This window comes from Aureimonas sp. N4 (genome assembly GCF_001463925.1).
In the GTDB taxonomy this organism is placed as follows: domain Bacteria; phylum Pseudomonadota; class Alphaproteobacteria; order Rhizobiales; family Rhizobiaceae; genus Aureimonas; species Aureimonas ureilytica_A.
This window is the reverse complement of record NZ_BBWS01000016.1, coordinates 55,069-149,071: the sequence shown is the minus strand read 5'-3', so window position 1 is coordinate 149,071 and position 94,003 is coordinate 55,069. Positions and strand designations below refer to the sequence as shown.

The 94,003-nt window shown below is 66.0% G+C and carries 86 protein-coding genes, 1 tRNA gene and 1 riboswitch (1 of these 88 cut by a window edge); of the genes, 41 read left to right on the top strand and 46 right to left on the bottom strand.

Translation table 11 applies throughout. The annotated features are described in order from the left end of the window. From AUL28_RS05935 to AUL28_RS05900, 8 genes are all read right to left on the bottom strand, one after another. Positions 1-1,553 (bottom strand): nucleoside-diphosphate sugar epimerase/dehydratase (locus tag AUL28_RS05935; protein WP_062230981.1); only part of this gene is annotated, 1,553 nt, incomplete at its 3' end. Positions 1,554-1,792: 239 nt separating this feature from the next. Continuing rightward, positions 1,793-3,610, bottom strand: coding sequence for a phosphogluconate dehydratase (gene edd / locus AUL28_RS05930; protein WP_058635049.1), 1,818 nt, complete (start codon positions 3,608-3,610; stop codon positions 1,793-1,795). A gap of 97 nt (positions 3,611-3,707) precedes the next feature. Next, on the bottom strand, positions 3,708-4,409 hold the full coding sequence (gene pgl / locus AUL28_RS05925; protein ID WP_062230980.1) for a 6-phosphogluconolactonase: 702 nt from the start codon (positions 4,407-4,409) through the stop codon (positions 3,708-3,710). A gap of 8 nt (positions 4,410-4,417) precedes the next feature. Next, positions 4,418-5,896, bottom strand: a complete 1,479-nt coding sequence (zwf, locus tag AUL28_RS05920) for a glucose-6-phosphate dehydrogenase (RefSeq protein ID WP_062230979.1) — start codon at positions 5,894-5,896, stop codon at positions 4,418-4,420. 123 nt (positions 5,897-6,019) lie between these two features. Then, a complete protein-coding gene (locus AUL28_RS05915; RefSeq protein ID WP_062230978.1) occupies positions 6,020-8,620 on the bottom strand; it encodes an HWE histidine kinase domain-containing protein in 2,601 nt (866 codons plus the stop codon). Beyond that, positions 8,617-9,240 (bottom strand): biliverdin-producing heme oxygenase, encoded by a 624-nt coding sequence (locus AUL28_RS05910; protein WP_156419899.1) that lies wholly within the window; start codon positions 9,238-9,240, stop codon positions 8,617-8,619. The genes AUL28_RS05915 and AUL28_RS05910 overlap by 4 nt, the downstream gene beginning before the upstream one ends. A gap of 93 nt (positions 9,241-9,333) precedes the next feature. Beyond that, entirely contained in the window at positions 9,334-10,623 is a 1,290-nt protein-coding gene (locus AUL28_RS05905) for an NAD(P)/FAD-dependent oxidoreductase (protein ID WP_062230976.1), read from the bottom strand. Positions 10,624-10,633: 10 nt separating this feature from the next. Further along, positions 10,634-12,157: a glutamine synthetase family protein gene (locus tag AUL28_RS05900; protein WP_244493421.1), complete on the bottom strand. Its 1,524-nt coding sequence runs from the start codon at positions 12,155-12,157 to the stop codon at positions 10,634-10,636. Between the two features lie 196 nt (positions 12,158-12,353). Between AUL28_RS05900 and AUL28_RS05895 the strand changes: the two genes are divergently transcribed. From AUL28_RS05895 to AUL28_RS05870, 6 genes are all read left to right on the top strand, one after another. Continuing rightward, entirely contained in the window at positions 12,354-13,172 is an 819-nt protein-coding gene (locus AUL28_RS05895) for an aspartyl/asparaginyl beta-hydroxylase domain-containing protein (protein WP_082640281.1), read from the top strand. Next, positions 13,169-13,708 carry a GNAT family N-acetyltransferase gene (locus AUL28_RS05890; RefSeq protein ID WP_062217639.1) on the top strand — a complete coding sequence of 180 codons (540 nt, stop codon included), beginning with the start codon at positions 13,169-13,171 and terminating at the stop codon, positions 13,706-13,708. Before AUL28_RS05895 ends, AUL28_RS05890 begins: the two co-directional genes overlap by 4 nt. 113 nt (positions 13,709-13,821) lie before the next feature. After that, positions 13,822-14,913 (top strand): polyamine ABC transporter substrate-binding protein, encoded by a 1,092-nt coding sequence (locus AUL28_RS05885; protein WP_062230975.1) that lies wholly within the window; start codon positions 13,822-13,824, stop codon positions 14,911-14,913. Positions 14,914-15,055: 142 nt separating this feature from the next. After that, entirely contained in the window at positions 15,056-16,207 is a 1,152-nt protein-coding gene (locus AUL28_RS05880; RefSeq protein WP_058600065.1) for an ABC transporter ATP-binding protein, read from the top strand. A gap of 11 nt (positions 16,208-16,218) precedes the next feature. After that, on the top strand, positions 16,219-17,121 hold the full coding sequence (locus AUL28_RS05875) for an ABC transporter permease subunit (RefSeq protein ID WP_062230974.1): 903 nt from the start codon (positions 16,219-16,221) through the stop codon (positions 17,119-17,121). Between the two features lies 1 nt (position 17,122). Continuing rightward, positions 17,123-17,944, top strand: coding sequence for an ABC transporter permease (locus AUL28_RS05870; RefSeq protein WP_058635056.1), 822 nt, complete (start codon positions 17,123-17,125; stop codon positions 17,942-17,944). A 63-nt stretch (positions 17,945-18,007) separates the two neighbouring features. Here the strand turns inward: AUL28_RS05870 and AUL28_RS05865 are convergent, their stop codons facing one another. The 5 genes from AUL28_RS05865 to AUL28_RS05845 form a co-directional block, all read right to left on the bottom strand. Next, positions 18,008-19,231 (bottom strand): hypothetical protein, encoded by a 1,224-nt coding sequence (locus AUL28_RS05865; protein WP_062230973.1) that lies wholly within the window; start codon positions 19,229-19,231, stop codon positions 18,008-18,010. A 59-nt stretch (positions 19,232-19,290) separates the two neighbouring features. After that, positions 19,291-21,186, bottom strand: a complete 1,896-nt coding sequence (locus AUL28_RS05860; RefSeq protein ID WP_062230972.1) for an AsmA family protein — start codon at positions 21,184-21,186, stop codon at positions 19,291-19,293. 171 nt (positions 21,187-21,357) lie between these two features. After that, the gene (locus AUL28_RS05855) at positions 21,358-23,058 is read right to left on the bottom strand and encodes an ABC transporter permease (protein WP_062230971.1); all 1,701 of its coding nucleotides are present in this window, start codon (positions 23,056-23,058) and stop codon (positions 21,358-21,360) included. A gap of 126 nt (positions 23,059-23,184) precedes the next feature. Continuing rightward, the gene (locus AUL28_RS05850) at positions 23,185-24,222 is read right to left on the bottom strand and encodes a Fe(3+) ABC transporter substrate-binding protein (RefSeq protein ID WP_062230970.1); all 1,038 of its coding nucleotides are present in this window, start codon (positions 24,220-24,222) and stop codon (positions 23,185-23,187) included. 213 nt (positions 24,223-24,435) lie between these two features. Next, positions 24,436-27,405: an ATP-binding protein gene (locus AUL28_RS05845; RefSeq protein ID WP_062230969.1), complete on the bottom strand. Its 2,970-nt coding sequence runs from the start codon at positions 27,403-27,405 to the stop codon at positions 24,436-24,438. 226 nt (positions 27,406-27,631) lie between these two features. On the opposite strand from AUL28_RS05845, the gene AUL28_RS05840 reads away from it, so the two are divergent. From AUL28_RS05840 to AUL28_RS05830, 3 genes are all read left to right on the top strand, one after another. Further along, positions 27,632-28,153, top strand: a complete 522-nt coding sequence (locus AUL28_RS05840; RefSeq protein WP_082640280.1) for a phasin family protein — start codon at positions 27,632-27,634, stop codon at positions 28,151-28,153. Between the two features lie 148 nt (positions 28,154-28,301). Next, a tRNA-His gene (locus AUL28_RS05835) sits at positions 28,302-28,378 on the top strand. A 495-nt stretch (positions 28,379-28,873) separates the two neighbouring features. After that, positions 28,874-30,502, top strand: a complete 1,629-nt coding sequence (locus tag AUL28_RS05830) for a Na+/H+ antiporter (protein ID WP_062230968.1) — start codon at positions 28,874-28,876, stop codon at positions 30,500-30,502. A 15-nt stretch (positions 30,503-30,517) separates the two neighbouring features. Here the strand turns inward: AUL28_RS05830 and AUL28_RS05825 are convergent, their stop codons facing one another. The 6 genes from AUL28_RS05825 to AUL28_RS22545 all read right to left on the bottom strand — a co-directional run bounded on the left by AUL28_RS05825 (position 30,518) and on the right by AUL28_RS22545 (position 35,719). Further along, the gene (locus AUL28_RS05825; protein ID WP_082640279.1) at positions 30,518-31,174 is read right to left on the bottom strand and encodes a Crp/Fnr family transcriptional regulator; all 657 of its coding nucleotides are present in this window, start codon (positions 31,172-31,174) and stop codon (positions 30,518-30,520) included. A gap of 214 nt (positions 31,175-31,388) precedes the next feature. Beyond that, positions 31,389-32,894, bottom strand: coding sequence for a tripartite tricarboxylate transporter permease (locus AUL28_RS05820; protein ID WP_058601837.1), 1,506 nt, complete (start codon positions 32,892-32,894; stop codon positions 31,389-31,391). 11 nt (positions 32,895-32,905) lie between these two features. Continuing rightward, positions 32,906-33,373 (bottom strand): tripartite tricarboxylate transporter TctB family protein, encoded by a 468-nt coding sequence (locus AUL28_RS05815; protein ID WP_058601838.1) that lies wholly within the window; start codon positions 33,371-33,373, stop codon positions 32,906-32,908. A gap of 125 nt (positions 33,374-33,498) precedes the next feature. Next, entirely contained in the window at positions 33,499-34,482 is a 984-nt protein-coding gene (locus tag AUL28_RS05810; protein ID WP_062230967.1) for a tripartite tricarboxylate transporter substrate-binding protein, read from the bottom strand. Positions 34,483-35,257: 775 nt separating this feature from the next. Beyond that, positions 35,258-35,467: a cold-shock protein gene (locus AUL28_RS05805; RefSeq protein ID WP_058601840.1), complete on the bottom strand. Its 210-nt coding sequence runs from the start codon at positions 35,465-35,467 to the stop codon at positions 35,258-35,260. Between the two features lie 84 nt (positions 35,468-35,551). Continuing rightward, the gene (locus AUL28_RS22545; RefSeq protein ID WP_156419898.1) at positions 35,552-35,719 is read right to left on the bottom strand and encodes a hypothetical protein; all 168 of its coding nucleotides are present in this window, start codon (positions 35,717-35,719) and stop codon (positions 35,552-35,554) included. A 138-nt stretch (positions 35,720-35,857) separates the two neighbouring features. Here AUL28_RS22545 and AUL28_RS22540 point away from each other — a divergent pair, with 138 nt between their 5' ends. Further along, positions 35,858-35,995, top strand: a complete 138-nt coding sequence (locus AUL28_RS22540; protein ID WP_156418238.1) for a hypothetical protein — start codon at positions 35,858-35,860, stop codon at positions 35,993-35,995. Positions 35,996-36,047: 52 nt separating this feature from the next. On the opposite strand, the gene AUL28_RS05800 is transcribed toward AUL28_RS22540, so the two are convergent. From AUL28_RS05800 to epmA, 6 genes are all read right to left on the bottom strand, one after another. Then, positions 36,048-36,248 (bottom strand): hypothetical protein, encoded by a 201-nt coding sequence (locus AUL28_RS05800; protein ID WP_062230966.1) that lies wholly within the window; start codon positions 36,246-36,248, stop codon positions 36,048-36,050. Between the two features lie 58 nt (positions 36,249-36,306). Beyond that, positions 36,307-37,206, bottom strand: coding sequence for an EamA family transporter (locus AUL28_RS05795; protein ID WP_062230992.1), 900 nt, complete (start codon positions 37,204-37,206; stop codon positions 36,307-36,309). Between the two features lie 405 nt (positions 37,207-37,611). Next, positions 37,612-37,794, bottom strand: a complete 183-nt coding sequence (locus AUL28_RS05790; protein ID WP_058601843.1) for a hypothetical protein — start codon at positions 37,792-37,794, stop codon at positions 37,612-37,614. Positions 37,795-37,969: 175 nt separating this feature from the next. Beyond that, a complete protein-coding gene (locus tag AUL28_RS05785) occupies positions 37,970-38,239 on the bottom strand; it encodes an HNH endonuclease (protein ID WP_058601892.1) in 270 nt (89 codons plus the stop codon). Between the two features lie 55 nt (positions 38,240-38,294). Next, positions 38,295-39,344, bottom strand: coding sequence for a lysine-2,3-aminomutase-like protein (locus AUL28_RS05780; RefSeq protein WP_062230965.1), 1,050 nt, complete (start codon positions 39,342-39,344; stop codon positions 38,295-38,297). After that, positions 39,341-40,393 (bottom strand): EF-P lysine aminoacylase EpmA, encoded by a 1,053-nt coding sequence (epmA, locus tag AUL28_RS05775; protein WP_062230964.1) that lies wholly within the window; start codon positions 40,391-40,393, stop codon positions 39,341-39,343. Before epmA ends, AUL28_RS05780 begins: the two co-directional genes overlap by 4 nt. A 103-nt stretch (positions 40,394-40,496) precedes the next feature. Between epmA and efp (AUL28_RS05770) the strand changes: the two genes are divergently transcribed. Together efp (AUL28_RS05770) and AUL28_RS05765 are read left to right on the top strand one after the other, a co-directional pair. Then, complete coding sequence (gene efp, locus AUL28_RS05770; protein ID WP_058601846.1) at positions 40,497-41,066, top strand: elongation factor P; 570 nt, start codon at positions 40,497-40,499, stop codon at positions 41,064-41,066. A gap of 220 nt (positions 41,067-41,286) precedes the next feature. Continuing rightward, positions 41,287-42,564: an O-antigen ligase family protein gene (locus tag AUL28_RS05765; RefSeq protein WP_062230963.1), complete on the top strand. Its 1,278-nt coding sequence runs from the start codon at positions 41,287-41,289 to the stop codon at positions 42,562-42,564. 76 nt (positions 42,565-42,640) lie between these two features. Here AUL28_RS05765 and AUL28_RS05760 read toward each other — a convergent pair whose 3' ends face one another. After that, complete coding sequence (locus AUL28_RS05760; protein ID WP_082640278.1) at positions 42,641-42,874, bottom strand: general stress protein; 234 nt, start codon at positions 42,872-42,874, stop codon at positions 42,641-42,643. 419 nt (positions 42,875-43,293) lie between these two features. Between AUL28_RS05760 and AUL28_RS05755 the strand changes: the two genes are divergently transcribed. Then, positions 43,294-45,261 (top strand): methyl-accepting chemotaxis protein, encoded by a 1,968-nt coding sequence (locus AUL28_RS05755; RefSeq protein ID WP_062230962.1) that lies wholly within the window; start codon positions 43,294-43,296, stop codon positions 45,259-45,261. Between the two features lie 107 nt (positions 45,262-45,368). On the opposite strand, the gene hemH is transcribed toward AUL28_RS05755, so the two are convergent. The 4 genes from hemH to AUL28_RS05735 form a co-directional block, all read right to left on the bottom strand. After that, complete coding sequence (gene hemH, locus AUL28_RS05750) at positions 45,369-46,430, bottom strand: ferrochelatase (protein ID WP_062230961.1); 1,062 nt, start codon at positions 46,428-46,430, stop codon at positions 45,369-45,371. A gap of 115 nt (positions 46,431-46,545) precedes the next feature. Then, positions 46,546-46,920: a hypothetical protein gene (locus tag AUL28_RS05745; RefSeq protein ID WP_062230960.1), complete on the bottom strand. Its 375-nt coding sequence runs from the start codon at positions 46,918-46,920 to the stop codon at positions 46,546-46,548. A gap of 62 nt (positions 46,921-46,982) precedes the next feature. Further along, positions 46,983-47,441, bottom strand: a complete 459-nt coding sequence (locus AUL28_RS05740; RefSeq protein WP_062230959.1) for a hypothetical protein — start codon at positions 47,439-47,441, stop codon at positions 46,983-46,985. Positions 47,442-47,572: 131 nt separating this feature from the next. Further along, positions 47,573-49,018, bottom strand: a complete 1,446-nt coding sequence (locus tag AUL28_RS05735; protein ID WP_058601853.1) for a homospermidine synthase — start codon at positions 49,016-49,018, stop codon at positions 47,573-47,575. 171 nt (positions 49,019-49,189) lie between these two features. Between AUL28_RS05735 and AUL28_RS05730 the strand changes: the two genes are divergently transcribed. Continuing rightward, the gene (locus AUL28_RS05730) at positions 49,190-50,161 is read left to right on the top strand and encodes a small ribosomal subunit Rsm22 family protein (RefSeq protein WP_062230958.1); all 972 of its coding nucleotides are present in this window, start codon (positions 49,190-49,192) and stop codon (positions 50,159-50,161) included. A 4-nt stretch (positions 50,162-50,165) separates the two neighbouring features. On the opposite strand, the gene AUL28_RS05725 is transcribed toward AUL28_RS05730, so the two are convergent. Beyond that, positions 50,166-52,007: a M3 family oligoendopeptidase gene (locus tag AUL28_RS05725; protein WP_062217583.1), complete on the bottom strand. Its 1,842-nt coding sequence runs from the start codon at positions 52,005-52,007 to the stop codon at positions 50,166-50,168. Positions 52,008-52,121: 114 nt separating this feature from the next. Between AUL28_RS05725 and AUL28_RS05720 the strand changes: the two genes are divergently transcribed. The 3 genes from AUL28_RS05720 (at position 52,122) to AUL28_RS05705 (ending at position 56,803) form a co-directional block, all read left to right on the top strand. Then, a complete protein-coding gene (locus AUL28_RS05720) occupies positions 52,122-53,555 on the top strand; it encodes a sigma-54-dependent transcriptional regulator (RefSeq protein ID WP_062230957.1) in 1,434 nt (477 codons plus the stop codon). 175 nt (positions 53,556-53,730) lie between these two features. After that, positions 53,731-55,617: a DUF882 domain-containing protein gene (locus AUL28_RS05715; RefSeq protein WP_062230956.1), complete on the top strand. Its 1,887-nt coding sequence runs from the start codon at positions 53,731-53,733 to the stop codon at positions 55,615-55,617. Between the two features lie 757 nt (positions 55,618-56,374). Next, on the top strand, positions 56,375-56,803 hold the full coding sequence (locus AUL28_RS05705) for a MucR family transcriptional regulator (RefSeq protein WP_153003853.1): 429 nt from the start codon (positions 56,375-56,377) through the stop codon (positions 56,801-56,803). Positions 56,804-56,926: 123 nt separating this feature from the next. On the opposite strand, the gene AUL28_RS05700 is transcribed toward AUL28_RS05705, so the two are convergent. After that, positions 56,927-57,184, bottom strand: coding sequence for a DUF2312 domain-containing protein (locus AUL28_RS05700; RefSeq protein WP_058601858.1), 258 nt, complete (start codon positions 57,182-57,184; stop codon positions 56,927-56,929). Between the two features lie 124 nt (positions 57,185-57,308). Next, positions 57,309-57,626 (bottom strand): DUF1244 domain-containing protein, encoded by a 318-nt coding sequence (locus AUL28_RS05695; protein ID WP_062230955.1) that lies wholly within the window; start codon positions 57,624-57,626, stop codon positions 57,309-57,311. A gap of 199 nt (positions 57,627-57,825) precedes the next feature. Between AUL28_RS05695 and AUL28_RS05690 the strand changes: the two genes are divergently transcribed. Continuing rightward, positions 57,826-58,296, top strand: a complete 471-nt coding sequence (locus AUL28_RS05690) for a DUF1036 domain-containing protein (protein WP_058601860.1) — start codon at positions 57,826-57,828, stop codon at positions 58,294-58,296. After that, on the top strand, positions 58,293-59,729 hold the full coding sequence (gene pyk / locus AUL28_RS05685) for a pyruvate kinase (protein ID WP_058601861.1): 1,437 nt from the start codon (positions 58,293-58,295) through the stop codon (positions 59,727-59,729). Before AUL28_RS05690 ends, pyk begins: the two co-directional genes overlap by 4 nt. An 83-nt stretch (positions 59,730-59,812) precedes the next feature. Here the strand turns inward: pyk and AUL28_RS05680 are convergent, their stop codons facing one another. The 5 genes from AUL28_RS05680 to AUL28_RS05660 form a co-directional block, all read right to left on the bottom strand. After that, a complete protein-coding gene (locus AUL28_RS05680) occupies positions 59,813-60,421 on the bottom strand; it encodes a hypothetical protein (protein ID WP_062230954.1) in 609 nt (202 codons plus the stop codon). A gap of 248 nt (positions 60,422-60,669) precedes the next feature. Beyond that, positions 60,670-60,795: a type B 50S ribosomal protein L36 gene (ykgO, locus tag AUL28_RS05675; protein ID WP_058601863.1), complete on the bottom strand. Its 126-nt coding sequence runs from the start codon at positions 60,793-60,795 to the stop codon at positions 60,670-60,672. A 149-nt stretch (positions 60,796-60,944) separates the two neighbouring features. Further along, entirely contained in the window at positions 60,945-62,033 is a 1,089-nt protein-coding gene (locus tag AUL28_RS05670) for a 5-(carboxyamino)imidazole ribonucleotide synthase (protein WP_156419897.1), read from the bottom strand. Next, on the bottom strand, positions 62,030-62,524 hold the full coding sequence (gene purE, locus AUL28_RS05665; RefSeq protein ID WP_062230990.1) for a 5-(carboxyamino)imidazole ribonucleotide mutase: 495 nt from the start codon (positions 62,522-62,524) through the stop codon (positions 62,030-62,032). Before purE ends, AUL28_RS05670 begins: the two co-directional genes overlap by 4 nt. Positions 62,525-62,553: 29 nt before the next feature. After that, positions 62,554-62,757, bottom strand: a complete 204-nt coding sequence (locus AUL28_RS05660) for a YdcH family protein (RefSeq protein WP_058601864.1) — start codon at positions 62,755-62,757, stop codon at positions 62,554-62,556. Positions 62,758-62,998: 241 nt separating this feature from the next. On the opposite strand from AUL28_RS05660, the gene AUL28_RS22000 reads away from it, so the two are divergent. The 7 genes from AUL28_RS22000 (at position 62,999) to AUL28_RS05630 (ending at position 69,002) form a co-directional block, all read left to right on the top strand. Then, complete coding sequence (locus AUL28_RS22000; protein WP_082640277.1) at positions 62,999-63,172, top strand: YdcH family protein; 174 nt, start codon at positions 62,999-63,001, stop codon at positions 63,170-63,172. Between the two features lie 171 nt (positions 63,173-63,343). Next, complete coding sequence (locus AUL28_RS05655; RefSeq protein WP_062230953.1) at positions 63,344-64,003, top strand: thiamine phosphate synthase; 660 nt, start codon at positions 63,344-63,346, stop codon at positions 64,001-64,003. 2 nt (positions 64,004-64,005) lie between these two features. After that, positions 64,006-65,169, top strand: a complete 1,164-nt coding sequence (locus AUL28_RS05650) for a tetratricopeptide repeat protein (protein WP_058635079.1) — start codon at positions 64,006-64,008, stop codon at positions 65,167-65,169. A 95-nt stretch (positions 65,170-65,264) separates the two neighbouring features. After that, positions 65,265-65,828 (top strand): elongation factor P, encoded by a 564-nt coding sequence (gene efp / locus AUL28_RS05645; protein WP_058601867.1) that lies wholly within the window; start codon positions 65,265-65,267, stop codon positions 65,826-65,828. A 121-nt stretch (positions 65,829-65,949) separates the two neighbouring features. Then, entirely contained in the window at positions 65,950-66,783 is an 834-nt protein-coding gene (locus tag AUL28_RS05640; protein ID WP_058635081.1) for an inositol monophosphatase family protein, read from the top strand. Positions 66,784-66,934: 151 nt separating this feature from the next. Next, entirely contained in the window at positions 66,935-67,972 is a 1,038-nt protein-coding gene (locus AUL28_RS05635) for a hypothetical protein (protein ID WP_062230952.1), read from the top strand. Between the two features lie 4 nt (positions 67,973-67,976). After that, on the top strand, positions 67,977-69,002 hold the full coding sequence (locus AUL28_RS05630) for a peptidoglycan -binding protein (RefSeq protein ID WP_058601870.1): 1,026 nt from the start codon (positions 67,977-67,979) through the stop codon (positions 69,000-69,002). A 164-nt stretch (positions 69,003-69,166) separates the two neighbouring features. Here AUL28_RS05630 and AUL28_RS05625 read toward each other — a convergent pair whose 3' ends face one another. Next, a complete protein-coding gene (locus AUL28_RS05625) occupies positions 69,167-70,978 on the bottom strand; it encodes an ABC transporter transmembrane domain-containing protein (RefSeq protein WP_082640276.1) in 1,812 nt (603 codons plus the stop codon). Between the two features lie 166 nt (positions 70,979-71,144). On the opposite strand from AUL28_RS05625, the gene rpmE reads away from it, so the two are divergent. Then, positions 71,145-71,366, top strand: a complete 222-nt coding sequence (rpmE, locus tag AUL28_RS05620; RefSeq protein WP_058601872.1) for a 50S ribosomal protein L31 — start codon at positions 71,145-71,147, stop codon at positions 71,364-71,366. Positions 71,367-71,518: 152 nt separating this feature from the next. Here the strand turns inward: rpmE and rcdA are convergent, their stop codons facing one another. Next, positions 71,519-72,043, bottom strand: a complete 525-nt coding sequence (gene rcdA / locus AUL28_RS05615; protein ID WP_058635083.1) for a protease adaptor protein RcdA — start codon at positions 72,041-72,043, stop codon at positions 71,519-71,521. Positions 72,044-72,431: 388 nt separating this feature from the next. Here rcdA and AUL28_RS05610 point away from each other — a divergent pair, with 388 nt between their 5' ends. Continuing rightward, positions 72,432-73,433 carry an NAD(P)H-quinone oxidoreductase gene (locus AUL28_RS05610; RefSeq protein WP_062230951.1) on the top strand — a complete coding sequence of 334 codons (1,002 nt, stop codon included), beginning with the start codon at positions 72,432-72,434 and terminating at the stop codon, positions 73,431-73,433. A gap of 115 nt (positions 73,434-73,548) precedes the next feature. Further along, positions 73,549-74,247 carry a DUF1013 domain-containing protein gene (locus tag AUL28_RS05605; protein WP_062230950.1) on the top strand — a complete coding sequence of 233 codons (699 nt, stop codon included), beginning with the start codon at positions 73,549-73,551 and terminating at the stop codon, positions 74,245-74,247. Between the two features lie 57 nt (positions 74,248-74,304). Here the strand turns inward: AUL28_RS05605 and AUL28_RS05600 are convergent, their stop codons facing one another. Together AUL28_RS05600 and AUL28_RS05595 are read right to left on the bottom strand one after the other, a co-directional pair. Further along, positions 74,305-75,120, bottom strand: a complete 816-nt coding sequence (locus tag AUL28_RS05600) for an SDR family oxidoreductase (RefSeq protein WP_062217559.1) — start codon at positions 75,118-75,120, stop codon at positions 74,305-74,307. Further along, the gene (locus AUL28_RS05595) at positions 75,107-76,987 is read right to left on the bottom strand and encodes a glycoside hydrolase family 15 protein (protein ID WP_244493420.1); all 1,881 of its coding nucleotides are present in this window, start codon (positions 76,985-76,987) and stop codon (positions 75,107-75,109) included. Before AUL28_RS05595 ends, AUL28_RS05600 begins: the two co-directional genes overlap by 14 nt. Positions 76,988-77,234: 247 nt before the next feature. On the opposite strand from AUL28_RS05595, the gene AUL28_RS05590 reads away from it, so the two are divergent. The 8 genes from AUL28_RS05590 to phoB all read left to right on the top strand — a co-directional run bounded on the left by AUL28_RS05590 (position 77,235) and on the right by phoB (position 86,090). Further along, a complete protein-coding gene (locus AUL28_RS05590; protein WP_062230949.1) occupies positions 77,235-78,215 on the top strand; it encodes a hypothetical protein in 981 nt (326 codons plus the stop codon). A 128-nt stretch (positions 78,216-78,343) separates the two neighbouring features. Next, positions 78,344-79,636 (top strand): ATP-binding protein, encoded by a 1,293-nt coding sequence (locus AUL28_RS05585; protein WP_192843407.1) that lies wholly within the window; start codon positions 78,344-78,346, stop codon positions 79,634-79,636. Positions 79,637-79,781: 145 nt separating this feature from the next. Then, on the top strand, positions 79,782-80,828 hold the full coding sequence (locus AUL28_RS05580; RefSeq protein WP_062230987.1) for a PstS family phosphate ABC transporter substrate-binding protein: 1,047 nt from the start codon (positions 79,782-79,784) through the stop codon (positions 80,826-80,828). A gap of 117 nt (positions 80,829-80,945) precedes the next feature. Next, positions 80,946-82,421, top strand: coding sequence for a phosphate ABC transporter permease subunit PstC (gene pstC / locus AUL28_RS05575; protein ID WP_062230947.1), 1,476 nt, complete (start codon positions 80,946-80,948; stop codon positions 82,419-82,421). Continuing rightward, on the top strand, positions 82,421-83,746 hold the full coding sequence (pstA, locus tag AUL28_RS05570) for a phosphate ABC transporter permease PstA (RefSeq protein WP_062230946.1): 1,326 nt from the start codon (positions 82,421-82,423) through the stop codon (positions 83,744-83,746). The genes pstC and pstA overlap by 1 nt, the downstream gene beginning before the upstream one ends. A gap of 17 nt (positions 83,747-83,763) precedes the next feature. Further along, a complete protein-coding gene (gene pstB / locus AUL28_RS05565) occupies positions 83,764-84,573 on the top strand; it encodes a phosphate ABC transporter ATP-binding protein PstB (protein WP_058635088.1) in 810 nt (269 codons plus the stop codon). A gap of 60 nt (positions 84,574-84,633) precedes the next feature. Next, positions 84,634-85,353 carry a phosphate signaling complex protein PhoU gene (gene phoU, locus AUL28_RS05560; RefSeq protein WP_058601882.1) on the top strand — a complete coding sequence of 240 codons (720 nt, stop codon included), beginning with the start codon at positions 84,634-84,636 and terminating at the stop codon, positions 85,351-85,353. 5 nt (positions 85,354-85,358) lie between these two features. Continuing rightward, entirely contained in the window at positions 85,359-86,090 is a 732-nt protein-coding gene (gene phoB / locus AUL28_RS05555; protein WP_058601883.1) for a phosphate regulon transcriptional regulator PhoB, read from the top strand. A gap of 124 nt (positions 86,091-86,214) precedes the next feature. On the opposite strand, the gene AUL28_RS05550 is transcribed toward phoB, so the two are convergent. After that, entirely contained in the window at positions 86,215-86,472 is a 258-nt protein-coding gene (locus tag AUL28_RS05550; protein ID WP_062217548.1) for a DUF3297 family protein, read from the bottom strand. Between the two features lie 246 nt (positions 86,473-86,718). Next, positions 86,719-87,429 (bottom strand): GcrA family cell cycle regulator, encoded by a 711-nt coding sequence (locus tag AUL28_RS05545; protein WP_062230945.1) that lies wholly within the window; start codon positions 87,427-87,429, stop codon positions 86,719-86,721. A gap of 384 nt (positions 87,430-87,813) precedes the next feature. Here AUL28_RS05545 and AUL28_RS05540 point away from each other — a divergent pair, with 384 nt between their 5' ends. Genes AUL28_RS05540 through AUL28_RS05530 form a run of 3 tightly spaced genes read left to right on the top strand, consistent with a single transcriptional unit; the run spans position 87,814 to position 91,002 of the window. Further along, positions 87,814-89,022, top strand: a complete 1,209-nt coding sequence (locus AUL28_RS05540) for an aspartate aminotransferase family protein (RefSeq protein WP_062230944.1) — start codon at positions 87,814-87,816, stop codon at positions 89,020-89,022. Further along, complete coding sequence (argF, locus tag AUL28_RS05535) at positions 89,019-89,981, top strand: ornithine carbamoyltransferase (RefSeq protein WP_062230943.1); 963 nt, start codon at positions 89,019-89,021, stop codon at positions 89,979-89,981. Before AUL28_RS05540 ends, argF begins: the two co-directional genes overlap by 4 nt. Continuing rightward, positions 89,974-91,002, top strand: coding sequence for an Hsp33 family molecular chaperone (locus AUL28_RS05530; RefSeq protein ID WP_062230942.1), 1,029 nt, complete (start codon positions 89,974-89,976; stop codon positions 91,000-91,002). The genes argF and AUL28_RS05530 overlap by 8 nt, the downstream gene beginning before the upstream one ends. Positions 91,003-91,058: 56 nt before the next feature. Here the strand turns inward: AUL28_RS05530 and apaG are convergent, their stop codons facing one another. After that, entirely contained in the window at positions 91,059-91,451 is a 393-nt protein-coding gene (gene apaG, locus AUL28_RS05525; protein WP_058601889.1) for a Co2+/Mg2+ efflux protein ApaG, read from the bottom strand. A gap of 107 nt (positions 91,452-91,558) precedes the next feature. Next, positions 91,559-92,752, bottom strand: a complete 1,194-nt coding sequence (locus tag AUL28_RS05520) for an O-succinylhomoserine sulfhydrylase (RefSeq protein ID WP_062230986.1) — start codon at positions 92,750-92,752, stop codon at positions 91,559-91,561. A gap of 56 nt (positions 92,753-92,808) precedes the next feature. Next, a riboswitch (SAM riboswitch) is annotated at positions 92,809-92,886 on the bottom strand. 113 nt (positions 92,887-92,999) lie between these two features. On the opposite strand from AUL28_RS05520, the gene AUL28_RS05515 reads away from it, so the two are divergent. Next, a protein-coding gene (locus AUL28_RS05515) for a 2'-deoxycytidine 5'-triphosphate deaminase (protein ID WP_062230985.1) crosses the window boundary here: on the top strand, positions 93,000-94,003 show its 5' portion. Its footprint extends 79 nt past the window's final position; the window shows 1,004 of its 1,083 coding nt (coding positions 1-1,004); the start codon lies at positions 93,000-93,002; its stop codon lies off the right edge, out of view.

The window sequence follows — 94,003 nt, the reverse complement described above, 5'->3', positions numbered from 1 at the left end:
GCGCCGAGCCCGTGGCCTGCGGCGTGGAGAATGAGGCGGGAGGCTTCGGGGATCGTCATGAAGAAGCGCGTGATGTCGGGATGGGTCACGGTCAGCGGCCCGCCGCGCGATAGCTGCGCCTGAAACAGCGGGATCACCGAACCCGCCGAGCCCATGACATTGCCGAAGCGCACGGTCATGAAGCGTGTGCCCGAGCCCGCAAGGTCGAGCGCCTGGCAATAGGCTTCCGCCGCGCGCTTGGTCGCGCCCATGACATTGGTCGGGTTCACCGCCTTATCGGTGGAAACCATGACGAAGGCCGTCGCGCCGCAGCTGAGCGCCGCGTTCGCGACATTGCGCGAGCCCAGGAGATTGGTCTCGATCCCCTCCAGCGGATTGTCCTCGACGATCGGGACATGCTTCAGCGCGGCGGCGTGAAAGATGACCTCCGGCCGCCACTCGGCAAAGAGGCGCGACACGCGGTCGGCCTGCCGGACGTCCACGATCCGCTCCACCACCTCGACGCTGGGGTGGTGGACCTCCATGCGCTTGCCGATGGAGTAAAGATTGAACTCGTTAGCATCCACGAGGATCAGACGCCCCGGCGCGAAGGCGGCGATCTGGTTGACGAGTTCCGAGCCGATCGAGCCGCCCGCGCCGGTCACGGCGATGCCGCGGCCGCGAATGAGCCGCGCCACTTCCGCCGTGTCGAGCTCGACTTCGGTGCGCCCGAGAAGGTCTTCCAGCGAGACGGGCAGAGCCTCGATCGGCTTGTCGGCATCGACGCCGCCCGCGCGGGAAATATCTGGCAGGCGCTTCACCGCGATCTGGAACGGGGCGGCACTCTCCACCACGCGGGAGAGATCGGCGGGGGAGATGTTGGTCTGCGTGACGATGATCTGTGTGATCGGCGTCGCGCCGTGCTCGGCCTGCTGCACGACCTCGGGCAGATCGTCCAGCGCGCCGAGCACGCGCAGCCCGTGCAACTGGCGGCGGCGGTTCTTGGCGAGCGGATCGATCAGGCCGACGATATGCGGGCTGTGATGCGAGCGGCGCGCGTTGCGGATGAAAAGATCGGCATTGTCGGAAAAGCCGTAGAGCAGGATATGTTGCGGGCGCTCGCGCGCCGAAGCCGTCTCGAAGAAGCGCTCCGACAGGCCGCGCTCCTTGTAGAGCCGGTAGGCGAGGCGCGGGCCGCCGAGACCGACGATCATGATGAACCAGGTCATGATGAAGGCCGAACGCGGGAAATACTCGCCCCGGAACAGGATGAAATTGGCGATCAGGAAGACGACGTTGATCGCCGTCGCGGCCTTCACGATCGACACAACGTCGAGCAGCGAGGCATAGCGCCATGCGCCGCTGTTGAGCGAGAAGAGCGGGAACATCGCGGCCGAGAGCGCCGTGAAGCCGCCGATCATCGCCCAGATCTGCCAGGAATGGGTCAGCGCGTAGGAATCGAAGGCCAGCGTCAGCGAGAGGCTGATGGCGAGCGCGGCCACCACCACGTCATGCACGATGCCGAACGAACGGAGCGATCCGCGCGGGAGCTTGATGCGGGACGAACGCGACATGCCGAATGAGCCCAATCTCTTCTCGAAGCGGAGATCGCTCCCGCCTCGCGCCTGCGGGGCGGCGCACGCGTCCGGTCCCGCAAGCCTTGCCTTCTTATGCCCGGACGCGACAAAGGCCCGAGCGCGCAAGGCGGGCTCCAAAAGAGCCTAGCCTGACGCTTCGAGCCTTCGTCTAGCCTATTGCCAGCGAAAGAGGAAATCGCCCGGCGGATGCTTACGGGGAACGCCCGGTGAGGTAGTTAAAAAACGCTGGCGCCCCGGTCGGCCGGGCCGACCGCGCGGCGGAACACGGCGAACAGCTCGCGCCCGAGGCCGAACTCGTTAGCCGAGAGATCGGCTTCCGCGAGCGGCCGCGCGCCGAATTCGGCGGCATCCACCAGAACTTCCAGCGCGCCGGTTTCGCCGTCGAGACGGATCATGTCGCCGTCGCGGATGCGCCCGATCGCGCCGCCCTCGGCCGCTTCCGGCGTCACGTGGATGGCGGCGGGAATCTTTCCCGAGGCACCGGACATGCGCCCGTCCGTCACCAGCGCGACCTTCTGCCCGCGATCCTGCAACACGCCAAGCGAGGGCGTCAGCTTGTGAAGCTCGGGCATTCCGTTCGACTTCGGCCCCTGGAAGCGCACGACGGCGATGAAATCGCCCGTCAGCTCGCCCGCCTTGAAGGCGCGCTGGAGATCGTCCTGGTCGTGGAACACGCGGGCCGGCGCTTCCACTACGCGGCGCTCGGGCTTCACGGCGGAGACCTTGATGACGGCCTTGCCCATGTTGCCGTCCAGCATCTTCAAGCCGCCATTGGGCGCGAAGGGCTGCTCAGGCGTCGTCAGAACCTTGGGATCGTGGCTGTGCTCGGGGGCCGGCACGCGGATCACCGAATGCCCGTCCTCGCCCAGCCGCGCTTCGACGGTGTAGCCACCGAGGCCCGTGCCCCAGGCGGTGCGCACGTCGTCATGCAGGAGCCCGTGCTTCAGGAGTTCCTGGATCAGGTAGCCCATGCCGCCGGCCGCCTGGAAATGATTCACGTCGGCCGAACCGTTCGGATAGACGCGGGCGAGCAGCGGCGTGAGGTCGGAGAGTTCGGAGATATCGGCCCAGGTCAGCTGGATGCCGGCCGCCGCGGCGATGGCGACGAGATGCATCGTATGATTGGTCGAGCCGCCGGTGGCATGGAGGCCGATGACGCCGTTGACCACGGCGCGCTCGTCCACCACGAGGCCGGCGGGCGTGTATTCGTTGCCGAGCGCGGTGATCGACAGGGCGCGGCGCGTCGCCTCGCGGGTCAGCGCGTCGCGCAGCGGCGTGCCCGGATTGACGAAGGACGAGCCCGGCGTGTGCAGGCCCATGATTTCCATCAGCATCTGATTGGAATTGGCCGTGCCGTAGAAGGTGCAGGTGCCCGGCCCGTGATAGCTCTTGGACTCGGCCTCCAGCAGCGCGTCGCGCCCGACCTTGCCCTCGGCATAGAGCTGGCGGATGCGGGTTTTCTCGTCGTTCGGCAGGCCCGTCGTCATCGGCCCGGCCGGCACGAAGATCGCCGGCAGATGGCCGAAGGTCAGCGCGGCGATGGCGAGGCCGGGCACGATCTTGTCGCAGACGCCGAGATAGACGGCGGCGTCATACATGTCGTGGCTGAGACCGACGGCGGCCGACATGGCGATGATGTCGCGCGAGAAGAGCGACAGTTCCATGCCCGTCTGACCCTGCGTGACGCCGTCGCACATGGCGGGAACGCCCCCCGCGACCTGCGCCGTCGCGCCCATTTCGCGCGCCGTCTGGCGGATCATCTCAGGGTAGGTCTCGTAGGGCTGGTGGGCCGAGAGCATGTCGTTATAGGCGGTGATGATGCCGAGATTCAGCGTCTCGCTGCCGGTCAGGCGCTCCTTGTCGGTCGGCCCGCAGGCGGCGAAACCATGGGCGAGATTGCCGCAATGCAAGCGGTTGCGCCGGGGGCCGGCCGCGCCCTTGGCCTCGATGCGCGCGAGATAGGGCTCGCGCGTCGGCGCGGACCGCTCGCGGATACGAGCCGTGATCTCCTCGATGCGGGCAATGGCGGCCATGACGTCACCTCACTGGGTAGGGGCCGGCGCTTGTTTCACGCGTCGGCCCGGAACGAATGGCCCGGCGCGGACCCCGCACCAGGCAAGGATCGGCTCTTCAGGGAGCCCAGAAGACCTGGATCGGCTCTTCGCGCGGCGCTCGCAGCATGGCGCGCACCGGCATGTCCTCGACCGGGCCATTCTCCAGGGCGCGCTCCAGCACCACCTGCTTTTCCTCACCCTCGATATGAAGCGCCAGGAAACGCGCGTCGGCAAGCCGGGCGAGGGTCAAGGTGATGCGAGGCTCGCCCGCGCCGGGCGCCTCGATGGCGATCACCGCGTCCGGGTTGGCCGGGTCGATCGCCGCCGCCAGACGGTTGCCGCCGGGAAAGAAGGAGGCCGTGTGCCCGTCCGTGCCCATGCCGAGGATCACGACGTCGAAGGGGCGCTGGAACGCGCCGAATTTCTGCGACAGTTCGCCCACCGCCTCCAGCGCGTCCAGCCCCTCGATATAGAAGGGCTCGAGATGCGCCACTGCCGCCCGGTCGCGCAGGAGATTGTCCCGCACGAGGGCCGCGTTGGACCGATCGGAGGTTTCGGGCACCCAGCGCTCGTCCACGAGGACGACCGTCACCCGAGACCAGTCGATGTCGGTCGCGGAAAGATGGCGGAACAGGAGCTTGGGCGTCGAGCCGCCGGACACGGCGAGAACCGCCGAGCCCTGCGTGGCGATGCCGCCCGCCAGAACCGCCGCGATTCCGCTGGCCATAGCTTCGGCCAGCGCCTCGCGCGTGGGATAGTCGTGGCGCTTGATCGTCATGGGCGCGCTCAATCCGGCTCGTGCCAGGTGCGCCCGTCACGCTCGATTAGAGCGATCGAGGAAGAGGGACCCCAGGTGCCCGACGTGTAGCCCTGCGGCTTCATGCTGCGCTCTTCCCAGGCCTTGAGGATGGGATCGACCCATTCCCACGCGGCCTCAACCTCGTCGCGGCGCATGAACAGCGTCTGGTTGCCCCGGATCACGTCCATTAGAAGACGCTCATAGGCGTCCGGATTGCGGACATGGAAGCTCTCGGCGAAGGTCATGTCCAGCGGGACATGGCGCAGGCGCATGCCGCCCGGGCCGGGGTCCTTGATCATCAGCCACTGCTTCACGCCCTCGTCGGGTTGAAGGCGCATGACGAGCTGGTTCTGCTGAACGTGACCGGCGGCGTTGTCGAAGATCGAATGCGGGATCGGGCGGAAGGTCACGACGATCTCGCTCATGCGCTCCGACAGGCGCTTGCCCGTGCGGATATAGAAGGGCACGCCGGCCCAGCGCCAATTGTTGATCTCGGCCTTGATGGCGACGAAAGTCTCGGTGTCGCTGGTCGGCTCGCCGAGATCTTCCAGATAGCCCTTCACCGCGCCACCATTGGACGCACCGGCCTTGTACTGGCCGCGCACGGTGACGTGTTCGACGTTACTGGCGTCGATGCGCTTGAGCGAGCGCAGGATCTTCAGCTTCTCGTCGCGCAGCGCGTCGGCGTCCATAGCCGAAGGCGGCTCCAGCGCCACGAGGCAGACGAGCTGGAGAATGTGGTTCTGCACCATGTCGCGCATGGCGCCGGCGGTGTTGTAATAGCCCGCGCGCCCTTCCAGGCCGACGCTTTCGGCGACCGTGATCTGCACGTGATCCACGAAGGCCGAGTTCCAGAGCGGCTCGTAGAGCATATTGGCAAAGCGCAGAGCCATGAGGTTCTGCACGGTTTCCTTGCCGAGATAATGGTCGATGCGGAAGACCTGATCTTCGCGGAAATGCTCGCCGATCAGCGCGTTCAGGCGCTTGGCGGACTCGAGGTCACGCCCGACCGGCTTTTCGACCACGAGGCGCGTGCGGTCGTTGGACAGGCCCAGCGTGTTGATATGCGAGGCGATGTCGGCGAAGAGCGAGGGGCTGACCGCCATGTAGAAGGCGCGGATGCGATTGTCTTCGGCTTCGTCCAGAAGCGACTTCAGCTCGGCCCAGCCCGCATCGCCCTTCACGTCCACCTGACGGTAGAAGAGGCGCGACAGGAAGCGCTCGACCGCCTCCGGGTTGCGGTCCCCGGCGGCGACGAAGGAGTCCAGCGCCTTGCGGGCGAAGTCGCGATAGGCCTCGTCCGACAGCGCGGTTCGCGACGCGCCGATGATTCGAGCCCCTAGCGGAATCTGCCCGTCGAGGTCGCGATGATAGAGGGCGGGCAGGAGCTTACGTTCGGCGAGATCGCCGTTGCCGCCAAAGACGATGTAGTCGAAAATCTCGACAGGAATGATCTGGCTGGACACGAAATCGACATCTCCTCAAGGGCGCCCGCCGGTCGCGGCCTCGGACAGGCTATAATCTAATCGATTTAACAAGAAAAGCCGAGCCGGGCCGTCCGGGAGGACGATCTGGTCGCGGCGAACGGTTCATCCGTTTCTTGCCCTGGTGACGGCATGGGCGATGGCCTGCACCAGTTCGCGCGCATCAAACGGCTTCTTGATGGTGCCAGCCTTGGCTGCGTCCTCGGGCAATTCGATTTGTTCGCCATAGCCGGTGACGAACACGAAGGGGATCTTGCGGCGTGTGAGGTCGGGCACGAGGGCGAAGCTGGTCTCGCTGCCGAGATTGACGTCGAGCAGCGCCACATCGACCTCGTGCAGGTCGAGGATCTTGCGCGCGTCCGCCACGCTCGCCGCGCCATGCACCTCCAACGCCCCATGATCCATCAGGAGCTGCTCGGCATCGAGCGAGATGATCATGTTGTCCTCGACCATCAAGGCGCGAAGACCTTCAAGACTGTCGAGGTTGGACGCGGACGACATGGTCACGGGCTCCTTGGATGCGGTGGCGGCGGAGGACGGGAGCGGGGCGATGGCCACGAGATGAAACACCTGCGACGGCAGGCGGAAGCGCGCGCGCAGGCCCGACAGGCGGAAATCCAGTTCGGCCTCGCCGCCGAGGTCGTGCGGGATCGAGCGCTCGATGATGGTGGAGCCGAAGCCGCGCCGTTTGGGCGCGGGCACGGGCGGGCCACCGTTCTCGATCCATTCGATATGGCAGGCCCCGTCCTCCCCGATCCGCCAGATCACGCGCACGCTGCCCGAGGAGTCGGACAGCGCGCCATATTTGGCGGAATTGGTGACAAGCTCATGAAACACGAGGGCTAGCGTCGAGAAGGCCATGGCCTCGACATAGACATCCGGCCCTTCCAGATGCACGCGATCCTGCTTGGCGCCAATATAGGCCATCACCTCCGTGCGCACGATGTCCTGAAGGGACGTGGAGGAGAACTGCTCGCTGGTGATCTGGTCGTGGGCGCGGGCCAGCGCCTGGATGCGCCCGCCGATGATGCGGGCGAAACTGTCCACATCCGCCGCGCTCGGCTTGGACTGGACCACCAGCGCGCGGATCAGACTGAGAATGTTGCGCACCCGGTGGTTCAACTCGGCGATCAGCAGCTCCTGGCGCTGGGCGGCTAGATGCTGCTGGCGCTCGCTTTCCTCGTTGAAGCGCAGGAGCACTTCCAGAATCGAGACGCGCAGGGATTCGCCCGCCCTCAGCTCGCTCTCGGTCCAGGGCAGCGACTTGCCGACCACGGTCTCCTTCCAGGCCTCGAAGCTCTTGCGCGGGGTCAGCCGCGCGCCGTTCGGCCCGATCATCCGCTCCTTGGTCTTGGGATCGCCGGCCCAGCTCACGGTCTGCACGATCTCGCGGCGGAAGAAGAGGATATAGTCGCGCGGCGAGCGCGAAATCGGAATGGCCAGAACGCCGGACACGCGGCTCCTGTAGTCGGCGGCCGGCGGATGGAAGGTCGAAAGCTCGTCGGTGGCGTAGATGCGCCCCGACCCCGCGCGGTTGAGAAAGCGCGTCAGGGACTGCAATTCCTCGCGCGACAGGCCGGTGCCGTGGGTCTTCTCTTCGCCCTTGGCCCAGACGACGAAGCCGTCGCAGGGCACCATCTCGCGCATGTCCTCGGCGAAATCCGAGATCGTCTCCAGCGAGGGCGAGGCGGCGACGAGCTTGGCGATGAAGCGGTCGTGCAGATCGCGCGCCACCTCGTCGATCCGCTTGGCCTCCTTGTAGAGACGCCCGTCGATGATCAGCGCCACCATCTGCCCGAACAGCTCGGTCGCGCTGCGGATCTCCATGGTGAGATAGCGCGGGGCGTAGTGATGGAGCGCGAACAGGCCCCAGAGCTTGCCGTCGATCACGATCGAAATCGACATGGAGGCGGAGACCCCCATGTTGGAAAGATATTCGATATGGATGGGCGAAACGCTGCGCAGGACCGAGAGGGAGAGGTCCAGCGGGCGCCCGTGCGGGTCCAGCTCGGGCAGCACCGGCACCGGCACCGCGCCGACATCGGCGATGATGCGGATCTGGTTCTGGACGTAGAGACGCCGGGCCTGAACCGGAATGTCGGCGGCCGGATAGTTGAGGCCCAGAAACGAGCCGAGGCCCGAGCGCACGGATTCGGCCACCACCGAGCCCGCGCCGGACGAGGCGAAGCGATAGAGCATCACGCGGTCGAAGCCGGTAATGCCGCGCAACTGGCGCACGCATTCGCGGTAAAGCCCTTCGAGCCCCTCGGTGCGTTGAACGCGCGAGATCATGCTCTTGATGAGCGCGCCGGGATTGATGCCGGAGGCGCGCGTCGCGGGCTCGGCCTCGATCACGATCGTTCCGCTGGACACGTGGATCGCCACGTCGAAGGTGCGCCCGTCGCTGAACAGGTCGAAGCCGAACAGGCGCTCCACACCATCGCTGGACGAGAGGATCTGAAGCCGGCCCCGAATGGCATGAACCGACGTCTCGGGGAACAGCGAGAGAAGCGGCTCGCCCAGAAGCGCGTCTGGCTCGCGGTCCACGAAGGCGGGCAGATTGGCCGACACGCGTTCGATCAGCCAATCCATCGACGCGCCGACCAGAAAGCCGAAATTCTGGATGCAGCCCAGGAATTGGATCGGCTCGCGATCGCAATTGGTCAGATCGACCTCGTGGTCCCGCGGGGCTCTGAGATTGCTCAAGAGATCGTCATCCTGGTCCGTGCGCCCTCGGCCAGAGCGCGGAAATGGCGAAACGTGCGGTTGGCCGCCTCGATCGTGCTGTCGGCCTCGTCCGTGGATGGCGATTGCGCGTTCATCAAGGCCAGCAGGCGGCGAAACGGCTCGGGATCGCTGGAAGCTTCGAGATAGTGGACCGGCCGATCGGCACCCGGCGCCTGCCGGCGCAAGGCCTTCAAGAGGAACCCCGCGCCCAGGCGCGACCCTTCCAGGACATAGGCCATGCCCAGCGCTTCGAACAGGTTCGGGGTCTGCACCGCGAAGGCGGGGCCGGACCATGCGGGCAGGCGCAGCGCCGTGCAGTCGGCCTCCAGCGCGTCGAGCCGTCCAGCGGCCTGCCATGCGCCGTCGCGCAGCTGCGCGAGAGGGCTGGCCAGAAGTGCGGGTTCCAGCGCCGCATGGCCGGCACGGTTGGTCAGGAGGAAGCGGGCGTAAAGACCCTCGGCGCCCGGTTGCAGCATGTCGGAGAACTCGGCGTCGAGCGCTTCGTGCGCAGCGCGTGTTTCCGCGCGCAGGCGATCTCGCAACCGCGGGGCGGATGTCGGCTCCGTTGCACAGGCATCACGGGTCGCTTCGCTCGGCAAGGCTCGTCCTCGAAACAGGGGCGACCAAAGCCGCGTCAGTTTCACTGTAATTGGAGCGAACTGTTGTCTGGTGCAAGACACAAGCGCATCTCGTCAAAAACGATCGCGCAACGCGTACCACGTCATAGCGAGGAACAGGAGCGGCGCGCGAAGGGCGGTTCCACCCGGAAAGGCGGGAATCCGCAGCGCCTCCAACTCGGCCAACCGATCCTGGTTGCCCAGCACCCTTTCGGCATAAAGCCGGCCTGTGTAATGCGAAAGAAGCACGCCATGGCCCGAGAACCCGCCGATGACGGTCAGTCCGGGCTGCGGACTTGCGACATAGGGCATGCGCGGCAAGGTAACGCCGACCGACCCGCCCCAGCCATGGGTGAACCGGACATCGGCCAAATGAGGCCAGATGGATCGGACCTGCTTTCGTATCTGGCTAACGATATCCCCTTCCGCAGAGGAATAGGCTTCCCGGCCGCCGAACAGGAGCCGGTTGTCCGGCGTCTTGCGGAAATAGCGCACGACGAAGCGGGAATCGTCGGCGGCCTCGTTTCCGGGCAGGATGCGGTCCGGCTCGGCCAGAGGCTCCGTTGCGGCGATAAAGGAGCGGATCGGCATGACATGAGCGGCATTACCCCGGTCGAGCGTGCCGCCATGCGCGTTGACGGCCAGAAGCGCGCGCGCCGCGCGCACCGTGCCGAAGGGCGTTTCCGCTTCGATCCGCCCGCCTTGGTGGGTGATCTTCGTCACCGGCGTCTCCTCGAAGAGACGCGCGCCGGCGCGTGAGGCCGCCCGGCCCGTGCCGACCAGCAGCTTCATCGGGTGGAGATGGCCCGTACCCGTGTCGAGAAGGCCGGCGTGATAAGCCGGCGAGCCGAGACGCTCGGCCGCCTCGGCTTGGGTCAAGAAGCGCGCGTGGGGATAGTCGTAGCGCTCGGCCAGGATGTCGGCGTGGCGGCGATAGCTTTCGATATAGCGCCTTTTATGAACCAGCGAGAGCTGGCCGGGGCGATAATCGGCTTCGATGCCGCGCGTCGCCATCATCTCGTGGAGATGGGCCTTGGCGTCCTCCGCCATCTGGAAAAGCTGGCGCGAGCGCTCCAGCCCGATGTCCGCTTCCAGATCTTCCGGCCATTGCCGCTGGCCCGTGCCGAACTGGCCGCCATTGCGCCCGGAGGCGCCGTCGCCCAGCCTCGCTGCCTCTAGAAGCGCGACGCTGACGCCGCGCTCGGCCAGATGCAGCGCCGCCGACAGGCCCGTGAAGCCGCCGCCGACGATCAGGGTATCGACGTCGAGCGAGCCGTCGAGCCGGGCATAGCGCGGGCGCTCGCCCACTGAGTCCTCGTACCACGAGCGGCCGGGTGAAATGGGGGACTGATAGGGCGCGCTCATCGAGGCCCCCTTAGACATTGAGGAGAAGGAATTCGCGTTCCCAGGGGCTGATCACCTGCATGAAGGTTTCGAACTCGCCGCGCTTGATCCCGGCATAGGTGCCGACGAATTCGCGGCTGAACACGTCGTGGAACGCTTCCTCCGCCTCGAAGGCGGCGACCGCCTCCAGAAGACCGCGCGGCAGCGAGATCACCCCGTCCTCGTTGACGGTGCGGTCGGTGGGCTGGTCGGGCTCGACGCCGTTGACCATGCCGAGCCAGCCGCAGGCGAGCGAGGCGGCAAGCGCCAGATACGGGTTCGTGTCTGATGAGGGCAGACGGTTTTCGACGCGTCGCGACGAGGCGTCGGAGGTCGGCACGCGAAACGCCGTGGTGCGGTTGTCGTAGCCCCAGGCATTGTTGGTGGGGGCCGACATGCCATGCGTCAGCCGGCGGTAGGAATTCACATAGGGCGCCATCATGACCAGCGCGGCCGGCACGTAGCGCTGCATTCCGCCCAGGAAGTGGAAGAAGAGCGGCGAGGGGCCGCCATCCTTCAGCGAGAAGACGTTGTGCCCGTGTTTGCGGTCCACCACCGACTGGTGGATATGGAGCGCCGAGCCCGGCTGGCCCTGGATCGGCTTGGCCATGAAGGTGGCGTAGATGTCATGCTTGAGCGCCGCTTCGCGGATCGTGCGCTTGAACATGAAGACCTGATCGGCCAGCTCGACCGGATCGCCATGGCGCAGGTTGATTTCGAGCTGGGCCGCGCCATCCTCGTGGATCAGCGTGTCGATCTCCAGCCCTTGCGCGTCCGAGAAGTGGTAGATGTCGTCGATCAGCTCGTCGAATTCGTTGACGCCGCCGATCGAATAGGCCTGCCCGCCGGAAATCTGCCGGCCCGAGCGGCCGATGGGCGGGGTCAGCGGATAGTCGGGATCGACATTCTTCGAGACGAGATAGAACTCGATCTCGGGCGCGACGATCGGCGTCCAGCCCCGCTCGTGATAGAGCGAGACGACGCGCTTCAGCACGTTGCGCGGGGTGTAGGCTACGGCCTCGCCCGCCGTGTCCACGAGATCGCAGATGACCTGCGCCGTCGGATCGGTTTCCCAGGGCACGGCCGAAAGCGTCGAGAGATCGGGCACCAGCTTCAGGTCGCCGTCATTGGGCGAATAGCGGAACTCGCCCGTCTCGTCCGGGTATTCGCCCGAGATCGTGTGCATGAACAGCGCCGAGGGCAGGGCCAGCGAGGTGTTGCCGGTGAACTTCTTGCCCGGCATCATCTTGCCGCGCGCCACGCCGGCCAGATCGGGCGTGATGCATTCGACATCCTCAATGCCGCGCGCGCGCAGCCATTCCCCGGCTTCCGCCATGGAGCGCACGCCGCGCCGCGCATCCAGAAAATGCGGCCGCTCGGGCTGCGGCTCGCGGCGCGTCAGGCCGATGCGCCCGCCCGCTCCGGCGGGTTCCGTCGTCCGGCGCTTGGGCTTGTCCCGCTTGATCTTGGACGGGAACGCCTGCTCGGGTTTGGGAGGCCGTGTGCGATCTGCCATGCGATCCTGCGCGGAATTGTCGATCCCTCGACCATAGCGGGCTCCCTCTCGCCCGAAAAGCGCCCTCGACCACGAGAAAGCGCTCCTCGACCATGAGAAGGCACTGGAAAAGCCGGTTTCGATGCGGCACAGCCGGTTTTGTCATGGAAATGACATCGAAGCTGCTATCTCAGGGGAAAGCCGCCAAGTGGCGGGCATGGAGGCCGCATTCGCGGTGAAGCGCATGACCGATACGAGCCAGCAGAAGCTGAAGACCGAAGGCCTCGAAGACACGATGTCGCGCGCCGGGACGGCGGCGCGCATGGTGCAGAAGCTCGTGGACGGGGCCGAAAGCCTCAATCTCAGGCACTCTGCGGTCGGCAATCCGGCGGTCTATCCGACCGACGCCTTCCCCTGGGCGCGCGAAGTGGAGCGCGAGTGGCACCTGATCCGCGCCGAGCTGGACAAGGTTCTGGTGCGCAAGGGCGACCTGCCGGCCTTTCACGAGATTTCCTCGGAAGTGCGCTCGATCTCGTCCGACAAGAACTGGAAGACGTTCTTCCTCTGCGGCTACGGCATCAAGTCGGAAGAGGCGATCCGCCAATGCCCGGAGACCTGGCGCATCCTCCAGAAAATTCCGGGCATGAAGTCGGCCATGTTCTCGATCTTCGAGCCGGGCAAGCATCTGCCGCCCCATCGCGGCCCTTATAATGGCGTGTTGCGCTTCCATCTCGGCCTCGTCGTGCCGCCCGAGCCCGACAAGATCGGCATTCGCGTGTCGGACCAGACCTGCCATTGGGAAGAGGGCAAGGCGTTGATCTTCGACGACGCCTACGAGCACGAGGCCTGGAATCATTCCGACAAGGTGCGCGTGGTGCTTTTCGTGGATTTCGAGAAGCCGCTGCGCTTCCCCGCCAATCTCACCAACAAGGCGGTGCTCAATCTTGCCATGTTCACGCCCTTCATTCGCGAGGGCTACAAGGCACACAAGGCCTGGGAGAAGATGTTCTACGGCGAAGGGCGCAAGCACAGATGAGCGAAGCGGCGGCGGCAGGGCTGGCGGTCGTCTGGCGAGCCATGACAACGGGCGATGTCGCCGATGTCATGGCGGTCGCCGATATCGTGCATCCGACCTTCCCGGAAGGGGCCCACGTCTATCACGACCGTCTGGCGCTCTTCCCGGAAGGCTGTCTCGTGGCTGCCCTTCCGGACGGGCGGATCGTCGGCTACGCACTCGCCTATCCCGCCCCCCTCGGCGCGCCGCCCCCGCTCGACACAATGCTCGGCGCGCTTCTGCCCGAGGCCGACGCTCTCTACATCCACGATGTCGCGATCCTGCCGGACTGGCGCGGCCGGCGTCTGGCGGACGCGGCCGTTGCCCATGTTCTGAGCCTCGCCGATGGCGCGGTCATGCCCGTCATGCTGGTGTCCGTCTATGGGACAGCACCCTACTGGAGCCGTTTCGGCTTCGCCCCACCCTCGCTGGCGCTCGAGCCGGAAAAGCTCGCGACCTATGGCGAGGGTGCGGTCTACATGATCCGGCCGCCGCTGGCGCCCAGCCCGGCTGCGTGAAAAAGAGACAAGCGTCGAAATTCGGCACAGGGGCTAGGAATCACGGACTGGCTTGTCGATATTGGCCGCGCCGCCGAGGTGGCTGCCTTGATCGCATGAAAAGGTCCGACCCGATGAGACACACCGCCCTGTCCCTTGGACTGGCTTTGGCCGCACTGACCGAAGGCGGTGCCGCCGCGCAGGAAAAAGTTCTCAACGTCTACAACTGGTCGGACTATATCGACACGTCGATCATCGACGACTTTACCAAGGAAACCGGCATTCGCGTCGTCTACGACGTGTACGATTCCAACGAGATCCTGGAAACGCGGCTTCTGGCCGGCGGCAGCGGCTATGACGTCGTGGTGCCCTCGGCCGAATATATGCTGCGCCAGATCCAAGCCGGCGTGTTCCAGAAGCTCGACAAGTCGAAGCTGCCGAACCTTTCCAACATGTGGCCGGTGGTGACCGAGCGCGTCGCCGCCTACGACCCGGACAATGCCTATTCCGTCAATTACATGTGGGGCACGACGGGCGTCGGCTACAACATCCAGAAGGTGAAGGAGTTGCTGCCCGACGCGCCGCTCAATTCCTGGGCGCTGGTCTTCGACCCGAAGAACGCCGAAGCCCTGTCGAAATGCGGCATCGACATGCTGGACGCGCCGGGCGAGATCATGCCGGCCGCCCTCAGCTATCTCGGCCTCGACCCGAGCGCGTCGGACGCCGAATCCATCGGCAAGGCCGAGGCGCTGCTGATGAAGGTGCGCCCCTATATCCGGCGCTTCCATTCCTCCGAATATATCAACGCGCTCGCCAATGGCGACATCTGCGTGGCGGTCGGCTTCTCGGGCGACGTGTTCCAGGCCCGCTCCCGCGCCAAGGAGGCGGGGCGCGGCGTCGAGATCGGCTATTTCATTCCCCACGAGGGCACGATGATGTGGTTCGACCAGATGGCGATTCCCAAGGACGCGCCGCATGTGGACGCCGCGCACCAGTTCATCAATTACATGATGCGCCCGGAAGTGGCGGCCAAGGCGACGAATTTCGTCAGCTACGCCAATGGCAATCTCGCCTCGCAGAAGTTCATCGACCCCTCGATCCTGAACGACACCTCGATCTATCCCGACGAGGCGACGCTGAAGACGCTCTATGTCAAGAAGCCCTATGACGCCCGCGCCCAGCGCATGGTGACGCGTGCCTTCACCACGGTCAAAACCGGGCAGTAAGCTGCGGGGCGATCCGGCGAAGCAGAAGGGGGCCGGTGATGCGGGCCCTTGTCCATCATTCATAGCGGCGCGGGCAGGGGGAGAACCCTTCCTGCGCCGTTCTCTCAGACAAGTCGGCGCGGGGCGCAGTTCGGGGTTCACAATGGCTACGGCACCCAAGGCTTTCGGCAATATTCGCCGCTCGTTCGATCCGTGGAACGACCCCAAAGCGACGCCGCTGATCGAGTTCGATCGTATTTCCAAGCGCTTCGGCACGTTCAACGCCGTGGACGATCTCAGCCTCAAGATCTATCCGCGCGAGTTCTTCACGCTGCTCGGGCCGTCGGGCTGCGGCAAGTCCACGCTGCTGCGGATGCTCGCGGGCTTCGAGGAACCGACATCGGGCGATATCAGGCTGGGCGGCGAGAGCCTCAAGGGCGTGCCGCCCTATCGCCGGCCGCTGAACATGATGTTCCAGTCCTACGCCCTGTTCCCGCACATGAGCGTCGAACAGAACATCGCCTTCGGCCTCAAGCAGGATGGCATGGCCAAGGGCGAGATTCGCGACCGCGTGGCCGAGATGCTGAAGCTCGTGAAGCTGGACGCCTATGGCAAGCGCAAGCCGCAGCAGCTTTCGGGCGGCCAGCAGCAGCGCGTGGCGCTCGCCCGCTCGCTCGCCAAGCGGCCCAAGGTTCTGCTTCTCGACGAGCCGCTGGGCGCGCTCGACAAGAAGCTGCGCGAGGAAACCCAGTTCGAGCTGATGGACCTCCAGCAGGAACTCGGCCTCACCTTCGTGATCGTGACGCACGACCAGGAAGAGGCGATGACCATGTCCGACCGCATCGCCGTGATGCGCGCCGGCAAGCTCTGTCAGGTGGCGACGCCCGCCGTGATCTACGAGGCGCCGAACTCGCGCTATGTCGCCGATTTCGTCGGCAATATTTCCTTGATCGAGGGCGTGGTGGAAAGCGGCTCGGGCGGCTTGGTGCGGCTTGCCACCGATGTCGGCGTCATCGAGACGGAGAGCGCCACGACGGTCGCCCCCGGCGACAGTGCGGCCTTTGCCGTGCGCCCCGAAAAGATGCGCCTGTCGCGCCGCCCGCCGAGCGATATCGGCGTCAACGCGCTGCGCGGCGTCGTCTGGGACATCGCCTATCTCGGCGATGTCACGCTCTTCAACGTCAAGCTCGAAAACGGCGCGCTCGTGCGCTCCACGGTCATCAACGCCTCGCGTGTGGCGGACGAGCAGATCGCGTGGGAGGAAGAGGTCTGGCTCACCTTCGAGCGCGACGCCGGCGTGCTTCTGGTGCAGTGAGGAGCGAAGCCATGGCCTCTCGTATCCTGCGACCCAACTGGTGGAAGGGAGCCGTGATCGGCATTCCCTATCTCTGGCTGCTGGTCCTGTTTCTCGTTCCCTTCTTCATCGTCCTGAAGATTTCGCTGTCGGAAACGGCGATCGCCCAGCCGCCCTATCTGCCGGTCTTCGACTGGAGCAGCCTGTCGGGTCTGGTCGCGACGCTGAAGAAACTCGGCACGCAGAGCTATCAGTTCCTGATGGAGGACCCGCTCTATCTGAACGCCTACCTCTCCAGCCTGAAGATCGCCGCGATCTCGACCGTGCTGACGCTACTGGTCGCCTATCCCCTGGCCTATGCCATGTCGCGCGCGCCGGGGGGGCTGCGGCCCGTTCTGGTGATGCTGACGGTTCTGCCCTTCTGGACGAGCTTTCTGATCCGGGTCTATGCCTGGATCGGCATCCTGCGCAACGAGGGCTATCTGAACCAGTTCCTGCTCTGGACCGGGCTCATCGACACGCCGCTCACGATCCTCAACACCAACAACGCCGTCTATATCGGCATCGTCTATTCCTACCTGCCCTTCATGGTTCTGCCGATCTATGCCAGCCTCGAGCGGCTCGACCCGCGCCTTCTGGAGGCAGCGGGCGATCTCGGCTGCACGCCCCTCGGCGCGTTCTGGGGCGTCACCTTTCCCTTGTCGCTGCCGGGCGTTCTGGCCGGGGCGCTGCTGGTCTTCATTCCGGCGGTCGGCGAATTCGTGATCCCCGATCTCCTGGGCGGCTCGCAGACGCTGATGATCGGCAAGACACTCTGGGACGAGTTCTTCACCAATCGCGACTGGCCGGTCGCCTCGGCGGTCGCGGTGCTGCTGCTTCTGGTTCTGGTCGTGCCGATCACGCTGTTCCAGCGGCTCCAGGCGAGGCAGGGCTGACATGAAGCGCGGTTTCTCCACCTTCAATCTGGTTTCGCTGGTTTTCGGCTTCGCCTTTCTCTACCTGCCGATCCTGCTTCTGGTGATCTATTCCTTCAACGCCTCGCAGCTCGTCACGGTCTGGGGCGGGTTCTCGACGCGCTGGTACGCCTCGCTCCTGAACAACCGGCTGTTTCTGGATGCGGCCTGGGTGACGTTGCGCGTGGCGCTGCTTTCGGCCACGCTCGCCACCATTCTCGGCACGCTGGCCGCCATGGCGCTGGTGCGCCATCCCCGCTTCGTCGGGCGCACCTTGTTTTCGGGCATGGTCTTCGCACCGCTGGTCATGCCGGAGGTCATCACCGGCCTGTCGCTGCTCCTGCTCTTCGTCGCGATCGATTTCGACCGGGGCTTCTGGACCGTGACGGTCGCCCATACGACGCTGACCATGTGCTTCGTCGCCGTGGTCGTGCAGTCGCGCCTCGTGTCCTTCGACCGTTCGCTGGAAGAGGCAGCGCAGGATCTGGGCTGCCCACCTGCCAAGGCCTTCCTGCTCATCACCTTGCCTGTCATCTGGCCGGCCGTCGCGGCGGGCTGGATGCTGGCCTTCACGCTCTCGCTGGACGATCTTGTGATTGCGAGCTTCACGTCCGGCCCCGGCGCGACGACGCTGCCCATGCGCATCTACAGCCAGGTGCGCCTCGGCGTGACGCCGGAGATCAACGCCATCTCCACGATCATGATCGCCGTCGTCGCCCTTGGCGTCATCCTCGCCGCGCTGTTCAACCGGCGGCAGGAGACACGGCGACGCGCCGACGAGCGGCTCGCCAGTCAGGACATCTGACAAGTCCATACGAAAGAGCCCGGCCGGATGCCGGCGGGGCTCTTTCGTTTCATCCTGGCGACCTTACAGCTTGCAGCGGCAGCTCTCGGCATGGGCGGTTTCGATCGCGTCGAACGTCGCGGCGAAGGCCGCACCGAGCGGGTCTTCCGGCAGGGTCGAAACCTCGATCAGCCGATCCACCGCTTCGAGGTCGGACAGGGCGCCCATCAGCGTCAGGCGCAGGCGCGCATCGCCCGTGAAGCCGCCATCGGGCGCGAAGAAGGGCTTGAGCTCGGCCAGTTCCTCCAAGGCGCTTTTCTTTCGCGCAGGCTGCATCGGGCCGATCAGCGCGGCCGTGCTGGCGGTCGTGGTGGTGTCCAGAACATGGCCGTCCGTGTTCACCGAGGTCGAGGCTTCGCGGATCGCGCGGCCGAGTTCGGAGACGGCAGCGCCGACATCGGCGGATGAGTCGAGCTTGTGCTCGCGCGGGGCCTTCAGCGGCGGCAGGTCGGGGTCTACCCCGTCGCCTTCCGAAATGCGCGTCGCGCCCGTGTCACGCACGGCCACAAGCATGGGCGGCCCCATGGGTGTCTCGCTCGCCGCACCCGGCTCGCTCTGAAGCGCGACCGGGGCGCTCTCGGCGGGCGCGCCACGATCCTCGGGGGCTGCGGTCGGCACGGGAACCGGACGCAGCGCCAGAAGCGCCTCGGCCAGACTCGTGCGCGCCATGCCCTGCGCGGTTTCCAACACGCGCTGGCGGCGATCCGGCGAGACCGAAACCTGCGAGGCGAAGCGCTTGAGCGTCGTTAGATAGGCTTCGATGCCCGAGCAAAGATAGGGGGAGGGGCCTTGTGTCAGGAAGTCGCCGAGGTCTTCGCGAATGCGGGTCGCCGTCCATTTGGCATTGGCGTCTCGCGGCGCGACACCGCTCACGCCCTTGGCGGCCGCCATGGCGGCGCGAAGAGCGGCCGTCTGGTCGGTACCGCGCGACCGGGCATTGGGCGGGAAGATCATGCCGCCTTCGCCCGGCGACGACGCGCGCGCGGATTCGGCTGGGCCGGCCAAGGCGGCCTTGACGCTTTGGAACGGCCCTTCCGCGATGGATTTAAGCCGGGCGTGGAAGTCTCGGGCGCAGGCGGCCGGGTCGGCGGTGGGCGCGCGCAGCTTGGCGACCGCGACCGATCCCTTGGGCTGCGAGGCGGTGGCCACGTCGTCGATGCGGATGACGGAGCCGGCCGACGCGGCGATCGGGCACAGCATCGAGCCAGCGAGAACGAATGCGGCGAGGCGGGGGATCAGACGAGACATTTGCGGCTCCGCTCCGGATCGACGGAACGCCGCGCGCTTCATCGAGGGGGGCGGTTCCGTCAGGTCGGCCCGTCCGACGCGCTCACGGTCAGCGTCGGCTTCGGCCATTCTCCGTCCAACTTGAACCCGATCGGTTTCGATATGGTGAACGAATTCGATACGCCCGACGCTTCTTCCTTGGCCGGGTCGAATTGACCCTGCACCAAAAGCCGGCTGCTGCGCAAATCCACCGTGCCGGTGGCGCTCGCCTCGCCCTTATCGAAGGCGATCGCCAGCTTGTCGATGCGAAAATGCGGACCGACGCCCGCCAGGGCCAGTTCGCCGCGACGGAATGGTTCGGGTGTTGCCGTCGCGGGGTCGATCGGGCGCGGGCCGGGTGCCGCCAACATGCCGCGCTCGATGCCTGCGAGTTCGCCATCGCGCACGCGCAGCTTGGCCTCCGTTCGGCAGGCAAGCGCGATCTCGCCCCAATTGGTGGCCGGTCCGCGCAGGGTCAGTTGCAGATCGCCCCGGCCCGAGCTCAATGGCATGGGGGCGCCGTCGGTGAGGGCCACGACGTTGGACACGTCCACATCCCGAAGGCCGGCGGACAGCGTGAGGTCGGGGCGCGCCTGATTCGTGTCGATGGTGATGCGCAGATCGCCGCGCCCGCCGAGCAGCGTCATGTCGCCGATGTCGACCGTCCCGACGCCGCCCATGGCCTTGATCGTCGCGGCGACGTCGCGCGCATCCGTTTCGCCGAGATCGGCCTGTTCGGCCGAAAGACGCAAATCGAGATCGAGATTGCGCAGGAAGTCCGTGTGGATCGGGCGTTGAAGATCCAGGATCGTCTGCGGCTTGGGCGCGATAGCCTGGCTGAAGCGGCCGAAATCGAGCTTGCGGAAGGCGAGCGTTCCCGAAACGGAGGGCGGTTTGCTGTCCCCCCGAGACAGCACCGCCTCCAGACTGCCACGCCCCTTGTCGCCGCCGACGTCGAGCGAGGCGGAGCCGAGGCTGATACGATCGTCCACGAGTTGGATCTGCGTCTGAATGGCGAAGGCGCCGAAATCCGGCAGACCGGAATTCTCCCGGCCGATCCAGTCCACCGCCCGCGACAGGGAGGGAGTGGACAGACCCAGCGCGCCCGTCAGGCTCAATCTCTCGCCCGCCGAGCCCTTGCCGTCGAAAGACACGTCCAGCGCGGGCGAGGACAGCGCCAGCGTCAGCGCCGAACTCTCGCCCTTCGTGAAGGGCAGGGGCCGCTCCATCTTGGTTTCAAGATGAACGGGCTGGCCGTTCCAGACGGCGCTGCCGGCCAGAAAGGCGCTGCTTTCGCCGCCCGGCCAGATGAAGGTCAGATTGACGTTGGAGAGATTGTCCGCGCGGCCGGGAATGCGAAACAGCCCGTCGCGAATATCGATCTCCCGCAGCCCTTCGAAGCGCACGAGAAAGAGTTGCAGGTCTCGCGAGGCCGCACCGACCGGCATGTCACCGGGTGTTCCGACTTGAGGGGGTCTTGGCTTGAGTGCGGCAGACGGCGCCAGATCCGGCACGGCATCCGCGCCGGCCGGCATCAATTCAGGTCGCACCAAGGCGATGCGCTGGATTTCGGCGCGCCCCAGAAGCGCGGGGAGCAGCGCGAAACGCGCCTCCACCCGGTCCACCGTCAGAAGTTGCGCCCGTTCGCCCGCGCCGGTGCGCGCCCGCAGATCGGTGAGCACGGCGGTCGGGCGCGGCAGCAGCTCGAAGGAGACGGCCCCGTCCACATGGATCGGCTGCCCGGTCAGATGCGCCAGACGTGCTTCCAACTCCTCGCGGGCGTCGCCCAGTTGCAGCGACAGGGAGGAGAAGGCGAAAACCAGCACTGTGATGGCCAACAGGACCAGCCCGATCGCCAACGGCCAGACGCCACGCCGCCCTGTCCCGCGCGATTGGCTTTCGGTCGCGGGCGGCACCGGGGGCAAGGGTTCGTTCAATCGGGGGTCCTTCGAGACTCGGCTCGCGCGATGGCCAGCCAAGCTTATCTAGAGTTGGCGGCCACGCTTGAACAGGGCGAAGTCGCGCCGTCTTCAGAAGGAACCACCGTTTCCCCTCTACCATGCCCGTGGATTGCGCCGATCGCATGGCAGGTCGCCGCCGCCTCGGATTCAGCGGCGCGGGTCTTGTTCGTTCTTCAACAGTGCTCGGGTCAGGAGAAGAACCGGCGTGATGCCGACGAGCACGATCAGAAGCGCGGCGATGGCCCCGTCCTCGAAGGCGGCGCGAGAGGCCTGCGCATAGACATGCGTCGCCAGTGTGTCGAAGTCGAAGGGCCGCAGCAGGATCGTCGCGGACAATTCCTTTGCCGCATCCACGAAGACGAGAAGAAAACCCGTGAGAACGGCCGGGCGCATCAGCGGAAGGAGGATGGTGGCGAGCACGCTGCCCGGCCCGCGCCCGAGCGTGCGCGCGGCCATGTCGAGATGGGGCGACAGTTTCGCAAAACCGCTTTCCAGCGTGCCATGGCCCATGGCGGTGAAGCGCGCCGTGCAGGCGAGCACGATGGCGAGCCCGGAGCCTGACAGAAGAAGCCCGGTCGAGACGCCGAACCAGGCGCGCATCCACGCATCCAGCGCATTGTCGAAGGCGGCGAGCGGCACGAGAAGGCCGATCGCCAGAACCGTTCCGGGCACCGCATAGCCGAGCGAGCCGAGCCGGGCGAGCGCGGCAAGCGAGCGGCTGCGGCGAAGGCGCAGACCATAGGTCACGAGAAAGCTCGCGCCGACCACGAGGCAGGCGCTGGCGCCCGCCACGAGAACCGTGTGCCATAGCGCGCGCCAGAGCGCCGGGTCGGCGAGATCCCCCAGCCGGTTCATGGCATAGCGGCTGAGGATGAAGAGCGGCACCCCGAAGCCGGAAGCCAGCGGCAGGAAGCACAGGGTGAAAGCGCCGAGAGCCGCCGGGCCGCGCAGGCGCACGAGCGGCGGCGGCGCCATGCCGCCCCGGCCCGCCGTGAAGCCCTGCCGCCGCCGCGCGAAGCGCTCCAGCCAGACCAGGGCGACGATCACCGTGAGCATCAAAAGCGCGATCTGCGTGGCGCCCTGAAGATCGCCCCGGTTGAGCCAGGTCGAATAAACGGCGAAGGTCAGCGTCTGGACGCCCAAGAACTCCACCGCGCCGATATCGTTGACGACTTCCATCAGGGCGAGCGACACGCCGACGGCGATGGCGGGCCGGGCCAGCGGCAGGAGGATGGTCGCAAACAGGCGCAGCGGCCCGGCGCCCAGCGTGCGCGCCACCTCCGCCATGCGCCGTCCCTGCATCAGGAAGACGGCGCGCGTCGCGAGATAAACATACGGGTAGAGGACGGAGGACAGAATCAGGATCGCGCCGCCGAGCGAACGGATTTCGGGGAAGCTGTATTCGGCCCGTGTGCGATAGCCCATCAGGGCGCGCAGCCCCGTCTGCACCGGACCGACATAATGCAGAAGCTCGTTGAAACAGTAGGCCGCGATATAGGTCGGCACGGCGAGCGGCAGCACCAGCGCCCAGGCGAAAACCCGGCGGCCCGGAAAATCGAAGCCGGTGACGATCCATGCGAGAAGCGTGCCGAGGAGGCCCGTCGCCAGCGCGACGCCCAGCATCAGGAGAGCGGTGGTGCGCGTCGCGTCGGGCAGGACGGTGCGCAGGAGATGCGCCCAGTCCCCGCCCGAGCCGGACACGGCGATCCAGCCGAGCGACAGGATGGGCAAGGCGACGACGAGCGCGAGCCCGGCGGCGCCCAGCACGAACCAGCGCTCCGAGCCCACCGCACGGCGGCGCGCATGGAGCGATGGGGCCGGCGCGGCGACCGGCTCCGCCCGGCTCATCGCCGCCCGCTCCGCTCGCGTGGCTCGCCAGAGCGGCCTGTGCGCGTGCAACGACCAGCGCCCGCGCGATCACACGCGGGCGCTGGTCGAATATGGCCGGATCGGCGAAGCGTCATGCGGGACGCTTCAGGTCTGCGGTCCCTTGTCGAAGCCGACCTCGTCGATCAGCTGCGACGCCTTGGCGCGGTGGGAGGCGATGTCGGTGAGCGACAGCGTGTCGGGCTTCAGCTCGCCGAAGCTCTTCACGGTCTCCGACTGTGCCACGCCGGGCTTCAGCGGATATTCGTGATTGATCTCGGCATAGATGCGCTGCGCCTCGTCGGTCGTCAGGAATTCCATGAACTTGACGGCATTGTCCCGGTTGGGCGCATTCTTCGCCAGACCCATGCCGGAAATGTTCACATGGGTGCCGCCGTTCTCGAAGGTCGGCAGGACGACCTTGATCGCCTTGGCCCATTCCTTCTGTTCCGGCTCCTTCTCGTTGTTGCGCATCAAGCCGACATAATAGGTGTTGCCGATGGCGATGTCGCACTGGCCGGCGGCGACGTTGCGCGCCTGATCGCGGTCGCCGCCCTGCGGCGCGCTGGCGAGATTGTCGCGCAGACCTTCGAGCCAGGTCTTGGTCTTGGCCTCGCCATGATGGGCGAGGAAGGCGGCGATCAGCGCGACATTATACTGATGCTGGCCCGAGCGGATGCAGATCTTGCCCTTCCACTTGGGGTCGGCAAGGCTTTCATAGGTGATGGGCTCGTCGCCCACGCGATCGGCCGAGGCATAGACGACGCGCGCGCGCGCCGTGACGCCCGACCATTCGTTGCCCTTGTCGCGGAAGGCGGCCGGAATGTCCTTGGCGATCACGGCGTTTTCGAGCGGCTGAAGGATGCCGGCTTCGCGCGCCGCGTCGAGGCGGCCGATGTCGACCGTCAGAATCACGTCGGCCGGGGAGTTGGCGCCCTCCGCCTTCACGCGCTCCTCCAGGCCCTTTTCGATGAAGATCGCCGCCGTGGTGAGCCCGGTTTCCTTGGTGAAGGCGTCGAGCAGGGGCTGGATCAGCGCCGGCTGGCGGGACGAATAGATGTTGACGTCGGCGGCTTCAGCCGTGCCGCCCATCAGCGCCGCAAAGCCGAGCGCCAAGAGACCGCCGCGAAGGAAAGTCGGTGTCATCGCAGGAACATCCCATCCATGGCCCAGCGTCGAGGGGCCGCCAAAACGAGCCCGCCACGAGCGACACATGAAAAGTCGAGCGTGAGGGTCGAGTTTTGACATGCCGGAAGCCGGCTACCGGATCAATCCCGATCCGAGGTAACGTTCCGGTGATCTATGAGATTGGAATGGTTCTATACTTTCTCTATTAAGTAGAGATGATCAATCGATGATTTAAACCGCGAGGACGCGCGGGGCGGGAAAGGCGACTTCCACCAGCGTTCCTTCGCCCGGCGTGGAGGCGATGGAGAAGTGCGCCCGGTTCGCCTCGACCATGGCCTTGGTCAGCGGCAGGCCGAGCCCGGTGCCTTCGCCGCGTCCGCCGGCCTTGACCTGCTGGAACGGGGTGAGGGCGATCTCCACCTCCTGATCGGTCATGCCGATTCCGGAATCGCGGAAGCGCAGGCTGACGGAGCCATCCTCGTTGTGATGGGTTGAGGCGACGATCTGCCCGCCCGCCGGCGTGAAGCGCACGGCATTGGCGATGAGGTTCAGCGCGATCTGCCGAACCGAGCGCCGATCCGCCACGACCGGCGGCACCGAGGCCGGCAGGACCGAGCGCACGATCACCCGCTCGCGATTGGCCTGCGGCTGCATCAGCGACACGACCTCGGCCACGACATCGTTGAGCGAGACCGACTCGAAGGTCAGCTCGATCTTGCCCGCCTCGATCTTGGATATGTCGAGGAGGTCGTTCACGAGGTCGAGCACATGGTGGCCCGAGCGCTTGATGTCGCCGAGATATTCGAGATAGCGCTCGTGGCCGATCGGGCCGAAGCACTCCGAGGCCATGACATCGGCAAAGCCGATAATCGCGTTGAGTGGCGTGCGCAGCTCGTGGGACACATTGGCGAGGAAGCGGCTCTTGTGCAGGCTGGCGCTCTCGGCCAGCCGGCGCGCCTCCACCAGATCCTTCTCGGCCTGCTTCCACTGCGCGATGTCGCGGATCACCACGCACCAGCCGCGTCCGTCGGACAGGCGGCCGAGCGTGACGAAAAGCGGGATCGTGCCCTGCTCGGAGCCCTTGGCGCGCTCCGGGCCGACCTTGGCGAAGACTTCGCGCCCGTCGTTCAGGATCGAGGCAAGCCCGTTGTCGCGCAGCGTCTCGATATAATCCTGCGCGCTCTGCCGGCTTTCGGGCGCCAGCAGATCCACGAAGGGCAGGCCGAGATAGATGTCGGGCGAGAGGCCGAACAGGGCCTCGGCCGCGCCGTTCATCTTGCGCACGCGCTCGCTGGCGTCGAGCAGCACGATGCCGTCCGTCGCGGTGTCGAGAACGGCCTGAAGCTCCTCCACCTCGCGCTGGAGATCGACCACCGTGCCGGCCAGAAGCTCGTCTTCCGGCTCGGGCCGTTCGGTGAAGGACATGAGAAGGCAGGAGCGCCCGGCCACGGACACGCGCTGAAGGTGCAGGCGCGTGCGCTCCACCGTGCCATCACCGCACTGGATCGTCGCCTCGTCGCCCTCGTCGGATTCGCCGGGCGACAAAACCAGACGATCGAGCCCGCCGGCATCGTCCAACGCGTCGAGATCGCGATAGCGCGTGAAGGCGAAGAAGCGCTTGTTGGCAAAGAGCAGCCGGTCGCCCATCTGCACGAGCACGGCCAGCGGCAGCGCGTCGAACATGTCTTCCAGCTCGTGCGCCGCGAACGGAACCGTGTCCTCCCGCTCCTCCGCCTCGCTCTCGCCGAGTTCGGCAACGGGGGCCGGGACCGGCGCAGGCGCGGGCGTCGGAACCGATCGCAGGCGCGGAAACACGCCGAGTTCCGCGCCGATGGCGCGGAAGGCGGCGGCTTCGGCGCTCGACAGCGCGCCCTCGCGCGCCTGCCGTTGCTGGGCCGTTTCCTCAACCGGCATGTCGGGCTCGCGGGTGCGGCGGCCGAAGCTTGCGCGCGTGTCGGCGGTCTCCGGCTCGCTCGTTGAGGCCTTGTCCTCGGCGGCTGCAACCACCGGCGCGCCGCTCGTCAGCACCAAACCCAGGGCGTCCGGGTCGGCCACATGCTCGGCCGGGCGCACCACGCCGAAGCCGCGAAAGCCTTCGAAGCGGCGGTCGCGGCTATAGATCGGCAGCGCGGCCAGATCCACGGGCGCCTTGCGATCCGTGCCTTCGATCGGCCAAAGGATGGAGCGGCCCGACCACGTGTCGCGTCGCGCCAGCAGGCGCTCGACCTCGCCGCTGTCGTCCAGCCCGTAGACGCGGGCGACATCGGCAAAGGTGCGGCCGATCACGTCGGCCGAGTGCGGGCCGACCACCTCGGCAAATTCAGGAGACAGGCTGGAAATGCGGCCGGCCTCGTCGATCTGCCAGACGAAGCGCACGGGCTCGCGGTCGAGATCGGCGTCGAACAAGGGTGCCGTGGAGGCGGGCAAGGCCGCATCCGCTTCCAAAAGGGCGGGCTCATCGTCGCCCGAAGCATCGTAGGCGGACGCTTCGGCCAGCCAGGTTTCGTCCGCCTTGGTATCCGAAGAGAAAGCGGAGGACTCAGGCATAGCTTCCACATCCAGCGGCGCTGCGGGCGTCGCGGGTTCGTCGGATTCCTCGATCGCCGGCGCGTCCGGCGCGTCCATGTGAATGAGCACCAGACCCTCGGCGACCTTGGCGAAGGACAGGGCGCCGAACTCGTCCTCGACGGTCAGTCGCTCTTCGCCTGCTTTCAGGAACTCCACGCCCTGCGCGGCCAGAAGCGCATGTTCCTCGGCTGGCACCTCGGGCGTTCCCCAGACGAAGCCGGTTTCCGACACGATGCAGGCCGGCACGGTCGTCAGCCCCGCTTCGCCGACCAGCCGCTCCGCGAAGGCCTCGCGGGTTTCGCCCGGCGCGCCGTCGAAGCGCACGGTCAGCAGCACGTGATCGCCATTCGATCCGCCGGCCTCCAGCCGCGCGAGAACCGCACGGCCCATGCCGGCGTCGGCCGGACGCAGCAAAAGCTGCGTGCGGCGCTTCAGGCGCAGCGTTTCGCGCGCCAGGCCGATCTGCGGCAAAAGCGGAGACATGCCGGCCTCGTCGCTGCTGCGCCGCCCCGTGGGCAGGGCCAGAAGCGCCGCCCCGGCTGCGTTGCACCAGAGAACCGTGGCGAGATCGGCCGACAGCACGGCCACGGCCGAGCCGAGGGCGTTGGCCACACGCACGGCTGGAAGAACCATGAAGTCGAGAGAGGTCGAAATGGTCGTGGCTCCGGGTCGGACAACAAAAGAGTTACTGGAGCGTTAATAAGGTCTTGCGCAGCTCAAATCCAGAACAGACCGCATCCATGGCCGCATCGTCCGGCGACAGGGTTAATGCGCCGGAGGGCTTGGCGCGCGAACCCGCGCAACCCTTGATGATGTCGCCTCGTTGTGGTCACAATGCCGCCCAGAAGGAGCCCCCGCCATGTCCGACGCAGATAAGCCGCACGATGCCGCCAACGCCGCCTTCGAAGGCGCGCGACAGGCGTTCGACTCGATGACCAATCCGCAGGCCTTCCGGGACGCGCAGGCGGCCTTCGGGATGGATCCGTCCAAGATGACGGAAACCTTCCGCGCCACCGCCGAAAAGTCGATGGAGCAATCGCGCGAGGCCTATGCGCGCATGAAGACCGCCGCCGACGAGGCGACCAAGACGCTGGAGGCCACGATCGAGAACGCCCATTCGGGTTCGCTCAATCTGACCAAGCGCGCGCTGGACGGAATGCGCACCCAGGCGGAAATGAACTTCTCGCATCTCGAGAAGCTCGCCGGCGTGAAGTCGGTGTCCGAGTTCATCGAATTGCAGACGAGCTTTTTCCGCCAGCAGGTGGAACTCGCCACACGCCAGGCCCGCGACATCCAGAGCGCATCGCAATCGGCCGCGCGCGAGGTGCTTCAGCCGAGCCGCGAGGCCGCCGAGCGCGCCGCGGGAAAGACCGAGTTCTGATCTTTCAAGCTGCGAAACGGGCCGATCGCGGCCCGTTTCGCACCCGGCCGGGCCGCGCGGCTTTGTCCACAGATCGCTCTTTTTGGAGCGCGGCCCTTGCCATCCCTTTCGAAAAGCCGTATTGGCGGTCTCGTCGTCACGACGATATGCGGTTGTAGCTCAGTTGGTTAGAGCGTCGGATTGTGGCTCCGAAGGTCGGTGGTTCGAACCCACTCAACCGTACCATTCCAAATCATTGTTCTGCAGATGATGGGCGCTTTCGAAGCGTCGCAGCATGACGTGATATCCTCCGTTAGACAGTCTGGTTGCACAAAATGACGGGCAGATCCGCGCGTTGGTTGGTCCTTGTGCGGCGGAATATCTATTTCGCATTTGGCTGAGACCATCGCGCTGAGTGATTCTTAGGGTATGGCTGCTTTGGCAAGCCGGCGATGGTGCGGAAGGCTGCCGCCAGGCGGCGGAGGTTCCGGGGCGAAGCAGGGCGAAGGCTTGCCGATGCAATGGCGCCGCTTGTTTCTGTCACGAGTGCTCGACGCGCCGACTGTCTGCCGGTCCTTGGGCGGGGCCAGGAATTTTGCCGCGTGAGGCGGGCGGCAAAGCCGTGTCGTGGTTGACAAGCGACGGGCTCGCCGGGACATGTGCGGGCGGATCGGTTCCGATCCGTTGAGCGAGTGGCACGTAGCCTCCCGCGCTCGGCCACCAGCCTGCCCGGAGACGTCCTTGGAAACCGTCACGATCACGCTCGTGCTTCTTCTGGCCGTCGTCGCCAGCGGCATTTTCCTGCGCGTCCTGCCGTTTCCCGTGCCGCGTCCCTTGTTTCAGATCGTGCTGGGGGCCGCCATCGGCCTGTTCGCGGACCTGCGCGTCAGCCTCGACCCCGAAATCTTCTTTCTTCTCTTCCTGCCCCCGCTTCTGTTTCTGGATGGCTGGCGTATTCCGCGCGAGGAACTGTTCAAGGACCGGATCATCATCGTCGAACTGGCCTTGGGTCTCGTGGTCGTCACGGTCGCGGGCATGGGCCTGTTCATTCACTGGCTGGTGCCGGCCATGCCGCTGGCCGTGGCCTTCGCGCTGGCAGCCATCGTCTCGCCCACCGATCCGATCGCGGTGTCCGCCATCGCCAACCGCGTGCCGATCCCCAAGCGGATGCTGCATATCCTGGAGGGCGAGTCGCTGTTGAACGACGCATCGGGCCTCGTCTGCTTCCGCTTTGCGGTCGCCGCCGCGCTCACGGGCACGTTCTCGCTGGGCGACGCGGTGCTCAATTTCGTCTGGGTGGCGCTGGGCGGGCTGGCGGTCGGAACCTTTGTCACGCTCGCCATCACGCGGGCCAAGGATTGGGTGTCAGAGCGCTTTGGCGAGGATACCGGCTCGCAGATCCTGATCAGCCTCCTGATCCCCTTTGCCTGCTATCTTCTGGCGGAGCATCTCGAATGTTCCGGCATTCTCGCCGCCGTCGCGGCGGGCGTCACGATGAGCTTCGCCGAAAGCCGGGGCCGCGTCATGGCCGTCACGCGCGTTCGCCGCAGCACGGTCTGGGACACGATCCAATATGCCGCCAACGGCATCATCTTCGTGCTTCTGGGCGAGCAATTGCCGGCCATCGTCTCGCGCGCCGCCGAGACGGTCAGCCAGCCGGGCCAGCACGAGATCACCTGGCTGATCCTCTATGCCGTCGCCATCACGGCGGGGCTCGCCGCCCTGCGCTTCACCTGGGTCTGGCTGTCGCTGCAACTGACCCTCCTGCGGCGGCGCGACCGCACGACCTCGCCGAGCTGGCGCATCGTGGCGGCCATGTCCTGCGCGGGCGTTCGCGGCGCGGTGACGCTGGCTGGCGTTCTGACCTTACCGCTGACGCTGAACGACGGCTCGCCCTTTCCGGCGCGCGATCTCGCCATCTCGCTGGCGATGGGCGTGATCATCGTGTCGCTTCTGGTGGCGACCTTCGGCCTGCCGCTGCTCCTGCGCGGCCTCGAACTGCCGCCCGAACCCTCGCAGCAGGCGGAAGAGGATGCCGCCCGCATCGCGGCGGCCGAGGCGGCGATTGCCGAGATTGGCCGGCTCCTCAGCCAGACCGCCGATCAGGGCAAGGACGCCGATCTTTATGTCGCGGCCGCCTCGCAGCTCACCGATCTTTACCATCGCCGCATCGAGCGCCGGTCGGCGGAGGGCGACAGTGCCGAGACGGCGCAGCGCTCGGACCGGATCGAGCGCGAGATGCGGTTGGCGGCCTTGAACGCCGAGCGGGCCGAAATCTTTCGCAAGGTGCGCCGTCGGCAGCTGGGCTCAGAAACGGCGCGCCGGCTGGTGCGCGAGATCGACCTGTTGGAAACGCGCTACGCCGGGTGAAGGCGCAGACGCATCTCAAGCCATCGTCCCGGCCACCGCCTCCAGCGAGCGCCGGTCCACGATCTCCACCAGATGCGCGTCGGGCAGGCGAATGAGGCCCTGGTTGCGCAGCTTGGTGAAGGAGCGCGACACGGTTTCGATGGTGAGGCCGAGATAGTCCGCAATATCGGCGCGCGTCATGGCGAGCGGCACGGGATTGTCGGCCAGCTTGTTTTCCGCCATCCGGCGCGACAGGGCGAGAAGAAAGGCCGCGAGCTTCTCCACCGGGGCCAGCCGGCCGAGAATGACCTGATTCTCCCGCGCCTGACGCAGCGCCGCGCGCGTGAAACGGAACAGCCGGTCCTTCAGCCGGGGATAGGTTTCGATCAAAGCGTCCATTTCCCGCACCGGGAAGGAGCAGAGAGCGGCGGGCACCACCGCTTCGACGCTCGCCGTATAGACCTCGTCGTCGGCCAAACCGAGATAGTCGCCGGGCAGCAGGAAGCCGGTGATCTGGCGGCGACCGTCCGGCAGGGCCATCGACAGGCGCAACATGCCCTCGGTCAGGCTGTAGACGCGCTTGCGGCTTTCGCCTTCCACCACCAGCGTTTCATCCGCGTCCAGCCGGCGCGCGGTCATGATCCGCTCCAGCGCGCCGATCTCGTCATCCGCCAGGGCCGCGCAGACCGCCATGGTCCGCACGCCGCACTCGGCGCATGCGCCGCAGGGCGGACGATGGGCGCGCTCGGGCAGGGGTGAGACGGCGGGGTGCAGGGCGACGGGCCGCGACACGGATCTTCTCCGGAAAGCCGATTGCAAAGGCTTCCATACTGGTGCGCCCGCTGCGACGAAGGGTCAACCCTCGCAGGGACGGGCGCAGCCATGCTCCTGAGTTATGGCATAAGAATCAATCGTCTTCGACGAAGACCTCCTTGCGCTTGGCGCGAATGGAGGGCAGCAGCGCGACGATGACGGCGGCAAGACCAAGAGCCAGAAGCGTGGCCGAGATCGGGCGCTCCAGGAACACCATGGCATTGCCGCGCGAGATGATCATGGCGCGGCGCAGATGCTCTTCGAGCAGCGGGCCCAGCACGAAGCCAAGCAGCAGAGGCGCGGGCTCGCATCCCAGCCGGATCAGCACGTAACCCAGAAGGCCGAACACGCCGATCGCGTAGACATCGAACGGGTTGTTGTTGATCGAGTAGCAGCCGATGGCGGCGAACAGGACGATGGCGGGAAACAGGACGCGGTAGGGAATGGTTAGCATCTTCACCCAGAGCCCGATCAACGGCAGGTTCAGGATGACGAGGAGCACATTGCCGATCCACATGGAGGCGATGATGCCCCAGAAGAGCGCGGGCTGCGTGTTGATGACGTTCGGGCCGGGCGTGATGCCCTGGAGGATGAACGCGCCGACGATCAGGGCCATGACCGGGTGAGCCGGGATGCCGAGCGTCAGAAGCGGGATGAACGAGGTCTGCGCGGCGGCGTTGTTGGCGCTCTCGGGGCCGGCGACGCCTTGGATCGCGCCGTGGCCGAACTCGGACTTGTTCTTGGCGAGGTTCTTCTCCAGCGAATAGGAGGCGAAGGAGGAGAGGACGTGGCCACCGCCCGGCAGAACGCCGAGAATGGAGCCGAGCACCGTGCCCCGCACGACAGGGGCGGCGATGCGCTTGAAGTCGTCCTTGGTGAGCCAGAGGCCCGAGACCTTCTTGACGCCGACCTCACGCGTCGTCTCGTTCTCGAGATTGCGGAAGATTTCCGCCACGCCGAAGACGCCGACGGCGATCGAGACGAAATTGATGCCTTGGTAGAGTTCGAGCTGGCCGAGCGTGAAGCGCGGCGTGCCGGTGTAGATGTCCTGGCCGACCGTGCCGAGCAGGAGGCCCAGAAAGATCATCGCCAGCGCCTTGATCACCGAGCCATGGGCGAGCGAAATCGAGACGAGAAGGCCGAGCACGATCAGCGCGAAATATTCCGGCGCGCCGAACTGGAGCGCGACGCGCGACAGAGGCGGGGCGGCGACGGCCAGAAGCAGGGTGGCGACCGAGCCGGCGAAGAAGGAGCCGAGCGCTGCTGTGGCGAGCGCCTTACCCGCATGGCCCTTGCGGGCCATCTGATAACCGTCGATGGCCGTCACCGCCGAGGAGCTTTCGCCGGGCAGGTTGATCAGGATGGCGGTGGTGGAGCCGCCATATTGCGCGCCGTAATAGATGCCGGATAGCATAATAAGGGCGGTGACGGGCGAGAAGGTGAAGGTGATCGGCAGCAGCATGGCGATGGTCGCCGTCGGCCCGATGCCGGGCAGGACGCCGACGAGCGTGCCGAGCAACACGCCGATGAAGCACCAGAAGATATTGGTGACCGTGAAGGCCGTCTCGAAGCCGAGCGCGAGATTGGACAGGAGTTCCATGCGCTGCTCCGTCAGGAAAAGAGGGGGCCGAAGGTCGGCAGGGTGATGCCGAGCCCGATCTTGAAGACCAGCCAGCAGAGGGCCGACATGCAGGCGGCGATAGCGAGCGAGGAGAGAATGGTGTTGCGTGCCGATGCCAGTGCGACGATGGCGGTGCCGACGAACACCACGGGCACGAGGCCGAGCAGGGCACCGAACTCGCCGAAGATCACCAGCGCCAGAACCACGAGGGCGATGCCCTTCCAGGGTATGGGCGAGGGTTGAATCCGCTCATGCTTGCGCAGGCCGGTAAAGCCGATAATCACGCCGAGAAGGGCGAGAACGACCGCCAGAACCAGCGGAATGAAGCCCGGCCCCATGCGCAGCGCGCTACCGAGCGGATAGTTCAGCGACTCCAGCCCGAAGGCAAGCGCCACGGTGACGAAGATGAGGGCGGCGAAAAAATCGCGGCGTGAGCGAATATCGGCGCTCGAAGACATCTGGCGCGGGGTTCCCTTCTCTCGATAGTCAAAGATCCCCGTCCGCGCCGGGCCGATAGGCGCGCGCGTATCGGGCAGGGGGCGGGTCCAGCCGGTTCGATCGAACGGCGGGACCCTGCCGCTCGTCAGTTGGCGTAGACGCCGGCCGCCTCGATGATCGGCTTCCACTGCGCGATCTGCGATGAAAGCTCCTTGCCCAGAGCCTCGGGGCTGGCCTCGTCGGGCGAAACCGGCGCGGTGCCGAGTTCTGCGAAGCGCGCCTTCACGGTCTCGTTGGCCAGGGCCTTCTTCAGGGATTCCTGGAGACGGGCGACGATGGCCGGGTCCATGCCCGCCGGCCCGTAGATTCCGTGCCAGACGCCGATGTCGAGCTTTTCGAGGCCCGCTTCCTTGGTGGTCGGCAGGTCGGGCAGCGAGGCCAGACGCTCAGGCGAGGTCACGGCATAGGCCTTCACTTCGCCGGCCTTGATCTGGTTAGTGGTGTTGGTGGTCTGGTCGCAGATCAGATCGACCTGACCGCCCACGATATCGGTCATGGCTGGGGCCGCGCCCTGATAGGGCACCGTCACCATCTGCACGCCCAGCGTTTCCTGAAGCAACATGCCACAGAGATGCGAGGCGGAGCCGATGCCGGCATTGGCATAGGTCACGTTGGTGCCATCCTTCTTGAGATGGGCGACCAGCGCGGCCATATCCGCGGGCTCGAAATCCTTGCGCGCCACGATGGTCATGGGAACCGAGGTGACGAGGCCGACGGGCGCGAAGTCCTTTACGGGGTCGAAGCCGAGATTGCGATAGAGGGTCGGCGCGGTGGACATGCCGATATGGTGGAGAAGCAGCGTGTAGCCGTCCGGCTTGGCCTTGGCGACCTGACCCGCGCCGAGCGTGCCGCCCGCCCCGCCGACATTCTGCACCAGCACCTGCTGCCCGAGATCGCTCGACATGGACTGCGCGATCAGGCGCGTCACCGTATCGGTCGGGCCGCCGGCGGAGAAGGGAACCACGATGGTGATGGGCTGCGTGGGATAGGTGCTTTGTGCTGCGGCCGGCAGCGTCAATGCGGAGGCCAGCGCGAAGGATGCGATCAAGCCCTTGAGTGAGAACGACATGGTTCCTCCCAGAAATGTCGGTTCCGCCTTTCGGCATAACGATATGAGGGACCGAAGGGAGAAGGCTTGTCCAGTCGAGGAAGAGGCAGGTCGCATACGAAGTATGGCTGACAGGTGATGAGGCGAAGACGCCCGGAGCGCGCCATCTCCCAGGTTTCGAGCGATTTTGATCGATTGAAGCGCGAAAGGGGATTGGCATTTGCTCCCTCATCTCCATAGGCGATGCCACGCTCACTCACGGCGATTTGATGATTGGAAGGGCAAGCTTGCCACCGTCGCGTCATGCTTGAAAGCAGCCTCGACGCTTGAAGGACGTTTCGGCCGCGAATCAAAAAGGAGGCTGCGCCGAAATTTCGAGCGGAAAGCGGGGCACGAAGGGAGGGCGGCGAGGGTCTCGGGACCTCGAACGATGGCTCGCCGGGTCGTGTATGTGTCACGGAGTGCTGGAGGACGCCTATGCCTTCGGCGCGGACTGCGCGTCGCTTCGCGAGGACGGACGAAAACTCCGTTTAAATTTCAGCGCAGAGTCGTTTGGCAACTGCTTGATAGCGCGGATACGGAGCGCTTGACGGACGTAGCTCGTCCTAGCCCTGATCGGAAAAAGCAAAACCCTGCGGCTCGGCAGAGCGCAGGGTTCGCAAAGGAATGGGATCTTGGGGATCGACCATCCCGCCGTCACTATCCCAGGCCGCCAGTACATCCGTGGTCGGCGTTGGGATGAGTGTTGCTGTTGTAACTGGTGGAGCTTGCGTGAAGCTGAACCAGCAGGTCTGGCTTAGAGAGCCTTGAGGCTGTCGGCTGCCATCTTGCCCGTGCGGCGATCGGCCACGAGCTCGAAGCTGACCTTCTGACCGTCCTGCAGGGTCTGCAGACCGGCGCGCTGCACAGCGCTGATATGAACGAAGGCGTCCTGGCCGCCGTTGTCCGGGGCGATGAAACCAAAGCCCTTTTCGGTGTTAAACCACTTAACGGTTCCCGTAGCCATGGGATACCTTTCTGAATAGTCGTGTGCCCTGAAGGCGCAAAAATTGCGCCCAACTGCATCGAAGTCTGCGAAGAAATGGATTGATCATGCGCTGGGCCGCAGCGCGTCGACAAACTTTCCGGCCATCATTCGATGGGTAATACTATGAGCAGGCCCCATCTCTTTTTCAAGGCGGGCATCCGCATTATTTTGCCGCCCGGCCATCAGCTTCAGGCAGGGATTCGTGACCGATCGAAAGCGGCTGTCCCGCAAGGGGTGAAAGCCTTTTCGCCAAAATCTAGGCCGATGTGGCAAGGGGAACACAGCAGGAACAATGTCCGAATTCGGCCATCGTTCCTAACCAATCCTCAACCGAATCGAACCAATTTCGGACGGGCCAGCAAGGATTGGATGACCATGCTTCTCGACCGTTTCATGACCTTTGTCGTCGATATGACCGCTCTCGCCCTGACGGCGGCCGGAATCTTCGCTGCCGCCTGTCTGGCCTTCCCGCCGTTGCCGCAGTTCGTGCTGCGCATGGTGGGCTGAACGCTTCCGCGAACGCGCCGTGCTCTCGGCTTTCGAGCTTATGGCCCAGGCACTACGACGGATGCGCTTCCACTTCGGCTTCGCCGTCCTCCCCGAGCAGCGTCTTGCGAAGGCGCTGTTCGTCTTCCGGGCTGATATCGAGCGGCTTGGCGCCGTCGTCCGGGAGGCCTGAACCGCTTTGGGCAATGCCATCATGAAGCGGACGGGCATTCATCCCGTTCGAGATCGCGTCGCGTTCCGTTGAAGAGCTCATGGGAACCTGCCGTGTTAAAGTATCGGTTCCTTTTCAACGCGCCAAGTCAGGAAAAGTCTCATGCCGGTTTGGCGGATCGCGCGGCCTTCCAACGAGGATAGAGCAGGCCGATCACCAGGCCGCTCATGACGAGCAGAGCCGCCGCGATCTTCCAGAGCGGCAGCGGCTCGCCCAGCCAGAAGGCCGAGGCTCCCATTCCGAAGAGCGGCACGAGCAGCGCCAGCGGCGTCACCAGCGCGGCTGGGTGGCGCGACAGGAGCCAGCCCCAGGCGGCGTAACCAAACATCGTGTTGCCGATCGTCTGCCAGAGCACGGCCGCCCAGGTCGCGGCATCGGCCGAGACCAATCCTTGGCGGATGGCCGGCCAGCCTTCCAGGACAAAGGACAGGATAAAAAGCGGGGGCGCCGAGAACAGGCTGGCCCAGACGACATAGGGAAGCATGTCCGTCGTCTTGCTGGCACGCGACACGATGTTGCCGCCCGCCCAGGCGAGCGCCGCCAGAAGCACGAGCACGAGACCGAGAGGCGTTGCCGATCCGTCCGTATGCGTCAGGATGACGCCGAGGCCGGCGATGCCGAAGAGAAGCGCCACCCATTGATAGGACTGCACCCGCTCGCCCGACAGCCGCATGGACAGGCCGATGGTGAAGAAGACCTGCGCCTGGACCACGAGCGAGGCGAGGCCGGGCGAGATCGATCCGCGCAGCGCCACGAAGAGCAGCCCGAACTGGCCCGCGCCGATCAGGACGCCATAGGCGGCGAGATGGCTCCAGGGCACGTTCGGTCGCTTGAGAAAGAACACGCCGGGAAGGGCCGCGAAGAGAAAGCGCAGGGCCGCGAAGAGAAGCGGGGGTAGATGTTCGAGTCCCATATGGATCACGACGAAATTGGTGCCCCAGACGGCGACCACGGCCAGACCCAGCAGAAAATGCCGGAAGGGGAGGAGGGACGTGTCCATGGCCAGCCTTTCGCGATCGGGAAAGCGCTCGGCGAGCAAGGCTCCGCCGAAAGCGCTCTCGCGTCCTGTCTTGCGCAGTGTCCATGCGGAGGGCGGATGCCGTTCTCGCCGGGAATGCTCGGGTGCAAGGCTGAGATCGCTCGGCCTTGCCGGACGCTGGGCAGCGCCCGTCGGCGTCTCGCTTGGGCAGAACGCAAGGCATCGAGCTTGGGGCGGGAGAAGGACGGGAAACTGCCTGGAGGCAGGATCACCTTTTGTCGCCTCGCGCCGCCCTGTCGGGCCTCGGTCTCGCTCCTGCGAAACACCGCGAGGCAAGCTCTTAGGCTTTTCACATGCGCTTGAACAGCGCCGTCAGCCGAGCGGCAAGCGGGAAGGGCGGCGTGCGCCCTTCCGCGTCATGAGGGGTCAGGCTGCCGGGCGGCGGCGGACATAGCCGGCCGAAACGGTGCGGCTGAGTTCCATTTCCAGTTCGCGCTGGCGCATGACGAGATTGCGCAGGGCCTGAAGCGTGTCGCCATCGACCTCGGCCAAGGCCAGTTCGATGGTGCGGTCGAGTTCGTCCGGGTTCTGTAGGGCGGGATGCGCCATGGCTCGATCTCCGATTCTGATCTGGTCCAGCATCGCATGGAGCTCTCTTGTGAAATCTTGCGTCTCGCTGGATTTCCCCTGCAAAATCAGCATGAAGCGCGTTTTAAATGTCTGGAAAACTCCGGTTTCGGCCTTGCCTTGCGAGGGCGGCGCACCACGCCTTCTGGGGAATCGCTCAACGCGTCGGCGCGTGGAAGTCGGGCGGCTTGCGCGCGATCCAGCTGAGGAACCGCTCCAGCTTGGGATGGGCTGCCAGCGCCACGCCATCGGCCTCGAACCGCGCCAGTTCGGCGTTGGTGAAGCTCGCATGAATGGTGCGATGGCAGATCGGGTGAACCGGCACCGTGTCGCGCCCGCCCCGGCTTTTGGGCTTGGGGTGGTGCCACTCGACCTTTCGGCCAAGCGGGCGGCGGCAGAGCCAGCATTCGGATGGAAGAGCGCTCATCGCTAGGAGATGAGTCCTCGCCGCCCCGCCTCGCAAGAGCCTGCGGCCAAAGGGATCAGTCGTCGCCCTCGGCTGAGGGAGGATAGGCATGGCGCGCCCCGGAGGGATCTTCCACCTGCCAGCCGTGGCCGTCCTCTTCCAGATAGGACGGTCCCACCGGAACCTTGCCGTAGCCGCCGGGAATGTCGAGCACATAGGTCGGCTGGCACAGGCCCGAGACGCGCCCGCGCAAGGCGCGCATCAACGCTTGGCCTTCATGAAGGCTGGTGCGCAGATGGCCGGTGCCCGGCGCGAAATCGCCCTGATGGAGATAATAGGGCTTGATCCGGTTCTCCACGAAGCGGCGCATCAATTGCCCCAGCGTTTCTGCATCGTCGTTGACGCCGCGCAGGAGCACGCTCTGGCTCACCATCGGAAGGCCCGCATCCACCAGCCGCGCGATGGCAGCCTCGGCCTCGGGCGTGAATTCACGGGAGTGGTTGGCATGAAGCGCGACGAAGACCGCGCCGGGAAAGCGCTTCAACGCGGCCACCAACTCGGCTGAGACGCGGGACGGCTCCACCACGGGCACGCGCGTGTGAAAACGCAGAACCTTGACGTGCGGGATCGCGCCGAGCCGCTCGCTCAGATGGGCCAGCCGGCGCGGCGACAGGGCGAAGGGATCGCCGCCCGTCACCACGACTTCCCAGATCTCGGGATGGGCCGCGATATAGGCGAAGGCCGCGTCCAGCTCCGCGTCGGACAGGGTGCCGAGCCCTTCCGGGCCAACCATCTCGCGCCGAAAGCAGAAGCGGCAATAAACGGGGCAGACATGCAGCGGCTTCAGAAGCACGCGGTCGGGGTAGCGATGAACGATGCCGGCGAGGGGCGAATGCGCGTCGTCACCGATCGGGTCGGCCTCGTCTTCCGGCGCGTGGATCAGTTCCCTGATATCAGGCACGAATTGCAGGCCGATCGGATCGTCCGGCGCCTCGATCAAGGCCGCCATCTCGGCCGTGATCGACACGGCATAGCGGGAGGCGACCGCCGACAGGGCCTCCAGCCGCTCCTCCGGGGCAAGGCCCGCCTCCACCAGCGCCGCCGCGCTGCGAACCGGCCGGCTCACGGCGCGAACTCCGCGACCGGCGTCCAGATCACATCGTCCACCCGGCTTGCACCCAGCGCCAGCATGACGAGACGATCGAAGCCGAGCGCGATGCCGCTCGCCTGCGGCATGACGGCGAGGGCTTCGAGGAAATCCTCGTCCAGCGGATAGCGCTCGCCATAGACACGCTCCTTCTCGTCCATCTCGGCCAGAAGCCGGCGGCGTTGCTCGGCCGCGTCCGTCAGCTCGCCGAAGGCATTGGCAAGCTCGACGCCGCAGGCATAAAGTTCGAAGCGCTCCGACACGCGCGGGTCGCGGGGCGAGCGGCGGGCGAGCGCGGCTTCGGCGGCCGGATATTCGTCCAGGATCGTCGCGCGGCCGTTGCCGATCATTGGCTCGACGCGCTCCACCAGCGCGCGGCTGAAAAGATCCGCCCAGGTATCGTCGGGTGTGGCGCGCAGTCCCGCGCCGCGCATGGCCTCGGCCAGCGCATCCCGATCCGTGCCGCCCGCTTCGTCCACGCTGTCCAGAATGTCGAAGCCGACGAAGCGGCGGAAGGCTTGCGACACGCTCAACCGCTCGGCCTCGGCGAACGGGTCCACCTCGCGGCCTCGAAAGCGGAAGCGCCCGATATCGGCCACCTCTGCGGCAAGGCGCAGGAGCGCCGCACTGTCCTCCATCAGCCGCTCATAGGTCTCGCCGGTGCGATACCATTCCAGCATGGTAAATTCGGGCGAATGCAGCGCGCCGCGCTCGCGGTTGCGATAGACCGGGGCGAAGGTGAAGAGCCGCGTCTCGCCGGCGGCCAGCAGTTTCTTGCAGGCAAATTCCGGTGAGGTGTGGAGGTAAAGCGGCTGGCGCTCGCCGTCGATGCGCAGCATTTCGGTGGCGAAGGCGGCAAGATGCGCTTCGTTTCCGGGCGAGACCTGAAGCGCCGCCGTCTCGACCTCCACGAAGCCTTGCGCGTCGAAAGCCGCGCGGAAGGCGGCCTTGATCCGGCCCCGAGCCAGTAGGCGCGGGCGGCGGTCGGCATGGACATGAGGGGTCCACCAGGGGGATCGGTCTGTCATATCGGCTGAAACTCGGAAAGTCCGTGGCGGCTGGCGGATGGGCCGAAGATGGGTTAGGCCGCTCCCCAGCCATATCCAAGGCCATTCATAAGGAACAAGACCCGTGAAGGTGATCGCCAGCTCGCTCCGCAAGGGGAACGTCGTCGAACGCGAAGACGGCAAGCTCTATGTCATTCTCTTTGCCGAGAACATCCATCCTGGCAAGGGCACGCCCGTCACCCAGCTCGACATGCGCCGCATTTCGGACGGCACCAAAGTGTCGGAGCGCTACCGCACGACCGAACAGGTGGAGCGCGCCTTCGTGGAAGAGCGCGACCACACCTTCCTCTACACGGACGGCGAAGGCTTCCACTTCATGAACCCGGAAAGCTTCGAGCAGCTGGCCGTGCCGGAATCGGTGATCGGCGATGCCGCACCCTATCTTCAGGAAGGCATGACGGTTCAGCTCTCGGTCTATGACAACAGCGCCATCGCGATCGAGCTGCCGCAGCGCGCGATCTACGAAGTGGTCGAGACCGAGCCCACCACCAAGGGCCAGACGGCCTCCTCGTCCTACAAGCCGGCTGTCCTGTCGAACGGCGTGCGCACGCTCGTTCCCCCGCATATCGCGACCGGTACCCGCATCGTCGTCATGACGGCGGACGGCTCCTATGTCGAGCGCGCCAAGGACTGATGTCGAAGGTGGCGGGTCGCGATGGCCTGGCGCCCTGCTTTCCCCTCGCTTCGAGCGCCGCCTGGTGAGGCGGCGTTAACCCTCCTGCGCGACAGTCGTCCCAGTGCCGAAGACGGGTCTTCGGCGGGCGTCGTCGCGCGAGGGAATTCGTGGATATGTCTTCGTTCGCAGCTTGGGGCGGGGGATCGCGGCCCGCCAGGCCCAAGGGGCGGAGCGCGCGATGAGCGATTTCGCCCTGGCCTCGCCTTCGCAAACGGCGTCCGCCGAAGCGGTCTATGCCCTGCGCACGGTGCTGGCGACACTGATCCTCACGGTCGGCTTCGTCAGCCTCACGCCCTATGCCTCGATCTATACGGGCGATGCGGGCGGCAATATCCTGAATCAGCTCGGCTACGGGCTGCTGGCGCTCATCTCGCTCGTCGGCCATCTTGTCTTCACCGAGCGGCGCGTGGCGCGCGCGCTCCTGCGCCCGAGCTGGGTGCTTCTTCTGGGATGGTTCGCGCTCTCCTCCCTCCAGACGGCGGACCCGGCCGACACGTTTCGCGGCGTCGTGTTTGCCGGCATCTCCATGCTCGCCGTCACCGGGGCGCTCTGCCTGCCGCCGGACGGGCGCTCCCTGCGCATCGCGCTTGGGTTCGCGGTCATGACGGCGCTGGTCATGTCCTATGCCGGCGTCTTCATCTGGCCGAGCCTCGGCCGGCATGTCGGCGATGTCCATGCCGGGCTCTGGCGTGGCATCTACAGCCACAAGAACGTCGCGGGCGCGGCCATGGCGGTGTTCTTCTTTGCGGGTGTCTATCTCTTCCGCATGAAGAGCCACATGATCGGGCTCCTGATCATGCTTCTGTCGGCCGTCTTCATCCTGCGAACGGGGTCGAAGACCTCGCTCGGCCTTACCATCATCGTCTTCGTCGTGGTCATGTCCGCCCATGTTTCGAAGGTGCGGGCCGCGCCGGTGATCGTGGCGCTGCTGGCGCTTCTGGGCGCGGCCTATTTCACCATCGGCACCGTCCTGTTTTCCTTCTCCCGCGAGATCGTGCAGGCCATCGCGCCCGGCACGAGCTTCACCGGACGTCTCGAGCTTTGGCGCATGGCGCTCGGCGCGATGGAAGGGCATGGCTGGACGGGCTATGGGCACGGCGCCTTCTGGACGCTCGCCAATCTGATCCATCAGGAGATCCCGATGGAGTTCTCCTGGGATCCGCGCGGCGCGGTGAACGCGCATGAGGGCTATCTCGACATTGCCCTGTCGGTCGGCTGGCCGGGGCTGATCCTGGCGCTCTGGGTGCTCGTCGGCGCGCCGCTGAAATCCTATCTCCATGTGGGGCCGGGGCGCGAAAGCACACGACTGGCCGATTTCTTCCTGATGTCGCTTCTGTTTCTGCTTCTGAACGCCATGCTGGAAAGCTTCTTTTTCGAACGCGCCAACTCGCTCTGGGTCATGACCTTCTTCGTCGTGGCCGGGCTCAATCTCCTCGGCCGCTTCCGCACGGACTGAGCCGCGAGACCTCAAGCAAAAAGCGCCGAGCCCGTGCGGGCCCGACGCCTTTTTTGTTTTTGCCATCGCAGATCGTTCAGCGATGCCCGCCGGAGGCCCCGCCGCCCTTGCGACCGGCCTCGACCGCGCGTTCGGGGTCGTTCTTGAAATTGCCGCCCGAGGCTTCACCGCCCTTGTGGCCGGCTTCTGCCGCGCGTTCGGGATCGTTCTTGAAATTGCCGCCGGAGTTCTGTCCTCCCTTGTGGCCGGCTTCGGACGCCTTCTCACGGTCGTTGGCGAAATTTCCTGGGTTCTGATTCTGCGTTGCCATGATGGCACTCCCTGTTCGTGTGGCTGAAAAACGGGAGATACTCGCCGCGCGTTCCGAATGAACTGTTTTCGTATGACGTATTGAGTCGGGTATATTGTCTTCTTAAGTTGCTTCGATGGCTATATAGGTTTCTGCAAGTTTTAATCGTTCAAAGCCCTGTGTCGCATCTTCCGTAAGGTCATTGGCGCGCGACAGACTTACGGGCGAAATTTCATCGTGAAGTTTTCATAACGCTTGGCGTGCCGCGCAAGCCACGGTTTCCGCTGATGTCTTTCCCAAGAGGTGTTTTTCGCAAGCGCTGCTCGAGAGAAAACTGCGCGCAATTTTCAGAATGGGATTGAGCCTCTGATAAGAACGGCCGCCCCAATTGTCCGCCGAAAGCCCTCCAGAAGGCCGTTCGGGCGAACGGACATACTCGCATGAAACTGACCATCCGTACCAAACTCGCAGCCACGTTCGGTGCCGTCCTGCTTCTGACCGGCGGGGTCGGCTTTTGCAGCCTCCTCGCGCTGGAGGCCGGTCGCCAAACCATGGACGAGTTCACGCATCGGCCCTTCCAGATGGTGCAGGCGACCATCGGACTTTCGGGTGATCTGGAGCGCATCCATCGCATCGTGCGCGCGGCCTATTCCACCGTGAAGCCGGCCGATCTCAGCGCCGATTATGCCCAGGCCTGGCGGGCGCTGGACGAGCACATGACGCGCTACGAGGCCGCGCGCTCGCAAGGGGCAAGAGGGCAGGGAACCGACCTTGCCGAACTCGTACGCGCCCTGCGGCCGGTCTCCGACCAGGCCTTCGCCCATGCCTCGAAAGCCGATCTCTGGGCCGTGGCCGGCGCGCGCAGCGCACTCGCTCCCATCGAGAAGGATCTGACGGGCAAGTTGCGCATGGTGCGTAGCCAACTGGCCGGCAAGGGCGATACGGGTTTCGCCGCGCGCCAGACGCTTTCAGATATCGAGACCAATATGATCGAGGCCCGCCTGTCGCTGGTGGACCTTCTCGCCACCGCCGATCCGACAGCACGGCAGGCCGCGTTCGAGCGGTTCGAGGCGCTGAAGAAACTGGTGAGCCGCAAATTCGGCGATCTCAACGCCATGGCGCCGATCGGAACGGAGCGCATGATCGGCCAGCTTCTGGACACCTGGAACCACGCCTATGACGAGATGGTCCCGCTGGTGCAGGAGGGGATGAAGGCGCGTGCGACCGAGGCGACGCGCTATCTCGAAACCGTGCAGCGGCCGGCCGCCGAGCGGGTGCAGGCCCGGCTGGACGAGTTGACCGGTGAGGCGCAGGAGGCCGCGCGGGGCTTTGCCGCACAGGCCGAACAAAGCTACGAACACACGCGCAACACGCTTCTGGCGCTGATCGGCGCGGCCCTCCTTTTGGGCGTCGGCATGATGCTGTGGCTCACCCATTCGATCGCGGTTCGCCTGCGCCGCACGCTGCGCTGCGTATCCGCCATCGGCGGAGGAGATTTGACGCAGCGGCTGGCGGCCGCCGGCTCGGACGAGATCGCCGATCTGCAACGCGCCATGGCGGAGATGACGGAGAACCTGTCGCGGATCGTCTCGAACGTGCGCGCCTCGTCGGATCTGGTGGCCGCCGGGTCGGTGCGCTCGGCGCGAACATCCGGCACGCTCTCATCGGGCTCCAGCGAGCAGGCCTCGGCGAGCGAACAGGCGTCCAGCGCGATCGATGAGATGAGCGCCAACATCCGCCAGACGGCGGAGAATGCGGCGCACACCGAAACCATCGCCCGTCTCGTGCGCGAGCACGCGGCGTCGACTCAAGAGGCCGTGTCGCAATCCGTCGAAGCCATGAGGACGATCGCGCAGTCGGTCGGCGCGATCGGCGCGATCGCGCGCCAGACCGATCTTCTGGCGCTCAACGCCGCGATCGAGGCCGCGCGCGCCGGCCCGTCCGGCAAGGGCTTCGCCGTGGTGGCGGCCGAGGTTCGCAAGCTGGCGGAGCGCTCGCAGATGGCGGCCCGGCAGGCCGCCAGCGTGTCCGCCGATACGCTCGGCATCGCCGAAGGGGCCGGGGCGCGTCTGGCCCGGTTGATGCCCGAGATCAGCCGAACCAGCGAGCTTGTGTCGGAAATCTCGGCGGCCTGCCACGAGCAGGCGATCGGCACGCAGCAGATCGCCGAGGCCATCCAGCTTCTGGATCAGGTGACCCAGGCCAATGCCGCCGCCGCCGGCGACATGTCCCACACCGCCGCCAACCTGTCGCACGAGGCGGGCCGGTTGGCCCACACGATGGAGTTCTTCCGCATCGGCTCCGAGAGCGAACAGGCGGAGCCGGCGTCACCCGACGGTTCGCCCGCCCCACTCGAAGGGACCAGCGAGGAGGACGCTTTCGACCCTCGGCTGCGCCACGCGGCCTAACAGGCCCGCAGGAGAGGTTGACGGAGCGGCACCCGCTCATCCGCTCGGCGCGTGTTCGGTGTTCCGCTCGCAGCGAGCCCAAGCGTCTGCGCTTGGGCACCCGGCCTTCAGCCGACCCAGCCGCGCAATTCGCGCCGCACCATATGCTCGATCACGTCCATTCCCGGCCCGGAATCGTTGAGGCAGGGGATATGGGTGAAATGCGTGCCGCCGTTTTCGTGGAAGATTTCACCGGCTTCCCCCGCGATTTCTTCCAGCGTTTCCAGGCAGTCGGACACGAAGCCGGGGTTGAGCACGGCAATCTTCTTGATCCCCTGCTTGGCCAGTGCTTCCACGGTCTTGTCGGTATAGGGCTGGAGCCATTCTTCCGGCCCGAACCGGGACTGGAAGGTCGTCATCAGCCGCCCCTTGGCCCAGCCGAGGCGCTCCTCCAGAAGCCGCGAGGTCTTCTGGCAATGGCAGTGATAGGGATCGCCCTTGCGAAAATAGCTCTGCGGAATGCCATGATAGGAGGTGATGACGCGCTCGGGCTCGAAGTCGAGTGTGGCGAGATGCGTCTCGATCGAGCGCGCCAGGGCGTCGATGTAGATCGGCTCGTCGTGATAGGCGGGCACCGTACGCGAAGCCGGCATCCAGCGCTTCGACATGAGGTGCTCGAAGAACTTGTCATTCACGGTCGCCGTGGTCGAAGCCGAATATTGCGGGTAGAGCGGAAAGCAGAGAATACGCTCGCAGCCCTGTGCCATCAGTGCGTCTACCCGCTCGGCGATGGAGGGATTGCCGTAGCGCATCGCCCAGTCCACCACGATGGTGGCCTCGCCCGACAGGCGCTCGGCGAGCTTCTCGCCCTGCGCGCGGGTGAAGGTGCGCAGCGGGCTTTCGTTGCGTTCCTTGTTCCAGATCTGCTCATAGGCATGGCCGGATTTCTTCGGCCGCGTGTTGAGGACGATGCCGTAAAGGATCGGATACCAGGCGGCGCGCGGCCATTCGATCACGCGCTTGTCCGACAGGAACTCCTTGAGATAACGCCGCATCGGCTTGAAATCGGTGCCATCGGGCGTGCCCAGATTGACGAGAAGCACGCCGACCTTCTTCGCCTTGACCGGAGGATGGCCGACAGGAAGCGGGCCGATGGCAGTGCTGGCGAGCGTGGGGGCGTGAGCGTTCATGACAGGTCCGGGACGAGAGCGATGCGAGGGCCGACGAAAGCAAAGCGGCGGCGCCCTCTCGCGAGGGCACCGCCGGGCATATGGGAGCCGGATCGGCAGCTGGCAATGGAGGCGGTCAGGCGCGCCGGGTCAGTTCGAAGCGCGCGCCGGCCGAATTGACGCAAGCCATGCGATCGGCGGCCATGAGGTTGCAGTTCACGGATTCGCGCGTGTTGCGCGTGGTGGAGGTGAAGATGATGCTCACCTGCGTCGGGTTGGTCTTGGTGTAGGACCCATCGGCCAGAACCCGCGCGCCATCGGCGGTCTTGGAGGTGAAGCGGCCGGCCGAGAAGTTGGAGACATAGGCGACCGGGCCGCCGACCGAGTTCCACTGACCCTCGATCGTCGCCGGCTTGGGCGCGACGGCGATCTGTCTCTCGGGTTCGAGCTGGCAGCCCGACAGCGCGGTGGCGGCGCCAAGAAGGCTGGCAAGGACGAGGGCGGGGCGCATGGTGGAAAGCTCCGTCAGGAAGAAGGTCTAAGGAAGAGAAGGAAGGATTTGTTCACCCAACGTCAAGTGACCGGCGCGTCGTTGCGCCGCGCCGAAATGACCGAATGAATGGAGGCGATGGTTTCGATGGAGCGGATTCGCCCGTCGCTGGTGAAGCCGAACCAATACATGGTCGTTCCCATCACCAGCGAGCCGCTGTCGTCCTGCCGCGTCCAGTCGCAGCGGCTGGCCGCTTCGTCCTGCTCCACCACCGTGCCGCGTGGCTTGTAGGAAATGTAGCTGGCGCGGCGCAGGAGTTCGTTCAGGAAGGACTTGGCCTCATCTTCCCCGGTCAGCTTGTATTCGCCCTCCATCCGGTCGAACCAGGGAGCGTCGATCACGCCGGCATTGTTTTTGTTGGAGAAGATGGCGCCGGGCGCAAAATGTTGGGCAACGGACCCTGCGGCGCCGGACATGACGGCGTCCATGATGTCCTTGACGACCATACGCTTGCGCTGGGCATCGTCCGAAGTCTCGCCCACTTACCAACTCCCAAGCGCTATCAAGCAGTTAACAGGCTCTAGGTTAGCGCACGCGAAACGTTTGACCAGCAACCAACGAAAAAGCCGCGGGATTTCCGCGGCTTTTTCACTGTTTTTTTCGTTTGCCGGGATCAGCGAACGAGAATGTTGCGGAACTGCCAGGGATCCTTCTCGTCCAGGTCCTCCGGGAAGAGGCCGGGGCGATCGGTCAGCGGCGTCCAGTCGGTGTAGTAACCCTTCACCGGGCCGAGATACGGGCGCTGTACTTCGAGGCAGCGGCGATAGTCCATCTCGTCGGCTTCCACGATGCCGGCTTCCGGATTCTCCAGCGCCCAGACCATGCCCGCGAGCACGGCCGAGGTCACCTGAAGGCCCGTCGCATTCTGGTAGGGAGCGATGCGGCGCGTCTCTTCCAGCGAAAGCTGCGAGCCGTACCAGTAGGCATTCTTCTCGTGGCCGTAGAGCAGGACGCCCAGTTCGTCGATGCCTTCCACCAGCTCGTTCTCGTCCAGAACGTGGTGCTCGGGCTGGATCTTGCCGGCCGCGCCGAACAGTTCGTGCAGCGAGAGCACGGCGTCGTTGGCCGGATGGTACGCATAGTGGCAGGTCGGACGGAAGGTGACTTCGTCCTCCTTGTTGCGATGCGTGTAGTAGTCGGCGATCGAGATGGACTCGTTATGCGTCACCAGGAAGCCGTACTGCGCGCCGGGCGTCGGGCACCAGGTGCGAACGCGCGTGTTGGCGCCCGGCTGGTCCAGATAGATCGCGGCCTTGCAGCCCTTCTCGTGGTCCTTGGCGTTCTTGGGACGCCACTTCTCATGCGTGCCCCAGCCGAGTTCGGCCGGCTGCATCCCTTCCGACAGGAAGCCCTCGACCGACCACGTGTTCCAGAACACGTTGCGGGGTTTGGGCTTGGCGGCGACCTGCGTGTCGCGCTCGGCGATATGGATGCCCTTGACGCCGACCTTCTTCATCAGCTTGGCCCAGCCCTCGCGGTCGTTCGGACCGGGCTCGGAGAAGTCGAGATTGGTGTCGCGCGCGATGTCCACCAGCGCCTGCTTCACGAACCAGGACACCATGCCGGGATTCGCGCCGCAGGTGGAGACGGCCGTGGTGCCGCCGGGGTTCTTGCGCTTCTCCTTGCGCAGGGTCTCGCGCAGCGCGTAGTTCGTGCGGTCGGAATTGGAGAGCTTGTCGTCGAAATAGAAGCCGAGCCAGGGCTCGATCACCGTGTCGATATAGAGAACGCCGAGTTCGCGGCACAGGCGCATGAGATCGACCGAGCCGGTATCGACCGAAAGATTGACGCAGAAGCCCTGGCCGCCGCCTTCCGTCAGGAGGGGGGTGAGCAGGTCGCGGTAGTTCGACTTGGTGACGGCTTCCTGGCGGAAGCGGATGCCGCGCTCGTCGAGCAGGTGCCGATGCGTGTCGCGCGGGTCGATGACCGTGAAGCGCGACTTGTCGTAGTTGAAGTGACGTTCGATGAGCGGAAGCGTGCCACGCCCGATGGAGCCGAAGCCGATCATTACGATCGGGCCAGTAATCTCGGCATGGATCGGGTGGTTCTCGTTCGTCATTCGACGGTCCTTTCGATCTGGACTGATTTCTAGTCGCCGGGCTAGAGCAGATTGCTGTCAAATAAAAGGGGCTGACGGCCGGCTGGCAGCGATGCAGGCCGGCGAGGGCTTCGTTTTCTGCGCAGCGGCCTCCTTTACCGCCCCTCCACCGTCTCCCGAAAGGACATCTGGATGGAACTGCCGCGCCCCTTGCGCGCCGCGATCGACGCCGAGCTGGACGGCGTGCCGGGTGAGGCGCTGCGCAAGGCCTCCGATATCCTGTCTGGTCGCTACCGCGCCGAGACCCGCGACGGGCGGCTGCATCTGTCCGATGATCTCTTCGCCAAGGCCTATGTCGCGGCGCGCATGCCCGCGACCTTCGCGGCGCTCTCGAGCGCGCTGGGCGAAGCCGCCGAAGCGCTGCCCGAGTTCTCGCCGCGCACGCTTCTCGATGTGGGCGCAGGGCCGGGAACCGCGCTTTGGGCCGCCACCGAGCGCTTCGACACGCTGGAGGGCGCGACGCTTCTGGAAGCCAGCAAGCCGATCCGCGCGATGGGCGAACGGCTAAGCAAAGGGGCCTTCGCCTTTCGGCCGGACTGGCGCGAAGGGCAGGTCGAGCGGGACATGGACGCCGCGCCCTCCGCCGATCTCGTGACGCTCTCCTATGTTCTGGACGAGTTGCCGCCCGCGCGCCTGCGCCCCCTCGTGGAAGCGCTCTGGGCGCGCACGCAAGGCCTGCTTCTGATCGTGGAGCCCGGCACGCCGGCCGGCTACGGGCGCATTCTGGACGCGCGCCGCGCCTTGATCGAAAGTGGCGCCGCGCTCGCCGCGCCCTGTCCGCATGAAGCGGCCTGCCCTTTGGAGGCACCGGACTGGTGCCATTTCGCGCGCCGCGTGGCGCGCTCGCGCGTCCACTTGCGCACCAAATCGGCCGAAGTGCCTTGGGAGGACGAGAAGTTCAGCTATGTCGCGGCGACGCGGCTCGCCCCCGCCATGCGCGCGGCTCGCATCCTGGCGCCGCCGGAAGCCGGCAGCGGCAAGGTGCATCTGAAGCTCTGCGAAGGCGACGGACAGATGCGCCGCCGCCTCCTGACCAAGCGGGACGGCGAAGCCTTCCGCCGCGCCCGCCGGGCCGATTGGGGCGAGGCCATCGACCTCGCCTGAGCGCTCAGTTCGTGGCTCGGTCCATCGCCTCCAGCTCGTCGATAAAGCCGGAGATCATCGACAGGCCGCGCTGCCAGAAAGCCGGGTCCGAGGCGTCGAGGCCGAACGGCTTCAACAATTCGGAATGATGCTTCGTGCCGCCCGCGCGCAGCATGGCGAAATATTTCTCCTGAAAACCCTGATCGGCCTGCTCGTAGACCGAATAAAGCGAGTTCACGAGGCAGTCGCCGAAGGCATAGGCATAGACATAGAAGGGCGAGTGGATGAAGTGCGGGACATAGGTCCAGAAACTTTCATAGCCCGGCCCCAGCCGCACGGCGGGCCCGAGCGAGCGCGCCTGCACCTCGACCCAGATCTGGCCGATCCGCTCGGCCGTCAGCTCGCCCTTGCGCCGCTCGGTGTGGATTTCGCGCTCGAACAGATAGAAGGCGATCTGGCGGATCACCGTGTTGATCATGTCCTCCACCTTGGAGGCGAGCAGCGTGCGCCGCTCGGCCTTGTCACTGGCCTTCTCCAGAAGCGAGCGGAAGGTCAGCATCTCGCCGAAGACCGAGGCCGTCTCGGCGAGCGTCAGCGGCGTCGAGGCCATGAGCGCGCCTTGCGGCCCGGCCAGAACCTGATGCACGCCGTGGCCCAGCTCGTGCGCGAGGGTCATCACGTCGCGCGGCTTGCCGAGATAGTTCATCAGGACGTAGGGATGCGCGGAGGGCACCGTCGGGTGCGAGAAGGCGCCCGGTGCCTTGCCCGGCCGCACGCCCGCGTCGATCCAGCGATGCTCGAAGAAGCGGCCGGCGATCTCGGCCATTTCCGGGTCGAAGCCGCGATAGGCCGAGAGCACGGTTTCCCGCGCTTCCGTCCAGGGGATGGTGCGGCGCGAGGCGCCCGGCAGCGGCGCGTTGCGGTCGTAGAATTCCAAGGCATCCAGCCCCAGCCACTTGGCCTTCAGGCTGTAATAGCGATGCGAGATCGAGCCGTAGCTGTCGGACACGGCCTTTGCCAGCGCATCGACCACGTCGCGCTCGACGCGGTTGGCGAGGTGGCGGGAATCGGCGACATCCTCGAAGCCGCGCCAGCGGTCGGAGATTTCCTTGTCCTTGGCGAGCGTGTTGGTGATCAGCGCGAAGGTGCGCACGTTCTCGCCGAAGACCTTTGCCAGCGCTTCCGCGCCCTTGCGTCTGATATCGCGGTCGGCATCCTGCAGGAGGTTCAGCGTTTCTTCGAGCGCCAGCGTCTCCCCGTCCACCTCGAAGCGCAGCGAGGTCATGGTCTCGTCGAACAGGCGGTTCCACGCGCCATGGCCGGTGACGGATTTCTCGTGGAAGAGTTCCTCCACGCGGTCTTCCAGCTGGTAGGGCTTGTCCTGCCTGAGATCCACGATCCAGGGCCGGTAGCGACCGAGCGCCGGATTGGCATCCATGGCGTGGTCCATCGCCGCGTCGTCCACGCGGTTCAGCTCCAGCCCGAAGAACAGAAGCGCGGAGGAAATATCGGTCACCTCGCCCTGGATGTCGCCGTAGAACTTGGCGTTCGCGGGGTCGGACGTGTCGCCGGAATAAACGAGCCCGGCATAGGAGACGAGGCGACCGAGAATTTCCTCGATCTCTTCGAACTCCACGATGGCGGCCGCCAACTCGCCGCCGCCGGGCTTCTGCGCCTCTTCGGCCAAGCGGCCGCGCCAGCGCTCGTTGAAGGCCTTGGCGCGCGAGCGCGAGCGCTCGATATCGGTCGCGATCTGCGGGCTGTCGATCGAGGCGTAGAGATCGGCCAGATTCCAGCGGGGCAGGGCGCCCAGATCCTCCTCTCCGGCCCGTGCGGAGGATGTGGGGGAAACGGACGAACGGATCATGGACACCTCGCAAATCGGGAAAGGAGCGGCCCGACGCGCCGCCCCGCTCGTGTGGCAGAAAACTCTTCATCCCTGCCGTGTCAAATAGGGGCGATGAGCGCGAAAAGCGAACCCATGACAAGCGAACCCATGGCCGAGCCGCCCTTCCACGTCCTGATCGTGGATGACGACGGCGTGCAATGCCGCCTGAGCGAGGCGCATGTGGCGCGGGCCGGCGGGCGGGCCGAGATCGCGGGGACGCTCGCCGCCGCGCGCACCATGCTGGCGGCGGCCCCGGAGCGCTTCGCGGCGCTCTTGCTCGACCTCGGCCTTCCCGATGGAAGCGGGCTGGAGCTACTGCGCGAGCTGCGCGCAAGGGGCCATTCCGTTCCCGTCATCGTGCAGACGGGGGAGGGGCGGCTCGACCGCGCCGTGGAGGCCATGCGCGCCGGCGCGACGGACTTCCTCGTCAAACCCGTCTCGCTCACTCGTGTTCGCGCCGCCCTGGAGGCCGCCATCCGGCAGGGGGACGACGAGGACAGCAAAGGGATACGTCCGGGCCTGTCGGCCAGCCAGGACGAAGACGACCCCAGCCCCGCCATGCGCCCGGTTCTGAATGCGGCCACGCGCGTGGCCCGTTCCATGGTGCCGGTGCTGCTGCTCGGCGAAACGGGTACCGGCAAGGAATGGCTGGCACGGCGCATCGTGGCCTCCGGCGCGCGAGCCGCCCGGCCTTTCGTTCCCATCAATTGCGGGGCGCTGCCGCGCGATCTCACCGAGAGCATCCTGTTCGGCTTCGAGCGTGGGGCCTTCACGGGAGCCGAGCGCCGCAGCCTCGGCAAGTTCGGCGAAGCCGATGGCGGCACGCTGTTTCTGGACGAGGTGGGCGAACTGGCCCCCGAGGCGCAGGTCAAGCTGCTGCGCGCGCTTCAGGAGGGCGAGATCGATCCGATCGGCGCGGCGCGGCCCGTGCGCGTGGACATCCGCATCATCGCCGCCACGCATCGCGATCTTCGGGCCGATGTCGAGACCGGACGGTTTCGCGAAGACCTGTACTATCGGCTTCATGTCGTGCCGATCGAGCTGCCGCCGCTGCGCGAGCGCCGCGAGGACATTCCGAGCCTCGCCCGCGCCTTCGCCGCGCGAAACGTGCCGGGCCGCGCGCTCCTGCCGGGTGCGCTGGCGCGCCTGCAAGCGCATCGTTGGCCCGGCAATATTCGTGAACTGGAAAACGCGATCCGGCGCGCCTGCGTCATGGCCGATGGTGAGGGCCTGCGCGCGGAGGATTTCCAGCTTGCCGACGCGTGGCAGCCGGTGCCGAGGACGCAAGTGATTGAGCCGAGACGCGAGCCTGCCGCCGCAGCGATGGGGGTGCCGCCAGCCTCGGCCGCGTTCCCCACCCTCGCGCAAGTCGAGCGTGAGCATATCCTGCGTGCGCTGCAAGAATGCGGCGGGCAGCCGACCAAGGCGGCCAAGCTTCTGGGGATCGGTCGTACGACCCTTTATCGCAAGCTCAAGGAATACGGGCTTTTCGCGCCTGATTCGGCCGCAGAGGCGCCCAAGCTTTAATCCTTAGTCCGAATTTTCACTGGTCGTTAACCATTTTCGCGTGTAGTGCCAAAGAAATTGGAGCTGTGTCATTTTCGTGCCGCACTCTCCTGTGATTGGATCCCTCTGTTGGGGGACTGGTCGCACGAGCCGTTGGCACGGGCGTCGACACGACACACCGGGGGAATGGTTCCGCATGTTCGGATGGACCGAATGCGTATCGCGCGCGGCCTTGAGGCGCGCTGCGGTCTTCCTGGCAGGCTTCGTGGTGATGAGTTCCGTGGGGGCCGCCGCGGCTCGCGCCGAAACCCGAACCCTCAAGCTCTACCACGTCCATCTCAACGAGAAGACGGAAATCACCTACAAGAAGGACGGCAAGTTCCTTCCCGAGGGCCTCAAGAAGGCCAACTGGGCCTTGCGCGACTGGCGCGAGAACAAGCCCACGAACATGGACCCGAACCTTCTCGACGTGCTCTGGGAAGCCTATCGTCAGTCGGGTTCGCGCAGCTACATCCACATTATCGGCGGCTACCGCTCGTCCGGCACCAATGCGATGCTGCGCTCGCGCTCGTCGGGCGTCGCCGGCAACAGTCTCCACATGGCCGGCAAGGCCGTGGACTGGTATCTGCCCGACGTTCCCCTGAAGAAGCTGCGCGACATCGGCCTGCGGATGCAGATCGGCGGCGTCGGTTATTATCCGCGCTCGGGATCGCCCTTCGTCCATTACGACACGGGCAAGGGCCGCTATTGGCCGCGCATGAGCCGCAGCGAACTCGCGGCCGTGTTCCCCAAGGGCAATACGATCCATCTGCCGGCCGACGGCAAGCCTCTGCCGGGCTACGAGACCGCGCTGGCCTCCTATAACAAGCGCAAGGGCTCCAACGACATCCAGATCGCCTCGTCGCGCTCCAGCGGTGGCCGCTCGCTTCTCGCCATGCTGTTTGGCGGCGGCAACGAGGAGGCCGAGGACGAGGCCGAGGCGTCCGCCGCCCCGGTCGGCAAGCCGAGCCGCGCTCCGGCACCCGCTCGCGCCGCGCCCAAGCCCGAGCCGGAGGTTCAGGTCGCGAGCACCCTGCCCACGCGCCCCGCGCCGCCACCGGCCTTGCCCGCTGGCGTGCCCATGGCCGAGCGTGACGTGTTCGACAGTTCCGCTCCCCGCCGATCCGCGCCGCCCGCCGCCATTCCCGCCGCGCCGCCGCCGCGCCGTGAGGAGGAGGAAGAAACGGAAGTCGCAGCCCTCGCGCCGTCCCGCGTCCCGCTGCCCTCCAGCGCGCCCGATCGCCCGTCCGTCCAGGCGCTGGATCAGACTCTCGTCGCCGCGCTCGAAGAGGCGGAGCCGCCACCCGCAGCGCCGGCCCAACTGGCCTATGCCGTGCCCATGCCCCGCGAGCGCCCACCGTTCGAGGCCGTTCTGCGCGGCGATCAGGCCGCGCTGCCGACCCAGAAGCCCGAGTTGGCCGAGGAGGAGGGCCTGACGCCCGAGGCCATCATCGCCGCCGCCATGCCCGAGGTGCCGCCCGCCGCCGCCGCACAGGCCGCCGCGACCACCCCAACGCCCGCTGTTGCGGTGGCCGGTGCCGCGCCACATGTCGCAACGCCCTCCGCCCGCCCGCAATCGGCCATTGCCGCCGCAATGACGCGGCCGTCCGAAACGCCGGACGCGAAGCCGGGAGCAGCCGTGCAGGTCGCCTCGCTCGGCAACGAGCCGACGCCGGCCCGCTCCGCCGTCGCTGCTGCGCCCGTGCCGGCCAAGGGGGTGTCCAAGACCGCTGCTACCAAGGCTCCGGCAAAACTCGCCAAGGGCGGCCGAGTGGTCGGCGACGCGCCGGCGGCCAGCAAGGCGGCGCGCAAGGTCAGCCCGGATGCGATCGAACAGCGAATCGCCATCGCTTCGCTGATCACCAGCCCGGAGCGCCGCGCCATCGAAAGCAAGCTCGCGCGTCCGGTGGCCGATAATCTGATCGGGCAGATGCCGAGCGCGGTGTTCGCCCGTGGCTTCTCCCGCAAGGGCTCGTCGCCCGCCGCTGCGCAACATTTCGAGGGAACGGCGGTGAATTTCCTGCCGGTTCACAAGCTGGACTGAAACATTCGGCGGATCGGCAAAGCCGCACACGCTTCGATTGAGGAAAGGGCGCCTTCGAGCGCCCTTTTTCGTGAAGATGATCCACTAGTTCGTGTCCGCGATCGCCCGGCTGATGATCGAGGGTTCGATCACGTTGAAAGTGTAAAGGTGCCCCAACGTCATCGGCGAATATTTTGGATGCGCTTCATGCTGCGTTGCGGCATAATGCCTCGCGATTGAACCAGCCTGCGTCAAAGCGATTTGTGCTTTGATCCTCAACACATGGCTGCCATCGCAGACTTCTGGGATTGAACTTCCGTATCGGAAATAGAAAGCTGATAAAGCCAAACGTTCGAAGGCCAAACGGGCCTAAAGATTGGGTGAAAAAAGCGTTTGGCGAGCCCTGTCGCTTGGTGAATGCGCCTCGCAGACGAGCAAATTCTGCCAAGCCTACACCGATAGGTTCACTCTTACCCGCTTGGGCTGAGTTTCGTCCTGTTCAACCACGTGGGTTGCAAGCTAGTCTTCTCAAGAGCGTTCGGGAAGTTCTTGCAGCAGCTCCTGCGACGTGTTGACAAGGAGGTGTTTTTCCCAGAATACGACTGGAGTGTTTCGAAGGTTGAGTGCCGCACCGAGATGTTTTCTGCCATGCGGGGCTCGTCAAACTGGAACAACTGGGTAATTCTTTATCGGGTCTTTCAGTTCGGCACCGCGAACGATCAGCAGTAAACGCACGCCGTGCCCGGCGTGATTGTTTGTCTCAAGCCAGGTTGGAACGATGAGCGAGATCGACGAGGTCGACAACTCGGATATGCTGATGGAATTGACGGCCGAAGTGGTCGCCGCCTATGTCAGCAAGAATTCTTTGCCGGTCGGCGACCTGCCCGGTCTGATCCACGATGTCCACAATGCCCTGAGCCAGGCCGGCGCCGCAGCCCCGCCGGTGCAGGTGGAAAAGCCCAAGCCCGCGATTTCCGTGAAGCGCTCGGTGACGGACGATTACATCGTGTGTCTGGAAGACGGCAAGAAATTCAAGTCGTTGAAGCGTCACCTGATGACGCATTACAATATGTCCCCCGAAGAATACCGCGAGAAGTGGGATCTTCCGGCGGATTATCCGATGGTGGCACCGAACTACGCCGCCGCGCGCTCGCGCCTCGCCAAGCAGATGGGCTTGGGTTACACGCGCCGCCGCGCGCGAGGCTGAGCCCCGCCAACCTCCGGCGCGAGACCTAGAACGCCATCGACCTCCGTATGAAAAAAGGGGCGCCCGATACAGGCCGCCCCTTTTTCTATGCCGTCCGCCTGCCGGGGAGGGGGGCGCATCGGATCAAAGGCTGGCGGCCATGCCCAGCGCCTGAAGATAGAGGTCCAGAATGGCCTCCTGCTCCTGCCGCTCCTGCGCGTCCTGCTTGCGAAGCGAAATGACTTTGCGCAAGACCTTGGTGTCGAAGCCATTGCCCTTGGCTTCGGCGTAGACATCCTTGATGTCGTCCGAAATCGTCTTCTTTTCTTCTTCCAGGCGTTCGATCCGCTCCACGAAGGAGCGGAGCTGGTCCTGTGCGACCTCGTCGGTGGCGTTCGACATGGGAGCCTCTTCTCAAGCAGGGCCAAGGCGCCGGTCAGTCCGGACGCGTTTATCAACTCTTCGATGACGCGGAATGGTTACTCAAGCGTTACCGCGAGGCCGCGACAGGGTTTTGCGCTTCATCTCAACGCGGTTCACTCTCGTCTTTCGGGCGGTTCTGCTCGAAGGCGGCGAGCTTGTCGTCGCCCGCTTCCTTCTGGTGCAGGGCGCGCCATTCGTCATAGGGCATACCGTAGACGATCTCGCGCGACGCTTCCTTGCTCATCGTCTCGCCGCTGGCCTCGGCTGCCTCGCGATACCAGTTGGACAGGCAGTTGCGGCAGAAACCCGCCAGATTCATCAGGTCGATATTCTGCACGTCGCTGCGCGCGCGCAAATGATCGCGCAGGCGCCGGAAGACGGCGGCTTCGATCTCGATTTCCTGTTCGCGGCTGAGGCTCATGGGACACCTTGGAAACGGGCGGCGAGGCGACCGGGCCTCGCGCGGGAAGGATAGCACTGGATATTGCGCGCCCGCTCCCGCGTCGCAAGGCCGGCGAAGCTTGCGCGAGACCGGTCCTGCGCGGGCGGCCCTTGCTTTGCCGGCTTGTTCGCTTATGCCAGAACGGAACCGTTCGAACCCTTCCCCTCAAGGATCGCCCATGCCGTTCCGTTCGATCAGGGGGCCGCGTGCTCCGGCCGTGGCCTTTTGTCTGGCCCTCGGCGCCTCCACTCTTGGCGCACCGGCGCTGTCTCGCCCCGCCCATGCCGATTTTCGCGTTTGCAACGGAACCCAGACCCTGGTCGGCGTCGCCGTCGGCCAGCGCACGCCCGAGGGCTGGGTCAGCGAGGGCTGGTGGCGCATTCCGGCAACCACCTGTCGCTCCGTCGTGGAGGGCGAGCTGCACTCGCGCTACTACTATCTCTATGCCGAAGACGCCGAGGGGTTGGGCCGCTGGGCCGGCAAGGTTGATATGTGCATCGCCGAAAACGAATTCCGTATCGTCGGTGTGAAGGATTGCTTCGCTCGCGGGTTCCAGAAGATGGGGTTCCGGGAGTATGACACCGGCGGACAAGGAAGCTGGATGGTTCAGCTCACCGAATCGCCTCGTGGGGAGACTCCCAAGCCATGAAACGCAACCGTCGAGTCAAGATTCTCGCCACCCTCGGGCCGGCCTCGTCCGACGAGGCCATGATCCGCAAGCTGTTCGATGCGGGCGCGGACGTGTTCCGCATTAATATGAGCCATACCGAACATGACGCGATGCGCGAGCTGGTGCGCCGCATTCGCAATGTCGAGGCAAGTGTCGGCCGCCCGATCGGCATCCTGGCCGACTTGCAGGGGCCAAAGCTGCGCGTCGGCAAGTTCAAGGACGGCAAGGTCGATCTCGCCCCCGGCGACATCATCACGCTGGACGACAACCCGGAGCCGGGCGACGCGACGCGCGTCTATCTGCCCCATCCCGATATTCTCGAATCGGTGCGCCCCGGCCATCGCCTCCTGATCGATGATGGCCGCCTCCATCTCGTGGCGCTGGAATGCGACGGGCGCTCGATCCGCTGCATGGTCGTCGCCGGCACGCGCATTTCCGACAAGAAGGGCGTCAGCCTGCCCGACACGCTGCTGACCTCCGGCGCGCTGACCGACAAGGACCGGCGCGATCTCGACGCGGTTCTGGCCGAGAATGTCGACTGGCTGGCGCTGAGCTTCATTCAGCGGCCCGAAGACCTGGCCGAAGCGCGCAAGCTTTCGCGCGGCCGCGTCGGCCTCCTTTCCAAGATCGAGAAGCCGCAGGCCGTCGAGCGGCTGGACGAGATCATCGAGATGTCGGACGCCATCATGGTGGCGCGCGGCGATCTCGGCGTCGAGATGCCGCTGGAGCAGGTGCCGGGCATTCAGAAGCGCATCACACGCGCCGCGCGCCGCGCCGGCAAGCCCGTCGTGGTCGCGACCCAGATGCTGGAATCGATGATCACCGCGCCGGTGCCGACGCGCGCCGAAGTGTCCGACGTGTCGATCGCCGTGTTCGAAGGTGCGGACGCGGTCATGCTGTCAGCCGAATCGGCGGCCGGCCAGTATCCGGTCGAGGCCGTCGCCACCATGGATCGCATCGCGGTCGAGGTGGAGAAGGACCCGCTTTATTCCGGCATCATCTTCGCCCAGCGCCCGACCGCCGAGCCGACGGGCGCGGACGCCGTGTCGCTCGCCGCGCGCCAGATCGCCGAAACGCTCAAAGTGGCGGCGATCGTCACCTATACGGGTTCGGGCGCTTCGGGCCTGCGCATGTCGCGCGAGCGCCCGCAGATTCCGATTCTGCCGCTGTCGCCGATCGAGAGCACCGTACGCCGCCTCAGCCTCGGCTGGGGTCTCCATTGCATCATTTCCGAAGATGCGAAGGACATGGAAGACATGGTCGACAAGGCCTGCCGCCTCGCCGTCGAGCACGGCTTCGCCCAGCCGGGCGAGCGCATCATCGTGACCGCGGGCGTGCCGCTCGGCACACCGGGCGCGACCAATATGATCCGCATCGCCTATGTCGGTTCCGACGGCGCGCACGCGGCCTGACCGGCCCTATCCCTCAAAATCAAGAAAGGCCGCGTTTGTCGCGGCCTTTTTTGTGGGTGGTGCCGGCGGGCACGGGATGCGTGTCAGGCGCGTTCGCCGGCGAGAGCGTCGGAGAGCTTGAGCGCGGCGTCCTGCGCGTCCTTGAGGGCAGGGTAGATGTCGAGAACCCGCAGATAGGTTTGCAGGGCTTGGCGATCCCGGCCCATTTCCTCCTGCATGGCGGCGAGCCCCATGAGTGACGCGAAATGCCGCGGCTCGCGCCTGAGTGTTTCCTCCACATCCGCCGTCGCCAGCCCGTAGCGATCCTGCGCGTAATGGACGGTCGCGCGGCGGTTCCAGGCTTCGGGGAAGGTCGGCTGGAGCACGATGGCCTGATCCAGAAGATCGAGCGCGGCCGCCATGTTCTTGGCGGCGACGGCGCTGGCGGCGCGCTGCATCAGAAGATCGGTCGTCGCGCTGCCGCTGGCCTGCCATTCGGCCTGGATCTGGTTCGCCAGCGTCTCGGCGCGCGCGGAGTCCTGTTCGCGTTTCAGCCGCGCGAACAGCGCATCCAGCCGGCCCGCATGGTCGCTGGGAAGCGCTTCCGCCGCCGGCTTGGGCGCAGGCGGGGTGGGCGGCGTCGCCTCCCCTTGCGCCCAGGCGGGCAGGGTGGCGAGGGCGAGAAGGGCGAGAGGATAAGCAAAGGCGCGCATGGGAAGAGCTTAGTCTTCGCCTGCGCGTCGTCAATCGTCCCTGTCCGGGATCAAGGCCTGCGCTCGTCGCGCGGATCGGACGTCTGGGGATGTGGAGCGCGTCGGGACGAGTCGTCAGGCGCTTGGCCCTCGAGCATCGGGCCGGTGGGGAGGTGGGGATCGGCCTTCCCCAAAGAGCGCGATCGGCCGCACTTTGCCGGAAACAGCCCAAACGAAAAAGGCCGGCTTGAAAGCCGGCCTTGATTTCGTCAGCCCTGACGCGCCTTGAAGCGCGGAGCCTGCTTGTTGATGATGTAGATGCGGCCCTTGCGACGAACCAGGCGGTTGGCGCGGTGGCGGCCCTTGAGCGACTTCAGCGAGTTCTTGATCTTCATGGGTTTGACCGTCGGTGTGGATGGCGACGATCGGATGGTCCGCTCTGCCGCACAATGAAAAACGCGCCCAAGGGGCGCGTCTGCCTGGGTGGTTCGATAGCGTCCGCGGCGGTTTCTGTCAACCATGTGACCGTCGCGGACCCTTCATGTCAGGGCGCGGATCGAGGAGAAACCCGCGTGAAATGGCCCATTTTGCGCCCCGGACGGGCTTCCGCCTTGCCATAGAGCGTCAGCATCACGTCAGCTTCGCGCAGCAGCTGCAAGGCGCGCTCCACGTCCTGGCCGATGAGATTCTCCATCACGCAGTCGCTGTGGCGCTTGGGGTCGCCGAGCGGCAGGCCGGCCACGGCGCGGATATGCTGCTCGAACTGCGAGACCGTGCAGGCCGCTTCCGTCCAGTGGCCGGAATTGTGAACGCGCGGCGCGATCTCGTTGACCAGAAGCTCGCCGTCCCGGCCGACGAAGAACTCGACGCCGATGACGCCGACATAGTTCAACTTGTCGAGAATTGCGCGGGCGATCGCGCTGGCGGCCTCCGCCTGTTCCGGGCGCACGCTCGCGGGCACGGTGGAGCTTTTGAGGATGCCGAGGCCATGAACGTTCTCGGCCGGATCGTATGCGGCGAAGCTGCCGTCCTGGCCGCGCGCGGCGATCACGGAAATTTCGCGCTCGAAGGCGATCTTCTTTTCGAGAATCGAGGGAACGCCGCCCAGACTGTCGAACGCCTCGCCATGCGTGCCGTTCTCGCGCAGCACCGCCTGACCCTTGCCGTCATAGCCGAGGCGGCGGGTCTTCAGGATGCAGTCGCCGCCGAGATCCAGAAAGGCGTGGTCGAGTTCAGGCGCGTCGTCCACCGCCCGCCAGGGCGCGGTGCGAATGCCCGTGCCGTTCAGGAAGGCCTTTTCGACCACGCGGTCTTGCGCGACTTCCAGCGCTTCCGGCGGCGGAAAGACGGGCACGATATGGCTGAGCGCGCGCACGGGCGCGACGGGCACATTCTCGAACTCGTAGGTGACGACCGAGACGCTGGCGGCCAGACGCTCCAGCGCCTCCCGGTCGTCATAGGCGGCTGTTATCGTCTCGTTCGCCAACTGTGCGGCCGGGCAGGCGGCATCGGGATCGAGCACGATCGTGCGATAGCCGAGGCGGGCTGCGGCCGACACCATCATGCGGCCGAGCTGGCCGCCGCCGATCATGCCGATCGTGGCGCCGGGCGGAAGCGGGAAGGACGTCTTCAATGGCTGGCTCCCGCTTTCGGCTCCGTCGCGGGCTCGTCGCTCGGACGCTCTGCCACGGCGTCGGTCTGGCGCTGGCGCCACTGGTCGAGCCGCTCGGCGAGACCTGAATCATGCAGCGCCAGGACGCTGGCGGCCAGAAGCGCGGCGTTCACCGCGCCGGCCCGGCCGATGGCGAGCGTGCCGACGGGAATGCCGGCGGGCATCTGGACGATCGACAGGAGACTGTCCTCGCCCGATAAGGCGCGGCTTTCCACCGGCACGCCGAACACGGGGAGCGGGGTCATGGAGGCGGTCATGCCCGGCAGATGCGCCGCGCCGCCTGCGCCCGCGATCACGACCTGAAAGCCGGCCGCCTTCGCGCCCTTGGCAAACGCCACGAGCCGGTCGGGCGTGCGATGGGCGGACACGATGCGCGCGTCATAGGCGATGCCGAGCGCGTCCAGCGTGTCGGCGGCATGTTTCATGGTCGCCCAGTCGGACTGGCTGCCCATGATGATGGCGACGGGGGAAGGGGCTGACGTCACGCGGTCAGATCCGGGATGACCTGATCTTCGATGTCCTGAAGCCGGTCCTTGATGACGAGCTTCTTCTTCTTCATGCGCTGCACGGCGAGCCGGTCGCAGCCCGTGGCTTCCATCGCGTTGATGGCCAAGTCGAAATCCATATGCTCCTGCCGGAGCCGCGCCAATTGCAGTCTGAGTTCGGCCTGTTCCTGATCCGCCACTCCGGTCCCCTCGAACGCTTCCCACGGCCGCTCGCCCGGCCGGAGCCGGGCACGCGGACAGCGCCCGGTTCAGGCCGGGCATATCCTATTCACGAAATCTCGTACCAGTCTCGCTCAAAAATCGAAACCCGGCACTTGATCCTCATTCGACAGTGCAAAGCTTATGTGACACTTTCCTATCGTCCACAGCGGTTCCCTTCGGGTGCCGGTGGGAGGAAAGCAGTCAGAAGGAGCCTCAGGAATGCCTTTGGATGCCCATCTTGCGACTTTGCAGCAGCGCCATTCGGCGCTTGAGCAGGAACTGGCGGCCGCTAAGACCAAGCCCGCTATCAGTGACAACGAGTTGCAGGACCTCAAGCGGCGCAAGCTGCTTCTGAAGGATGAGATGGAGCGCCTGCGCGCCTCCGCTCACTGACGTGACCCCCCTGTTTGGCTAGGTGGAAGGGCGCGGCCATGGCTGCGCCCTTTCTCTTGAAAGCGCCCTGGCAAGGGCCGCAGGGCGGGCAAATCTCTTGTAGTGTTGCCGCAATGCGTATTTACAGAACTCGAAACCGGGCCACACCGCTCGGGCCACCATGAGTTCGACATGACCGACGACGCGCCGATCCGCCCCCGACTGGTTCTCGCCACGACCCTTTTGCCCGATGGCCTCGAGGGGCTGGAGCGCCTGCGCGAGGCCTTGTCCGCCGGAGATGTCGCCTCCGTGTTTCTCGACCCGGCAGGCCGTGGCGACGCGGCGTTTCAGGATTTCTGCGAAGCCGCAGTTCCGATCGTGCAGGAGGCGGGTGCCGCCGCCATCGTCGCCGAGGACACGCGCTGCGCCGGCCGCGTGAAGGCCGACGGGTTCCACACATCGGGTGGCTCGATCGAAGCTTTGGGCGAGGCCATGGCCCGCTTTTCGCCGCGCCTCATCGTCGGCGCCTCGGGCTTCAACACGCGACATGACGCGCTGGAAGCGGGCGAGCGGATGCCCGACTACGTTCTGTTCGGCAAGCTCGGCGCCGATGGCGACGCCGAGCCGCATCGCCGCAACGTCGAGCTGGGCGGCTGGTGGTCCTCGATCGTCGAGATCCCCTGCATCGTGCAGGGCGGCGGCGATCTGGCAACGCTTCCCCAGGCCATCGCCACGGGCGCCGAGTTCATTCTCCTGTCGCGCGCCATTTTCGGCGAGGCCGAGGGCGTCGCCGCCCGCGTCACGGAGGCCAACCGCCTGTTCGACGAGGCGGCGGTGGTGGAGGCCGCCTGATCATGCGCGCGCGGCCCTCTGCCCTGTGCCTCCTTTCGGCTTTCGCCCTGCTGGCAAGCCCTGCCCTGGCGCAGGAGAGCGCCGGTGGGGGCGTTCCGGGCGTGGCCGTTCCGCCCAGCACGCTTCTGCCCCTCCAGGCCGCGCCGACGCCCTTCGAACTGCCGGGAGAGGCCGAGGCGCTGCAAGGCCCGCTCGACGTGCCGCCCGCCGCCGCAGCGCTCGCCCCACCACGTTTTCTGCCGACGCCGCTCGGCCCCGCGCCGGGGGAGGGCAAGGCGCTCGCCGGCGTGTCCCTGTCGGATGCGCCCGCCGTGCCCGGCGACATGGAGCCCGCGTCGCCCACGGCCGAGGCCTATGGTGCGTTCCAGCGCGGCTATTATCTTTCGGCCATGCGCCTGGCCGAGCCGCTCGCCAATCTCGGCGATCCGGCGGCGCAGACGCTGCTGGGCGAAATCTACGCGCGCGGCCTCGGCGTGCCGCGCGACGAAAAGGAATCGGCGCGCTGGTACGCCATCGCCGCCAAGGCGGGCGTCGCAGAAGCGCAGTTCCGCTATGCACTGATCCTGCTTGAGGGCAAGGCGGCCGAGCGGGACGACGCGACCGCGCGCGACCTGATGAAGGCGGCGGCCGACTCGGGCAATCCGCTGGCGGCCTTCAATTACGGGCAGATGCTCATTCAGTCCGCGCCGACGGGCGGCTTCGGCGATGCGATCGCCTATTTCCGCATGGCCGCCGACAAGGGCGTGCCGGACGCCGAATATGCGCTGTCGCAGCTCTATGCCTACGGCAAGGGCGTCGAGAAGAAGGACGACGCGCAGGCGCGCCACTGGTTGCAGGAAGCGGCCCGCTCGGGCCACGACCTCGCGCAGATCGAACTGGGCATCTGGCTCATCAACGGGCGCGGCGGCCCGTCCGACCCGGCTGAGGGCTTTCTTTGGCTGAAAGGCGCGGCCGAGCGCGGCAATCCGATCGCGGTCAACCGTATCGCCCATCTCTACAAGGACGGGGTCGGTACGCCGCGCGACCGTGTCCAGGCCGCCAAGTGGGTGGTGCTCGCCCGCCGCGCGTCGAATTCCGACTCTGGCCTCGACATCTGGTTCCGGGGCCTGCCCGAGGCCGAGCAGAAGTCCGCGCTGGAGGCTGCGAACCGTTTTCGCGCGGGATGACGGCTTTGAAGCTTGTGCGGACTTGAACAAATCGGGCTTTTGTGGTTCCAAGCCCGCTTGCATCCCCTGACAATTTCCGAAAGCTGTCCCGTTTCATGAAGATCAACGGAAGCGAAATCCGTCCCGGCTATGTCATCGAACATGCCGGTGGCCTCTGGGCCGCCGTGAAGACGGCCCATGTGAAGCCGGGCAAGGGCGGCGCGTTCAACCAGGTCGAGCTGAAGAACCTGATCGACGGCACCAAGCTGAACGAGCGCTTCCGCGCCTCCGAGTCGGTCGAGCGCATCCATCTCGATCTCAACGACTATCAGTTCCTCTATGCCGAGGGTGAGAACCTCGTCTTCATGGACAATGAGAGCTACGAGCAGCTCGAACTTCAGAAGGATTTCGTGGGCGACCGCGCCGCCTTTCTGCAGGACGGCATGAAGGTGACGGTGCAGAGCCATGAAGGGCGCCCGATCGGCATTTCGCTGCCCGATCAGGTCGTGCTCGCGGTGGCGGAAGCCGATCCCGTGGTGCGCGGGCAGACGGCCGCGTCCTCCTACAAACCGGCCATCACGGAGAATGGGCTGCGCGTGATGGTGCCGCCCTTCGTGGAAGCGGGCGAGCGCATCGTGGTCGACACCAACGAGATCACCTACGTCCGCCGCGCGGACTGACCGAACCCGTTCAACCGGGCGGGCCGCCTTGAAAGGCCCGGCCGGTTTCGCATCTCCGCAGCGTGCCCCTTGGTGCGCGCCGCGTGTTCTTTGTCACGATTGAAGAAAGTTGTCCCAAGCCATGGCCCGTTCGGCATTGATGAACGTCATGACGCAGGCCGCCATGAAGGCTGGCCGCTCGCTGACCCGCGATTTCGGCGAAGTCCAGAACCTTCAGGTGTCCATGAAGGGCCCGGCGGACTTCGTGTCCAATGCCGACCGCAAGGCCGAAGAGATCGTCTTCCAGGAACTCTCGCGCGCCCGCCCCGAATGGGGTTTCCTCATGGAAGAGCGCGGCACCGTGGAAGGGCGCGACCCGCAGCACCGCTGGATCGTCGATCCCCTGGACGGCACGACCAACTTTCTTCATGGCATTCCGATGTTCGCCATCTCGATTGCGCTGGAGCGCGACGGGCAGATCGTGGCGGGCGTCATTTTCAATCCCGCGCTGGACGAGCTTTACACGGCGGAGAAGGGCGGCGGCGCCTTCCTGAACGATCGCCGCCTGCGCGTCGCCGCCCGTGCCAAGCTGCCCGAATGCGTGATCGCGACGGGCATGCCCTTCCTCGGCCATGGCGATCATGCGCGCTTCCTGTTCGAATCGCGCCAGATCATGGCGGAGACGGCCGGCATCCGGCGCATGGGCGCGGCTTCGCTCGATCTCGGCTATGTCGCGGCCGGGCGCTTCGACGGCTTCTGGGAGCATGAACTGAAGCCTTGGGACATCGCGGCCGGTTCGCTTCTGGTGCGCGAGGCCGGCGGCTTCGTCACCGATACGGACGGGGCGAAGTTCGACGTCATGCAGGGCGATATCTGCTGCGGCAACGAGCTGATCCACCGCCAGCTTCTCGCCGAACTCAAGAAGGCCAACACGGCCCATCGCGGCGGCGGCGAGCCGGTAGCCGCCAAGGGCTGAGCCGACCGCGCGTTGGCAAGCTCCGATTCACCAAGTGCTTGACAACACGCGACATTGGCTGGCGCTGGCCGGCGCGGCGGGTTAGAAGAACATTCCACCGTTCCGGCCCGGCCGCGCGGCGTCCAGCTGTCGGCGATGCGGATGAGGCGTCATGCAGGTCTTTTCTCCCACGCCCGAAGCGCCGCCTCCCGCGGCTTCCGCCCCGGCGGAGCCGCTGAGCAGCCCACTCGTGTATCTCGGCGTGATGCTGGTGTTTCTGGCGCTGGCGGGGTTCGTCGCGCTGATTCTCGGCCGGCAGGTCCAACAGGCCTTTTTCACCAATCCCGGCCTCAACGGCTTGATCCTCGGTGTTCTGGCCATCGGCATTCTTCTGTCGCTCGGGCAGATCCTCAAGCTCTCGCGCGAGGTGCGCTGGGTCAACGGCTTGCGTGAGGGCGATGCGACGGCGCGCGGCGGGCGCACGCGCCATCCCGTTCTCCTGTCGCCTATGGAAGCGATGATGCAGGGCCGGCGCGGCCGGCCGCGCCTGCCGCTGGCCGCTGGCCGCTCGCTTCTGGAATCGGTCGCCACGCGGCTGGACGAGGCGCGCGACACCTCCCGCTATCTGATCGGCCTCCTCGTCTTCTTGGGCCTTCTCGGCACGTTCTGGGGCCTTCTCACCACGATCGGCTCGATCTCGGCGACCATCCAGTCGCTCGATCCCACAGCCGGCGATGCCGCGACGGTCTTGGATTCCGTCAAGAACGGCCTGTCCGCTCCCTTGTCAGGCATGGGCACGGCCTTCTCCTCCTCGCTCTTTGGCCTCAGCGGCTCGATGGTGCTGGGCTTTCTCGATCTTCAGGTCGGCCGTGCGCAGAATCGCTTCTACACCGAGCTGGAAGACCTCCTGTCCTACGAGGCCGAGACGCCCTCGCTTCTGCCGCTGATTCCCAATGTGCCGAACGGGGCGGAAGAGTTCCGCGTTCTGGCCGACCGGATCAACCGGCTCGTGCTGGAGCAGAGCAATGCCCCGCGCACCAGCGCCGCCATGGCGAGTCTGGCTGAGAGCATTCAAGGCCTCGTGCAGCATATGCGCGGCGAGCAGCAGCTTCTGCGAGATTTCGTGGAAGCGCAGGCGGGCGAGCAGCGCGAGATGCGCCGGGCGCTGGAGCGGCTGAACAATTCCCTCTCCGAGATCGAGCGGAACTGAGTCGATGGCCCTTTCGCGCCGCCGCCAGCGCCGGGATATCGATTACTGGCCGGGCTTCGTCGACGCGCTGTCGACGCTGCTTCTGGCCATCATGTTCCTTTTGTCGGTCTTCGTGATCGCGCAGTTTCTCTTGAGCCGCGATCTTTCGGGCCGTGACACCGTGCTCGGCCGCCTCAACGCGCAGATCGCCGAGCTGACCCAGCTTCTGGCGCTGGAGCGTTCCAACTCGGGCGAGTTTCAGGATCAGATCGCGGCGCTCCAGGCCTCTCTCGCCGGCGCGGAAGGCGAGCGCAGCCGGCTTCAGGCCGCGCTGGATGCCGGCCGCACGAGCGCGCCCGCGCCCGGCGCGACGGTCGGCGATCTCCAGGCGCGGGTGGAAAGCGAGCAGCGCGTATCCGCGCAGGCGCGCGCGCAGATTGATCTCCTGAACCAGCAGCTTTCGGCCCTGCGCCAGCAGATCGCGGCGCTGGAGGACACGCTCGGGGCCTCCGAGCAGCGCGACCGCGAATCGCAGACCCAGATCGCCGATCTCGGCCGCCGGCTGAACGTGGCGCTGGCGCAGCGTGTGCAAGAACTGGCGCGCTATCGCTCGGACTTCTTCGGCCGGCTGCGCGAGATTCTGGCCGATCGCGACAATATCCGCATCGTCGGCGACCGGTTCGTCTTCCAGTCGGAAGTGCTCTTCCCCTCCGGCTCGGACGTGCTTCAGCCGCAAGGGCAGGACGAGATGCGCAAGCTCGCCGACGCCATCATTCAGCTCAACCGCGAGATTCCCTCCGATATCAACTGGATCATCCGCGTGGACGGGCACACCGACAATGTGCCGGTGAGCAGTGGGCGCTTTGCCGACAATTGGCAATTGTCCACCGCACGCGCGGCGGCCGTGGTGCGCTTTCTCGTGGCGGCCGGCGTTCCCGCGCAGCGCCTCGCGGCCACGGGCTTCGGCGAATTCCAGCCGCTGACGCCCGGCGACGACGCCGCCTCCCGCGCCCGCAACCGCCGCATCGAGTTGAAGCTGACCGAGCGCTGAGACGCGGCTGCTCGAAAGGTGATGACAGGCGCGAACCGGACGTAGGCGAGCGCGCCTGTCATTTTTTCAGCTGACGGTGCGGCCGAGCCCTTCCGGGGAATGATCGCTACACAGACACCCGGAAGGCGTCCTACCGGGACGCCTTCCGAGCTTCCGTTCGTGCCTTACTCCGCCGCCGTCGAAGCCAGCGCTTCGCGGCCGGCGTCGAACTGAAGGCGCGCGAGGCGTGAATACAGCCCGCCGCGTGCGATGAGCGCGGCATGGGTGCCTTCTTCCACGATGCGTCCCCCATCCATGACCAGGATGCGGTCGGCCTTCAGGATTGTGGCCAGACGGTGCGCGATGACGAGCGTCGTGCGCTGGCCCATCAGCCCTTCCAGCGCGCGCTGCACCAGCACCTCGCTTTCGGCATCCAGCGCCGAGGTCGCCTCGTCCAAGAGCAGGACCGGCGCATCGCGCAGAATGGCGCGGGCGATCGCGATGCGCTGGCGCTGGCCGCCCGAGAGCGTGACACCGCGCTCGCCGATCACGGTGTCGTAGCCCTCCGGCAGGGCCTGAACGAACCCGTCCGCCTGTGCGGCGCGGGCCGCCGCGATGATCGCCTCGCTCGGCGCGTCGTCGGCCCCGAAGGCGATGTTGTCGGCGACGCTCCCAGCGAAGATGCTGGCATCCTGCGGCACGAAGGCGATGCGCGCCCGAAGCTCGCGCAGATCGGCCTCTCGGATATCCACGCCGTCCAGCAGCACGCGGCCTTCGCTCGGGTCGTAGAAGCGCTCGATCAGCGCGAAGACGGTGGACTTGCCCGCGCCCGACGAGCCGACCAGCGCGACGGTCTCGCCGGGGCGAATATCGAAATCGACCTCGCTGAGCGTTGGCCGCTCCGGCGCGCCCGGATAGCGGAAGGACACGGCGTCGAACTGCAGGCGCCCCCGCGCAGGGGAGGGGAGGGGCGTCGGGACCGCCGGGGAGGCGATGGCGGGTTCCTCTTCCAAAAGCTCGGACAGGCGCTCCGTCGCGCCCGAGGCCGCCGTCAACTCGCCCCAGACTTCCGAAAGCTGCCCAAGGCTGGAAGCGGCGAAGACAGCATAAAGCAGGAACTGGCCGAGCGTGCCGGCCGTCATCGCCCCCGCGACGACGCGATGCGCGCCGATCCAGAGCACGATGATGATCGAGACGGTGATGAGAAAGATGGCGAAAGCGGTGAGAAAGGCGCGCGCCGTGACTGAGCGGCGGGCGGCCTCGAAGGCCTCGTCCACCGCCTGGCCGAAGCGGCGGCGGGCGGCCGGCTCGGCGGTGAAGGCTTGCACGGCGCGCACCGCACCGATGGCCTCGCCCGCATAGGCGCTGGCGCTCGCCAGCCGATCCTGCGCGGCGCGCGAGCGGCGGCGCACGGAGCGCCCGAAGGCGACCAGAGGCAGAACGATCAGGGGAATGGCCGATATCACCACCAGCGACAGGCTGGGGCTCGTATAGGCCATCATGGCGATGGCCCCGAGAAACAGGATGATGTTGCGCAGCGCCAGCGAGGCCGTGGCCCCGACGGCGGATTTGATCTGCACCGTGTCGGCCGTCAGCCGCGAGACGATCTCGCCCGAAAGATTGCGGTCGTAGAAGCCCGGCGACAGGCGCATGACATGCGAGAACACGTCCTTGCGCAGCTCCGCCACGATGCGCTCGCCGATCGTGATCACGAAATAATAGCGCCCGGCGCTGGCCAGCGCGAGCACGAGGCTGAGCACGGCGAGGGTGGCGAAATACGTGTCCACGAAGCCCGTGTCGCCCGACATGAAACCGTGATCCACCACGCGGCGCACCGCGAGCGGGAAGGACAAGGTCGTGACGGAGGCGAGTGTCAGAAAGAACAGCGCGCCGGCCACCAGCTTTCGGTGGCGTCTGACATAGGGCCAAAGACGGGCGAGGGGCTTCAGCGTGCGGGGCCTTTTTTCGCCCCCGCTCTTCTCGTCGGATCGTGCCAAGATGGGATCGCCTTTGCGGCCTTGTGCGCTAACCCCCCCTCATGTATAGGCTCGCCCTTGAATTTGAAAGCGATCGCGCTCCTCATTCCAGTTCGCCTGGTCCGATTCCCTCGGGGCGGCCAGACGGGCTTGGTGAGTGCGAGCGCGTATCGGCTGTGAGGGCATCATGAAGCAGAACATTCACCCCGACTACCACAACATCACCGTCGTCATGACGAACGGCACCGAGTACCAGACCCGCTCGACCTATGGCGCGGCTGGCGACAAGTTGAACCTCGACATCGACCCGACCAGCCACCCGGCCTGGACCGGCGGCAACCAGCAGATGCTGGATCGCGGTGGCCGCGTGTCGCGCTTCAAGAAGCGCTACGAAGGCCTCGGCATCTAATCTGCCGACCTTTGTGTTTCGAAAAAGCCCGGCCATCGCGCCGGGTTTTTTTGTGCCTGCGTGGTTCTCTCACCAGTCCGGCGCATACGAAAACGCCGCCGAACCCGAAGGCGCGGCGGCGTAAAACTGGCCAGCTTTGCGGCGTGGCGGAATTACATGGCGAAGGCGGTGCGCAGAAGGTCGATCTGCTGGCCGACCGGATTGTGAACCACGTCCGGTTCCGGCGCGGGCGAGCCGTAGATTTCGCGATCGAGCATGGCGATGCGCCGCTCCAGAAGCAGGGCGCGCTCGACGAGGCCACGGAAGGAGACCGGCAACTCGTCATAGAATGGCGAATCCACGCCCTCCGCTTCGCTGTCGAGCCGCACCTTGCCCTTCTCGGCCTCGACCTGCGAGCGCGACATGTCGCCCTGGTTCGCGGCGCGCTGGAGCAGCAGCCAGGAGGCAACCTGCATGAGGCGCGTGGTCAGGCGCATGGACTCGGCGGCGTAAAGGGTCGCGGCACCCCTCGAGAGGGATTTGGCGTCCCGGCGCCCATCTCCGTCGAGATAGGCCGCAGTCTCATCGACCAGATTCATGCCCGTATCGAAGATCGGCTGGAACGACGCCGAAAAGGCGAGGCGCTCCGCGATGCGAACGGTCTGGAATGAGGTCTGATCGGACGGCTTTTGTGTCATCAGGGGAGAACCAGCCTCGGGAGGAATCGTTGCATGGTTCGTGCGGCCATCTGCCGGACGAACTCGTTACGCAAAACCCTCTACCCAAGCTCCCTCAGGCGCAACCCCATTCGCTGCGAATTGGTTAACGGCCGAGCGGACGCACAGGTCCCGTCACCTGGAAAAAAGAGAGCCGCACGAAGCGGCTCTATCAAGTTTCAACAGGGAGACGTCGACAACCATCAGGGTCGCCATCCAACGAATTGGACAATCACAGCTTTATCCAGACAGGGTAAATGCTTGGTTAGCGCGGCTCGCGATTCTCGACACAAACCCTATCTTTCCTGCTCACCACGTTGGGCAGCGCAACCGCGCCGCCCATTCATGCCCTTTGAAAGGCACCGAGCCCATGACCCTGCCGCGCACCATGTCGATCGTCGCCCTCGATGGCCACGGAGAGCCCGAGGTTCTGGTGCCGCGCGAAGTCGACGTGCCTCGTCCGGGCGCGGGGCAAATCCTGATCGAGGTTCATGCAAGCGGCGTGAACCGGCCCGACATTCTCCAGCGCAAGGGCTATTATCCCGCGCCAGAAGGCGCACCGGACTGGCCGGGGCTGGAGGTCGCCGGGCGCGTGGCCGCCGTCGGGCCGGGCGTCTCGAATTTTCGCGAGGGCGACACGGCCATGGCGCTTCTGCCGGGCGGGGGCTACGCGGAATTCGCACTTGCGGATGCAGGCACCGCGCTGCCGATCCCCGGCGCTTTGAGCTTCAGCGAAGCCGCCGCCATTCCCGAAACCTTCCTGACCGTCTGGCACAATGTGTTCCAGCGCGGGCGGCTCGTGGCGGGCGAGACGTTCCTCGTGCATGGCGGCACGTCCGGTATCGGCACCACGGCGATCCAGCTGGCCCACGCTTTCGGCGCGCATGTGGCGACGACGGTGGGCAGCCCGGAAAAGGCCGAAGCCGCGCGCGCGCTGGGCGCCGATCTCGCGGTCGACTATCGCCGTGAGGATTTCGTGGCGGCGCTGAAGAGCTGGCGGGATGGGCATGGCGTCGATCTGACGCTCGACATGGTGGGCGGCGACTATACGAACCGCAATCTCCAGGCGGCGGCGGTCGATGGGCGCATCGTGCAGATCGCCTTTCTGCAAGGAGCGAAGGTGGAGATCGATCTGAACCTCGTCATGCAGAAGCGCCTCGTGCTCACCGGCTCGACCCTGCGGGCGCGCGACCATGCCTTCAAGGCGGCTCTCGCGGCGGATCTGCGCGAGAAGGTCTGGCCGCATCTCGAATCGGGCCGCGTGCGCCCGTTGATCGAGGCGACCTATCCGCTGGTGGAGGCCGCCGAAGCGCATCGGCACATGGAGCGCGACCATATCGGCAAGATCGTGCTCGTGACGGGCCGGCAATAGATCGCCGGACTTCCTTGCGATTGCGGCTGGCACCCCCTATAGTTCGCGTTAATTCCCGCATTCGTGGCATGACCACAGCCCGCCTTCCCGGGGGGCCACTAGGAGACTATTACCCATGGCTCAGCAGCTCCTGATGCCGAAGGCCACGGCCGTCTGGCTGGTGGACAACACCTCGCTGTCCTTCGAGCAGATCGCCGAATTCTGCACCCTGCACCCGCTCGAGGTGAAGGCGATCGCGGATGGCGAAGCGGCGCAGGGCATCAAGGGCATGGACCCCATCATCACGGGGCAGCTGACGCGCGACGAGATCGTGCGCGCGGAAAAGGACCCGCGCCACAGGCTCAAGATCGCGCCGCCCAAGGTTCGCGTGCCCGAGGCCAAGCGCAAGGGGCCGCGCTACACGCCCGTCTCCAAGCGTCAGGACCGTCCGAACGCGATCCTCTGGCTGGTGCGCAACCATCCCGAGCTAAAGGACAACGCGATCTCGCGCCTCGTCGGCACGACCAAGCACACGATCGAGCAGATCCGCGAGCGCACGCACTGGAACTCGGCCAATCTCCAGCCGATGGACCCGGTGACGCTCGGACTGTGCTCGCAGATCGACCTCGATCTGGAAGTCGAGAAGGCCTCGCGCGGAATGCCCCGCCCGGAGGAACTCGCCGAGGAAGAGCGTCTCCTGTCGGCCGCACAGACGCAGAACTACCGTTCCGCCCCGCGCGAGGACGACGGAGAGCTGGACGCGGCCGCCGTCTTCGCCAAGCTCTCCTCCATGCGTCGCACCGAGCCCGAGGAAAGCGAAGACGAAGCCTATTGAGGCGCGTCGGCATCGCGGAATGAAAAAAAGGCGGCCTCCGGGGCCGCCTTTCTCGTTTCAGCCGTTGCCGCGAAACTCGGGATAGAGCGTCATGCCGCCGTCGGTGAACAGCGTCTGGCCGGTGATGTAGTCGGCCGCGTCCGACACGAGAAAGGCCGCGACGCGTCCGATATCGGCGGGCTCGCCGATGCGCCCATAAGGAATGAGCTTGAGCATGGCCTCCAAGCCGCCCGGCTTCTCGCGCTCCGACTGATTGATGGCGGTCGCGATCGCGCCGGGGGCGACGGCGTTGACGCGGATTTTCTCGTGCGCGACCTCCTGCGCCAGCGATTCCATCAGAAGCCGCAAGCCTCCCTTGGAGGCTGCGTAATTGACGCGGAAAGCCCAGGGAATGCGCTGATGCACCGAGTTGTCGAAGAGGAGCTTGCCGAGCGAGCGGCTGACATCCTCACGCAGTCCCTTCTTGCGAAAGCGCCGGATCGCCTCTCGCCCGACCAGGAAGCCGCCGGTGAGATTGGTGGAGATCACCGTGTTCCAGTCGTCCAGCGACATGTCGGCGATGGCTGAGTCCCGCTGCAAGCCGGCATTCGACACCACGATATCGAGCGGCCCCAGCGCCGCTTCCGCCTGATCGAACATGGCGATGACATCGGCCTCGACCGAAACGTCGGCCTGCACCGCGACGGCGCGCCGGCCCAGCGCCTCGACGCTGTCCACCGTGCCCTTCGCGCTGTCGGCCGAGCCGCGATAGTTCACGATGATATCCGCGCCGGCGCGTGCGAGTTCCACCGCGATCGCCTCGCCGATGCCGGAGGAGGAGCCGGTCACGAGCGCTGTCTGGCCGTGAAGGGAATGAAGATCAGTAGATGCCATCGGGGTCCTCGATCATCTGATGGGAGGCGTTCACGGGGTCGTCGGAATGCGACGACAGCGCCCGGTCGAGCCAGATCGCGGCCGAGATCAGCGACAGGTGCGTCAGCCCCTGCGGGAAATTGCCGAGATGGTCGCCGGACGTGGAGAGTTCCTCGGAATAAAGGCCGAGGTGATTGGCGTAGGAATGGAGCTTCTCGAACAGAAGTCGGGCTTCCGCCACGAAGCCGGAGCGCGCCAGGGCCTCGACATACCAGAAGGAGCAGATGGTGAAGAAGCCTTCCTCGCCCTCCAGCCCGTCATGGTTCTCGTCGGTGTTGATGTAGCGCCGGACGAGGCAGTCATGGACGAGATTGGCCTGCACGGCCTTCAGCGTCGAGGTCCACATCTGGTCGCGCGGGTTGATGAACTTCACCAGCGGCATCAGGAGAACCACGGCGTCGAGCGTGGAGGAGCCCTTGAACTGGGTGAAGGCGCCCAGGTCCTTGTTCCAGAACTCCTCCAGAATGCTGCGCTGGATCGCGTCGCGCTCGGAGCGCCAGCGCAGAATGTCGGCCGGCAGGGATTCCTGCTCGGCGATCTTCATGCCGCGATCGAGCGCCACCCAGCACATGAGGCGCGAGGACAGATATTCGCGGTCCTCACCCCGGCTTTCCCAGATGCCCTTGTCGGGCAGGTGCCAGTGGTCGCAGAGCCAGTCCATCAGCCGCGACAGCTTGGCCCAGACCGCATAGGCCGGCTTTCCGCGCGCCTTGGTCGCGATATAGACCGCGTCCATGAACTCGCCGAAAATGTCCATCTGGCGCTGGCGATAGGCGGCGTTGCCGACGCGCACCGGGCGCGAGCCGAGATAGCCGCTCAAATGGTCGAGCGAAACTTCGGGCAGCTTCTCCGCGCCGTCCATCGCGTACATGATCTGGAGGCCGGACTCGACATCCTCATGCGGCTCGACAATGCGCTCCATCAGGAAATGAATGAAGGCTTCCGCCTCGTCGAAATAGTTCAGCCGCGACAGGGCGTAGAGCGTGAAGGCGCTGTCGCGCACCCAGCAGAAGCGATAGTCCCAGTTGCGCTCGCCGCCCACGACCTCCGGCAGGCCGAACGTCGCGGCGGCCGCGATCGAGCCATGGCTCGCCGAGGTCAGCAGCTTGAGCGTCAGCGCCGAGCGCACCACCAGCTCGCGCCAGAAGGTGGGATAGCGCCCTTGTTTCACCCAGCGGTGCCAGAATTCGCGCGTCTGCCCGAAGGCGGCGCGCGCGTATCCGGGCTCGATCTTCGGTGCGTCCTTCCGGCCGGGGCAGAAGATCACATAGACCGACTCGTCCTCCTTCAGGTCCACCTCGCCCGAAATCGTGCCGTTCTCGACCTGCAAGGGGATCGAGGAATAGAAGAAGACCTCTTCGCGCCCGCCATCCGACGCGCGGTCCCAAGACACGGCGAAGCCGCCAGGAATGGCTCGGAAGTCCGGGTGGATTGAGCCGTATTCGGGGCGCGGGCGAATCTGTACGCGAAAGCGCACCGGGCCCATGATCGCCTTGCCCCGGCGCACGATGCGCCCCGAGCCATCGGTCGGCATGAAATCGGTGATCTCGCCGATCCCGTTCGCGCCCAGAAAGCGTGTGAGGAGAATATTGGTGTCGGGCAGATAGATTTGCCGACAGGTCAGCGCGTCACCTTCGGCCCAGAGCCGGAATTCGCCGCCCTTGTCGGTGTCGAGCAGCCCGGCGAACAGGCTGGGCGAGTCGACATTGGGATGACAGAAGAAATCGATCCGCCCGTCCTGCGCCACGAGGGCGATGGTGTTCATGTCGCCGATCACGCCATGGGCGGAAATCGGGTTCGGCAGCGCGGGGGCGGAAGCGGACTGCATCACAAAAACCTGTTGGTCGGGCAGGCGTGACACATTGGTCGTTTGGCCGGGAAGTAAAGTCAGTTCGGGGGTCTCGCGCGGCGGAAGGCCCGTGGGGAAGGCGGCTGACCTTTTACGTAAAAAGGCAAGGCGAACGGGATGCGCGCCTTTCAATTGCTCCATCCGCCTGCTTTCAGTATCCACGACGTTCGAAGCAGCGGAGGTAAGCGTACCTTACCCCCGCTGGCTGACGCAGTTCGGAGTGACTATGAGCGCCATGGAAGACAGCCTGCGACGAGCCCTCGAAGGTGGCGACGCGCGCGATCCCGCCTTTCGGGAGAGCATCTATGCCGCCTCCGAACGGGCCTTGGAGCGGATGCTGGAGGCGCGGGGCGCGGAGGAGGGGGTCGCTCACGAGCAGCGCTCGCGCCTGGCCGAGACGATCAACCGCGTGGAAGCCGACTTCGCGCCGCAAAGCTTTGCGCCGCAGAGCTATTCCGCCGAACCCCATCCTGATGAACACGAGCCGGAGCCCTATGAGGAACGGCTGACGGATGAAGCTCATCCGCACGCCGCGCCGGACGGTGACGTGCGGGACGAGCGGGGCGAGGATAACGGCTGGACGCCGGGCCGGCCGCGCGCATCCGACGAAAAGACCCGCGCTTTGCCAAGCTGGAAGGTGCCTGCCTTGGCCGCTCTTCTGGCGCTCGGGCTGGGGCTTCTCGCCTATGCCATCACGGGCGCGCTGCGCGGCCGCGAAACCCCGGAGGTCACGGGCTCCACGGAAGCGGTCGATACGCTTCCCAAGCTCGCCTGGATCGACGTGTTCGACGGCAACGACCTCGAACGTCTCTCGACTCCCGCGGGCGGGCGCATCGAGGCGGTGAAAAAGGACAGTGCGCGCGAGGCCGTGCGCATTTCGGCGCCGGCCGGCAGCCCGAACGAGGCGCTTCTGGCGGTCGGGCCGGGGACGCTGCATCAGATCGCCGGGCGAAACGTGCGCATCGAAATCATCGCCGGTTCGCCCGATGGCACGCCGCGCGAATTCTCCGTTCGCTGCCTCGTCGGCAGCCGAAGCTTCTGCGACAGCCAGCGCTTCACCACCGACATGCCGGAAGAGGCCTTCGTCTTCGATGTCACCGTTCCGGCCGTGGCCAGCAACGATACGAGCATCGCCATTGCGCCGGGTGTCGCGGGGCAGACCAACGATGTGGACATCTATTCCCTGCGGCTGCGCCAGCTCGGCTGAGCTGCCGCGACGCCGCTGAAACTTGCTCTCGATTTTTCGTGAGAAATGACCGCTTCCTGTCATCTGATTGACGAGCGAACATGCGAATCGTGTCGCTTGTTCGATCGGGATGCGCAAGCGGAGCGATGATGTCCATTGGCATGACCGAGACAGGCTTACCCGGCGGCGGTGCGCGTCGTGGCAGTTTTATCTCGCTTTCCACGCTGGTTCTGGTCGGGGCGCTCGTCTGGGCGGCTTGGGTGATTCCGCAGTTGCGCCCCGTCGTCGGCGGGGTTCTGGTGCTGAGCGCCTTGGTCGAGCTGATCCAGCGCAGCGCGCGCGCCTCGCTTCGAGCCAAGGCCGGCAAGGTCGGCGAGGTCGCGCCGCTCTGGCCCAATGCCAGCGTCAAGAGCGTGGTGAACGCGATGCGCGAGCCGGCCTTCGTTCTGGACCGCGACCTTGCGCTGCGCTTCTCCAACGCCGTTGGCATTCAGACCTTCGGCAACATGGTGCTGGGCGATCCGATCGCCATGCGCTTTCGCGCGCCCGAATTCATCGCCGCCATGGCCGAGGCGATCGAGGCGGACGAGCCGCAGCTGACCGAATATGCCGAGCGCGCGCCCTCCGACCGCGCCTGGGCCGTTGATATCCTTCCGATGCCCATGCCCGGCGAAGCGCAGACGCATTTCTTCCTGGCGCTGTTTCGCGACCGCACGCAGATGCGCCGGATCGAGAAGATCCGCACGGATTTCGTCGCCAATGCCAGCCACGAATTGCGCACGCCCCTGGCCTCGCTTTCGGGCTTCATCGAAACGCTGAAAGGCCCGGCGCGAGACGACCCCAAGGCGCGCGCGCAGTTTCTCGACATCATGCAGGATCAGGCCCGGCGCATGTCGCGCCTGATCGACGATCTCCTGTCGTTGTCGCGTATCGAGATGCGCCGCCGGCTGGAGCCGGGCGAGCGAGCCGACATCGCTTCCGTTCTGCGCGTCGTGGCGCAGCAATCGGCGCCGACCGCAGCGGAGAAGGATCTGACGCTGGAACTCGTCGGGCTGGACGAGGGCGAAGCGCTGGTCAATGGCGATCATGATGAACTGGTTCAGGTCTTCGGCAATCTCGCTGAAAACGCCATGAAATATGGCGACGGGGGCGGGCGCATCCAGATCGGCCTGACGCGTGGGTCCGACACGGTCGAGGCCTTCGTGCGCGATTTCGGCCGGGGCATCGCGCCCGAACACGTGCCGCGTCTGACCGAGCGCTTCTACCGGGTGGAGGACGGAAGCGCGCGGGCGCGGGGCACGGGCCTCGGCCTCAGCATCGTGCGAAACGTGTTGATACGCCACAACACACGGCTATCGATCGCCTCGATTCCCGGGCAAGGCTCGACATTCTCGGTGCGCTTCCGGCTGGCTTCTGTGAGGTCGTCCGGTAAGGCTGCGTGAAATCAACAGCTTAGACTGTCATAAATCGGATATGGCTTTGTCATAGACAGGTTGCGTCGGCCGGCTAGACCGGCATCGAACAACGCCGCGTCCTTTGATCTTGCCCGGCGGTTCGCATTCGAAACGTTTCGATGGAGAAACGCCTGTGATCAAGTCCCTCTTCGCCACGCTCGCTCTCGGCGCGGCCGTCATGACGACCGGCGCGGCTTTCGCGCAGAGCACGCAGCCGGTTCATGCGGCCGGTTCCTCGACCGTTCTGCCCTACGCGCAGATCGTGGCGCAGAATTTCGGCGAAATCTTCCCGGACTTCCCGACCCCGGTCGTCGAGTCGGGCGGCACGTCGGGCGGCTTCCGCCAGTTCTGCGCGGGCGTCGGCCCGGAGACGGTCGACATCGCCAATGCCTCGCGCCCGATCTCGGACTCCGAGAAGAAGGCTTGCAAGGATTCCGGCGTGACCGAAATTCAGCAGGTTCGCTTCGGCTATGACGGCATCGTCTTCGCCTCCTCGGCGTCCGGCCCGAGCTTCGTCCTGACGCCGGAGACGATCTTCAAGGCGCTGGCCGCCAAGGTCGTCAAGGACGGCAAGGTCGTGGACAACACCGCCGCCAAGTGGTCGGATGTCGACGCCTCGCTGCCGAACCAGGACATCATCGCCTTCATCCCGGCCGAGAACCACGGCACGCGCGAAGTCTTCGAAGAAAAGACGGTCGTCGCCGGCTGCAAGTCCTCCGGCGCGCTCGAAGCCTTCAAGAAGGCCGGCATGGACGACAAGGCCGCCGAGAAGCAGTGCCACCAGATCCGCAACGACGGCAAGGCCGTGGACGTTGCCGGCGACTACACCGAGACCCTGGCGCGCATCGCCGCCAACCCGCAGGGCGTCGGCGTCTTCGGCCTAGCCTTCTACGACCAGAACCAGGACAAGCTGAAGGTCGCCACCGTTTCGGGCGTCACGCCTTCGGTCGAGACCGTCGCTTCCGGGCAGTATCCGGTGTCGCGTCCGCTGTTCTTCTACGTCAAGAAGGCGCATCTCGGCGTCGTTCCGGGCCTCAAGGAATTCGTGACCTTCTGGCTCGACGATCAGATGATCGGCCCCGACGGCCCGCTCGCCCAGTACGGCCTCGTGCCGGCCCCTGAGGCGCAGCGCGAAGAAGCCCGCAAGGCTTTCGAAGCCGGCACCACGATCGCCGAATAATCCATCTTCTTCGATGGGAGGCCGGCCCAAGGGTCGGCCTCTTCACTTTCACCGCCAGCCGGCCGCGACCTGAGAGGGGAAGCGCGAGGCTGATGATCCTTCGGGGGACGGCGAACGGTGTCCGTATTTGCTCTCATTCTGATTGTTCTGGCGATTGGCCTTGTGGGCTTCGTGCTGGGACGCCGCAAAGGCGCGGCGCTGCCCGATGCGCCCGGCGCCAAAATCCATTCGCGCCCTGTCTATCACGGGTCCTACGTCTTCTCCTGGGCCGTGGTCCCGGCCTTTCTGCTGATGGCCGCCTGGCTCGCGATTTCGCCCATCGTCGTCTTCTCCACCGTCGAGCGCCGCATCGAAGCCGATACTCAGAGCGCCTCCGCCTCGCTCGGCCGCAGCCTCGTGCGCTCGCTGGGCCAAGGCATTCGCGCGCTTCCCGCCGATGAGCAGGTGGGCCTCGAGACAGCCGGCATCGCCCAGATCAAGCCCTTGTTCGAGCGTCGCGGCATTCCGCTTCCGGGCGGCGCGACGGACGCGATGGTTCCGATCGCCGTCGAAAAGAACCACATGGAGGACGTGAGCCGTCTGGCCATGACGGGCGCCGTTCTGGTGGTTGCGGTCGCCGGGCTCTTCCTGTCCCTGTCCCGCATCGCGGTTCGTCTGCGCGCGCGCAACAAGGTCGAGCGGATCGTCAAGGTCTTCCTGATCCTCTGCTCCTCGATCGCCATTCTGACCACGGTCGGCATCGTCTGCTCGATGCTGTTCGAGAGCATCGATTTCTTCAGCCGTATCTCGCCCTCGAGCTTCTTCTTCGGAACGGTGTGGGAGCCGCGCTTTGCCGCCGCCGGGTCGCAGGCGGCCGGGCAGTTCGGCATCATCCCGCTTCTGGCGGGCACGCTCTATATCGCCTTCGTCGCCATGCTCTTCGCCGTGCCGGTCGGCCTGTTCGCCGCCATCTACATGGCCGAATATGCGTCGAGCCGGGTGCGCTCCATCGTGAAACCGCTGCTGGAAGTGCTGGCCGGCATTCCGACCATCGTCTACGGCTTCTTCGCGCTGATCACGGTCGGCCCCTTCCTTCGCGACATTTCGGCCGACATCAACGGGCTGCTGACGGGCAATTTCACCGGCTTCATCCAGGCGCAGTCGATCCTGACCGCCGGTCTCGTGATGGGCATCATGCTGATCCCCTTCGTCTCGTCCCTCTCGGACGACATCATCACCGCCGTGCCGCGCTCGTTGCGTGACGGCTCGATGGGGCTGGGCGCCACGCCCTCCGAAACGGTGAAGAAGGTCGTGCTGCCGGCGGCGCTGCCCGGCATCGTCTCGGCGCTGCTGCTCACCGCCTCGCGCGCCATCGGCGAGACCATGATCGTGGTTCTGGCGGCCGGCATCGCGGCCAACATCACACTCAACCCGTTTGAGGCTATGACCACCGTGACGGTCAAGATCGTCTCGCAGCTCACGGGCGATCTCGACTTCACCTCGCCGCAGAGCCTCGTGGCCTTCGCGCTCGGCATCACGCTCTTCGTGATGACGCTGATCCTCAACATCATCGCCCTTGCCATCGTGCGCAAGTACCGGGAGCAGTACGACTGATGAGCGATACGACGATTTCCCGCTCGGACGCCGTTCCGACCTCCGCGCGCCCTGCGCGGCGCGACATCGGCCTGCGCCGTCGCTATGCCGCCGAACGACGCTTCCGCTTCTATGGTCAGGGTGCGATCGCCATCGGCATGATCTTCCTTGCCATCCTTCTCTGGACGGTGATCGGGCAGGGCTACACGGCCTTCTTCCAGACCCAGATCCGCCTGCCGATCACCTTCTCCAAGAGCATCATCGACCCGAACGACAAGGCCAAGGCCGATCCGACGATCCTGCGCACGGTGAATTACCCGCGCCTCGTGCAGGACGCGCTGGTGAAGGAACTCGGCATCGATCCGAACAACCGGGCCGCCGTCGCCTCGGCCATGCAGCTCGTGTCGCAGGGCGTGCGCGCCCAGCTCGCCAACATGGTACTGGACGATCTCTCCATCATCGGCACGACGCAGGATGTCTGGGTCTACGCCAACTCCACGGTCGACTCGGCCGTGAAGGGGCAGTTCGATCTGTCGATCCCGGAAGCGCGCCGTCCGATCAAGGACCAGCAGCTCGCCTGGATCCACGATCTCGAAGCCAAGGGCGCGATGGAGCAGCGCTTCAACACCGGGCTCTTCACCTTCGGCGCTTCCGCCCGCGCCGAGACGGCGGGCGTCGGCGTCGCCCTGATCGGCTCGCTCTACATGATGGGCATCGTTCTGGTGCTGGCTCTGCCGATCGGCGTCGCGGCGTCGATCTATCTGGAAGAGTTCGCGCCCAAGAACCGCTTCACCGACCTCATTGAGGTGAACATCAACAATCTCGCGGCTGTGCCTTCGATCGTCTACGGCCTCTTGGGTCTCGCCGTCTTCATCAACTGGATGGGCCTGCCGCGCTCGGCCTCGCTGGTCGGCGGCCTCGTCCTGACGCTGATGACGCTGCCCACGATCATCATCGCGACCCGCGCCGCGTTGAAGGCCGTGCCGCCCTCGATCCGCGCCGCCGCCCTGGGGCTCGGCGCGTCCAAGATGCAGACCGTGTTCCAGCATGTGCTGCCGCTGGCCATGCCCGGCATTCTGACGGGCACGATCATCGGTCTCGCCCATGCGCTGGGCGAAACCGCGCCGCTCCTCCTGATCGGCATGGTGGCCTTCGTCGCCAACTATCCCGCAACGCCCATGGACCCCGCGACCGCTCTTCCGGTGCAGATCTACATGTGGGCCAACGAGGCCGAGCGCGCCTTCGTGGAGCGCACCTCGGGCGCCATCATCGTGCTTCTTCTCTTCCTGGCGGTCATGAACGTCACCGCCATTCTGCTTCGTCGTCGCTTCGAGCGTCGCTGGTAGGAACGATCGGAATTTATATGATGGAAAATCTTCATTTGACCGCCGCCCCGAAGACCAGCACGCCCGCCTTCGCCAGCAAGATGAAGGGCGAGAGCGTCTCGGTCTTCTACGGCGCGAAACAGGCGCTGTTCGAGGTCAATCTCGACGTCTACGAACGGCAGGTGACGGCGCTGATCGGCCCTTCGGGCTGCGGCAAGTCCACCTTCCTGCGCTCGCTCAACCGCATGAACGACACGGTCGAGGGCGCCAAGGTCAAGGGCCTGATCACGCTGGACGGCGAGGACATCTACAACCCGCAGATCGACGTGGTGGAACTGCGCGCCCGCGTCGGCATGGTGTTCCAGAAGCCCAACCCGTTCCCGAAGTCGATCTTCGAGAATGTCGCCTATGGGCCGAAAATCCACGGGCTCGCCAAGTCGAAGACCGATCTGGAAGAGATCGTGGTCACCTCGCTGCGCAAGGCCGGCCTGTTTCAGGAGGTGAAGGACCGCCTTCATGACGCCGGCACGGGCCTGTCGGGCGGCCAGCAGCAGCGCCTGTGCATCGCGCGCGCCATCGCGGTGTCGCCCGAGGTGATCCTGATGGACGAGCCCTGCTCGGCGCTCGACCCGATCGCGACCGCCACGGTCGAGGAACTGATCGACGAGCTGAAGCAGAACTTCACGATCGTGATCGTGACGCACTCCATGCAGCAGGCCGCCCGCGTGTCGCAGCGCACGGCCATGTTCCATCTGGGCAAGATCGTCGAGGTCGGACCGACCGAGAAGATGTTCCAGAACCCGGACGACAAGCGCACGCAGGACTACATCACCGGCCGCTTCGGCTAACCTCGCGCCCGGCCGCGCCGCCGCGCGCGGCCGACCCCGCCAGAACAGGGAGTTCGCATCATGGAACACATCGTTTCCTCCTATGATGACGAGTTGAAATTCATTCTGCGCCGCATCTCCGAAATGGGCGGCCAGGCCGAGCGCATGGTGGAACAGGCCGTGTCGGCGCTGATCCGCTCGGACTGGGGCCTCGCGCAGTCCGTCGTCGCCGACGACATCCTTCTCGACACGCTCCAGCGCGAGGTGGACGAGCGCGCCGTGATGACGATCGGCAAGCGCCAGCCCATGGCGCAGGATCTGCGCGAGATCGTCGGCGCGATCCGAATCTCCAGCGATCTGGAGCGGATCGGCGATCTCGGCAAGAACATCGCCAAGCGCGTCATCGCGGTGAACGATCACAAGCAGCCGGTTCAGCTGGTGCGCGGCATCGAGCACATGTCGGAACTGGCGCTGGAGCAGCTGAAGAACGTTCTCGACGTCTACGCCACGCGCGACGCCGTGCGTGCGCTGGAAATCCGTGCCCACGACGCCGAGATCGACGCGCTCTACACCTCGCTGTTCCGCGAACTCCTGACCTATATGATGGAAGATCCGCGCAACATCACGGCCTGCACGCATCTTCTCTTCTCGGCCAAGAATATCGAGCGGATCGGCGACCACGCGACCAACATCGCCGAGACGGTCTACTACATCAAGACCGGCACGCAGATGGAGGCCGAGCGTCCCAAGAGCGACTCGACGCCCTCGATCGCCGCGCCCATGCCCGGCGCGAACGGGTAAGCGCCATGGGGCCGAGGATCACGGTCGTCGAGGACGAGGACGCTCTGGGCGTTCTTCTGCGCTACAATCTGGAGGCCGAGGGCTACGAGGTCGATGTGATCGCCCGCGGCGACGAGGCGGATCTGCGGCTCAAGGAAGCCGTGCCGGATCTGCTCCTGCTCGACTGGATGCTGCCGGGCCTGTCGGGCGTCGAGCTGTGCCGGCGTCTTCGCACGCGGCCGGAGACCGAGCGCCTGCCGATCATCATGCTGACGGCGCGCGGCGAGGAGTCGGAGCGGGTGCGCGGCCTGTCGGTCGGCGCGGACGATTACGTCGTGAAGCCCTTCTCGACGCCCGAGCTGATGGCCCGCGTGCGCGCCATGCTGCGGCGCGTGAAGCCGGAACGCATTTCCAGCCAGCTCGTCGCCGGGGATCTCGATCTCGACCGCGAAACGCACCGCGTTCGCCGGGCCGGGCGGGAGGTCAAGCTCGGACCCACCGAGTTCCGCCTCCTGGAATTCCTGATGCAGTCGCCCGGCCGCGTCTTCTCGCGCGAGCAATTGCTCGACGGCGTCTGGGGGCGGGACATCTATGTCGACGAGCGCACGGTGGATGTGCATGTCGGCCGTTTGCGCAAGGCGATCAATCGCGGGCGCCAGCGCGATCCGATCCGCACCGTCCGCGGCGCGGGCTATTCGTTGGACGAGAATTTCACCAGCCCGCGTCCGGCCTCGGCGCAGCGCGCGGAAGCCAGCTGACGGCTTTCCCGCAAGCGGGTTCGAAACGAAAACGGCGCGGCAAGCAGGGGCTTGTCGCGCCGTTGTTGTTTGAGGAGTGAGAAGCGCCCTCGGGCACCGATCCCGCCCGCTCGACCGCTTGGGCTCAGCCCTCGGCTGCGTCGTCCTTGATATAGGGCTCGACCGTGCCCTTCAGCTTCATCAGAAGCGGCTTGCCCTGGCGGTCCTTCGCCTTACCGGCGGCCACGCGCACCCAGCCTTCGCTGACGCAATATTCCTCGACATTGGTCTTTTCCGCGCCGTTGAAGCGGATGCCGATGCCGCGCGCCAGAAGCGCCTCGTCGTAATGCGGGCTGTCCGGATCGATCGCGAGGCGGTCGGGCAAGGTCGGTGTATCGGTCATGGCATGGCCTTCTGACGTAGGGACAAGGGATGCGAAACGGCTTTGGGCTGCACGCCTTCGCGCGCCGGGCCTTCGCCCTCCGATGTGCATCCGGTGCCCCTCCATAGAGCATGACGGCGCGCAGCGGGAGACGGTTTCTCGGTGGCGAGGAGATGGGCGCGGCGCTCGCGAGCGAGGAGCAAAAAGAAACCCGGCCGCTGGCGCTGCCGGGTCTCACATCAGGGTCTGAGAAAGCCCACCGTTGAGTTAGCGAACGCGGCGGCGCTCCGAGACGGGCTGGAAGGCGATGCGCGCGTGGTGCTTGCAGTAGGGCGAGGAGTCCTGCGAGTGGTTGCCGCAAAAGCGGAAATCCGGGCTCAGCGGATCACCGAGCGGCCATTTGCAGGTGCGCTCCGACAGCTGCACCAGCGTCAGATTGCGCGACATCGGCACCACTTCGCCGCCTTCGGAATGGCCGAAGATCTGCGCGTCCTCGAATGCGTCCGTCTCCGGAGACATCTTCAGCGCGGTCGCGCCGATGGAATGTACCATCGGCTGGCGCTGCGGCATGGGTGCGCGCAACGGCGGCGTCGAAGGCAAGGTCGGCGTCAGGATGCGCGGTGCGGCCGGGGCAGGCGCGGCCGCTGGCGCGATGGATGGGGCCGGCGTTGGCCTCGGCGGCACGGGGGCGGCCTCCGGCTCCGGGCGCGGCGCGGGGGCCTGCGCCACGACGACGACGGGCTCGGGCACCGGGGCCGGCGAGGGTGCGGCGACGGCCACCGGAATGGCGGCGGGGGTGATCTCGGCGACGCTCTCGTCCGATCCGCCCTTGGGGCGGTTGTCCAGCTTCAGCCGGTGAACCTTGCCGATGACGGCGTTGCGGGTGACGCCGCCCAGTTCCGCCGCGATCTGGCTGGCGCTGCGGCCTTCGCCCCAAAGACGCGTGAGCAGCTCGATGCGCTCCTCGGTCCAACTCATGAACAGACTCCTCGTACTCAAGTCGCTGCGGGCGGGCGGCGCGGTCGCCAACATCCAAGGCACCCATCGATCCCTTGCGGATCGGCGGGGCTTCCCACACGAAATCTGGTGTCCGAGACGTTTCTAGAACGCAAGCGCGAAGGGCGGCAAGAGACCTCGCCGTCGCCCGAATCATTTCATCCGCTTTTCAACAGCTTATGGCGGAAGAATGACGCGCGCGGAAGTCCTTGCTGGGCCCAAGTGCCGAAACTTCGGCTTTCGTTGACAATTCGCGTCGTCCCCATGGTATAGGCTGGCCCTTGCGAGGCACTTCGATTTCGCCCGCTCCGGCCGCCTGTCGGGCCGCCGTCATCGCCAATGTCCATGCCAACGAGAAGTATCGCCATGGCCGAGTTCCACGATAATCCGCTGTTTGCCACATTCGCGCGCGCGGACATTCGCGTGGAGCGAGGAGAAGGTGTCTGGCTGCACACGAGCGACGGGCGGACCTTCCTCGACTTCACCGGCGGCATCGCCGTGAACTCGCTCGGCCATGCCCATCCCCATCTCGTGGCGGCCCTCACCGAGCAGGCCGGCAAACTCTGGCACACGTCCAACCTGTTCCACGTGCCGGGGCAGGAGACGCTGGGTCAGCGACTGGTCGAGGCGTCCTTCGCCGATAAGGTGTTCTTCACCAATTCGGGTGCGGAAGCGCTGGAATGCGCCATCAAGACGGCGCGGCGCTATCAGTACGTATCGGGCCATCCCGAGCGGTTCCGTATCGTGACCTTCGAGGGCGCGTTCCACGGGCGCACGCTGGCGACCATCGCCGCCGGCGGTCAGGCCAAATATCTGGAAGGCTTCGGCCCGAAGGTCGAAGGTTTCGATCAGGTGCCCTTCGGTGACGAGGCGGCGCTGCGCGCGGCCATCGGCCCGGAGACGGCCGCGATCCTGATCGAGCCGATCCAGGGCGAGGGCGGTATTCGCACGGTCGAGACGGGCTTCCTGAAGCTCCTGCGCCAGCTCTGCGACGAGCATGGCCTGCTTCTCGTTTATGACGAGGTGCAGACCGGCGTTGGCCGCACCGGGCGTTTCTATGCCTATGAGAATTCCGGCGTCGCGCCCGACATCCTGGCCTCGGCCAAGGGCATTGGTGGCGGCTTCCCGCTCGGCGCGTGCCTTGCCACGGCCGAGGCCGCCAAGGGCATGACGCCGGGCACCCATGGTACGACCTTCGGCGGCAATCCGCTCGCCATGGCGGTCGGCAATGCCGTGCTCGACGTGGTTCTGGCCGATGGCTTCCTGGAAGACGTTCGCCGCAACGCGCTTCTCTTCAAGCAGAGCCTCGCCTCGCTGGCGGATCGCTATCCCGATGTCGTTGCCGAAGTGCGCGGCGAGGGGCTTCTGATCGGTCTCAAGATGGTGGTGCCGAACACGCAGCTGATCGAGGCGCTGCGCAGCCACGCCATGCTCGCTGCCCCGGCCGGCGACAATGTCGTGCGCTTCCTGCCGCCGCTCAATGTCAACGAAGCCGAAATCCGCGAGGCGATGGGCCGGCTGGAAGCCGCCGTCGCCGATCTGTCCCAGTCCCAGTCCGAAAGCAGCGCGGCATGAGTTCCCTTTCCGCGGCCATCGCATCGCCCGCCGACGCCTCGTCGGTGCGGCACTTCATCGACCTCTCCTGCACCACGCCGGGCGATCTGCGTGCCATCCTGAAGGATGCGCGCGAGCGCAAGGCGCAGGGCCGCAAGGGCGCGCGTCCGCTCGAAGGGCGCGTGCTCGCCATGATCTTCGAGAAGCCCTCGACGCGCACCCGCGTCTCCTTCGACGTCGCCATGCGCCAGCTCGGCGGCGAGACGCTGTTCCTGTCGGGTTCGGAAATGCAGCTCGGCCGCGCCGAGACGATCGCCGACACGGCGCGCGTCCTGTCGCGCTATGTCGACGCGATCATGATCCGCACGACCGAGCATTCGCGCCTTCTCGAAATGGCCGAGGCCGCGACCGTGCCTGTCATCAACGCGCTGACCGACGACACGCATCCCTGCCAGATCATGGCCGATCTCCTCACCTTCGAGGAGCATCGCGGGCCGGTGCAGGGCAAGACCTTCGCCTGGTCGGGCGACGGCAACAACGTCCTGAACTCGCTGATCGAGGCGGCCGGCCGCTTCGATTTCTCGCTTCGCATTGCCACGCCCGAAGGCTCCGAGCCCGATCCGCGCTATGTCGCGGCGGCGCGCGAGGCCGGCACCCGGCTGCATCTGACGCATGATCCGGTGGAGGCCGTGTCGGGCGCCGATTGCGTCGTCACCGACACCTGGGTGTCCATGGGCCGCGAGGATCAGGCGCGCGGGCACAATGTGTTCCTGCCCTATCAGGTGAACGAGCGGCTCATGTCGCACGCCAACCCGCAAGCGCTCTTCATGCATTGCCTCCCCGCCCATCGCGGCGAGGAGGTGACGGATGCGGTGATCGACGGGCCGCAATCGGTGGTCTTCGACGAGGCCGAGAACCGGCTTCATGCCCAGAAGTCGATCCTCGCCTGGGTCTTCGGGGATGTCGCATCGCATGGCTGATTCCTCGCTCGAGCTTGGCGACATCGGCTTTGCCGGCGACGACGCGGTGGTTCCCTTCGCGGTCGAGGCCCTGGACGCGCGCGGTCGCGCCGTCCAACTCGGCGCGATGGTGGATCAGATTCTGGCGCGGCACGACTATCCCGCGCCGGTCTCGCAGCTTCTGGCCGAGATGATCGTGCTCACCGTTCTGCTCGGTACCTCGCTGAAGTTCGACGGCAAGTTCATCGCGCAAACCCAGACCGATGGTCCGGTGGACCTTCTCGTCGTGGACTACAGCGCGCCTTCCAGCGTGCGCGCCTATGCCCGCTTCGATGCCGAGCGGCTGGCCGACGCCGTGGCCGAGCATCGCGCCGATCCGCCCTCGCTTCTGGGCGTCGGCATTCTGGCGCTGACGATCGACCAGGGCGCGCATACGCAGCGCTACCAAGGCATCGTGGAACTGAACGGCGTGTCGCTGGAAGCGGTGGCGGAAAACTACTTCCGCCAGTCCGAGCAAATCCCGACCACCGTGCGCCTGGCGGTTGCCAAGATCGCGCGGCGCGCCGAAACCGGCGGCTTCAAGGAAAGCTGGCGCGCGGGCGGGCTGATCGCCCAGTTCCTGCCGAACGCGCCCGAGCGGATGCGGATGCCCGATCTGCCGGGCGGCGACGCGCCGGAAGGCGCCGAAGAGCACGTGTTCGAGGAAGACGATGCCTGGACGGAAGTTCAGGCGCTGGTGGGCACAATCGAGGCCTCGGAACTGGCCGATCCGGAAGTCGGCGTGGAGCGGCTTCTGTTTCGCCTCTTCCACGAGCGGGGCGTGCGCGTCTTTCCGCCGACGCCAGTGCGAGACAATTGCTCCTGTACCCGCGAGAAGATCAAGGGCGTTCTCGAAAGCTTCTCGGAAGAGGACATTGCCGAGAGCGTCGAGGACGGCAAGATCAACGTGACCTGCGAGTTCTGCGGCGAAGCCTACAGCTTCTCGCCCGACGAATTCACGCATGATCACGCTGATACTCAGGACGAGACGCCGAAGAACTGACGAGGCCTCAGGAGCGGCGAGGGGCTTTCCCTTTCGCCGCTCCCTTTAGGTCCGCTTCAGTTCAGGACGCGAAGGGTCTCCGGCGCGTCGAGCGAGAAGGCCGGCACTTCGATATCGAATCCGCGTCCATCGGCGGTTTCCATGCGGAACGAGCCGCGCATGATGCCGGACGGCGTGCCGAGCGGGCAGCCGGACGTGTAGGTGAAACTATCGCCGGGCGAGAGGATCGGCTCCTCGCCGACGACGCCGGGGCCGCGCACTTCCTCGACCTGCCCCCTGCCATTGGTGATGTGCCAATAGCGCGAGCGCAGCTGAACCGTCTCGCGCGAGCCGTTCTCGATTTCGATGCGATAGGCGAAGACCCAGCGCCCTTCCGCCGGGTCGGATTGCTCGGGAAGGAAGCTCGGGCTTACCGAAACGGTGATATGCCGGGTCGTCGCCTTGTACATGACGGGTCGGGCCTGATGCAGGGTGGGCCACACGGGCGGCCCACCGTTGAAACTCATACCTTGTGTGCCCGCCGATGAGGGCGGGCGCAAGGCGGTAGCGCCTGAGGTCAAGCTGCGGCGAGCGCCCGCTCGACATCCTCCAACAGATCCTCGACATCCTCGATGCCGACCGACAGGCGCAGAAGGCCGGGGCCGATGCCGAGTTCGGCGCGGGCCTCGTCGGTCAGGCTCTTGTGCGTCGTCGTCGCCGGATGGGTGATGAGGCTCTTGGCGTCGCCGAGATTGTTCGAGATCTTGATGATCTGCAGTGCGTTGGAGAAGCGGAAGGCCGCCTCCTTGCCGCCCGCCAGATCGATCGCAAGAAGGGTCGAGCCGCCGCTCATCTGCCGCTTGACGAGTTCCGCCTGCGGATGGTCGGCCCGGCCGGGATAGATGACGCTGGCGACCTTGGGCGAGGCCGCGAACACGTCCGCCAGCCGTGCGGCGTTGGAGGTCTGCTGCGCCACGCGCAGCGGCAGGGTCTCTAAGCCCTTGAGCAACGTCCAGGCATTGAAGGGCGAGAGCGAGGGGCCGGTATGGCGGAAGAAGTCCTGAACGTTCTTCTCGATCCACTCCTTGGAGGAGAGGATGACGCCGCCGAGGCACCGGCCCTGGCCGTCGATATGCTTGGTGGCCGAATAGACGACGACGTCGGCACCGAGCTCCAGCGGCTTCTGCTGCAGGGGCGTGGCGAAGACATTGTCCACCACCAGCACCGCGCCCGCCGCATGGGCGATGTCCGCGACGGCGCGGATGTCCACCAGTTCCAGCGTCGGGTTGGTCGGGCTCTCCAGAAAGAAGAGTTTGGTTTCCGGGCGGACGGCGGCGCGCCACTGGTCGAGATCGCGCCCGTCCACCAGCGTACAGGCGACGCCCGCGCGGCCGAGCACGGTCTCGATGATGTAGCGGCACGAGCCGAACAGGGCGCGCGCGGCGACCACATGATCGCCCGCCTTCACGGCGCATTGCAGCGCGGTCGAGATCGCGGCCATGCCGGAGGCGGTGGCGCGCGCGTCCTCGGCGCCTTCCAGCGCCATCATCCGCTCTTCGAACATGCGCGTCGTCGGGTTGGCGTAGCGCGAATAGACATAGCCGGGCTCTTCGCCCTTGAAGCGCGCTTCGGCGGCCTCGGCCGTCGGGTAAACGAAGCCCTGCGTCAGAAAGAGCGCCTCGGATGTCTCGCCGAAGCCGGAGCGCATCGTGCCCCCGTGCACCATCTGCGTGGCGGGCCGAAGGCGCGAGGTCTCGTCAGGCTTGGACATGAGGATCACTCCGAGGGGCCGACTTGGAAGGGGATACGCCTTCGGGACCGCTCGGGAGAACTCGAGAAACGGCCCTTTAGCGAGTTGTTTAACGTGGCTGCAAGCCGGCCGGCAAAATCACCACAGCCTCACGCATAATCCGCCGCTTCCGACAAATCAATCGGGCGAGAGCGCCGATTTTTACGATGCTGAACGGTTGCTGGCGGCTGATCTCGCTTTTTGGCCCATATCGCTGTATGGCCCGCTCATGAGCGGCGGTATTCTTCCTGATCGAGACATTGCGGGGCTTTTCGAGGCGGGCGGCATTCGCGCCGAGCGCGCCTTCGATGCTGACCAGATCCAGCCGGCCAGCCTCGACCTCCGTCTGGGATCGCGGGCCTACCGGGTGCGCGCGAGCTTCCTGCCGGGGCGCGGCGTCAGCGTCGCCGACAAGCTCGCGCGGTTCTCGATGCACGAGATCGACCTGACGGGCGGGGCGGTTCTGGAAACGGGCTGCGTCTATGTCGTGCCGCTTCAGGAAGCGCTGGCCCTGCCGGCCGAGATCCGCGCCGCCGCCAATCCGAAATCCTCCACCGGCCGCCTCGATATCTTCACCCGCGTCCTCGTCGATGGTGCGCAGGAGTTCGATAAGGTGCCGGCCGGCTATCACGGCCCGCTCTTCATCGAGATCAGCCCGCGCACCTTCCCGATCGTGGTGCGCCCCGGCTCGCGCCTCAGCCAGATCCGCTTCCGCACCGGCGACGCGCAGCTCGGCGAAGCGGAGCTCGCCGCGCTTCACGCCGAAGCGCGCCTCACCAGCGCGCCGGATGCCAATATTTCGGGTGGCGGCATCGCACTGTCGATCGATCTCAAGGGCGATGCCGGCGGGCTCGTCGGCTATCGGGGCAAGCGCCACACGGGCGTCGTCGATGTCGACAAGCGCGCCGCGCAGCCGGTGCTCGACTTCTGGGAGCCGATCCACCGCTCGGGAACGGGCGAACTCGTGCTCGACCCCGACGAATTCTATATCCTCGTCTCCAAGGAAGCCGTGCATGTGCCCCCCGCCTATGCGGCGGAGATGACGCCCTTCGACCCGCTGGTCGGCGAGTTCCGGGTGCATTACGCCGGCTTCTTCGACCCCGGCTTCGGCCACAGCCCGGCGGGCGGCACCGGCAGCCGCGCGGTTCTGGAAGTGCGCAGCCATGACGTGCCCTTCATTCTGGAAGACGGGCAGATCGTCGGCCGCCTCGTCTACGAGCGCATGGCCTCGCT

Coding starts and splice junctions, on each gene's coding strand:
- edd (WP_058635049.1), bottom strand. CDS start 3,610: ATGGCCGCCATTGCCCGCATCGAGGAGATCACGGCTCGTATCCGCGAG.
- pgl (WP_062230980.1), bottom strand. CDS start 4,409: ATGACGATCAAGCGCCACGACTATCCCACGCGCGAGGCGCTGGCCGAA.
- AUL28_RS05905 (WP_062230976.1), bottom strand. CDS start 10,623: ATGAGCGCGCCCTATCAGTCCCCCATTTCACCCGGCCGCTCGTGGTAC.
- AUL28_RS05900 (WP_244493421.1), bottom strand. CDS start 12,157: ATGGCAGATCGCACACGGCCTCCCAAACCCGAGCAGGCGTTCCCGTCC.
- AUL28_RS05895 (WP_082640281.1), top strand. CDS start 12,354: ATGGAGGCCGCATTCGCGGTGAAGCGCATGACCGATACGAGCCAGCAG.
- AUL28_RS05890 (WP_062217639.1), top strand. CDS start 13,169: ATGAGCGAAGCGGCGGCGGCAGGGCTGGCGGTCGTCTGGCGAGCCATG.
- AUL28_RS05885 (WP_062230975.1), top strand. CDS start 13,822: ATGAGACACACCGCCCTGTCCCTTGGACTGGCTTTGGCCGCACTGACC.
- AUL28_RS05880 (WP_058600065.1), top strand. CDS start 15,056: ATGGCTACGGCACCCAAGGCTTTCGGCAATATTCGCCGCTCGTTCGAT.
- AUL28_RS05875 (WP_062230974.1), top strand. CDS start 16,219: ATGGCCTCTCGTATCCTGCGACCCAACTGGTGGAAGGGAGCCGTGATC.
- AUL28_RS05870 (WP_058635056.1), top strand. CDS start 17,123: ATGAAGCGCGGTTTCTCCACCTTCAATCTGGTTTCGCTGGTTTTCGGC.
- AUL28_RS05865 (WP_062230973.1), bottom strand. CDS start 19,231: ATGTCTCGTCTGATCCCCCGCCTCGCCGCATTCGTTCTCGCTGGCTCG.
- AUL28_RS05855 (WP_062230971.1), bottom strand. CDS start 23,058: ATGAGCCGGGCGGAGCCGGTCGCCGCGCCGGCCCCATCGCTCCATGCG.
- AUL28_RS05850 (WP_062230970.1), bottom strand. CDS start 24,222: ATGACACCGACTTTCCTTCGCGGCGGTCTCTTGGCGCTCGGCTTTGCG.
- AUL28_RS05845 (WP_062230969.1), bottom strand. CDS start 27,405: ATGGTTCTTCCAGCCGTGCGTGTGGCCAACGCCCTCGGCTCGGCCGTG.
- AUL28_RS05840 (WP_082640280.1), top strand. CDS start 27,632: ATGTCCGACGCAGATAAGCCGCACGATGCCGCCAACGCCGCCTTCGAA.
- AUL28_RS05825 (WP_082640279.1), bottom strand. CDS start 31,174: ATGGCGGTCTGCGCGGCCCTGGCGGATGACGAGATCGGCGCGCTGGAG.
- AUL28_RS05820 (WP_058601837.1), bottom strand. CDS start 32,894: ATGGAACTCCTGTCCAATCTCGCGCTCGGCTTCGAGACGGCCTTCACG.
- AUL28_RS05815 (WP_058601838.1), bottom strand. CDS start 33,373: ATGTCTTCGAGCGCCGATATTCGCTCACGCCGCGATTTTTTCGCCGCC.
- AUL28_RS05810 (WP_062230967.1), bottom strand. CDS start 34,482: ATGTCGTTCTCACTCAAGGGCTTGATCGCATCCTTCGCGCTGGCCTCC.
- AUL28_RS05805 (WP_058601840.1), bottom strand. CDS start 35,467: ATGGCTACGGGAACCGTTAAGTGGTTTAACACCGAAAAGGGCTTTGGT.
- AUL28_RS22540 (WP_156418238.1), top strand. CDS start 35,858: ATGACCATGCTTCTCGACCGTTTCATGACCTTTGTCGTCGATATGACC.
- AUL28_RS05800 (WP_062230966.1), bottom strand. CDS start 36,248: ATGAGCTCTTCAACGGAACGCGACGCGATCTCGAACGGGATGAATGCC.
- AUL28_RS05795 (WP_062230992.1), bottom strand. CDS start 37,206: ATGGACACGTCCCTCCTCCCCTTCCGGCATTTTCTGCTGGGTCTGGCC.
- AUL28_RS05790 (WP_058601843.1), bottom strand. CDS start 37,794: ATGGCGCATCCCGCCCTACAGAACCCGGACGAACTCGACCGCACCATC.
- AUL28_RS05785 (WP_058601892.1), bottom strand. CDS start 38,239: ATGAGCGCTCTTCCATCCGAATGCTGGCTCTGCCGCCGCCCGCTTGGC.
- epmA (WP_062230964.1), bottom strand. CDS start 40,393: ATGACAGACCGATCCCCCTGGTGGACCCCTCATGTCCATGCCGACCGC.
- AUL28_RS05765 (WP_062230963.1), top strand. CDS start 41,287: ATGAGCGATTTCGCCCTGGCCTCGCCTTCGCAAACGGCGTCCGCCGAA.
- AUL28_RS05760 (WP_082640278.1), bottom strand. CDS start 42,874: ATGGCAACGCAGAATCAGAACCCAGGAAATTTCGCCAACGACCGTGAG.
- AUL28_RS05755 (WP_062230962.1), top strand. CDS start 43,294: ATGAAACTGACCATCCGTACCAAACTCGCAGCCACGTTCGGTGCCGTC.
- hemH (WP_062230961.1), bottom strand. CDS start 46,430: ATGAACGCTCACGCCCCCACGCTCGCCAGCACTGCCATCGGCCCGCTT.
- AUL28_RS05745 (WP_062230960.1), bottom strand. CDS start 46,920: ATGCGCCCCGCCCTCGTCCTTGCCAGCCTTCTTGGCGCCGCCACCGCG.
- AUL28_RS05735 (WP_058601853.1), bottom strand. CDS start 49,018: ATGACGAACGAGAACCACCCGATCCATGCCGAGATTACTGGCCCGATC.
- AUL28_RS05730 (WP_062230958.1), top strand. CDS start 49,190: ATGGAACTGCCGCGCCCCTTGCGCGCCGCGATCGACGCCGAGCTGGAC.
- AUL28_RS05725 (WP_062217583.1), bottom strand. CDS start 52,007: ATGATCCGTTCGTCCGTTTCCCCCACATCCTCCGCACGGGCCGGAGAG.
- AUL28_RS05720 (WP_062230957.1), top strand. CDS start 52,122: ATGACAAGCGAACCCATGGCCGAGCCGCCCTTCCACGTCCTGATCGTG.
- AUL28_RS05715 (WP_062230956.1), top strand. CDS start 53,731: ATGTTCGGATGGACCGAATGCGTATCGCGCGCGGCCTTGAGGCGCGCT.
- AUL28_RS05705 (WP_153003853.1), top strand. CDS start 56,375: ATGAGCGAGATCGACGAGGTCGACAACTCGGATATGCTGATGGAATTG.
- AUL28_RS05700 (WP_058601858.1), bottom strand. CDS start 57,184: ATGTCGAACGCCACCGACGAGGTCGCACAGGACCAGCTCCGCTCCTTC.
- AUL28_RS05695 (WP_062230955.1), bottom strand. CDS start 57,626: ATGAGCCTCAGCCGCGAACAGGAAATCGAGATCGAAGCCGCCGTCTTC.
- AUL28_RS05690 (WP_058601860.1), top strand. CDS start 57,826: ATGCCGTTCCGTTCGATCAGGGGGCCGCGTGCTCCGGCCGTGGCCTTT.
- pyk (WP_058601861.1), top strand. CDS start 58,293: ATGAAACGCAACCGTCGAGTCAAGATTCTCGCCACCCTCGGGCCGGCC.
- AUL28_RS05680 (WP_062230954.1), bottom strand. CDS start 60,421: ATGCGCGCCTTTGCTTATCCTCTCGCCCTTCTCGCCCTCGCCACCCTG.
- ykgO (WP_058601863.1), bottom strand. CDS start 60,795: ATGAAGATCAAGAACTCGCTGAAGTCGCTCAAGGGCCGCCACCGCGCC.
- purE (WP_062230990.1), bottom strand. CDS start 62,524: ATGGGCAGCCAGTCCGACTGGGCGACCATGAAACATGCCGCCGACACG.
- AUL28_RS22000 (WP_082640277.1), top strand. CDS start 62,999: ATGCCTTTGGATGCCCATCTTGCGACTTTGCAGCAGCGCCATTCGGCG.
- AUL28_RS05655 (WP_062230953.1), top strand. CDS start 63,344: ATGACCGACGACGCGCCGATCCGCCCCCGACTGGTTCTCGCCACGACC.
- AUL28_RS05650 (WP_058635079.1), top strand. CDS start 64,006: ATGCGCGCGCGGCCCTCTGCCCTGTGCCTCCTTTCGGCTTTCGCCCTG.
- efp (WP_058601867.1), top strand. CDS start 65,265: ATGAAGATCAACGGAAGCGAAATCCGTCCCGGCTATGTCATCGAACAT.
- AUL28_RS05640 (WP_058635081.1), top strand. CDS start 65,950: ATGGCCCGTTCGGCATTGATGAACGTCATGACGCAGGCCGCCATGAAG.
- AUL28_RS05635 (WP_062230952.1), top strand. CDS start 66,935: ATGCAGGTCTTTTCTCCCACGCCCGAAGCGCCGCCTCCCGCGGCTTCC.
- AUL28_RS05630 (WP_058601870.1), top strand. CDS start 67,977: ATGGCCCTTTCGCGCCGCCGCCAGCGCCGGGATATCGATTACTGGCCG.
- rpmE (WP_058601872.1), top strand. CDS start 71,145: ATGAAGCAGAACATTCACCCCGACTACCACAACATCACCGTCGTCATG.
- rcdA (WP_058635083.1), bottom strand. CDS start 72,043: ATGACACAAAAGCCGTCCGATCAGACCTCATTCCAGACCGTTCGCATC.
- AUL28_RS05610 (WP_062230951.1), top strand. CDS start 72,432: ATGACCCTGCCGCGCACCATGTCGATCGTCGCCCTCGATGGCCACGGA.
- AUL28_RS05605 (WP_062230950.1), top strand. CDS start 73,549: ATGGCTCAGCAGCTCCTGATGCCGAAGGCCACGGCCGTCTGGCTGGTG.
- AUL28_RS05600 (WP_062217559.1), bottom strand. CDS start 75,120: ATGGCATCTACTGATCTTCATTCCCTTCACGGCCAGACAGCGCTCGTG.
- AUL28_RS05595 (WP_244493420.1), bottom strand. CDS start 76,987: ATGCAGTCCGCTTCCGCCCCCGCGCTGCCGAACCCGATTTCCGCCCAT.
- AUL28_RS05590 (WP_062230949.1), top strand. CDS start 77,235: ATGAGCGCCATGGAAGACAGCCTGCGACGAGCCCTCGAAGGTGGCGAC.
- AUL28_RS05585 (WP_192843407.1), top strand. CDS start 78,344: ATGTCCATTGGCATGACCGAGACAGGCTTACCCGGCGGCGGTGCGCGT.
- pstA (WP_062230946.1), top strand. CDS start 82,421: ATGAGCGATACGACGATTTCCCGCTCGGACGCCGTTCCGACCTCCGCG.
- pstB (WP_058635088.1), top strand. CDS start 83,764: ATGATGGAAAATCTTCATTTGACCGCCGCCCCGAAGACCAGCACGCCC.
- phoU (WP_058601882.1), top strand. CDS start 84,634: ATGGAACACATCGTTTCCTCCTATGATGACGAGTTGAAATTCATTCTG.
- phoB (WP_058601883.1), top strand. CDS start 85,359: ATGGGGCCGAGGATCACGGTCGTCGAGGACGAGGACGCTCTGGGCGTT.
- AUL28_RS05550 (WP_062217548.1), bottom strand. CDS start 86,472: ATGACCGATACACCGACCTTGCCCGACCGCCTCGCGATCGATCCGGAC.
- AUL28_RS05545 (WP_062230945.1), bottom strand. CDS start 87,429: ATGAGTTGGACCGAGGAGCGCATCGAGCTGCTCACGCGTCTTTGGGGC.
- AUL28_RS05540 (WP_062230944.1), top strand. CDS start 87,814: ATGGCCGAGTTCCACGATAATCCGCTGTTTGCCACATTCGCGCGCGCG.
- argF (WP_062230943.1), top strand. CDS start 89,019: ATGAGTTCCCTTTCCGCGGCCATCGCATCGCCCGCCGACGCCTCGTCG.
- AUL28_RS05530 (WP_062230942.1), top strand. CDS start 89,974: ATGGCTGATTCCTCGCTCGAGCTTGGCGACATCGGCTTTGCCGGCGAC.
- apaG (WP_058601889.1), bottom strand. CDS start 91,451: ATGTACAAGGCGACGACCCGGCATATCACCGTTTCGGTAAGCCCGAGC.
- AUL28_RS05520 (WP_062230986.1), bottom strand. CDS start 92,752: ATGTCCAAGCCTGACGAGACCTCGCGCCTTCGGCCCGCCACGCAGATG.